Annotated in this window: 107 protein-coding genes and 1 riboswitch (2 of these 108 cut by a window edge); of the genes, 62 read left to right on the plus strand and 45 right to left on the minus strand. The window is 61.3% G+C overall.

The window, feature by feature from the left end; all coding sequences use genetic code 11:
* The 4 genes from OOZ53_RS08175 to OOZ53_RS08190 form a co-directional block, all read left to right on the plus strand.
* A protein-coding gene (locus OOZ53_RS08175) for a class I SAM-dependent methyltransferase (protein ID WP_271088943.1) crosses the window boundary here: on the plus strand, window positions 1–44 show its 3' end. 649 nt of this gene lie to the left of the window's left edge; 44 of the gene's 693 nt are visible here — the last part of the coding sequence; its start codon lies off the left edge, out of view; it ends in the stop codon at window positions 42–44.
* A gap of 11 nt (window positions 45–55) precedes the next feature.
* On the plus strand, window positions 56–457 hold the full coding sequence (locus OOZ53_RS08180; RefSeq protein ID WP_271088944.1) for a GtrA family protein: 402 nt from the start codon (window positions 56–58) through the stop codon (window positions 455–457).
* A gap of 17 nt (window positions 458–474) precedes the next feature.
* Window positions 475–1998 carry a hypothetical protein gene (locus OOZ53_RS08185; protein ID WP_271088945.1) on the plus strand — a complete coding sequence of 508 codons (1524 nt, stop codon included), beginning with the start codon at window positions 475–477 and terminating at the stop codon, window positions 1996–1998.
* 128 nt (window positions 1999–2126) lie between these two features.
* Window positions 2127–3215, plus strand: a complete 1089-nt coding sequence (locus OOZ53_RS08190; protein WP_271088946.1) for a phosphatase PAP2 family protein — start codon at window positions 2127–2129, stop codon at window positions 3213–3215.
* Window positions 3216–3317: 102 nt separating this feature from the next.
* Here the strand turns inward: OOZ53_RS08190 and OOZ53_RS08195 are convergent, their stop codons facing one another.
* From OOZ53_RS08195 to hisB, 8 genes are all read right to left on the minus strand, one after another.
* The gene (locus OOZ53_RS08195) at window positions 3318–4340 is read right to left on the minus strand and encodes a phosphatase PAP2 family protein (RefSeq protein ID WP_271088947.1); all 1023 of its coding nucleotides are present in this window, start codon (window positions 4338–4340) and stop codon (window positions 3318–3320) included.
* A gap of 89 nt (window positions 4341–4429) precedes the next feature.
* Window positions 4430–5422, minus strand: a complete 993-nt coding sequence (gene coaA, locus OOZ53_RS08200) for a type I pantothenate kinase (protein WP_271088948.1) — start codon at window positions 5420–5422, stop codon at window positions 4430–4432.
* Window positions 5419–5742 carry a phosphoribosyl-ATP diphosphatase gene (locus OOZ53_RS08205; protein WP_271088949.1) on the minus strand — a complete coding sequence of 108 codons (324 nt, stop codon included), beginning with the start codon at window positions 5740–5742 and terminating at the stop codon, window positions 5419–5421. Before OOZ53_RS08205 ends, coaA begins: the two co-directional genes overlap by 4 nt.
* 33 nt (window positions 5743–5775) lie before the next feature.
* The gene (hisF, locus tag OOZ53_RS08210; RefSeq protein ID WP_271088950.1) at window positions 5776–6552 is read right to left on the minus strand and encodes an imidazole glycerol phosphate synthase subunit HisF; all 777 of its coding nucleotides are present in this window, start codon (window positions 6550–6552) and stop codon (window positions 5776–5778) included.
* Window positions 6549–7292, minus strand: a complete 744-nt coding sequence (gene hisA / locus OOZ53_RS08215) for a 1-(5-phosphoribosyl)-5-[(5-phosphoribosylamino)methylideneamino]imidazole-4-carboxamide isomerase (RefSeq protein ID WP_271088951.1) — start codon at window positions 7290–7292, stop codon at window positions 6549–6551. The genes hisF and hisA overlap by 4 nt, the downstream gene beginning before the upstream one ends.
* Window positions 7289–7939 (minus strand): imidazole glycerol phosphate synthase subunit HisH, encoded by a 651-nt coding sequence (hisH, locus tag OOZ53_RS08220; RefSeq protein WP_271088952.1) that lies wholly within the window; start codon window positions 7937–7939, stop codon window positions 7289–7291. The genes hisA and hisH overlap by 4 nt, the downstream gene beginning before the upstream one ends.
* Before the next feature lie 7 nt (window positions 7940–7946).
* Window positions 7947–8432: a DUF2628 domain-containing protein gene (locus OOZ53_RS08225; RefSeq protein WP_271088953.1), complete on the minus strand. Its 486-nt coding sequence runs from the start codon at window positions 8430–8432 to the stop codon at window positions 7947–7949.
* Window positions 8433–8445: 13 nt separating this feature from the next.
* The gene (hisB, locus tag OOZ53_RS08230; RefSeq protein ID WP_271088954.1) at window positions 8446–9054 is read right to left on the minus strand and encodes an imidazoleglycerol-phosphate dehydratase HisB; all 609 of its coding nucleotides are present in this window, start codon (window positions 9052–9054) and stop codon (window positions 8446–8448) included.
* A 163-nt stretch (window positions 9055–9217) separates the two neighbouring features.
* On the opposite strand from hisB, the gene hslV reads away from it, so the two are divergent.
* The 3 genes from hslV (at window position 9218) to OOZ53_RS08245 (ending at window position 12288) form a co-directional block, all read left to right on the plus strand.
* Window positions 9218–9796: an ATP-dependent protease subunit HslV gene (gene hslV / locus OOZ53_RS08235; RefSeq protein WP_271088955.1), complete on the plus strand. Its 579-nt coding sequence runs from the start codon at window positions 9218–9220 to the stop codon at window positions 9794–9796.
* 76 nt (window positions 9797–9872) lie between these two features.
* Window positions 9873–11180 carry an ATP-dependent protease ATPase subunit HslU gene (hslU, locus tag OOZ53_RS08240; protein WP_271088956.1) on the plus strand — a complete coding sequence of 436 codons (1308 nt, stop codon included), beginning with the start codon at window positions 9873–9875 and terminating at the stop codon, window positions 11178–11180.
* A 133-nt stretch (window positions 11181–11313) separates the two neighbouring features.
* A complete protein-coding gene (locus tag OOZ53_RS08245) occupies window positions 11314–12288 on the plus strand; it encodes a DUF1402 family protein (RefSeq protein WP_271088957.1) in 975 nt (324 codons plus the stop codon).
* Here the strand turns inward: OOZ53_RS08245 and OOZ53_RS08250 are convergent.
* The 4 genes from OOZ53_RS08250 to OOZ53_RS08265 are packed head-to-tail and all read right to left on the minus strand — an operon-like array spanning window position 12285 to window position 15018.
* Window positions 12285–12641, minus strand: a complete 357-nt coding sequence (locus OOZ53_RS08250; protein ID WP_271088958.1) for a helix-turn-helix domain-containing protein — start codon at window positions 12639–12641, stop codon at window positions 12285–12287. The genes OOZ53_RS08245 and OOZ53_RS08250 overlap by 4 nt on opposite strands.
* Window positions 12638–13201, minus strand: coding sequence for a Smr/MutS family protein (locus OOZ53_RS08255; RefSeq protein ID WP_271088959.1), 564 nt, complete (start codon window positions 13199–13201; stop codon window positions 12638–12640). Before OOZ53_RS08255 ends, OOZ53_RS08250 begins: the two co-directional genes overlap by 4 nt.
* On the minus strand, window positions 13198–14301 hold the full coding sequence (gene mltA / locus OOZ53_RS08260; RefSeq protein WP_271088960.1) for a murein transglycosylase A: 1104 nt from the start codon (window positions 14299–14301) through the stop codon (window positions 13198–13200). The genes OOZ53_RS08255 and mltA overlap by 4 nt, the downstream gene beginning before the upstream one ends.
* A 12-nt stretch (window positions 14302–14313) precedes the next feature.
* Window positions 14314–15018 carry a Tim44/TimA family putative adaptor protein gene (locus tag OOZ53_RS08265; RefSeq protein WP_271088961.1) on the minus strand — a complete coding sequence of 235 codons (705 nt, stop codon included), beginning with the start codon at window positions 15016–15018 and terminating at the stop codon, window positions 14314–14316.
* Between the two features lie 280 nt (window positions 15019–15298).
* On the opposite strand from OOZ53_RS08265, the gene OOZ53_RS08270 reads away from it, so the two are divergent.
* Both OOZ53_RS08270 and secB read left to right on the plus strand, forming a co-directional pair.
* Window positions 15299–15787 carry an FxsA family protein gene (locus OOZ53_RS08270; RefSeq protein ID WP_271088962.1) on the plus strand — a complete coding sequence of 163 codons (489 nt, stop codon included), beginning with the start codon at window positions 15299–15301 and terminating at the stop codon, window positions 15785–15787.
* A 151-nt stretch (window positions 15788–15938) separates the two neighbouring features.
* Window positions 15939–16466 (plus strand): protein-export chaperone SecB, encoded by a 528-nt coding sequence (gene secB, locus OOZ53_RS08275; protein WP_271088963.1) that lies wholly within the window; start codon window positions 15939–15941, stop codon window positions 16464–16466.
* A gap of 9 nt (window positions 16467–16475) precedes the next feature.
* Here secB and dnaQ read toward each other — a convergent pair whose 3' ends face one another.
* From dnaQ to OOZ53_RS08300, 5 genes are read right to left on the minus strand one after another with little or no spacing between them, the layout of a single operon-like run.
* Window positions 16476–17174 (minus strand): DNA polymerase III subunit epsilon, encoded by a 699-nt coding sequence (gene dnaQ, locus OOZ53_RS08280; protein WP_271088964.1) that lies wholly within the window; start codon window positions 17172–17174, stop codon window positions 16476–16478.
* Window positions 17167–17766 (minus strand): dephospho-CoA kinase, encoded by a 600-nt coding sequence (coaE, locus tag OOZ53_RS08285; protein WP_271088965.1) that lies wholly within the window; start codon window positions 17764–17766, stop codon window positions 17167–17169. Before coaE ends, dnaQ begins: the two co-directional genes overlap by 8 nt.
* Window positions 17763–18608, minus strand: coding sequence for a shikimate dehydrogenase (locus OOZ53_RS08290; RefSeq protein ID WP_271088966.1), 846 nt, complete (start codon window positions 18606–18608; stop codon window positions 17763–17765). Before OOZ53_RS08290 ends, coaE begins: the two co-directional genes overlap by 4 nt.
* A complete protein-coding gene (locus OOZ53_RS08295; RefSeq protein ID WP_271088967.1) occupies window positions 18601–19200 on the minus strand; it encodes a Maf-like protein in 600 nt (199 codons plus the stop codon). The genes OOZ53_RS08290 and OOZ53_RS08295 overlap by 8 nt, the downstream gene beginning before the upstream one ends.
* A 33-nt stretch (window positions 19201–19233) precedes the next feature.
* A complete protein-coding gene (locus OOZ53_RS08300) occupies window positions 19234–20055 on the minus strand; it encodes a pyruvate, water dikinase regulatory protein (protein WP_271088968.1) in 822 nt (273 codons plus the stop codon).
* 405 nt (window positions 20056–20460) lie between these two features.
* On the opposite strand from OOZ53_RS08300, the gene hemE reads away from it, so the two are divergent.
* The 3 genes from hemE (at window position 20461) to rho (ending at window position 23503) form a co-directional block, all read left to right on the plus strand.
* Window positions 20461–21486: a uroporphyrinogen decarboxylase gene (gene hemE, locus OOZ53_RS08305; protein WP_271088969.1), complete on the plus strand. Its 1026-nt coding sequence runs from the start codon at window positions 20461–20463 to the stop codon at window positions 21484–21486.
* Between the two features lie 29 nt (window positions 21487–21515).
* A complete protein-coding gene (hemJ, locus tag OOZ53_RS08310) occupies window positions 21516–22058 on the plus strand; it encodes a protoporphyrinogen oxidase HemJ (RefSeq protein ID WP_271088970.1) in 543 nt (180 codons plus the stop codon).
* Window positions 22059–22237: 179 nt separating this feature from the next.
* Window positions 22238–23503 carry a transcription termination factor Rho gene (rho, locus tag OOZ53_RS08315; protein ID WP_136657981.1) on the plus strand — a complete coding sequence of 422 codons (1266 nt, stop codon included), beginning with the start codon at window positions 22238–22240 and terminating at the stop codon, window positions 23501–23503.
* Here rho and OOZ53_RS08320 read toward each other — a convergent pair.
* On the minus strand, window positions 23500–25524 hold the full coding sequence (locus tag OOZ53_RS08320; RefSeq protein WP_271088971.1) for a thioredoxin domain-containing protein: 2025 nt from the start codon (window positions 25522–25524) through the stop codon (window positions 23500–23502). The genes rho and OOZ53_RS08320 overlap by 4 nt on opposite strands.
* A gap of 44 nt (window positions 25525–25568) precedes the next feature.
* On the opposite strand from OOZ53_RS08320, the gene mnmE reads away from it, so the two are divergent.
* From mnmE to OOZ53_RS08345, 5 genes are all read left to right on the plus strand, one after another.
* Window positions 25569–26882, plus strand: a complete 1314-nt coding sequence (gene mnmE, locus OOZ53_RS08325; RefSeq protein WP_271088972.1) for a tRNA uridine-5-carboxymethylaminomethyl(34) synthesis GTPase MnmE — start codon at window positions 25569–25571, stop codon at window positions 26880–26882.
* A gap of 138 nt (window positions 26883–27020) precedes the next feature.
* Window positions 27021–28916 (plus strand): tRNA uridine-5-carboxymethylaminomethyl(34) synthesis enzyme MnmG, encoded by a 1896-nt coding sequence (gene mnmG, locus OOZ53_RS08330; RefSeq protein WP_425499119.1) that lies wholly within the window; start codon window positions 27021–27023, stop codon window positions 28914–28916.
* A gap of 50 nt (window positions 28917–28966) precedes the next feature.
* Window positions 28967–29587 (plus strand): 16S rRNA (guanine(527)-N(7))-methyltransferase RsmG, encoded by a 621-nt coding sequence (rsmG, locus tag OOZ53_RS08335; protein ID WP_271088973.1) that lies wholly within the window; start codon window positions 28967–28969, stop codon window positions 29585–29587.
* Between the two features lie 54 nt (window positions 29588–29641).
* Window positions 29642–30436 carry a ParA family protein gene (locus tag OOZ53_RS08340; RefSeq protein WP_271088974.1) on the plus strand — a complete coding sequence of 265 codons (795 nt, stop codon included), beginning with the start codon at window positions 29642–29644 and terminating at the stop codon, window positions 30434–30436.
* Window positions 30437–30474: 38 nt separating this feature from the next.
* The gene (locus tag OOZ53_RS08345; protein WP_271088975.1) at window positions 30475–31356 is read left to right on the plus strand and encodes a ParB/RepB/Spo0J family partition protein; all 882 of its coding nucleotides are present in this window, start codon (window positions 30475–30477) and stop codon (window positions 31354–31356) included.
* Between the two features lie 37 nt (window positions 31357–31393).
* Here the strand turns inward: OOZ53_RS08345 and holA are convergent, their stop codons facing one another.
* From holA to leuS, 3 genes are read right to left on the minus strand one after another with little or no spacing between them, the layout of a single operon-like run.
* Entirely contained in the window at window positions 31394–32437 is a 1044-nt protein-coding gene (gene holA, locus OOZ53_RS08350; protein WP_271088976.1) for a DNA polymerase III subunit delta, read from the minus strand.
* A gap of 22 nt (window positions 32438–32459) precedes the next feature.
* Window positions 32460–32957, minus strand: a complete 498-nt coding sequence (gene lptE / locus OOZ53_RS08355; RefSeq protein ID WP_271088977.1) for an LPS assembly lipoprotein LptE — start codon at window positions 32955–32957, stop codon at window positions 32460–32462.
* A gap of 13 nt (window positions 32958–32970) precedes the next feature.
* Window positions 32971–35589 carry a leucine--tRNA ligase gene (gene leuS, locus OOZ53_RS08360; RefSeq protein WP_271088978.1) on the minus strand — a complete coding sequence of 873 codons (2619 nt, stop codon included), beginning with the start codon at window positions 35587–35589 and terminating at the stop codon, window positions 32971–32973.
* 193 nt (window positions 35590–35782) lie between these two features.
* On the opposite strand from leuS, the gene OOZ53_RS08365 reads away from it, so the two are divergent.
* The 9 genes from OOZ53_RS08365 (at window position 35783) to OOZ53_RS08405 (ending at window position 43872) form a co-directional block, all read left to right on the plus strand.
* Window positions 35783–36457, plus strand: a complete 675-nt coding sequence (locus tag OOZ53_RS08365; protein WP_271088979.1) for a YggS family pyridoxal phosphate-dependent enzyme — start codon at window positions 35783–35785, stop codon at window positions 36455–36457.
* A gap of 235 nt (window positions 36458–36692) precedes the next feature.
* Entirely contained in the window at window positions 36693–38603 is a 1911-nt protein-coding gene (locus tag OOZ53_RS08370) for a propionyl-CoA synthetase (protein ID WP_271088980.1), read from the plus strand.
* 155 nt (window positions 38604–38758) lie between these two features.
* On the plus strand, window positions 38759–39538 hold the full coding sequence (locus tag OOZ53_RS08375; RefSeq protein ID WP_271088981.1) for an SDR family NAD(P)-dependent oxidoreductase: 780 nt from the start codon (window positions 38759–38761) through the stop codon (window positions 39536–39538).
* Between the two features lie 73 nt (window positions 39539–39611).
* Window positions 39612–39986, plus strand: a complete 375-nt coding sequence (locus tag OOZ53_RS08380; RefSeq protein WP_271088983.1) for a VOC family protein — start codon at window positions 39612–39614, stop codon at window positions 39984–39986.
* Window positions 39987–40101: 115 nt separating this feature from the next.
* On the plus strand, window positions 40102–40812 hold the full coding sequence (locus tag OOZ53_RS08385) for a helix-turn-helix transcriptional regulator (protein WP_271088984.1): 711 nt from the start codon (window positions 40102–40104) through the stop codon (window positions 40810–40812).
* A 70-nt stretch (window positions 40813–40882) separates the two neighbouring features.
* Window positions 40883–41371 carry a RidA family protein gene (locus OOZ53_RS08390; RefSeq protein WP_271088985.1) on the plus strand — a complete coding sequence of 163 codons (489 nt, stop codon included), beginning with the start codon at window positions 40883–40885 and terminating at the stop codon, window positions 41369–41371.
* Between the two features lie 79 nt (window positions 41372–41450).
* Window positions 41451–42194, plus strand: coding sequence for a sulfite exporter TauE/SafE family protein (locus OOZ53_RS08395; protein WP_271088987.1), 744 nt, complete (start codon window positions 41451–41453; stop codon window positions 42192–42194).
* Window positions 42194–43114 carry a GumC domain-containing protein gene (locus tag OOZ53_RS08400; protein ID WP_271088988.1) on the plus strand — a complete coding sequence of 307 codons (921 nt, stop codon included), beginning with the start codon at window positions 42194–42196 and terminating at the stop codon, window positions 43112–43114. The genes OOZ53_RS08395 and OOZ53_RS08400 overlap by 1 nt, the downstream gene beginning before the upstream one ends.
* Window positions 43115–43186: 72 nt before the next feature.
* Window positions 43187–43382, plus strand: a riboswitch (cobalamin riboswitch).
* Window positions 43383–43548: 166 nt separating this feature from the next.
* Window positions 43549–43872: a hypothetical protein gene (locus tag OOZ53_RS08405; protein ID WP_271088989.1), complete on the plus strand. Its 324-nt coding sequence runs from the start codon at window positions 43549–43551 to the stop codon at window positions 43870–43872.
* 2 nt (window positions 43873–43874) lie between these two features.
* Here OOZ53_RS08405 and OOZ53_RS08410 read toward each other — a convergent pair whose 3' ends face one another.
* Together OOZ53_RS08410 and OOZ53_RS08415 are read right to left on the minus strand one after the other, a co-directional pair.
* Window positions 43875–44081, minus strand: coding sequence for a DUF1737 domain-containing protein (locus OOZ53_RS08410; protein ID WP_271088990.1), 207 nt, complete (start codon window positions 44079–44081; stop codon window positions 43875–43877).
* A gap of 15 nt (window positions 44082–44096) precedes the next feature.
* Window positions 44097–45002 (minus strand): HpcH/HpaI aldolase/citrate lyase family protein, encoded by a 906-nt coding sequence (locus OOZ53_RS08415; protein ID WP_271088991.1) that lies wholly within the window; start codon window positions 45000–45002, stop codon window positions 44097–44099.
* Between the two features lie 199 nt (window positions 45003–45201).
* On the opposite strand from OOZ53_RS08415, the gene OOZ53_RS08420 reads away from it, so the two are divergent.
* The 8 genes from OOZ53_RS08420 to OOZ53_RS08455 all read left to right on the plus strand — a co-directional run bounded on the left by OOZ53_RS08420 (window position 45202) and on the right by OOZ53_RS08455 (window position 51494).
* The gene (locus OOZ53_RS08420; RefSeq protein WP_271088992.1) at window positions 45202–45432 is read left to right on the plus strand and encodes a hypothetical protein; all 231 of its coding nucleotides are present in this window, start codon (window positions 45202–45204) and stop codon (window positions 45430–45432) included.
* A gap of 139 nt (window positions 45433–45571) precedes the next feature.
* Complete coding sequence (gene leuD / locus OOZ53_RS08425; protein WP_271088993.1) at window positions 45572–46177, plus strand: 3-isopropylmalate dehydratase small subunit; 606 nt, start codon at window positions 45572–45574, stop codon at window positions 46175–46177.
* 39 nt (window positions 46178–46216) lie between these two features.
* Window positions 46217–46597: a RidA family protein gene (locus tag OOZ53_RS08430; RefSeq protein ID WP_271088994.1), complete on the plus strand. Its 381-nt coding sequence runs from the start codon at window positions 46217–46219 to the stop codon at window positions 46595–46597.
* Between the two features lie 51 nt (window positions 46598–46648).
* Entirely contained in the window at window positions 46649–47761 is a 1113-nt protein-coding gene (gene leuB, locus OOZ53_RS08435) for a 3-isopropylmalate dehydrogenase (protein ID WP_271088995.1), read from the plus strand.
* Between the two features lie 9 nt (window positions 47762–47770).
* Window positions 47771–48604, plus strand: coding sequence for a phosphatase PAP2 family protein (locus OOZ53_RS08440; protein ID WP_271088996.1), 834 nt, complete (start codon window positions 47771–47773; stop codon window positions 48602–48604).
* A 311-nt stretch (window positions 48605–48915) separates the two neighbouring features.
* The gene (locus tag OOZ53_RS08445; RefSeq protein WP_271088997.1) at window positions 48916–49950 is read left to right on the plus strand and encodes an aspartate-semialdehyde dehydrogenase; all 1035 of its coding nucleotides are present in this window, start codon (window positions 48916–48918) and stop codon (window positions 49948–49950) included.
* 183 nt (window positions 49951–50133) lie between these two features.
* Window positions 50134–50487, plus strand: coding sequence for a hypothetical protein (locus OOZ53_RS08450; RefSeq protein ID WP_271088998.1), 354 nt, complete (start codon window positions 50134–50136; stop codon window positions 50485–50487).
* Between the two features lie 182 nt (window positions 50488–50669).
* Window positions 50670–51494, plus strand: a complete 825-nt coding sequence (locus OOZ53_RS08455) for a lytic murein transglycosylase (protein ID WP_271089192.1) — start codon at window positions 50670–50672, stop codon at window positions 51492–51494.
* A 276-nt stretch (window positions 51495–51770) separates the two neighbouring features.
* On the opposite strand, the gene OOZ53_RS08460 is transcribed toward OOZ53_RS08455, so the two are convergent.
* Window positions 51771–52676 carry a LysR family transcriptional regulator gene (locus tag OOZ53_RS08460; RefSeq protein WP_271088999.1) on the minus strand — a complete coding sequence of 302 codons (906 nt, stop codon included), beginning with the start codon at window positions 52674–52676 and terminating at the stop codon, window positions 51771–51773.
* A 100-nt stretch (window positions 52677–52776) separates the two neighbouring features.
* On the opposite strand from OOZ53_RS08460, the gene OOZ53_RS08465 reads away from it, so the two are divergent.
* On the plus strand, window positions 52777–53790 hold the full coding sequence (locus OOZ53_RS08465; protein ID WP_271089000.1) for an aldo/keto reductase: 1014 nt from the start codon (window positions 52777–52779) through the stop codon (window positions 53788–53790).
* A 17-nt stretch (window positions 53791–53807) separates the two neighbouring features.
* Here the strand turns inward: OOZ53_RS08465 and OOZ53_RS08470 are convergent, their stop codons facing one another.
* From OOZ53_RS08470 to OOZ53_RS08500, 7 genes are all read right to left on the minus strand, one after another.
* Window positions 53808–54449: a carbonic anhydrase gene (locus OOZ53_RS08470; protein WP_271089001.1), complete on the minus strand. Its 642-nt coding sequence runs from the start codon at window positions 54447–54449 to the stop codon at window positions 53808–53810.
* A gap of 4 nt (window positions 54450–54453) precedes the next feature.
* Window positions 54454–55356 (minus strand): pyridoxal kinase PdxY, encoded by a 903-nt coding sequence (gene pdxY / locus OOZ53_RS08475; protein WP_271089002.1) that lies wholly within the window; start codon window positions 55354–55356, stop codon window positions 54454–54456.
* Between the two features lie 8 nt (window positions 55357–55364).
* The gene (locus OOZ53_RS08480) at window positions 55365–55616 is read right to left on the minus strand and encodes a hypothetical protein (protein WP_271089003.1); all 252 of its coding nucleotides are present in this window, start codon (window positions 55614–55616) and stop codon (window positions 55365–55367) included.
* A 66-nt stretch (window positions 55617–55682) separates the two neighbouring features.
* Window positions 55683–56063 (minus strand): carboxymuconolactone decarboxylase family protein, encoded by a 381-nt coding sequence (locus tag OOZ53_RS08485; protein ID WP_271089004.1) that lies wholly within the window; start codon window positions 56061–56063, stop codon window positions 55683–55685.
* A 3-nt stretch (window positions 56064–56066) separates the two neighbouring features.
* On the minus strand, window positions 56067–57524 hold the full coding sequence (locus tag OOZ53_RS08490) for an aldehyde dehydrogenase family protein (protein ID WP_271089005.1): 1458 nt from the start codon (window positions 57522–57524) through the stop codon (window positions 56067–56069).
* Window positions 57517–58608: an aromatic ring-hydroxylating oxygenase subunit alpha gene (locus tag OOZ53_RS08495; protein ID WP_271089006.1), complete on the minus strand. Its 1092-nt coding sequence runs from the start codon at window positions 58606–58608 to the stop codon at window positions 57517–57519. Before OOZ53_RS08495 ends, OOZ53_RS08490 begins: the two co-directional genes overlap by 8 nt.
* 10 nt (window positions 58609–58618) lie before the next feature.
* Window positions 58619–59515 (minus strand): MurR/RpiR family transcriptional regulator, encoded by an 897-nt coding sequence (locus OOZ53_RS08500; protein ID WP_271089007.1) that lies wholly within the window; start codon window positions 59513–59515, stop codon window positions 58619–58621.
* 78 nt (window positions 59516–59593) lie between these two features.
* On the opposite strand from OOZ53_RS08500, the gene OOZ53_RS08505 reads away from it, so the two are divergent.
* From OOZ53_RS08505 to OOZ53_RS08540, 8 genes are all read left to right on the plus strand, one after another.
* Window positions 59594–62071, plus strand: a complete 2478-nt coding sequence (locus OOZ53_RS08505) for an FAD-dependent oxidoreductase (RefSeq protein WP_271089009.1) — start codon at window positions 59594–59596, stop codon at window positions 62069–62071.
* Entirely contained in the window at window positions 62068–63168 is a 1101-nt protein-coding gene (locus OOZ53_RS08510; protein WP_271089011.1) for an alcohol dehydrogenase family protein, read from the plus strand. Before OOZ53_RS08505 ends, OOZ53_RS08510 begins: the two co-directional genes overlap by 4 nt.
* A gap of 214 nt (window positions 63169–63382) precedes the next feature.
* The gene (locus OOZ53_RS08515) at window positions 63383–64495 is read left to right on the plus strand and encodes a mandelate racemase/muconate lactonizing enzyme family protein (RefSeq protein ID WP_271089013.1); all 1113 of its coding nucleotides are present in this window, start codon (window positions 63383–63385) and stop codon (window positions 64493–64495) included.
* 2 nt (window positions 64496–64497) lie between these two features.
* Window positions 64498–65601, plus strand: coding sequence for a mandelate racemase/muconate lactonizing enzyme family protein (locus tag OOZ53_RS08520; protein ID WP_271089014.1), 1104 nt, complete (start codon window positions 64498–64500; stop codon window positions 65599–65601).
* Between the two features lie 12 nt (window positions 65602–65613).
* Window positions 65614–66897, plus strand: a complete 1284-nt coding sequence (locus OOZ53_RS08525) for an aspartate aminotransferase family protein (protein ID WP_271089015.1) — start codon at window positions 65614–65616, stop codon at window positions 66895–66897.
* A gap of 77 nt (window positions 66898–66974) precedes the next feature.
* Window positions 66975–67592, plus strand: coding sequence for a LemA family protein (locus OOZ53_RS08530; protein WP_271089016.1), 618 nt, complete (start codon window positions 66975–66977; stop codon window positions 67590–67592).
* Window positions 67593–67603: 11 nt separating this feature from the next.
* Window positions 67604–68413, plus strand: a complete 810-nt coding sequence (locus tag OOZ53_RS08535; RefSeq protein ID WP_271089017.1) for a TPM domain-containing protein — start codon at window positions 67604–67606, stop codon at window positions 68411–68413.
* Window positions 68413–69039, plus strand: a complete 627-nt coding sequence (locus tag OOZ53_RS08540; RefSeq protein WP_271089018.1) for a TPM domain-containing protein — start codon at window positions 68413–68415, stop codon at window positions 69037–69039. Before OOZ53_RS08535 ends, OOZ53_RS08540 begins: the two co-directional genes overlap by 1 nt.
* Before the next feature lie 31 nt (window positions 69040–69070).
* Here the strand turns inward: OOZ53_RS08540 and OOZ53_RS08545 are convergent, their stop codons facing one another.
* Entirely contained in the window at window positions 69071–69646 is a 576-nt protein-coding gene (locus OOZ53_RS08545; protein WP_271089019.1) for a peroxidase-related enzyme, read from the minus strand.
* A 121-nt stretch (window positions 69647–69767) separates the two neighbouring features.
* Here OOZ53_RS08545 and OOZ53_RS08550 point away from each other — a divergent pair, with 121 nt between their 5' ends.
* Complete coding sequence (locus OOZ53_RS08550; protein ID WP_271089020.1) at window positions 69768–74567, plus strand: NAD-glutamate dehydrogenase; 4800 nt, start codon at window positions 69768–69770, stop codon at window positions 74565–74567.
* A 13-nt stretch (window positions 74568–74580) separates the two neighbouring features.
* Window positions 74581–75948 carry an MFS transporter gene (locus OOZ53_RS08555; protein ID WP_271089021.1) on the plus strand — a complete coding sequence of 456 codons (1368 nt, stop codon included), beginning with the start codon at window positions 74581–74583 and terminating at the stop codon, window positions 75946–75948.
* Window positions 75949–76014: 66 nt separating this feature from the next.
* Here OOZ53_RS08555 and OOZ53_RS08560 read toward each other — a convergent pair whose 3' ends face one another.
* Window positions 76015–76896: a hypothetical protein gene (locus OOZ53_RS08560; RefSeq protein WP_271089023.1), complete on the minus strand. Its 882-nt coding sequence runs from the start codon at window positions 76894–76896 to the stop codon at window positions 76015–76017.
* A gap of 192 nt (window positions 76897–77088) precedes the next feature.
* Here OOZ53_RS08560 and OOZ53_RS08565 point away from each other — a divergent pair, with 192 nt between their 5' ends.
* Window positions 77089–77295, plus strand: a complete 207-nt coding sequence (locus OOZ53_RS08565) for a dodecin (RefSeq protein ID WP_271089024.1) — start codon at window positions 77089–77091, stop codon at window positions 77293–77295.
* A 9-nt stretch (window positions 77296–77304) separates the two neighbouring features.
* Here OOZ53_RS08565 and purH read toward each other — a convergent pair whose 3' ends face one another.
* From purH to htpX, 4 genes are all read right to left on the minus strand, one after another.
* Window positions 77305–78921, minus strand: a complete 1617-nt coding sequence (gene purH / locus OOZ53_RS08570; protein WP_271089026.1) for a bifunctional phosphoribosylaminoimidazolecarboxamide formyltransferase/IMP cyclohydrolase — start codon at window positions 78919–78921, stop codon at window positions 77305–77307.
* Window positions 78922–79068: 147 nt separating this feature from the next.
* Window positions 79069–80778 carry a heparinase II/III family protein gene (locus tag OOZ53_RS08575; protein WP_425499120.1) on the minus strand — a complete coding sequence of 570 codons (1710 nt, stop codon included), beginning with the start codon at window positions 80776–80778 and terminating at the stop codon, window positions 79069–79071.
* Window positions 80779–80872: 94 nt separating this feature from the next.
* On the minus strand, window positions 80873–82279 hold the full coding sequence (locus OOZ53_RS08580) for an RsmB/NOP family class I SAM-dependent RNA methyltransferase (RefSeq protein WP_425499121.1): 1407 nt from the start codon (window positions 82277–82279) through the stop codon (window positions 80873–80875).
* A complete protein-coding gene (gene htpX, locus OOZ53_RS08585) occupies window positions 82231–83190 on the minus strand; it encodes a zinc metalloprotease HtpX (RefSeq protein ID WP_271089028.1) in 960 nt (319 codons plus the stop codon). The genes OOZ53_RS08580 and htpX overlap by 49 nt, the downstream gene beginning before the upstream one ends.
* 101 nt (window positions 83191–83291) lie before the next feature.
* Between htpX and OOZ53_RS08590 the strand changes: the two genes are divergently transcribed.
* From OOZ53_RS08590 to OOZ53_RS08615, 6 genes are all read left to right on the plus strand, one after another.
* Window positions 83292–83528 carry a DUF1674 domain-containing protein gene (locus OOZ53_RS08590; protein ID WP_271089029.1) on the plus strand — a complete coding sequence of 79 codons (237 nt, stop codon included), beginning with the start codon at window positions 83292–83294 and terminating at the stop codon, window positions 83526–83528.
* A gap of 435 nt (window positions 83529–83963) precedes the next feature.
* Window positions 83964–85586 carry a pilus assembly protein gene (locus OOZ53_RS08595; protein ID WP_271089030.1) on the plus strand — a complete coding sequence of 541 codons (1623 nt, stop codon included), beginning with the start codon at window positions 83964–83966 and terminating at the stop codon, window positions 85584–85586.
* A 509-nt stretch (window positions 85587–86095) separates the two neighbouring features.
* Window positions 86096–87664: a pilus assembly protein gene (locus OOZ53_RS08600; protein WP_271089031.1), complete on the plus strand. Its 1569-nt coding sequence runs from the start codon at window positions 86096–86098 to the stop codon at window positions 87662–87664.
* A 400-nt stretch (window positions 87665–88064) separates the two neighbouring features.
* Window positions 88065–89483 (plus strand): pilus assembly protein, encoded by a 1419-nt coding sequence (locus OOZ53_RS08605; RefSeq protein ID WP_271089032.1) that lies wholly within the window; start codon window positions 88065–88067, stop codon window positions 89481–89483.
* Window positions 89484–89573: 90 nt separating this feature from the next.
* The gene (locus OOZ53_RS08610; RefSeq protein ID WP_425499122.1) at window positions 89574–89789 is read left to right on the plus strand and encodes a hypothetical protein; all 216 of its coding nucleotides are present in this window, start codon (window positions 89574–89576) and stop codon (window positions 89787–89789) included.
* Between the two features lie 82 nt (window positions 89790–89871).
* Window positions 89872–91173 (plus strand): SAM-dependent methyltransferase, encoded by a 1302-nt coding sequence (locus OOZ53_RS08615; RefSeq protein WP_271089033.1) that lies wholly within the window; start codon window positions 89872–89874, stop codon window positions 91171–91173.
* Window positions 91174–91218: 45 nt separating this feature from the next.
* Here the strand turns inward: OOZ53_RS08615 and acs are convergent, their stop codons facing one another.
* Window positions 91219–93168 carry an acetate--CoA ligase gene (gene acs / locus OOZ53_RS08620; protein ID WP_271089034.1) on the minus strand — a complete coding sequence of 650 codons (1950 nt, stop codon included), beginning with the start codon at window positions 93166–93168 and terminating at the stop codon, window positions 91219–91221.
* Window positions 93169–93412: 244 nt separating this feature from the next.
* Between acs and OOZ53_RS08625 the strand changes: the two genes are divergently transcribed.
* Complete coding sequence (locus OOZ53_RS08625; protein ID WP_271089035.1) at window positions 93413–94126, plus strand: DUF1013 domain-containing protein; 714 nt, start codon at window positions 93413–93415, stop codon at window positions 94124–94126.
* An 88-nt stretch (window positions 94127–94214) separates the two neighbouring features.
* Window positions 94215–94628 (plus strand): hypothetical protein, encoded by a 414-nt coding sequence (locus tag OOZ53_RS08630; protein WP_271089036.1) that lies wholly within the window; start codon window positions 94215–94217, stop codon window positions 94626–94628.
* 55 nt (window positions 94629–94683) lie between these two features.
* Here OOZ53_RS08630 and OOZ53_RS08635 read toward each other — a convergent pair whose 3' ends face one another.
* Window positions 94684–96225 (minus strand): AbgT family transporter, encoded by a 1542-nt coding sequence (locus OOZ53_RS08635; RefSeq protein WP_271089038.1) that lies wholly within the window; start codon window positions 96223–96225, stop codon window positions 94684–94686.
* Between the two features lie 240 nt (window positions 96226–96465).
* On the opposite strand from OOZ53_RS08635, the gene OOZ53_RS08640 reads away from it, so the two are divergent.
* Genes OOZ53_RS08640 through OOZ53_RS08650 form a run of 3 tightly spaced genes read left to right on the plus strand, consistent with a single transcriptional unit; the run spans window position 96466 to window position 102165 of the window.
* Window positions 96466–97308 (plus strand): ImuA family protein, encoded by an 843-nt coding sequence (locus OOZ53_RS08640; protein ID WP_271089039.1) that lies wholly within the window; start codon window positions 96466–96468, stop codon window positions 97306–97308.
* Window positions 97208–98815, plus strand: a complete 1608-nt coding sequence (locus OOZ53_RS08645; protein ID WP_271089040.1) for a Y-family DNA polymerase — start codon at window positions 97208–97210, stop codon at window positions 98813–98815. The genes OOZ53_RS08640 and OOZ53_RS08645 overlap by 101 nt, the downstream gene beginning before the upstream one ends.
* Window positions 98812–102165 carry an error-prone DNA polymerase gene (locus OOZ53_RS08650; protein WP_271089041.1) on the plus strand — a complete coding sequence of 1118 codons (3354 nt, stop codon included), beginning with the start codon at window positions 98812–98814 and terminating at the stop codon, window positions 102163–102165. Before OOZ53_RS08645 ends, OOZ53_RS08650 begins: the two co-directional genes overlap by 4 nt.
* 386 nt (window positions 102166–102551) lie before the next feature.
* On the opposite strand, the gene OOZ53_RS08655 is transcribed toward OOZ53_RS08650, so the two are convergent.
* Both OOZ53_RS08655 and OOZ53_RS08660 read right to left on the minus strand, forming a co-directional pair.
* The gene (locus OOZ53_RS08655; RefSeq protein WP_271089042.1) at window positions 102552–102941 is read right to left on the minus strand and encodes a YbaN family protein; all 390 of its coding nucleotides are present in this window, start codon (window positions 102939–102941) and stop codon (window positions 102552–102554) included.
* 1 nt (window position 102942) lies between these two features.
* Window positions 102943–104367 (minus strand): pyridoxal phosphate-dependent decarboxylase family protein, encoded by a 1425-nt coding sequence (locus tag OOZ53_RS08660; RefSeq protein WP_271089043.1) that lies wholly within the window; start codon window positions 104365–104367, stop codon window positions 102943–102945.
* A 323-nt stretch (window positions 104368–104690) separates the two neighbouring features.
* Here OOZ53_RS08660 and OOZ53_RS08665 point away from each other — a divergent pair, with 323 nt between their 5' ends.
* Window positions 104691–105479 carry a sugar phosphate isomerase/epimerase family protein gene (locus OOZ53_RS08665; RefSeq protein WP_271089194.1) on the plus strand — a complete coding sequence of 263 codons (789 nt, stop codon included), beginning with the start codon at window positions 104691–104693 and terminating at the stop codon, window positions 105477–105479.
* Window position 105480: 1 nt separating this feature from the next.
* Here the strand turns inward: OOZ53_RS08665 and OOZ53_RS08670 are convergent, their stop codons facing one another.
* Together OOZ53_RS08670 and OOZ53_RS08675 are read right to left on the minus strand one after the other, a co-directional pair.
* Window positions 105481–105801: a 2Fe-2S iron-sulfur cluster-binding protein gene (locus OOZ53_RS08670; RefSeq protein ID WP_271089044.1), complete on the minus strand. Its 321-nt coding sequence runs from the start codon at window positions 105799–105801 to the stop codon at window positions 105481–105483.
* A 3-nt stretch (window positions 105802–105804) separates the two neighbouring features.
* Window positions 105805–106986, minus strand: coding sequence for a cytochrome P450 (locus OOZ53_RS08675; protein ID WP_271089045.1), 1182 nt, complete (start codon window positions 106984–106986; stop codon window positions 105805–105807).
* 119 nt (window positions 106987–107105) lie between these two features.
* Between OOZ53_RS08675 and OOZ53_RS08680 the strand changes: the two genes are divergently transcribed.
* Window positions 107106–108026 carry a LysR family transcriptional regulator gene (locus tag OOZ53_RS08680; RefSeq protein ID WP_271089046.1) on the plus strand — a complete coding sequence of 307 codons (921 nt, stop codon included), beginning with the start codon at window positions 107106–107108 and terminating at the stop codon, window positions 108024–108026.
* Here the strand turns inward: OOZ53_RS08680 and OOZ53_RS08685 are convergent.
* Together OOZ53_RS08685 and OOZ53_RS08690 are read right to left on the minus strand one after the other, a co-directional pair.
* Window positions 108016–108513: a hypothetical protein gene (locus OOZ53_RS08685; protein WP_271089047.1), complete on the minus strand. Its 498-nt coding sequence runs from the start codon at window positions 108511–108513 to the stop codon at window positions 108016–108018. The two genes, OOZ53_RS08680 and OOZ53_RS08685, sit on opposite strands and share 11 nt — an antisense overlap.
* Window positions 108510–110750: an efflux RND transporter permease subunit gene (locus OOZ53_RS08690; protein ID WP_271089048.1), complete on the minus strand. Its 2241-nt coding sequence runs from the start codon at window positions 110748–110750 to the stop codon at window positions 108510–108512. The genes OOZ53_RS08685 and OOZ53_RS08690 overlap by 4 nt, the downstream gene beginning before the upstream one ends.
* A gap of 478 nt (window positions 110751–111228) precedes the next feature.
* Here OOZ53_RS08690 and OOZ53_RS08695 point away from each other — a divergent pair, with 478 nt between their 5' ends.
* The 3 genes from OOZ53_RS08695 to OOZ53_RS08705 form a co-directional block, all read left to right on the plus strand.
* Window positions 111229–112245, plus strand: a complete 1017-nt coding sequence (locus OOZ53_RS08695; protein ID WP_271089049.1) for a TRAP transporter substrate-binding protein — start codon at window positions 111229–111231, stop codon at window positions 112243–112245.
* Window positions 112246–112343: 98 nt separating this feature from the next.
* Window positions 112344–112850 carry a TRAP transporter small permease gene (locus OOZ53_RS08700; RefSeq protein WP_271089050.1) on the plus strand — a complete coding sequence of 169 codons (507 nt, stop codon included), beginning with the start codon at window positions 112344–112346 and terminating at the stop codon, window positions 112848–112850.
* Window positions 112843–113897, plus strand: partial view of a TRAP transporter large permease gene (locus tag OOZ53_RS08705; RefSeq protein ID WP_271089051.1) — the 5' portion only. 262 nt of this gene lie beyond the right edge of the window; the window shows 1055 of its 1317 coding nt (coding positions 1–1055); it begins with the start codon at window positions 112843–112845; the stop codon falls past the right edge of the window. Before OOZ53_RS08700 ends, OOZ53_RS08705 begins: the two co-directional genes overlap by 8 nt.

Here is a 113897-nt window from a genome sequence, read left to right on the forward strand (position 1 = left end):
GCTTGCCGTTCGGCGCACAATACGCCACCAGCGCCATCGTGTAGCGGCTGATATCATGCGTGGCAGCAAAGCGTTTCACCTGGTATCGAAATTCGCCCTTGTCGGCCTGTCGGCAACGCTTCTTTACGCGGTGCTGGCGACAGTCTTCGAGATGCAACTGGGTGCATCCCTCGGACAGGCTACGGTTTCGATTGCCGCCTACGCCATCGCAGCCCTGTTTTCATACAGCGCGCACAGGGTTTTTACCTTTGCTTCAAACGGCGCCTACAGGCTTGAAATTCCGCGATTTGCTCTGCTGACCGCAACCGGTGCCGCACTTTCCTTCGCCCTGCCTGCCTTCATCGGCGGATTTCTCGGGCTGCCGATGTTCGTTTCGGTTGCGTGTGTGTGCGTGGTCATTCCGCTGATCAATTTTGTCGCGCTCGACCGGTGGGTCTTCGGCGACCGAGGCAACTGACAAGGCGGAGGCTGCACATGTCGAATGCCCAGACGTTCGAGAGACAGGGCCGGCCCCTGGCGGTGACGAACTGGCCGGCCATTGTCGGATGCGCGGCCGTTGTCGCACTTTCCGTTCTGTTGAATGCCAGGATCGGCACGAATACCGATGTGTCCTGGATCATCACGATCCTCGAGAGGATGGCCGCCGGAGAGCGCCTTTATCACGACATCGTGGAAACAAATCCGCCATTTACCATGTGGCTCTACCAACCCGCATTCCAGCTGGCGCAGTTTCTTTCAATCAGGCCTGAAACAGCGGTTTTCATTTTCACCTACCTTGCCGGACTGGCCTCGCTGGCGCTCACATACCGCATCACGGAGCGCGCGGGCCTTACCTCAAACGAGACCCATTGGTGGCTCTGGCCGGCGCTGGCGGCAGTATTCTTTGTCCTTCCGGGCAGTGTGTTTGCCCAACGCGAACATGTCGGCCTGATGATGCTTCTGCCGCTTCTGGCGATCCAGGCCTGGCGCATGCGCGAGGATGCGCAAAGCCAAATTCCCGCTTATCTGGCGATTGTTGCCGGCGCTGCCGGATCGGTGATCATTCTCGTCAAACCGCATTGGGCACTCGCCATCGTGTTTCCCGCCATCTATGTCGCCTGGTCACGGCGCTCAATTCTGTCCGTGTTCCGGCTGGAATACTGGGTTATCGGAGCAATCGCGGCGGCTTATATGGCAAGTGTGCTTGTGTTGTATCCGGTATTTCTTGAGAGCATGTATCCGATGCTCAAACAGCTCTATCTGCCGATCAGCAACGCATCGGGCCGGTGGACGCCGATCTTCGTCAAATTCATCCTCCTGCTGGCGGTCTGGAGCCTGTTGCGCATGCAAAGCGCAAAAGCGCCGTTGTCCGATATTACCGTTCTGGCGTCGATCGGGTTCTTTGCCGGAATGTACGGGCTGGGAAAGGGCTGGGATTACCACCTGTACCCATCCATCGCCACCGGCATGATCGCATCGGTGGTGGCGCTGGATGCTGCTTTGCGCACAGCTAGGCGGGCCAGCATCATATGCTGGATGGCCGTTTTCATGGGGTGCATCGCATCGCTTTACTTCGGTCTTACGAACCATGTCCGAAAGGGTCCTGAGCCGGCTATCGTTGAAGCAATCCGCGATCATCACGAAAAGCCGGCCATCGCCGTGGTCGGCGCCGATATCGGCCTGGCATTTCCGCTCACGCGATTGGTCAACGGAACGTTTCATTCAGCCTATTGCAGCGACTGGGCCAGCGCGCACGCCCTTATCCGGTTGATCAGGGAAAAGTCCTCCCTCAGCGACGGCGACAGACTCTGGCTCGAGACGTTCCTCGCCACATATATCGATGCCAAGATCGCGGAGTTCACGGACCATGATCCGGATATCGTGATCGTTTCGCAAAACACGCTTTGGGCAAAACACCTGCTTGCCGAAGACGCGTTTCAATCCGTGATGTTGCGCTACGAACCGCTGGTGGAGAACCAGCGTTATGTCGTTTTCAAACGCAAGGCGGATGCTACATAGCCGTTTTTGTGATCCGTCGACCGATTTCGGGCGGGTTCCTACCGGATCCATCGGCCGGTGGACGACCTGACGTGGCAGGTTTCTTAATCATTTTCCGCTAATGCTGCGTGCAACCAAGGGAGCGATCGATGGTGCCGAACCGTGCCTACATGAGCGCTTTGGTCCACGAGACCGTTGCCGTCACCAAGAGCAACCGCATACTCTTCATCCTTATTGCGCTCTATGCGCTGACGGGATCCGTCTATGTGTGGGCAACTGTAGGATTTTCCCTCGATCCCTATCGGGTCTATGGCTGGCTCTGGCTGAAGAACTATCTGCTGATCTTTCCGGTCGCTCTGTTCGGCGCGGGAGCGATACGCATCATCCTGCGGCTGGATGAGCGGCGGAAGCTGGCTTTTCGCCACATGTTTTCCTCCAGACGCATGGCGCATTTCTTGGCCGGTACGGTGCTGATGCTCGCCCTCATGCCGTTTCAGGCAACCTTCACGGCCATCAAGAACGCGCTTTCGGTCAACGGCTTCCTCTACGACGAGGTCCAGGCGAATATCGACAAGCTGATCCATTTCGACACCGATCCGTGGCAATTGCTTTTCCGGCTAACAGATAGCCAGGCATTTCTCTGTCTTGTGGAAGTCAACTACATGGTCGTGTGGTTCGTGCTCTGCTTCGGCATCCTTTACTGGGTGGCCGTTTCGCCGAATACGTCCGGTTTCCGCGTCCGCTACATCATTACATTCATGCTGGTGTGGTTCGTCGTCGGCAATCTCCTCGCAGGAGCCTTTATTTCCGCCGGCCCGGTCTATTACGGCCATGTGACCGGCGATTTCGCGCGTTTCGGCGATCAACTGGAGCTGCTCGCCCGCAACGAGGGGCACTTCAATGCGGCTGTGAAATATCAGAACTATCTGTGGCTGCTTCGCGAAAACAACGTTACGGGGCTTGGATCGGGCATCTCCGCTTTCCCGAGCGTTCACGTCGCGCTGACGATGATGAACGCGCTCTTTGTCTATGAATTCAACCGCAAGCTGGGATGGGCGTTCTTCGCCTATACGGCGTTCATCGTTTTCAGTTCGGTCTATCTAGCCTGGCACTACGCCATCGACGGCTATGTCGCGATCCCGGTTACGCTGGCCCTGTATTACGCGGTGCGCAACCTGCCCATCGCCAGGCCGGTTCCGCAGGATCGGGAAACCGCGATTGCGCACCCGGCATCCTGAGGCAGGAGCACACCTCCGGTATCGGCCGCGCCGGACTTTATCAATCTGTAAAACCTGCCCGGGTTCAGGACATAGACATGTCCCTGGCCTGAGCGCCGGGGCTTACTCGCCGGTTGCGTGCCGCATCATGTCCTTTGTCGCCGCCACCGGACCAAGGTGCGGTTGGCCGGCCGCCGGCGGTGCGAAAAGCGTCCGGTAACGATCGGTCCGTTCGAACGCACGGCAAACGACCACGGCAATGGCTGCGCCGGCGAACAGGTCGACAAAATAGTGACCGCCCCAGACCGGTGTCGATGCAATCATCACCACCGTGTAGCAGAGCACCGGGATGTAAAGCAGACTACGTCGGTAGGCATATGCCAATACGATGCCCGCTGCCGTGTCAAACGACGGAAATGTCGTCAATCCAGGCAAGTCGAATACATTGAACGTGTAGGTGTCGGCGTTACGCAACGCTTCAAGGATTGGAATGGAATACCAGCCGGGACGCGTTGCAAATTGATCCAGTAACTCCGGCCTCTCCAATGCATATCCGACCGCCGCAACTGCCGGAAAGAACATGCCAATGACCGTGCACACAATCGCAGTCGTTGTGAAGGTGACGACGAAAAACCGCGCGGCCTCGATCCGCCCGAGCAAGAAAAGGCCAATGAAACCGGCGACACTTGTGGGCGTCAGGCTGACATAGGCCAAATCGAGAATACGGATCAGCGCCGGACGATCGGCAACGAAGGAGAAATAGGCATTCCAGTCCAGGAAGAAGGCACGGTCCCAGGCCAGAAGCATCGCATCGGCATAGGGGATGTCCGTCATCATCGTGATATGGTTGAACAGGCGCAGTGCCACCCAGCCCAACAGGATGAATGCGTAACCCTCAAAAAAGGTCTGCAGCTTTTCGATCAGCCGCCGTGAAGATGGCGTCGTGACAAGTAAAACGCCGCCTCTTTTGGCATTCAGCAGCCAGTAGTTGGCCGCAACGACGCACAGCAATCCGATTCCCGAGCCTGCGGTTCCCAGCAACGAGCGCAGGTCCACTCGGTGACCAGCCAGATAGATATATGCAAAATCAAAGGCAGCCAACAGCGCCAGTCCGACGAACCAGCGCCTTCCGGGAAAGGTCAGCATGTCAGGCTCCAATTCAACACCGGGAGCCTAGCAAAGCACTGTTAAGGAAGTGCCAATTCTCAAGGCTGTGGTGACCATTTAACCACAGCCTAAAGCTTGCGCAGCGCCACCTGCTCGATCAGGTGATCGTCGCCCTTGTGCAGGATGAGATCGGCGCGGGGGCGGGTGGGCAGGATGTTCTCGCGCAGGTTCCGCAGGTTGATGTTTTCCCAAAGGCCGTTTGCGATGGCCAGTGCCGCATCCTCGGAAATCGTGGAGTAGCGGTGGAAGAAGGATTGCGGGTTCTTGAACGCCGTCTCGCGCAGCCGCATGAAGCGCTCCACATACCAGTTGTGGATGCGTTCCTCCTGGGCGTCGATATAGATCGAAAAGTCGAAGAAATCCGATACGAAGGGGATGATCTTGCCATCCTCCGGCAGGTCCCGTACCTGCAAAACGTTGATGCCTTCGAAAATCAGGATGTCGGGTCGGTCGATGACGACGAATTCGCCGGGCATGACATCGTAGGTCAGGTGCGAATAGCAGGGCGCCTTGACGTTCGGGCGCCCCGCCTTGATGTCGGACAGGAATTTCAGGACCGAGCTGACATCATAGCTTTCCGGGAAGCCCTTGCGGTCCATCAGATTCTCGCGCCGCAACACCTCGTTGGGCAAGAGGAAGCCGTCCGTCGTCACAAGATCGACCTTCGGGCTGCCGGACCAGCGGGTCAGGAGTTCTTTCAGGATACGGGCCGTCGTCGATTTGCCGACGGCAACGGAGCCGGCAATGCCGATGATAAAGGGCGTCTTGGTGACATTCGGCAGCGACAGGAAGCTGCGTCGCTGGTCGAACAGCAGCTTGGAAGCCTCGACATGCGCATAAAGCAGACGCGACAGGGACAGATAGATGCGGCGCACCTCGTCCAGATCGACAGGGTCGTTCAACGAGCGCAGCCGCTCGACCTCGTCCTTGTTGAGGGTCAGAGGCGTGTCGTCGCGGAACTCCGCCCAGCGCTCGGCGGAAAAGAACCGGTAGGGTGAATAGTCGCCGGGCTCAAAATGATTGAGCTCCTCCTGCGGCCAGTCAGCAACGTCGTCATTCATGATCCAGCACGGCTCGCTTTCTCCTCAAGCCCGGACCGGGCTGTGCGGTTTTCAAGCTCGGCCATGACATCGTCGAGTGGAATATCGGCGATCTTGAGAACAACAAGCAGATGATAGAGGACATCGGCTGCCTCGGCCGTCAGACCGGCCCGGTCTGCGGTAACGGCGGCGATCGCTGCTTCAACCGCCTCCTCGCCGAGCTTCTGGGCCGCCTTTTCCTGTCCCTTAGCGACAAGCTTTGCCGTCCAGGACTCCTCCACGGGCGCACCCGCCCGGGCGGCAATGATGGTTTCCAGATCGGCTAGCGTAAAGGCGCTCATATAAAGCTCCGCACCGTCATAGGTTCAAATGGCTCAATCGAGCCGCATGGCAACACCGGCATCGGCCATATGTTTCTTGGCTTCTTCAATCGTATAGGTGCCGAAGTGAAAAATCGAGGCCGCAAGGACGGCCGTGGCGTGGCCGTCGCGAACGCCCTCGACCAGATGGTCGAGCGTGCCGACGCCGCCGGAAGCGATGACCGGCACGGTCACAGCGTCCGCGACAGCGCGGGTCAGGGGTATGTTGTAGCCAAGCTTGGTGCCGTCGCGGTCCATGGAGGTAAGCATGATCTCGCCGGCGCCCAGGTCAACGACCTTGCGGGCGAATTCGACGGCATCGATACCGGTCGGCACGCGACCGCCATGGGTGAAGATCTCCCAGCGGCCTTCCTCGTGCGGCTGCGAGACCGTCTTGGCGTCGATCGAAACGACGATGCACTGGTTGCCGAACTTGTCGGCGGCCTCGGCGACGAAATCGGGATTTTTGACTGCGGTCGTATTGATCGACACCTTGTCGGCGCCGGCCAGCAGCAGCTTTCGGATATCAGCGATGGTGCGCACGCCACCGCCGACCGTCAGCGGCATGAAACACTGTTCGGCGGTGCGGGCGACGACGTCGAAGATCGTATCGCGGTTGTCGGACGAGGCGGTGATGTCCAGAAAGCACAGCTCATCGGCGCCGGCGGCGTCATAGACCCGCGCCGCCTCGACCGGATCGCCGGCATCGATCAGATCGACAAAGTTGACGCCCTTGACGACGCGGCCGTCTTTCACGTCCAGACAGGGGATAATGCGTGCCTTGAGCGTCATTTTCCGTTTTCCCGCGCCTCGGCCAGCAATGCCAGCGCTTCCCCGGAATCGATGCGGCCATCATACAGCGCGCGGCCCGATATCGCGCCTTCCAGGCGCGCGGCGTCGGGCATGGTCATGCGCACGATGTCGGCCATGGATGCAAGGCCGCCGGACGCAATGACCGGAATCTGTACTGCATCGGCCAGCACCAGGGTCGATTCCCAGTTGATGCCGGTCAGGACGCCGTCCCGGTCGATATCGGTATAGATGATCGCCGCGACACCGGCGCCCTCGAAACGTCGGGCGAGCTCCACGGCCTCAAGCTCCGAGGCCTCGGCCCAGCCCTCGACAGCCACCTTGCCGCCGCGCGCATCGATGCCGACGGCGATCCGATCGGGAAAACGCCGGCAGGCCTCCTTCACCAGATCCGGGTCGCGCACGGCGACCGTGCCGAGAATGACGCGGGCAAGTCCCTTGTCCAGCCAGTCCTCGATGTGATCCAGCGAGCGGATGCCGCCACCGAGCTGCACCGGATTGCCGGTGGTCTTCAGGATCGCTTCGACGGCTTCGCCGTTGACGCTCTGCCCGGCAAAGGCGCCGTTGAGATCGACCACGTGGAGCCAGGAGAAGCCCTGTTCCTCAAAAGCAGCCGCCTGCGCCGCCGGATCGGTGTTATAGACCGTCGCGGAATCCATTTCGCCGAGCTTGAGGCGCACGCATTCGCCGTCTTTCAGATCAATGGCCGGAAACAGGATCATGGCGTCCACTTCAGAAAATTGGCGATCAGCGCGAGTCCGAGCTTCTGGCTTTTCTCGGGGTGAAACTGGGTGCCCGCACGGTTCTCATGCGCCACGGCGGCTGTGACCGCTCCGCCGTAGTCGGTGACCGCGACTACATCCGACGCGTCTTCGGCATCCAGATAATAGGAATGCACGAAATAGGCGTGCAGGCCCGCGGGTCCGGTCGCGATGCCTTCGAACAGCGGGTGCGGACGCTGCAAGTCCAGCGTGTTCCAGCCGATCTGCGGAATCTTGAGGTCCGGATCGGCGGGCTGCATCAGGCGCACGTCGCCGGACACCCAATCGAAGCCCGGGGTTTCGACCTTTTCCAGCCCGCGCGTCGCCATGAGCTGCATGCCGACACAGATGCCGAGAAACGGACGTGCCTTATGCTCGACGGCCTCAAACAGCGCTTCCTCCATGCCATCAACGGCGGCGAGACCGCTGCGGCAGTCGGCAAAGGCGCCGACACCCGGAAGAACGATCCGGTCCGCCTTGGCGACGGTTTGCGGCTCGCTCGTCAGCAGGATATCGGCATCGACGCCGCTTTCGCGTGCGGCGCGCTCAAAGGCCTTGGTGGCCGAGCGCAGATTGCCTGATCCATAGTCGATGATGGCGACTTTCATCTAAAGATCAGCCTCTGTTTTCGTAGTCCAGCAAGCCGAGAGCAGGTCCCGAACCCACCGGCGCGGGGCCGGTGGCCGCTTCTTTGCCGAATGCGGGCGCAGGACGTGGCTTTTGCTGGTTTGTCTGTGCGGCAGCGGAGAAGAAAATTTCCTCGGCGGTGGCATGGTCCGGCGCATCGATGACGGCGCGCAAATCCCAACCCTGCCGTTCCTTCTTCGCAATGCGCCAATTGTTGCCCTCGAGCGCGACGAACAGCGATATCATGACCGACGACACCGTGAAGACGGTTGACCAGGCGGGAAGCTGGCTGATGGCCACCGCGATCGCCACCGACAAGAGCAGCAGCATGATGGCGGCAAACCACAACCGGTTCCACAAAAGCCAGATGACGGGGACGATCAGTGCGAGCAAGGAGAAACCGTCGCGGATCAGAGCCGCCCGCTCATCCTTTTCGCAGCCATCCGGGGGCGTCAATACAACATAACTTGCCATCGCGATTCGCGCCTCAGGCCAGGGTTCCCTTTGTCGACGGTATGCGGTCCGCCTGGCGCGGATCGATTTCCGTCGCCGTTCGCAGGACCCTTGCGACCGCCTTGAAGCATGTCTCGGCAATATGGTGATTATTGGCACCGTAAAGGTTTGTGACATGCAGGGTGATGCCGGCATTCTGCGCCAGCGCCTGGAAGAACTCGCGGCACAGTTCGGTGTCGAACGTACCGATCTTTGACGACGAGAACTCCGCGTCCCAGACAAGGAACGGCCGGCCCGACACATCGATGGCGGCCGTCGTCAGCGTCTCGTCCATGGCGAGATCGAGCGATGCGTAGCGCACAATGCCGCGGCGCTCGCCCAGCGCCTTAGCGATCGCCAGGCCGATCGCAATGCCGGTATCCTCGACCGTGTGGTGGTCGTCAATGTGCAGATCGCCCTTTGCCGAAATTTCCATGTCGATCAGCGAATGGCGGGAAAGCTGGTCCAGCATATGGTCGAAGAAGCCGATGCCCGTATCGATCTTCGACGCGCCCGTGCCGTCGATATCGATCTTCACCGAAATATCCGTTTCATTCGTCTTGCGGGCCACTTCGGCCACGCGGTTTTGCCGGGACTCACCCATTCGGCATACTCCATGAACCACGATGGGGGCTGCATAACAGGGCGGCGGGAAAATATCCAGAAAAGCGTGCCGGACCGATTGGGGATTTGCAATGCGGCGCAGGCGTCTTACATAGGGAAGCCTGACAGGCCTGTTCGGCCGTTTTGCGTCAAAGGAAGTACCGATGAGTGAACATGATCCCCAGGGCACCATGCATGCCACCACCATTATCACCGTGCGCAAGGGCGACCAGGTGGTGATGGCCGGTGACGGCCAGGTCAGTCTCGGACAGACGATCATGAAGGGCAATGCGCGCAAGGTGCGGCGCATCAGCTCGGCAAAATCGGGCGGCGGCGAGGTCATTGCCGGCTTTGCCGGCGCGACCGCCGACGCCTTCACGCTCATGGAGCGGCTCGAAGCCAAGCTCGAACAGTATCCGGGCCAGCTTATGCGCGCCTGCGTCGAGCTTGCCAAGGACTGGCGCACCGACCGCTATCTGCGGCGGCTGGAAGCAATGATGCTTGTCGCCGATGCGACGACGACCCTTGCCCTGACCGGCACCGGTGACGTGCTGGAGCCGGAGCATGGCGCCATCGCCATCGGTTCGGGCGGAAACTACGCCTATGCAGCGGCGCGCGCCCTGATGGACAGCGACAAGAGCGCCGAGGAGATCGCCCGCCGCGCAATGGAAATCGCCGGCGATATCTGCGTCTACACCAATGACAATATCGTCGTCGAAACGCTGGAAACCGGCGCCTCGTAAGGCTTGAGACGAGGCCGCGACCCGATATTCCGACAAAGGAGCGCACCGCGCTCCCTTTCAACACAGGTTCTGATCCATGACCAATTATTCACCGCGCGAGATCGTTTCCGAACTCGACCGCTACATCATCGGCCAGAAGGATGCGAAGCGCGCCGTCGCAATCGCCCTTCGCAATCGCTGGCGCCGACAGCAGCTCGAGGACGATCTGCGCGACGAGGTGATGCCGAAGAACATCCTGATGATCGGACCGACCGGTGTCGGCAAGACCGAGATCTCGCGACGGCTCGCCAAACTCGCGGGCGCGCCCTTCATCAAGGTCGAGGCGACCAAATTCACCGAGGTCGGCTATGTCGGCCGCGACGTGGAGCAGATCGTGCGCGATCTGGTCGAAGTGGGCATCGCGCTGGTCAAGGACAAGAAGCGCGAAGAGGTCAAGGCCAAGGCGCATCTGAATGCGGAAGAGCGGGTGCTCGACGCGCTGGTCGGCTCCACCGCATCGCCATCGACGCGCGAATCCTTCCGCACCAAGCTGCGTGACGGCCTGCTCGACGACAAGGAAATCGAGATCGAGGTGGCGGATACGGGTTCCGGCATGCCCAATTTCGAGATCCCAGGCATGCCGGGCGCCAATATCGGCGTGCTCAACCTGTCGGACATGCTCGGCAAGGCCATGGGCCAGCCGCAGAAGAAGATCCGCACGACGGTGAAGGATTCCTACGCGCAGCTGATCAACGACGAATCGGAGAAGCTGCTCGATCAGGACCAGATCACGCAGGAAGCCATGCGGATCGCGCAGAATGACGGCATCGTCTTCCTCGACGAGATCGACAAGATCGCGGCGCGCGACGGCGGCATGGGCGCGGGCGTCTCCCGCGAGGGCGTGCAGCGCGACCTGCTGCCGCTGGTCGAAGGCACGACGGTGGCGACCAAATACGGACCGGTGAAGACCGACCACATATTGTTTATCGCTTCGGGCGCCTTCCACGTCTCGAAACCATCCGACCTGTTGCCCGAACTTCAGGGCCGGCTGCCCATCCGCGTCGAGCTCAGGGCGCTGACGAAGGAGGATTTCCGGCGGATTCTGACCGAGACCGAAGCCAGCCTCATCAAGCAGTATGTGGCGCTGATGGCAACCGAGGAGGTCACGCTGACCTATACGGAGGACGCCATCGATGCACTGGCGGATGTGGCTGTCGAACTCAACAGCAGCGTCGAGAATATCGGTGCGCGGCGGCTGCAGACCGTCATGGAACGGGTGCTCGACGATATCTCCTACGAAGCGCCGGACAAGTCAGGCACGGAATTCGTGATCGACGCGGAATATGTGCGCAAGCATGTCGGCGATCTGGCGAAGGATGCGGACTTGTCACGGTATATCCTGTGACTTTTACGCATCGGTGACAGAGGAAAGCCGGCAATTGATCCGATAAGTCTGCCGCCGCGGCAAGAATTACTCGACTTTTCGGGTAATTTTTCTAGAGTTCGGGCAATCAAAAAGTGCCCGGGGAGCCGCCTGGATGGTGCGTCGCCATCTGACACATGCCGTCAGTCTTCTGCTTTGCTTCACGCTTATCGCGGTGTCGCCGGCCAGCGCCAGGCTGATAACGGTTCCGGAAGGCAATCGCAACAAGGTGCAGCCGAAGATACCGGGCGCATCCGTCAAGCGAACCAAGCAGACCAAGTCCACATTCGACCGCAAATACGAGAAGATCCGCGACCTTCTGCGGCGGGACGAGAAACTGCGCGGCAAAATTGCCAGTGTCGCGCAGACCTACGAGATCGATCCGCTGCATATCGTCGGCGCGCTGGTCGGCGAGCACACTTACAATGTCGATGCCTATGACCGTCTTCAGGCCTACTATGTCAAGGCCGTCTCCTATGCCGCCGGCGGCATCGACTTTCGCTACGATGGCGAAAATGTCGATGAATTTATCCAGCGCGAGGAGTTTTCGGGCTGCGCGGACCTGACCGGCTCCTTCGAATTATGGTCCTGCCGCGAAGCCGTCTGGAACGACACGTTCCGCAACCGGACCGTCGACGGCAAGCGGTTTCCCAATGACCGGTTCAGCGCCGTGTTCTTCCAGCCCTTCTACGCCGGGCAGACCTTCGGGCTCGGACAGCTCAATCCGCTGACCGCGCTCAAACTGACGGATCTCGTCAACAAGGTCTCCGGATACAAGAAATTGTCGCATCAGCGTGGTGACGACGTCTACAAGGCGATCATGAACCCGGATATCACGCTGGCCTATGTCGCAGCGGCACTGAAATATTCGATCGATGTCTATGGCGACGTCGCCGGTTTCGACATATCCGGAAACCCGGGTATTACTGCCACGCTCTACAATGTCGGAAGTCCTGACGTTCGTGCCGAGACACTGGCGCGCACCAACCGCAAGCGCAAGGCCAGGGGACAGCGGCCGAAACTTCCGCAGGAGAATTATTACGGCTGGCTGGTCAACGACAAGCTCGAGGAACTCAAAGAGCTTTTCTAAAGCATGTCATCAAGAATCGACTGAAGCCGCGCGATATCCTTTTTTCTGAGTTTGCCGATCGACCGGGCGAGACCGTTCGCCAGCGCCGTCGCCTCGGGCGACAAACCGGCAGTGTCGATGGTGACGCGCGGGTGGGAAAGCGCGGCCAGTCGCTGCAGTTCCTCGGCGTCGTCCCAGATAATGTTGAAATAGCCGATGATGCGCTGCAGGAGTTCCCAGCTGGGCTGGCCGCGATGGCCATGTTCGAGCGCTGACAGATAGGCAGGCGACACACCGATCGATTGCGCCATCTGCTTCTGGGTGATACCGCGTTCGGAGCGCAGTCTGCGGATTTCCTCGCCGAAGGGCGTCATCGTTCAACCACCTTCCGTTTCAATCTGACGTAGAGCGCGCCGTCGCCGCCATGGCCGCGTGCCGCCGGCTCGACACCGGAGGCAAGCTCCCTGAAGGCTGCAAATCCGAGCCATTTCGGTACCGCGCGCCGCAGCACGCCCTCGCCGCCGCGCGATGTACCTTTGCCTGTAATTACAAGGACATGGCGCAAGCCCCGCGCATGGGCGCTTCGCAAAAATCCAAGCAGGAGATCGTGTGCCTCGTCCTGCGTCATGCCATGAAGATCGATGCGCGCCTCGAGCGGCAAACGGCCTCGGGCAATCTTGCGATAGACCGATCGGTCTATCGGATTGATCGCTTGAGCGCTCATGTTCGTCCTTACCGTTTTTTGTTTTGGCGGCTCACTGTCAACACGAGACCGGACAGTCGTTCGGTTTGGGTTTTTTGTCTCCTGGGTGCCTTTTTCCAACTCCTCATCGAGCAGCGATTCAAGGCGGCCGGGATAGGCATCGACGGTCCGGGCCACCTGTCCCCACAAAATACGATCTTCCTTCGAAAGACTTTTTTTCCTGCCGCTCATGCCGTCAGTCCCGCTGCAGCCTGCCTCGGAGCCAGGATATAAAAGACGGCCGGATGTTTCACCGTTCCCGCCTTCTCGCCAGCCGCGGTTCCGCTGCCGACGAAAATATCACCGCGCGCCGGGCCGAGGATCGCCGAACCCGTGTCCTGCGCGATCATCAGGCGTCGGAACGCGCCGCCGTCCAGATGGACGAGGCTTTGGGCATGGACATAGATTGGGGTGCCGTAAGTATGCAGGAACCGGTCGACGGCCAGCGACCGCCTGGCGATCAGCGGTACTTTCGCGGCGGCGACCGGACCCCTCTCCGGATCATCGACGGTCGCCCTTCTGAAGAAAATGTAGGAGCGGTTCCGCCACAGGATTTCATCGATCCTGTCTGGATGCCCGGCAAGCCATTGGCGCAGGCTCTGCATGGAAACCGTTGCCGGATCCTGCTCGCCCAACGCGATAAGGACCCGGCCGATCGCCGTGAAGGGATGTCCTGTCTTGGCCGCATAGGTAATGCGCTCGACGCTGCCATCCGGATAGCGCAGCCGCGCGGAGCCCTGGATATGGACAAAAAAGACATCGACGCGGTTTTCGACCCAGGCGATCTCGAGGCCGCGCCCCTCAAGATATCCGCTGTCGATCTGCCGACGATCCGGATATTCGCCGATTGTGCCGTTCCGGAGCTGTCCGAAAGCGAAATCCACGTCCAGTTCAGGCGGCCGGTTGGCGTCGTCGACATCGACGAGATCGTCGGGCCGGGCATAAAAGGGATAGATGTGCCGGTCGGTGCGCACCGGCGAGGCATCGATCTCAGGTTCGTAATAGGCGGTGACAAAGCCGTCCTTGCCGCCGGCCGGCTGGATGCGCAGCGGCACGAAATGCGCCTCGAAGAACCGGCGCGCTTCGTCCTGCGTGCGCGGTGGACTTTCTTCCAGTGCGGCAATGGCCGGCATGAAATCGCGCCACTGCAGGCCGAGCGTTCCGGTCTTGTAGGGTTTGACGTTGCGGGCATGGTCCGCGCAATCGATCAGGCCGGTCAGAATTTGTGTCGGATCGTCACAATCCCAACCCGGCAGGTCCTTGAACGACACCGGGGTGAGGCTGGCGATCATGCAAAATTCCGTTCAGTCTTCCGATTCGGTCGCAATCAGCTTCCAGTTCGGATCGCGCGAGCGGGTGTCGCGGGCAAAGGTCCACACATCATTGACCTCGCCGACGCTGTCGGGATCGCCGTCAATGACATTGCCGTCCTTGTCATAGGTAGCGGTAATCAGCTGGCTGGAGATGCGCATCGTGATGTTGGCCTCGGTGCCCTTCATCTCCGCCTGGACGATGTCGGCCTTGCCGATGCCCACAAAGGACGACTTGATGGTCTCCGATCTTGCATCGCGTTCCTTGATGGCCGAGACGAAGCCGTCATAGACCTCCTTCGACAACAGCGAGCGCAAGGTCTTCTTGTCGCCGTCCGCATAGCCATTGACGATCATCTCGTAGGCCATCTTGGCGCCGGCGACGAATTCCTGGGGATCGAAGCTCGGGTCGGCCTGGATGACAGTGCGCAACGCCTTGTTCAGATCCGAGCCGGGATCGCTGTAGGCATCGGCCGCGGCGAAACGGTCGTCGGAGCCCTTGTCGCCCTCGCGTCTCGGCAGGGTGATCACCTTGCCGTCATCGCCATCGCCCGCCGGCACGTCGCCATCGCGCGCGCTGTAGGGATCGAAAGGCGGCCTTTCGTTACCGGTGCGGCGGCCCAGCACATTGCGCAGCTGCAGGAAAATGATGACCGCAGCCACGAAGAAAAAGACTGTTACAAAATCAAAGGAGCCCATATTGCCTGGTACCGGTACGAGATCTCGCGCTGGAGCACCCGCCCCAACACCTTCCATATAGTCTGTTGCCCTCTATCATTCAAATCCTGTTTCCAGGTCAATGCAACCGGACGACGCAGGGAATTCTAAGGCTTCTGGCACGCCGGCGATCGATTTTCGTCAAACAGGCTTAACGCGTCACCATATAGGGCGCAGAACAAGGATTTCGAACGGTCGAAATCAGGACCGATCCGTGCGATGCTCGGACTCCGGATCGCCGCCAACAAGGACAATCATCTTCATGCCCTTTACCCTCGTCCCGTTGCTGCTTCTCATCGTTCCGCTGGCGGAGATCGGAGCCTTCATCGTCATCGGCCGTGAAATCGGTGTCTTCTGGACCCTGGCCATGGTCTTCGCCACGGCCGTTGTCGGTTCGATCCTGCTTCGTATCCAGGGATTCGGGCTCATCAACCGCATCAGGCAGGAGACGGAAGCAGGCAGGGTCCCGGGGCGGGAACTGGTGCATGGCGTGATGATCCTGATCGCCGGCGTGCTGCTTTTGACCCCCGGCTTCATTACCGACACGATCGGCTTCCTGCTTTTCATTCCGGCTATCCGGGACGCGGGCTGGGCGCTGATCAGGAAGCGCATCACCATTGTTTCCGGCACTGGTTTTGAAAGTGAACACTTCCGCGACAAGACGCAGAACAGCCAAACGCCGACCATCGATCTCGACGACAAGGACTTCACGCGCGATCCCGATCCCGATTCGCCGTGGAACAAGGATTGAGTTTTCGCGCGGGTCCTGACCGGCTTTAATCGGACACGGTCCGCAAGCCGGAAACACATCGGATTTTGGTTGTAAGCGCAGGATCGAAATGCTAGCCAGTGGCCCGAAACAAGGCCGGTCGGCCGACACCGCAGCAATCAAGGACAGTTTTATGGCCAAACAGCCCGATCCGAAAGCACCCGCAGGCGCGTCTCCCGAAGGGGCGGAAGCCGGCAACGGCACGGCGCCGCAGCTGAATGTGCTGGCGCAATATATCAAGGATCTTTCCTTCGAGAATCCGAACGCGCCGCAATCGCTCACACAGCGCGAAAAGGGCCCGGCCATCAACATCAATGTCAATGTCAACGCGAATCCGATTTCGCAAACCGACTATGATGTCGTTCTGACGCTCAATGCCGAAGCCAAGGACGGCGAGAAGGTCGTGTTCAATGTCGAGCTGATCTATGGCGGTGTCTTTCGCGTCCAGGGCTTCCCGCAGGAACACATGCTGCCGCTGCTGTTCATCGAGTGCCCGCGGCTGCTGTTCCCCTTCGCGCGGCAGATCGTTGCCGACGCGACCCGCAATGGCGGTTTCCCGCCGCTGATGATCGATCCGATCGATTTTGCCCAGATGTTCGCCCAGCGTATGGCCGAAGAACAGGCAAAGGCCAAGGTAGAAGCGCCGCCTGTCACCAACTAGTGGTTGCGGCTATTCAGCGTATTTGTTCCAGAGGGCCTTGTCACCGAGGCCCTCTTTCAGTTTGAGATGCGCGGCCCGTTCCTCTGCGCTCAGGCGCACTGCCAGCGGCGAAGGTCTCGGCCCGGTACTGGCGGTGACGCTGCTGCGGCTCTGGACCGATGCGCCTGCATCGCTTTCCGTCAGGCCCAGCGCGGCCTGCCGGCCGCCATTCATTTCGATATAGACTTCCGCCAGCAATTCGGCGTCGAGCAGCGCGCCGTGCTTGGTGCGGTGTGAATTGTCGATACCGTAGCGCTTGCACAGCGCGTCCAGTGAATTGGGGCCCATCGGGTGGCGACGCCGCGCCAGCGCCAGCGTGTCGACAACCCGGCCGGGGTCGACGGGCGGCAGTCCGAGACGCGCATATTCGGCATTGATGAAACCGATATCGAAACTGGCATTGTGCGCGACCAGCTTGGCGCCGTCGAAGAGTGTGCTCATCTCCTCGATGATTTCGGCAAAGACCGGTTTGTCCTGCAGGAACTCATCGGTGATGCCGTGGACGGCCAGCGCCTCGGGATGGACCTTCTGGCCCTGGGCGTTGATATAGACATGGAAGGAGCGGCCGGTCGGAAACTTGTTGGCAAGCTCAACGCCGCCGATCTCGATGACGCGATCCGTCTGGTTGTCCAGCCCGGTCGTTTCGGTGTCGAACACGATCTCACGCATCGTTTGTTTCCCCTCCGATCAGCCCGTCGATCAGCGCATCGATTTGCCGTCTGGTTTCGTCGAACGTTCCAGACGTGTCTATGACGAAATCGGCGCGCGCCCTTTTTTCCGAATCAGGCACCTGACGCGCCAGTATGGCCTCGAATTTCTCTTCGGTCATGCCCGGCCGCCGCATTACACGCTCTTTCTGCAGTTCCGGCGTGCAGGAAACGACCACCACCTTGTCGACGGTTTTTTCGCCGCCGCCCTCGAACAGAAGCGGGATATCCAGAACCACGGCAGGTTTTCCGGCCTCCCGCTGGCCTGCGACAAAGCGTTTTCGTTCTTCCGCGACCAGCGGATGGACGATGGATTCCAGCCTGCGGAACGCCTCCTCGTTGCCGAGGACAGCCTCAGACAAGCGCGTGCGATCGACAACACCATCCGTCACGGTGCCCGGAAAAGCCGCTTCGATCAGCGGCGCGGCCCTGCCGGCATAAAGCGCGTGCACGATCTCGTCGGCGCTGATGACGGGTATGCCGCGTTCGGCAAACATTTCGCCGGCTGTCGATTTGCCCATCCCGATCGATCCTGTCAGACCAAACACGATCATTTTTCGGCCTCCAGATCGGCAACAACCAGATCCCGCAGGTCCCTGGTGACGTGCGGTCGAATGCCGAACCATTTCTCGAAACCGGGTACGGCCTGGTGCAGGAGCATGCCGAGACCGTCCACCACGTTCAGACCCTGGTCCTGCGCCATGCGCATGATCGGCGTGATCAGCGGCGTGTAGACGATATCGGTGACCACCGCACCGGCGGCCATCTTCGAAAAGTCGATCCGGGGAACCGGAGTGCCTTCCATGCCGAGCGCGCTGGTATTGACAAAAAGCCCGGCTCCTTCGGTGACCTCGTTCAAGGCGTCCAGCGGGTGGGCGCTTATTCCAGCGCTGAAACGATCCGCCAGCTCCATTGCCCGCGCAACCGTGCGGTTGACGATGTGGATCTGCCGCACACCGCGGTCCTGCACGGCCTGTATGATCGCACGGCTCGCGCCGCCGGCGCCGAGAATGACGGCCTTCCGCGCCTTGTCCCAGCCCGGCGACCATTCATCGAGATTGGCGCAAAAACCGTAGCCGTCGGTATTGGTCGCCCTCAGCCGACCGTCTTCAAGCCACAGCGTATTGGCCGCGCCAAGGCCATTGGCCAGCGCATCTGCCTCGCCGGCCAGTTCGAAGGCGGCCTGTTTGTGCGGGATCGTGACATTGCCGCCGACGAAACCGCTGGTGCCATCAGCAAGACTTTTCATGAACGCGGGAAAATCCTCCGGCGATACCTCGACAGCCTCGTAACGGCCGGCGATGCCGGCCTGCTTCAGCCAGTGACCATGGATCATCGGCGAGCGGGAATGTCTGACCGGATATCCCGTTACGAAGGCGCGAACCGTCTCAGCCATCGATGGCCTCCAGATCCCGCAACGCAGCAAGCAAGGGCAGCATCGGCAGGCCGATAATGGTGAAATAGTCCCCGTCAATCTTTTCAAAGAGCTGCACGCCCACACCTTCAAGCTGATAGGCGCCGACGCTGGACAGCGCCGCATCGCCGATGCGCGACAGGTAGCGGCCGATAAATCCGGGATCGAGCGCACGCATGGTCAGGTCGGCGGTACCCACATGTTGCCAGAGCGTCTCTCCGTCGCGAAGGATGACAACGGCGCTGTTGAGCTGGTGGGTCTTGCCCGAGAGCCGCAGCAAATGGCGACGCGCGCCCTCCATATCGGCGGGTTTGTGAAAGATCTCGTCGCCGAGCGACAGTGTCTGGTCGGAGCCGATCACAAGCGCTCCGGGCTTCCGGGCGCTGACATCCGATGCCTTGGCGAGCGCCAGCACCAGGGCCGTGTCCTGTGGGCCGACATCGCTTTGCCGAAGCGGCGCTTCCACCGCCCGCTCGTCGATGTCCGCCGCCTGTATCTCGAAATCGATGCCGGCATTTTTTAACAGCGCTCTGCGGAAGGGGCTGGCGGAGGCCAGGACCAGTTCTGTCGGCATCGGCGGATCCTTTTCGGCAATCGGCCCTTCCGCCTAACGCGCCTTGACGCCAAGCGCAAGAATGGCCGCGGCGGTTTCCTCGATCGACCGGCGGCTGACGTCGATGGTCGGCCAGTTGTGGCGTTCGCACAGATTGCGCGCATATTTGAGTTCCTCGGCAATGGCGACGCGGTCGACATAATCATCGCCGGTATAGCCCTGCGTCGTTCCGAGGATGCGGTTCTTGCGAACCTGCGAGATCCGGTCCGCCGTCGCGACAAGGCCGACGATCAACGGGTGTTTCGCGGTGCCGAGAACATCCGGCAGGGGAACGTTGAAGACGATCGGAATATTGGCGGTCTTGTAACCGCGATTGGCGAGATAGATACTGGTCGGCGTCTTCGATGTGCGGCTGATGCCGACAAGCACGATGTCGGCCTCTTCGATGTCGGCAGGCATTTGGCCGTCATCGTGCTCCATGGTGAAGTTCAGCGCTTCCATGCGGCGGAAATATTGCGCGTTCAGCGAATGCTGCGCGCCGACGCGGTGTTCGGCTCTTGGCCCGAGATAGGACTGGAATGTCGCGATTACCGGATCGAGCACCGAAACGCAGGGAATGTTCATTTCCCGGCAACGGTCGCTAATCATCTGCGAAAGCGCGGTATCGACGACCGTGTAGAGCACGATGCCGGGGGCGCCGTCGATCGTGTCGAGGACCGGTTCGAGCTGTTTGGCGCTGCGGATCAGCGGATATACATGTTCGAGCGCGCGCGTGCCGGTGAACTGCGCGGCGGCGGCGCGGCCAACCGTTATCAGCGTTTCTCCGGTCGAATCGGAGATGAGGTGCAGGTGGAAATAGTTTTTCGGTCGATCCACAAAATTCGTCCGCTTCTGTTGATAGCTGTGCATGAACTCGGCCGGTGTGCACACTGACAAAAGAGGTACGGGAAACAGGGCCTGTTTGTCCACATTTGCGATGCGCAGGAAAGAGATGCCGGCAGGGCTGTGAACAATCGGACATCAACAGCCGGTTCATATTCATCCACAGGCAATGAACAGGAGAACAGTTCGATGCTGCGACATCAACTCCATGAATTTATGTCGCTTTTCGTGGATATGCCTGCTATTGTCAGACACAAGCCATTTCGGGATCTGTAATTGTCCCGCGCTAGCAAGCTGTGGAGATTTCGGGAAGAACCTTTAATCCTTGAAAACCACCGACTCTAAGAAATAGAAGACTCTTTAAATTCCTTTCTTTTTTAATGTACGAAGGATCGATGCATGGCGGATAACCGCAAGGTCATGAAGGTATTGAGTGGCGAAACGGTATTTCCGCCACCTATCTGGCTGATGCGGCAGGCCGGCCGGTATCTGCCCGAATATCGGGAAACGAGGAAACAGGCCGGCGGCTTTCTCGATCTTTGCTATTCTCCGGAACTGGCGACGGAAGTGACACTCCAGCCAATCCGCCGATATGGCTTTGATGCGGCAATCCTGTTTTCAGATATTCTCGTGATACCGGATGCGCTTGACCGCAATGTGCGTTTTGAAGAAGGCCGCGGTCCGCTGATGTCGCCGATCGATGCGGCCGGCATCGCGAAGCTCGACGGCTCGAAGATGCTCGATCACCTGGCGCCTGTGCTGGAGACGGTCACGCGGCTGCGCGAGACACTTTCCGAGGAAACCACGTTGCTTGGATTCTGCGGCGCGCCCTGGACGGTGGCCACCTATATGATCGCCGGGCATGGAACACCGGACCAGGCGCCGGCACGGCTTTTTGCCTATCGGGAGCCGGAGGCCTTTACCGCGCTGCTCGATCTGCTGGCCGATCTTTCCGCCGATTATCTCTGCGCACAGATCGAGGCCGGCGCCGATGCGGTGCAGATCTTCGATTCCTGGGCCGGTGTGCTCGGCGAAAGCGAATTCGACCGTTTCTGCGTCCGCCCGGTGCGCAAGATCATCGAGCAAGTCCGCCGGCGTCATCCGCAGGCCCGGATCATCGCCTTTGCCAAGGGCGCCGGAACGCTGCTCACCGATTATCGCAGGGACACCGGTGCAGACGCGATCGGCCTCGATTGGAGCGTTCCGCTGGGCTTTGCGGGGGAACTGCAGAAGCAAGGACCGGTCCAGGGCAATCTGGATCCCATGCGGGTCGTTGCCGGCGGCCAGGCGCTGGATGAGGGCGTGGACGCGATCCTTTCGAAGCTTGGTGAGGGACCGCTGATCTTCAATCTCGGCCACGGGATAACGCCGCAGGCCGATCCGCAGCACGTCACGCAACTGGTGGAACGGGTGCGTAGCGCATAGAGCAGGTCCTGGCTGGATTGGATTACTTCATGGCATCGAACGACGGTAAGGACGAAACGGCTGGGAACAAGGCGCGTTTGCGCGCGCGCATCGCTCTTGCCGTCGTTGTGGCGGCCGTCATCGCGCTGATGGCGTGGAACCCGCCGGAGCTTTATGACTGGATCAAGGCCGTGCATGTCATTGCCATCATCTCATGGATGGCCGGTTTGCTCTATCTGCCGCGGCTCTTTGTCTATCACAGCGACAGCGACGTCGGATCGCAGCAGTCCGAGACCTTCAAGGTCATGGAAGCGCGGCTCTACAAGGTGATCATGACGCCGGCCATGGTGATTGCATGGGTCCTTGGCCTTTGGCTGGCCTATGACGGGTTTGGCTTCAATGCCGTGTGGCTGTGGCTGAAAATCGCCGCGGTCCTTGCACTTTCGGGCGTGCATGACTATTTGGGCAGGGCGGTGCGCAGATTTGCCGAGGATCATCGCGATCACCCGGCCCGTCACTGGCGCATGATCAACGAGGTTCCGACGGTGCTGATGATCTTCATCGTGGTCATGGTGATCGTCAAACCGTTTTGAACTTGCTGTTTGCCGCAAAATGTGCGACAGGCGGAACACCGGATGCATTTCGAAGCGTTTCACGTGAATCGCCCGGTCGAAAATCCCTCCCTGGCATGCGGTGATGGTCCGTCGACCGTCAAACAATCTCCCCAAGATCGACTACAATAAAAATCCCCGAATAAAAATCTGGAAACCCAATGCAGGAAATGAAGCTTCAAGAGCTCAAGAACAAGACACCGACAGAGCTGCTGGAATTCGCCGAAACGCTGGAGGTGGAAAACGCCAGCACCATGCGCAAGCAGGAGCTGATGTTCGCCATCCTGAAGAAGCTGGCGGCGCAGGAAATCGAGATCATCGGCGAAGGTGTCGTCGAAATTCTGCAGGACGGGTTCGGGTTCCTGCGCTCGGCCAACGCGAACTACCTGCCGGGCCCGGACGATATCTATATCTCGCCGTCGCAGATCCGGCGCTTTTCGCTGAAAACGGGCGATACGGTCGAGGGGCCGATCCGGGGGCCGAAGGAAGGCGAGCGTTATTTCGCGCTGCTGAAGGTCAACACGATCAATTTCGACGATCCGGAGAAGATCCGTCACAAGACCCATTTCGACAATCTGACGCCGCTTTATCCCGATGAGCGGTTCAACATGGAATTCGACGATCCGACCTCCAAGGATCTTTCGGCACGGGTGATCGATCTCGTGGCGCCGCTCGGCAAGGGACAGCGCGGGCTGATCGTGGCGCCGCCGCGCACCGGTAAGACGGTGCTGTTGCAGAACATCGCCCATTCGATCACGGCCAATCATCCCGAGTGTTATCTGATCGTGCTTTTGATCGATGAGCGTCCTGAAGAAGTCACGGACATGCAGCGTTCGGTGAACGGCGAGGTGGTCTCATCCACCTTCGACGAGCCGGCCGCGCGGCACGTCCAGGTCGCCGAAATGGTGATCGAAAAGGCCAAGCGCCTGGTCGAGCACGGACGCGATGTCGTCATCCTGCTCGATTCCATCACGCGTCTCGGCCGCGCTTACAACACGGTTGTGCCCTCCTCCGGCAAGGTGCTGACCGGCGGTGTCGACGCCAACGCGCTGCAGCGCCCGAAACGCTTTTTCGGCGCGGCGCGCAATATCGAGGAAGGCGGATCGCTGACCATCATCGCCACGGCGCTGATCGATACGGGCAGCCGCATGGACGAGGTGATCTTCGAGGAGTTCAAGGGAACCGGCAACTCCGAAATCGTGCTTGACCGCAAGGTTGCCGACAAGCGGATCTACCCGTCCATGGACATCCTCAAATCGGGAACCCGCAAGGAAGACCTGCTGATACCGAAACAGGACCTGCAGAAGATCTTCGTGCTTCGCCGGATCCTGGCGCCGATGGGAACGACCGATGCGATCGAGTTCCTTATCGACAAGCTCAAGCAGACGAAGAACAACGCCGATTTCTTCGATTCGATGAACGCCTAACCGGTTTTGGACCGCAGCAGGTCCAGAAGGGCCTGCGCATCGAAAACCGGCGGAAAACAGACGGGGCCGCGGCACAGATATGCCGCCGGCCCCTTTGTTTTGCCGGAGTCGTAATCAGCGGAGCCCGGCAGAAGCGCTTCCGCCTCGTCGAGTGTGCGCGCTATCAGGTCGAGCCGGGCGGGATCCGGTACGGAGCGAATGGCCTGGAGCATATCCTTAGCCGGATTCAGCAGAACGAGCTTCTTCGTCTGGCTGACCGTGTCGATCGCATTGACCGCACCGCTGGCAGCCATCGGTATCTGCTGCACGCGTCCCCAAAGTGAGGCAGAGAAGGTCGCGGCCTTTGCCGGCAGGTTGAGATCCGGTGAAATCATCGACAGGCGGCCCAGCGCCTCGAGAATCTGGGCCGAGGAGGACGGGGACGCATCGTCGTGCTCGTGGCGGGTGCGCAGCAAGACATCGCCGGCATCATCGGCCGTATAGAAATAGCCGCCCTGTCCGTCGCCATAGTGCTTGTCGAGCACGGAGAGCCAATTCATGGCGGTGTCGAGATAGGATTTGTTCAGCGTGGCCTCATAGAGCGCGACGGCCGCGTTGATCATCGCTCCGTAGTCGGAAGCAAGCGCCGGATAGGTGGTGACCCCGTTGCACCAGGCATGGGCCAGCCGGTCGCCGGTCATCATCTCGCGCGTGATGAAAGAAAAGGCATCTTCGGCGCGCGCGATCCAGTCACCGCGATCGAGCCGGGTGCCGGCTTCGGCAAGGGCGCGGATCATGAGGCCGTTCCAATCGGCGAGGATCTTGTCATCGAGGCCGGGGCGGACACGTTCGTTGCGCAAGGCCAGGAGCTTCTCGCGGGCCTTTGCCAGCCGCGCTTCGGTCGGATTGTCGGTCTGCGGCTCCCGCAGGCGATTGAGGATGGTCTTTCCTTCCCAATTGCCGCCTTCGCTGACATCGTAGTGCCTGCAGAAAAGGTCGGCGTCCTCGCCGAGTGCGGTATCGATCTCCGCCTTGTCCCAGACATAGAAGCGGCCCTCCTCTCCCTCGCTGTCGGCATCGAGGCTCGATGCGAAAGCGCCGCCCGGCATGAGCATCTCGGCTTCCAGCCAGCCGACCGTTTCCTCGATGCGCGTGCGGAAAAGATCGTGGCCGGTCTCGCCGTGAGCCCACATCAGAGCGCGGACAAGCTGGGCATTGTCGTAGAGCATTTTCTCGAAGTGCGGGACAAGCCAGATCGCATCGACGCAGTAACGCGACAGGCCGCCGCGCAGATGATCGTAAATACCGCCGGTGACGAGCGCGGTGATCCATTGTATGGCCGTATCGCCGGATGGCTGCGAGCCGGTGTTGCGCCAGTGCCGCCACAGCGTTTCCAGCATCGATGCGTTCGGGAATTTCGGCGCGTGACCGATACCGCCATTCTTCCGGTCGGCCACCGAAAGAACACCGGCAGCGTGGCGGGCCAGCACGTCATCTTCCGGAGCGGTGGCCGTTCCCGCGGCGGCCAGGGTCTGATCGAGATGCGCGCGGATCGATTGCGTGTTGCGACTGATCTTGTCGGGTTCTTCGTGGTAGATCTTCGACAGGCTTCTGAGCACGGTCACGAAGTCGGGCCGGCCATGGCTCGGCGTCTTCGGAAAATAGGTGCCGCCCCAGAACGGCTCGCCCTGCGGGTTCAGAAATATGGTTAACGGCCAGCCGCCCTGCTCGCCCATGGCATGGAGCGCGGCCATGTAGATCTGGTCGATATCGCTTCGCTCCTCGCGGTCGACCTTGATGTTCACGTAAAGCGCGTTCATCACCGCGGCGGTGTCGGGATCCTCGAAGCTTTCATGGGCCATGACGTGGCACCAGTGGCAGGCGGCGTAACCGATGGACAGCAATATGGGCTTGCCGGAGCGTTTCGCCTCATTTAAGGCAGCCTCACCCCATATCTGCCAGTGAACGGGATTGTCCTTGTGCTGCTGCAGATAGGGGCTCGCCGACCGGCTGAGCACGTTGGTCAGTTGTGATGAGGTCATGGGGCACCGGGCGGGAGTTGTTCGTGGTGGAGCGCAATCACTATATGGACACTATTTTCGCCATGTCGAGTGGCGCGGGTGTCGCTGGCGTTGCCGTGATCCGGATATCCGGGCCGGCGGTCAGGGACGGTCTGGAAACGATGGCCGGCGGTGTCCCGGAACCGCGTGTGGCAACCTACAGGTCCATAAACAGTGCCGGTGGGACGAGGCTTGATCGGGGCATCGTGCTGTTTTTTCCGGCGCCGCATTCCTTCACCGGCGAGGATTGCGCGGAGCTTCATATCCATGGGGGACGGGCGGTTATCGGAGCCGTCCTGGCAAACCTCTCCGAACTGCCCGGTTTCCGCAGCGCCGAGCCGGGCGAGTTCACCCGAAGGGCGTTCGAGAACGGCAAAATGGACCTGACCGCTGTCGAGGGGCTGGCGGATCTGATCGCAGCGGAGACGGAGGTCCAGAGGCGCATGGCCCTGCAGCAATCGTCGGGGGCCCTGTCGGAGCGCTATGAGCGCTGGCGCAGCGCGCTGGTGCGGGCGCGCGCGATGATCGAGGCGGATTTCGATTTCGCCGATGAGGAAGACGTGCCGGGCTCGGTTGCCGACAGCATCTGGCCCGAGCTTGAAACACTGGCTCGGGAGATCGGACAACATCTGGCCGGTGCGCGGGCCGGTGAGATCATTCGCGACGGTTATCGGGTGGTTATTCTGGGTGCGCCCAATGCCGGCAAATCCAGCCTGCTCAACGCGCTTGCCAGGCGCGAGATCGCCATCGTTTCCGATGAACGGGGCACCACGCGCGATCTGCTCGAGGTGCATCTCGATATCGCGGGATACCCGGTTGTTCTCAACGATACGGCCGGCTTGCGGGATGAGGCGGGCGCGGTGGAAAGCGAAGGCATTCGCCGCGCGCTGGCCGCGGCCGAACGTGCCGATCTTGTTCTTCTGCTTGAGGATCTGAATGAACCGGGAAAGACCGTGTCTCCTCCCTCAGACGATGTCCCGGTGCTCCGGATCGGCACCAAGACCGACCTCGCCGGCAATGAGGGTCGGGCGGGATATGACGCCGTCATCTCGGTGAAAAAGGATGATGGTCTGACTAGTCTGATCGATATGCTGGAACAGCGGGTAAAGGCAGCCGCGGGTGATGCCGTGTCAACCCTGCCCAACCGCCAGCGGCACCGGGAATATCTGTCGGAATGTTTGAAGGCGATCACGGCTGCGCTGGAAAACGATTCGGAACCGTTAGAATTGCGGGCGGAGCTGTTGCGCCAGGCCGGCGATGCGTTGGGGCGCCTGACGGGGCGGATCGATGTCGAGGATCTGCTTGATCTCATCTTCGGTGAGTTCTGTATCGGCAAATAGATACCGAACCGCTTGCCGTGATGATGATTCACGTGAGACAGGCATGCCCTTCAGGATCACAGCGGTGTTTCACGTGAAACAACGGTCTTGACAAATCGTCGTCAGAATCCGATCTGAACGACGACACAGGAGCCGGCCATGCCAGCCAGAGATCATATGACCTATGACGTCGTTGTTATCGGCGGCGGACATGCGGGTTGCGAGGCCGCGGCTGCCGCGGCCCGGCTTGGTGCGTCCACGGCTTTGGTGACGCATCGCCGCAACACGATCGGGGTGATGTCCTGCAACCCGGCAATCGGTGGCCTCGGCAAGGGCCACCTTGTCCGAGAGATCGATGCGCTGGACGGGCTGATGGGCCGCGTCGCCGACCAATCGGGCATACAGTTCAGGCTGCTCAACCGCAGCAAGGGGCCTGCAGTGCGGGGCCCGCGTACCCAGGCAGACCGCAAGCTCTATCGTCTCGCGATGCTGGATGCCATCGAGTCCATTGACGGTCTCGATATTGTCGAGGGCGAGGCCGACGACTTTTCCATCGAGAATGGAAAGATCGCCGGCGTGATCCTGGCGGATGGCCGTGTCATCCGATGTTCGACGGCCGTCCTGACCACCGGGACCTTCCTGCGCGGTCTTATCCATATCGGCAAGAAGCAGATACCGGCGGGCCGCATGGGCGAGAAACCGGCGGGCGGCTTGTCGCGGACGCTGATGCAGGCCGGTTTCAATCTGGGTCGCCTGAAGACTGGAACCCCTGCCCGGCTGGATACGCGGACGATCGACTGGGATTCGGTCGGCCGTCAGGCGGCCGATTCGGATCCGGTACCATTTTCCTTCATGACGGACCGCATCGATGTGCCGCAAATCGAATGCGGCATTACGCGCACCACGCCGCAGACGCATCGGATCATTGAAGACAATATCGGACAATCGGCGATGTATTCGGGGCGTATCGAAGGGACCGGCCCGCGCTACTGTCCGTCCATCGAAGACAAGATCGTTCGTTTCGCCGACCGCGAACACCACCAGGTTTTTCTCGAGCCCGAGGGTCTGGATGACAACACCGTTTATCCGAACGGTATTTCGACATCCCTGCCGGAGGATATCCAGGAACGGTTCGTGCGGACAATTCCGGGGCTGGAGAATGTGACCATCCTGCAGCCCGGCTATGCGATCGAATATGATCACATCGATCCCCGGGAGCTGCATCCAAGCCTGGAGACGAAGCGGATTGAAGGGCTTTATCTCGCCGGACAGATCAACGGCACGACCGGCTATGAAGAGGCCGGTGCGCAGGGTCTGGTGGCCGGTGCGAATGCGGCGCTGGCGGCCGGCGGCGGCGATCCCTGGATTTTCAGCCGGACGGACTCCTATATCGGCGTCATGATTGACGATCTGACAAGCCGGGGTGTTACGGAGCCCTACCGCATGTTCACTTCGCGGGCCGAATACCGCCTGACGCTGCGGGCGGACAATGCGGATCTGCGCCTGACGCCCGAGGGGATCCGGCGCGGACTGGTCGGCCCGGACCGGCAGCGAACGTTCGAGGACTGGCATCAAGAGGTCGAGCGATTCAGGACACAGCTGCAGCAATTGCAGGTCACGCCGGCACAAGCGCGTGCGCACGGCCTGAAGGTCAATCAGGATGGACAGCGGCGTTCAGCCTATGCCCTGCTTGCCTATCCGGACAATGACATCGCGCGCCTGTCGGCAATCTGGCCGGAGCTGGCCTCCGCTGATCGCAAGGTCAGCGAGCCGGTCGAGACCGAAGCCGCCTATGCCGTCTATCTTGAGCGGCAGTTGCGCGACATCGCCGCCCAGCAGAAGGAAGAAGAACGATTCATACCCGAAACGTTTGACTATGGATCGCTGGCCGGCCTTTCCAACGAATTGCGCCTCAAATTGCAGGCGGCGCGGCCGCGCACCATCGCCCATGCCGCCAAGATCGAGGGCATGACGCCGGCGGCGATCACCCTGATCCTTGCACAGCTCAGGAAAGCTGAAGACGGACCGCGCGCTGATATGGCACGGGTGTCCTGAACACAATCCCCCATCTGACCGACCCGGAGACCGTTTTGCCGGCAAGAGAAATGGAACGTCTGACGGACCTGATTCATGTTTCACGTGAAACACTGGATCGGCTGGATCGTTTTGTCGCGCTCTTCACAAAGTGGTCCCGGGCAATCAATCTGGTCGCGCCATCGACGCTGGACCAGCTGTGGGAACGACATGTCCTCGACAGCGCCCAGCTTTACGCGCTTGATCCCCGTCCCCGGAAATGGCTTGATCTGGGCAGTGGTGGTGGTTTCCCCGGTATTGTCATGGCGATCCTGATGATGGAAACCGAGATCGGATCCGTCGATCTTGTCGAGAGCAACCGGAAGAAGGCGGCTTTCCTGCAGAGGGCGATTGCTGAAACCGGCGCCCGCGGCCAGGTCCATACCTTGCGGATCGAGGCGGCCAGTCAACAATTGGCGGGATATCAGGCCGTCAGCGCACGAGCGCTGGCGGACCTTGAGCGGCTGCTGGGTTATGCGGAGCCCTGGTTGGCTGCCGGCGCAACCGGCTATTTTCACAAAGGCCGGGATTATCGGCGCGAGATCGACGAAGCCCGTAGAAGCTGGTCGTTCGATCTGTTAGAACATGAAAGCATGATTGATGCGGATTCCGTCATACTGCAGATCTATAATCTGAAGAGAATCGGCGGATGAACACCTTGTTGGTGGATTTGCACGTGAGACGCAAACATACGGGGCGCTGACAGAATGTTGGGCAAAGAAAACAGAATCATCACCGTCGCCAACCAGAAGGGTGGCGTCGGCAAGACAACGACGGCGATTAACCTCGCAACGGCGCTTGCGGCGATCGGCGAGCGGGTGCTGATCATCGATTTCGATCCGCAGGGCAATGCGAGCACCGGCCTCGGCATCGAAAGGCATGAACGGGTCCTTTCCTCCTACCATATCATGGTCGGTGAGGCGGGCATTGCCGAGGCGGCCATGGAAACGGACGTGCCGCATCTTTCCATCGTGCCGTCGACGATGGACCTGCTCGGCGTCGAGATGGAAATCTCGGACCAGAAGGACCGGGTTTTCAAGCTGAAGAAGGCGATCGCCGCATTCGGCGAGGACACTTATGACTATATCCTGATCGACTGTCCGCCGTCGCTCAACCTTCTGACCATCAACGCCATGGCGGCGGCCCATTCGGTGCTGGTGCCGCTGCAGTGCGAATTCTTCGCGCTCGAAGGCCTCAGCCAGTTGCTCGAGACCGTCGGTCAGGTTCGCTCGACGCTCAATCCCAATCTCGACATCCAGGGCATCGTGATGACGATGTTCGATTCACGCAACAATCTTGCGCAGCAGGTTGTCGATGATGTGCGGTCCTATCTCGGCGACAAGGTTTACCGCACGCTGATCCCGCGCAATGTCCGGGTCTCGGAGGCGCCATCCTATGGCAAGCCGGCGATCTTGTACGATCTGCGCTGTTCCGGCAGCCAGGCCTATCTGAAGCTGGCCTCCGAGGTGATCCAGCGTGAACGCGAGCGCAAGGCGGCCTGAGAATATATCTGCAAAATCAAACAGATAGCGGTAGCGGCATGAGTGACGACAATTCCAAGAAAAGGCTGGGGCGGGGACTCGCGGCACTGATCGGCGAAATGGACCAGCCTTACGATGTTCAGGCGAGCCCGGAAGCGCCGGCCGCGGCGGACCAGTTCGTGCCGATCGAATTCGTCGGTCGCAATCCGAACAATCCGCGCCGGCAGTTTGACGAGTCCGATCTGGAAGATCTGGCACGATCGATCAATCAGCACGGAATCGTGCAACCGGTCGTCGTGCGGCCCATGGGGCAGGGGAACTACGAGATCATTGCCGGCGAACGCCGCTGGCGGGCCGCGCAACGCGCCGGTCTGGTCGAAATTCCGGTCCTTGTCCGTGATGTCGATGACCGCACGGCTCTTGAAATCGCGATTGTCGAGAATGTCCAGCGGTCGGATCTGAACCCGATCGAGGAAGCGCATGGCTACGATCAGCTCATCGCCGAACACGGCTACACGCAGAATGATCTGGGCGATATCATCGGAAAGAGTCGCAGCCATGTCGCCAACAGCCTGCGGCTGCTTAAACTGCCCGAAGCGGTCCGGGATATGCTGGCATCCGGCGAATTGACGGCCGGGCATGCACGCGCCATCGCATCGACGGCAGATCCCGTCAAACATGCAAAGCAGATCGTGACGAAAGGCCTGTCGGTCCGTGATGCGGAGCGCCTCGCACAGAAGGAAAACGCGCCCGAGAGACCGGTCCCGAAACCGGCTCCGCAGAAGGACACGGACACGCTGGCACTTGAAAAGATGCTCAGCGACAAGCTCGGGCTCAAGGTGACGATCAGTCACAAGAGCACTGGCGGCCAGGTCAAGGTGGAGTATCGGACGCTGGAACAGCTTGACGAGCTTTGCAGACTGCTTCAATCCAGCCATTAATATAAGCCGGCTTATTTTTAATTTAACCGACTAATAATTACCTCTTCGCAAAGCGTGCGGATCGCAGCGCCACAGCCAACAGAGCCTGACGGGAAATGCTGTCACCAATGGCCGGCTGTCTGCGCGCTTCAAGAATTGCGCCATGAAGGTGGGACAGGACATCGCGGACGGCCCGCCCGTTCCAGTGCCTGACTGCGATTTCCAGTGCAGGTTTGCGGCGGAAATGAATGCGGCGACCCTGTTCGGAAACGGCCTGTGAAACGGATTTTTTCCCGGTTTCCACCTGGCCACGCATCAGATCGATCAACTGAAACTGGCGCAGGCATGCCTGGAGAACCAGGAAAATCTGGATCTTCGAGGCAATGATGCGCGTCAGCGCATGGTCAAGACCGGCAAGGTCGCCTTTCAGCACACTGTCGACAGCCTCGTCGACCGAAAGCGCGGAGGCGTCACCGGTGATGGAAAGCACATCGTCTTCCGTGACCTGTCCCGCGCCGTGGCAGTAAAGCGCCAGTTTGCGCAGTTCACCGCGGCTTGCCAGCCGGTCGCCGCCGAGATTTTCAGCCAGCATCCGGCGGGCATCGCTGGTTATCTTGAGACCTGCGGCCTGCAGTTCTTCGTCGATCAAGGCATGGATATTGCGGTTGTCGTCACCGTAACAGGGCAGTGCCATGGCGCTTTTGCCGGTTTCGGCAGCCTTGCGCAGGGCCGAGCCTTTTTTCAGATCGCCCGCCTCGATGATCAGGATGGTGTCTTGCGGCGGGTCCTCGGATACGGATTTGACCGCGTCGACGACCGGTTTTTCGTTGCCGGCGCCACGCAGCCAGACGAGACGGTCACCGCCAAAAAGCCCGATGGCGTTGACTTCGTCGAGCAGGCGCGCCGGATCGTCCTTGATGTCGGCCGTATCGAGCTTGATGACGTTGAAATCATCCGTCAGATCGACATTGACCTGTTTCGAAAGCGCTGTAGCGCGTTCGGAAACGAGCCCGCGATCCGGCCCGTAGATCAGCAATGCGCGGAATTGCGGATCGGGACGCCGGATGAAATTGTCGACTTCGTGGGCCTTGCGGTGCGCCATGTCTGCGCTCGCCTGAAGCTGTCTATCGGGTCAGGATCGAAGCGGTTTCGGTGCGGATGATCTCGGCCAATTGGTGTGCGGCCCTGTTTTCTGCATCGCGCAACGCACGGCGATTGGCGAATTCCTGTGTCGTCTGGTCATAGAATGTGACGACGGTGCGCTTGCCGCTGCCGATCACTTCCTTAGTCTTGTTGTCGCGCAATGTGTAGGTGACCGTGGCCGAATAACGCTGCGCGGTAATGCCGTCGGTCAGCTCTTCGCGCAAGGCGCTGCTGGCCGTTCCCCTGAAGATCATGTCCAGCGTGTATTCGGGGCTGGCCGGCTCACCCTGTCCGCCGGAATAGAGGAAAATCAAGCGGTTGCGCAACTCCTGCTCAACCCGGTCATCGGCCGGTTTGATACCGACGGATGCCAGATAGGCCTGTGTGCCCGTCTGACTGGAATAGAGCGGCCTGACCTGGCAGCCCTGCAGGGCCGACAGTCCGAGTGCAAGCAGCGCGATCAGCAGAATCTGTCTCATGGGCCCCTTCCCGTCATACGACAACATTTACGATCCTCTGCGGCACGACGATAATCTTGCGCGGCGCGTTTCCGCCGAGTGCCGCCTGGACGACAGCCAGTTCCAGGACCGCCTTTTCAACCGTACCTTGATCGGCATCGCGGGCAATTGTCAAATCACCTCGTTTCTTGCCGTTTATTTGCACAGGCAAGGTGATCGATTCATCCGTCACCAGTTCCTTGTCGAAGACAGGCCAGGGCGTTTCAGCGACCAGCGTGGTGCCGCCGACAACCTCGTTGCAGGCCTCGCTCAAATGCGGCGTCATGGGCGCCATGACGCTGATCAGAATGTTCACCGCATCCTTCAGCGCCGCCAGCGTGGCCTCGTCGGCCTTTGCCTGCGCGGCCGCTGACAGCGGCGCGGACAGGGTGTTGACCAGCTCGTGCATGCGGGCAATCGCCTTGTTGAAGGCAAGCTTGTCGAGGTCCTCGCCGACGGCTTTCAACGTCTTGTGCGCGGCCTTCGAGATTTCGGCCGCGGAACCATCCTTCGCGGGCTCGGGCGTCACGTCGCGGAGCGCCGGAGCCGCCTCGCCGAGCAGGCGCCAGACGCGCTGTACAAAGCGATGAGCACCGTCCACACCGGCTTCGGTCCAGATCACGTCGCGTTCCGGCGGCGAATCGGACAGCATGAAGAAACGGGCCGTGTCGGCGCCGCAGGTCTCGATGATATCGTCCGGGTCGACGACATTCTTCTTCGATTTCGACATCTTCTCGATGGAGCCGATTTCGACCTCATCGCCGGTGTCGAGACGAAAGGCGCGGCGCTTTCCGTCCGTCTCCTCGACCCGTACCTCGGCCGGCATCAGCCAGCCGTCGGATCCGCGATAGGTCTCGTGGACCACCATTCCCTGCGTGAAGAGGCCCTTGAACGGTTCGTCCAGATCGAGATGGCCGGAAATGCGCATGGCCCTGGTGAAGAAGCGCGAATAGAGCAGATGCAGGATCGCGTGTTCGATGCCGCCGATATACTGGTCGACCGGCAGCCAGCCATCGGCCGCCTTCGGGTCGGTCGGCGCATCGTTCCGCGGTGCGGTGAAACGGGCAAAATACCAGGAGGAATCGACGAAAGTGTCCATCGTGTCGGTTTCGCGCAGCGCCTTGCCGCCGCATTGCGGACAGGTGACATCGCGCCAGGTCGGATGGCGGTCAAGCGGATTGCCGGGCTTTTCGAGATCGACATCGTCGGGCAGCTCCACGGGTAGCTCGGATTTCGGCAGCGGCACGACACCGCAGGTCTGGCAATGCACGACCGGTATCGGGCAACCCCAGAAACGCTGGCGTGAAACGCCCCAGTCGCGCAGGCGATAGTTGACCTCGCGGCGCGCCTGCGGCTGTCCGCCAATGTCGACCGCCTCCAGCCGGCGCGCCACGTCTTCGAAGGCCTGTTTGGGCGTCATGCCGTCGAGGAAGCGCGAATTGATCATGATGCCGTCGTCGACATAGGCCTCCTCGGTGATCTGGAAGGTCGCTGCATCGCCGCCTTCCGGCATGACCACGGCGGTGACCGGCAGGCCGTATTTGTTGGCAAAATCCAGGTCGCGCTGGTCACCGGAGGGGCAGCCGAAAATGGCGCCGGTTCCGTAATCCATCAGCACGAAATTGGCGACATAGACCGGCAAAAGCCATTCGGGATCAAAGGGATGACGCACCTTGACGCCTGTGTCGAAACCCTCCTTCTCGGCCGTTTCCAACGCGGCAACGGATGTTCCCATGCGCCGGCATTTGTCGCAGAACGCGGCCAGTTCGGGATTGTTCCGCGCGGCGGAAATCGCGAGCGGGTGATCGGGCGCGATCGCCATGAAGGAGGCGCCGAAAACCGTGTCCGGACGCGTGGTGTAGACCTCCAGCAATGTCTCACCCGACGGGGCCGTATCCGGCTCGATCTGCCAGCCCAGATGCAGACCCTCGGAGCGCCCGATCCAGTTTTTCTGCATCAGGCGCACCTTGTCCGGCCATTGGTCGAGGCCGTCGAGCGCCTCGAGCAGTTCCTGGCTGAAATCGGTGATCTTGAAGAACCACTGGGTCAGTTCACGCTGTTCGACCAGCGCGCCGGAACGCCAGCCCCGGCCGTCGACGACCTGCTCGTTGGCGAGCACCGTCTGATCGACAGGATCCCAGTTCACCTTCGACTGCTTGCGGTAGGCGAGCCCGTGCTCCAGGAAATCCAGAAACAGTTCCTGCTGGCGGTGATAGTATTCGACATCGCATGTGGCGAATTCGCGCGACCAGTCCAGCGACAGTCCCATCGACTGAAGCTGCGAACGCATCATGTCGATGTTCTGATAGGTCCAGTCCCTCGGGTGGACCTTGTTCTGCATGGCGGCGTTTTCGGCCGGCATGCCGAACGCGTCCCAGCCCATGGGATGCAATACATTGAAGCCGCATGCGCGCTTGTAGCGGGCGATCACATCGCCCATGGCGTAGTTGCGGACATGGCCGATGTGAATACGCCCGGACGGATAGGGAAACATCTCCAGCACGTAGTATTTCGGCCTGGGATCGTCATTGTCCGTTTCGAACAGTTTCTTCTCGTCCCAGATCTTGCGCCAGCGCGGTTCTTCCTCGCGCGGATTGTAGCGTTCAATGGCCATCAAACGGGGTCCGTCATTGCATGCGTGGTTTGCGCGGAGCTTCAACACGAAACCCGGCAAGCGTCAACCGTCGCGGCGTCAAATCGCGGCAAAAGGGCACCCCGCGGCGTTTTCCGGACGTTGTAACAGCCTGAAAAAAGTGCCATGAGGCTGCCATGGAAGCAGACCGGCGGAACCTATCGGCGATGAAGAGATGAATGCGACTGACCGACTGAAAGACGTGCTTGACGATGTGGCGCTGGCCGAACGGGAGGCCGGTCGTGCGGCAGGCTCGGTCACCGTCGTTGCCGTGTCCAAGACGTTCGGCACCGAGGCCATCGCGCCGGTGATCGATGCCGGCCAGCGCATATTCGGCGAAAACCGGGTCCAGGAGGCGCAGGCCAAATGGCCGGCGCTGCGCGACAAGACGCCGGATCTGGAGCTGCGCCTTATCGGTCCGTTGCAGTCGAACAAGGCGGCCGATGCCGTCGCCCTTTTCGATGTCATCGAGACGGTCGACCGCGACAAGATCGCCAGGGTCCTTGCTGCCGAGATGAAAAAGCAGGGTCGCCAGCCCCGGCTCTATGTGCAGGTCAATACCGGGTCGGAGCCGCAAAAGGCAGGTGTCGATCCGACGGAGGTCTCCCGGTTCGTCGAAGATTGCAGAACGGTGCACGGGCTGACCATCGAGGGGCTGATGTGCATACCGCCCTTTGACGAGAATCCGGGACCGCATTTTGCGCTGCTGGAAAAACTGGCGGGCGAAGCCGGTGTAGCGCGGCTTTCAATGGGCATGTCCGCCGATTTCGAGACCGCGATTGCCTTCGGCGCGACATCGGTGCGGGTCGGATCGGCGATCTTCGGACCACGGGACAAACTCGCCGGATAGGGGCAATTGTCCAAATTGTCGCATGACTCTAACGTCGGATTTACCGGCGGTGCCGTCATTTGTATGAGTGACGGCGCATGCCGATCCGGTCGCACCGTGTTGCAGGGCGGCGATTTTCGTATTTAATCGGACATGCGGGAGCTTGCGGCGCCGGGCGGGCGCCAGGGACCGGCGGACGCTGCCTGGGAGGCGCTGAGAGCGTCGCGGCCGCCATCCGGTCATGGGAGGATTGATTATGGGCAGCGACTATCACGCGGTTTATGAAGGCTGGAAATCGGATCCGGAGGGCTACTGGTCCCAGGCGGCCGAAGCCATCGACTGGTTCAAGCCGAGCGAAAAGGTGTTCGATCCGGATCAGGGGTCTTACGGGCGCTGGTTTGCCGGCGCGACCACCAATACCTGCCACAACTGCCTCGACCGGCATGTTGAGGGCGGCCGCGCCGACCAGGCGGCGCTGATCTATGACAGTCCGATCACCGGCTCGAAACGGACCTACAGCTATGGCGAGCTGCTCGCGGAGGTAAAGGCGCTCGCCGCCGTTCTCGAGGATAACGGCGTCGAAAAGGGCGACCGGGTCATTATCTACATGCCGATGATCGCCGAAGCGGCGATGGCGATGCTCGCATGCGCCCGCCTGGGCGCCGTTCATTCGGTTGTGTTCGGCGGTTTTGCCGGCCACGAGCTGGCGACGCGCATCGATGACGCGAAGCCGAAACTGATCATTGCCGCATCCTGCGGCATCGAACCGAACCGTATCGTTCCCTACAAGCCGATGCTCGACGAGGCGATCTCCGAAGCCGCTCACAAGCCGGAGAAATGCCTGATCCTCCAGCGTTCGCAACATCCCGTGGATCTGACCGAGGGGCGCGATGTGGATCTCGGCGCGGCGATGGAGGCGGCCCGCACACAAGCGCGCGATGTTCCCTGCACGCCGGTGGCGGCGACCGATCCGCTCTATATTCTTTATACGTCCGGAACGACCGGCCAGCCAAAGGGCGTGGTGCGCGACAATGGCGGCCACATGGTGGCGCTCAACTGGTCGATGAACGCCATATACGGCATTGAACCCGGCGAAGTGTTCTGGGCGGCATCCGATGTCGGCTGGGTGGTCGGCCACTCCTATATCGTCTATGCGCCGCTGTTGCACGGCAACACGACGATCGTCTTCGAGGGCAAGCCGGTGGGCACCCCCGATGCCGGCACGTTCTGGCGTGTCATTTCCGAACACAATGTGGCCGCGCTGTTTACCGCACCGACGGCTTTCAGGGCGATCAAGAAGGAGGACCCCCAGGGCGCTTTGATCGGCGATTACGACCTTTCCGGTTTCAGGACGCTGTTCCTTGCCGGCGAGCGCGCCGATCCGGACACGATCGAATGGGCGCGCGAAAAGCTCGGCGTTCCGGTGATCGATCACTGGTGGCAGACGGAAACCGGCTGGACGATTGCCGGCAATCCGGTGGGGCTCGGCATATTGCCGGTCAAGCTCGGCTCGCCGACGGTCGCCATGCCCGGTTACGATATCCAGGTGCTCGATGACGAGGGACATCCTCTCGAGCGCGGCGAACTGGGCAATATCGTCGTCAAGCTGCCGATGCCACCGGGTTGCCTGCCGACCCTGTGGAATGCCGAAAAGCGCTTCCAGGACGCCTATCTGGCCGAGTTTCCGGGCTACTACAAGACTGCCGACGCCGGCTATATGGACGATGAAGGCTATCTCTTCATCATGGCGCGCACCGACGACATCATCAATGTCGCCGGACACCGGTTGTCCACCGGCGCCATGGAGGAGGCCATCGCCTATCATCCGGATGTCGCCGAGTGTGCCGTGATCGGCATCGCGGACGACCTGAAGGGCCAGATTCCGGCCGGCTTCCTGGTACTCAATTCCGGTGTCGACCGCAGCGAGGAGGAGATCGAGCGCGAGGTCGTGAAGCTGGTGCGCGAGCAGATCGGGCCGGTTGCCGCCTTCAAGCTGGCGCTGACCGTGCAACGCCTGCCGAAGACCCGTTCGGGCAAGATCCTGCGCGGCACCATGCAGAAAATCGCCGATGGCGAAAGCTGGAAGATGCCGGCCACGATCGACGATCCGGCCATCCTGGACGAGATCGGCGAGGTCCTGTCGACCCGGGGTATCATGCGTGCCTGACGGCCCGGATTTGCCCTGACTATCTTCACTTTGTGTTAATGCGCCCGGCCGCAGGCAACGGGAGGCCGGCTCGCGCTGTTTTCGCCGTTGACCGGACCAACCGTTCGGTTCACTGTCTGGCGCCACGGGTCAAGCAGTGCGGGGTGGACAAGGCCATGGACGGAAAGAACGCGATCGTGACCGGCGGGGCGCATGGCATCGGGTATGCGATTGCCAAGCGGTTCCTGAGCGACGGCGCGCGCGTGCTCATCGCCGATATCGACGAAAAGGCCGGAGAGGCCGCCTGCGATGAATTGTCGGACCTCGGCGAGGTCCGCTTTATCGCCGCCAATGTCGCGGAGCGCCTGGATGTGCGCAACCTCGTCGCCAATGCGCTGGACGCTTTCGGCGATATCGACATTCTGGTCAACAATGCCGGGATAAGCCACAAGGCCGATTTTCTCGAGCTGAAGGAGTCGGATTTCGACCGGGTCCTCGGCGTCAATCTGAAGGGTGTCTTCCTGTGCGGCCAGTCCGTGGCGCGGCATATGGTGGAAAAGGTGGAAAACGGCGGCGATCCCGGCTGTATCATCAATATTTCCTCGATCAATGCGGTGGTCGCGCTGAACGATCAGATCCCCTACACGGTCTCGAAGGGCGGCGTGGCGCAGCTCACGCGGGTCATGGCGCTGGCGCTGGCGCCCTACGGCATTCGCGTCAATGCGGTCGGACCCGGATCGATCATGACCGACATGCTGAAATCCGTGGTGAACGATCGGGACGCGCGCGGGAAAATCCTGTCGCGCACGCCGCTCGGCCGCATTGGCGATCCGGCTGAAATCGCCGGCATCGTGGCTTTCCTTGCCTCGCGCGACGCCAGTTACATGACCGGTCAGACCGTCTATGCCGACGGCGGAAGGCTGCCGCTCAACTACACCGTTCCCGTCGACAGCTGACAGGTTCCTGACAGAAGGTTGTCAGGAGGGCTGTGCGATAAGCATCCCGTAAACGAAATTACGGAGATGACCAATGTCCTCTTTCACACCCGAGAATGCCGCTGTCTGGTTTGAAATCCCGGTCAGCGACCTGAAGGCCGGCATGGCTTTCTACAATGCCGTCCTGCAGACCGAGCTTGTCGAGACCGAGATGGGTCCGAATGTCATCGGGATCTTCCCGAACAAGGACCCCCAGACCGGTGTCGCCGGGCATCTTTATGCCGGAAACGCCGGAGATGCGGGCAAGGGAAGCACCATTCATCTTGCCGTTCCCGAGCGTCTTGAATCGGCCATGGACCGCGTCGTCGAGAATGGCGGCAAGGTCGTGTCCGACATTGTCAGCATTCCTTCCGGGCGCTTCGTCTATTGCCTCGATCCGGACGGAAACAGCATCGGGCTGTTCAACTGACGGGACTGCCCTGTAAAGTGCCGAAATGCGTTTCGGGCCGTCACGGCCCGGGGCGCACTCCTGACAAATTTCCGGGTTGCCCGCCCGGCCTTGTCAGTCAAACGGAGTTGTGACCATGCGCCGCGCCGACCGATTGTTTCAGATTGTCCAGTATCTGAGAGGCGGCAGGCTGGTGACCGCCGCTACGCTGGCCGAACGGCTCGAGGTTTCCGAGCGTACCATCTATCGCGATATCGCCGATCTGCAGTCGACGGGCGTGCCCATCGATGGCGAGGCGGGTGTCGGCTATATCATGCGCGAGGGGTTTGACCTTCCGCCCCTGATGTTCTCGCGCGACGAAATCGTCGCCCTCGTGACCGGTGCGCGCCTGGCGCGTGCCTGGGGCGGTGCCGCCGTGGCGCGCGCCGCGGAGGAAGCGCTGATCAAGATCGAGGCCGTGCTGCCCGATGGCGAGCGCAGCCGTATCAACCAGACGGAAATCCACGCGCCGCAATTCATGATGCGGGATGAGGACCGCCACCGGTTCGACCTGCTCGAAAGGGCGGCTGACCGCAGGCATGTTCTGGAAATTGCCTATCGTGATGCCGAGGGCGCGGCGACGTCCCGGCGAATCCGGCCGCTCGGACTGTGGTTCTGGGGCAAGGTGTGGACGCTTGTCGCCTGGTGCGAACTGCGCACCGATTTCAGGGCGTTCCGGCTCGACCGCATGGACGAAATCCGCGAGACGGGAGAAGGCTTCCGGCCGGAGCGCGGCCGTACGCTCGCCGATTATTACCGGCGCATGGAGCGCGACGTGCCGCCGGCCGATGCGGAACGATACGTCTGAACCGGATACGCTCTGGCGCGATGCATCGCGGGTGTTATGATCGCCTCGAACCATCAGCAGGAGGTCACCCATGGCGCATATCGAACAGAAACTCGCGGATCTCGGTCTGGTTTTGCCCGAACCGGTGAAACTTCCTCCGGATGTGCGCCTTCCCTTTTCGCTGGTCAATATACGCGAGCGCCGCGTCTTTGTTTCCGGCCATGGCCCGCAAAATGACGACGGGTCGATCGCCGGGCCTTTCGGCAAGCTCGGCAAGGATGTGACTGTCGAAGAAGGGTATGAGCTTGCCCGCAAGACGGCGCTTTCGATGCTGGCAAGCCTGAAGCGCGAACTGATGGATCTCGACCGCATCCAGGCATGGTGCCGGGTCTTCGGCATGGTCAATTGCGCACCGGAGTTCACCCAGCAGCCAGCGGTCATCAACGGATTTTCGGACCTCATCTACGAACTTTTCGGACCGGAGGCCGGACGCCATGCGCGGTCCGCCGTCGGCATGGCGGCGCTGCCCATGGGTGACGGTATTGCGGTTGAAATCGAGGCCGAGGTGCTGATCGACTGACCACCGGGCTTGCGCCGCCGCGTTCGCAGCGATATTGGCGGGGCCTCGCCCGGTCACACAGTCAGTCGAAAGGCGCGCCTTGGGGGGACAGGAATTCACGCTCGATCTCGCACCGTGGATGGTTGCCGCCGTCGCGATGATTGTCATGCTCGGCTCCATCGTGCAGTCGGGTCTCGGCATGGGCTTCGGGCTGATGGTCGCCCCGTTGCTGGCGCTGCTCGACCCGGCGCTTGTGCCGGCTCCAACGCTTTTTCTTGGCATGTTCACCGCCGCATGGGGCGCCTATCGTGATCGCGGTTTCATCCGCTGGAACGAGGTGGCGATCGGATCGGCGGGCCGGTTTACAGGGGTGGCGTGCGGTCTCCTGCTGCTTTTGATCGTGTCGGGCGAAGCCGGCTTCAGTCTGCTTTTCGGCATCATGGTGCTCGCGGCGGTGGCCCTGTCCGTCGCCGGCCGGGCGATTCCTTTCACGCGCGCGTCGCTGGCCGCGATGGGGCTGATTTCGGGCACGATGGGAACGATCACCTCCGTCGGCGCGCCGCCGCTGGCTCTGATCTACCACGGCCGTGAGCCGGCGGTCTCGCGCGCGAGCCTGGCGGCGTTCTTCACCGTCGGCTGCGCCGGTTCGCTGATCGGGCTCTACGCCGCGGGATGGGCGGGGATGCGTGACCTGGTCCTGGCGCTCGCCATGGTGCCGCCCATGCTGGCGGGCCTCTGGCTTTCCCGGTTTTTCCAGCTTCGTTTCGCACGCTGGTACCGGCCGTGGTTGCTTTCGATTGCCGGCGTGGCCGGCCTGCTGCTCGTCATGCGGGGGCTGCAGTGATGAAGCTTTTCCTTGCACCCTTCCAGTTTGCGGCACGGCATGGCCGCTGGCTTTTGGTGCTGGGGCTTGTCGCCGGCGTGGCGCTGCCCGGCCTTGCGGCCTTCATGGAACGGCAACTGCCGTTTGCCGTGGCGCTGCTTCTGTTCTTTTCGGCCTTGCGTGTCGGACCGAGGCAGGCGGTTGGCGCGGCGCGGGACCTCGGCCACTCGCTCTATTTCGTCGTCATCCTTCAGGTGGTGTGCCCGCTCATGTTCGTGGGCGTGCTGATCGCCACCGGTTGGCAGAGCCCGCTGGCATTCGGCCTGGCGCTGATGCTGACCGCATCGCCGATATCGGGCAGCCCGAGCCTGACGATCCTGCTCGGCAAGGATGGCGCGCCGGCGCTGCGCCTGCTGATCGCCGGAACGGCCCTGTTGCCGCTGACGAGCATTCCCGTGTTCTGGCTGTTGCCGGATCTGATTGGCGGAGAAGGTATTTTCGGCGCCACATTGCGGCTGCTGGCGCTGATCGGCATTGCAGCGGGCCTTGCATTTCTCATTCGCGGAACGGCAATGAAAGATCCGGGACCCGCCGGTCTCGGTGCGATCGAGGGAATGGCGGCGCTGACCCTGGCGGTCATGGTCGTCGGGTTGATGTCGGCGATCCGGCCGGCCATAACCGAAAACCCGTCGGGCCTGGTGATCAACCTGATCGCGGCCTTTGCCGCGAATTTCGGCCTGCAGGCCGCGACCTACCTTATACTTAAACGTCCCTTGCCCCGGCAAAGCGCGGGGCTGGCCGTTTCGGCGGGCAACCGCAATATTGCCCTGTTCCTCGCCGCGCTGCCGGCCGGCGTGATGGAGCCGCTGCTGCTGTTCATCGGCTGCTACCAGGTGCCGATGTTCCTGACGCCGATGTTGCTGCGGCGCTTCTACCGATAGGCGAAAAACGGGTGCGGCGAAATGTGCGACGTTTGGCGTCGCATGCGCGTTCCCTTTCCTTGACCGTTTCGGCTATTTTGGATGCGTGAAGGTTCCTTGCCGCGATTCGCTGACCGGCAAGGCCAAGAGGGAAGCCGGTGCAAGTCCGGCGCTGCCCCCGCAACTGTAAGCGGCGAGTCCCTCCCGATTGCCACTGGCCGCAGGCCGGGAAGGCGGGAGACGACGATGACCCGCAAGCCAGGAGACCTGCCTTCGCTGACACTGCAACCCGGGCGGGGTGCCCCGGAAGAGCGGCGGAGCCGGTTCAGTCCGGTCACTGCACCTTCTCAAGCCCCGTCTCTGCCTTTGAAGGAGAGACAAATGACAATCCACGATACGATACGGGCGAATTCCGCAGCCTTTTCCAGCGGTCGAATGCCGCGGGAGATGTGACGATGCACCCCATTCAGGACAACAGCGATCTCGGGCAGCTCGTTCGGCGGATCGGCAAGCCGGATGAAACCAATGTGGTGGCCTTCCGCAGGGGTCCGCGTTACGAACCCCTGTCAGCGGAACAGGCGCTTGTATACTGGATGCTCAACCTTCCTGACGCGGCCGGCGTCGCCCAGGCCGCGCGCTATGCGCTTCGGCACACCGATGCGGGCGCCGAGAACAGTCCGGAGGTGGAGCGTTTTTGCGACTATCTGCGCCAGGCGATCACCGCCGATGGCGATACGCCGCCGCCGCGCCGGCGTTCGCGGCGCCGCCGGAAGGCCTGAGGCTATTGCTCGGACAGCTTCATGTCCGGGCTGTAGGTCTTGCCCGAGACATGTTTGATGATGGCCTGTGCGCACTGCATCTGGCCGGTGCCTTCATTGTAGCCATAGGCCGGATCGCCGTGCAGTTCCCAGCCGGCGGACAGTGCCTCGCTGACCTTGTGGCAGAAGCTTGAATCATCGGGGCCGGTCAGCAGCCTGTAGAGTTTCATCGTCCGGTTCCTAATCTATTGTTGCGTGGCGGCCTTCTTCAGCAGCTTTTCCGCCTGTTCCAGATGCAGCCTTTCGACCATGCGCCCGTTGATTCGTATGACGCCCTTGCCCTTGTTTTCCGGCATCGCGAAGGCTTGCGCTATTTCCCTTGCATCGACGATGGCCTGCGGGGACAAACCAAACGCAGCGTTGGCGGGTTCGATCTGCAAGGGATGGATCAGCGTTTTCCCGTCGAAACCCATCAGCCGGCCCTCGGCGCATTCGGCGCGGAAGCCCTCCGTGTCGCGAAAATCATTGTAGACACCGTCGAGGGCGTCAAGGCCTGCGGCCCTCGCCGCAAGCACGATCTGCATCAGCCAGGATGTCATGAAGCGCCGGCCTTCCGGTATCGCGACACCGGTCTCCTTGGCCAGGTCATTGGTTCCGACAACGAAGCAATCAAGCCTGGAGCCGGTTTTGAGGCCTGCATCCGCGATGGAAATCGCGTTGGCAATGCCGCGCGGCGTTTCCATCATCGCCCACAGGCGCACACCGCCGGAGTCATCGCATTGTGAGAGCAAGGCTTCGGCTTGCTCGATATCGCCGGCTGCGTTGACCTTCGGCAGCAGGATGGCCGAGGGCCGGCAGGCGCAGGCGGCCTCCAGATCCTCCCGTCCCCAAGGGGACGAGAGGGCGTTGATGCGGATGATGTATTCTTTTTCCCTGTTCCGTGCAGCCGCAAACCATTTCGACAATGCCCGGCGGGCCTCATCCTTGTCATCGGGGCCGACCGCGTCCTCAAGATCGAAGATCACCGAATCGCAGCACAGGCCTTCCGCCTTTTCCATCGCCCGGGCATTGTTTGCGGGAATGTAAAGGACGGAGCGCCGCGCCCATACGGGGCGTGCTTGTTTTGCGGTCTTGTCTTGTGCATGGGTCATCGGGTTGTTTTGCCCCCCGTATCGCCGTCACGCAAGGGGCGCAAGGTGCGTTGTGGCTGCTACATGTCCGATTTGTAACCTTTGCCCGCTTGAAATCGTCGCGGGCAATGACCAACTGAAATGCATGCCCGATCCCCATCGGGTGCTGTTTTACGGCCGGCTGTTATCCGGTCGAATTGGTCAAGCGGGGGATGAGACAATGGAAAATCTTCGCGCAATCATCGTTACGGTCGTCGGTCTCGGCATCGCCGCGCTGATGGTCGTCGTCATGGCAACCGTCGGACTGGCGGTGATCGGCGTTGCTGCCGTTGCCGGTGTTGTCGGTCTCATCGCCGCCAAGATCAGCCAGCGCAACCGCGTCAAGAACCACGACAGGCGCCACGGACCGCGCGTGTGGAACGACGGCCACGGCACCATTATCGATATGTGATCGGCGATTCTCGCCGCCAGCCCCTTCTTTTTCCGCGTCAGCTTTGATAAACGCTTGGCAAAGTCCGCTTTGCCGGCGGCCGCTTGGCATTCGCCCGACGGTTCGGCCGCTCCGGCGCTGTAGTTCAGAGGTTCTCGCGATGAAGAAGTTTTCCAGATTGAGCGGCGTGGCCGCGCCCCTGCCGATCGTCAATGTCGATACCGACATGATCATCCCGAAGGACTATCTCAAGACCATCAAGCGTACGGGGCTGGGCACCGGCCTGTTCGCCGAGATGCGTTTTCACGAGGACGGATCGGAGAATGAGGAGTTCGTTCTCAACAAACCGGCCTACAAGGGCGCCCAGATCCTTGTCGCGGGCGACAATTTCGGCTGCGGCTCCTCGCGCGAGCACGCGCCGTGGGCGTTGATGGATTTCGGCATTCGCTGCATCATTTCCACGAGCTTTGCCGACATCTTCTACAATAACAGCTTCAAGAACGGCCTGCTTCCGATTGTCGTGACCCAGGAGCAACTGGACCTTCTGATGGACGACGCGTCGCGCGGCGCCAACGCCACGCTGACGGTCGACCTCGTCACCCAGGAGATCCACGGCCCGGACGGCGGCGTCATCAAGTTCGATATCGACCCGTTCAAGAAACACTGCCTGCTCAACGGTCTCGATGAAATCGGCCTGACGATGGAAAAAGACCACCATATCGACCGCCACGAAGACCATATCAACACGCATCGCCCCTGGCATTGACGGCCTTCGCCCGGGAACGACACTTTTTCGGAGAGCGACATGCGCAAACGGATATCTACCGGCTCGCCCATGGAAAAGGCGGCCGGGTATTCCCGGGCGGTCGTGCAGGGCAATTTCTGTTTCGTTGCCGGAACGACGGGCTACGATTATGAGACGATGGAAATGCCCGACAGTGTCGAGGAGCAGACGCGCAATGCTCTTTCGACCATTGAGCGCACGCTGAAGGAAGCCGGCTTTTCGACCGCCGACATTGTCCGCGTGCAGTATTTCATCTGCGATGCCGCCGATGCGGGACGGGTGTTTCCCGTGGTCGGGGAATTCTTCGCCGATATCAGGCCTGCGGCCACGATGCTGGTGACCGGTCTCATCCGGCCGGAGATGCGTATCGAGATCGAAGCCACTGCCATGCGCGCCGAATAAAGGCGGCCGGTGCGGGGCTTGAATAAAGAATCACAGTAAGGAACCTAGAAAATGGCAGTGCGTAAGCTTCTTCTTCTTCCCGGCGACGGGATCGGCACGGAGATCATGGTGGAGGTGCGCAAGCTGCTCGCCTACATGAACGACAATCTCGGCGCCGGATTCGAGATCGAAGAAGGGCTGGTCGGCGGTGCGGCGCATGATGCGCATGGCAAGTCGATTTCGGAAGAGCACATGAAGTTGGCGCATGATGCCGACGCGGTGCTGTTCGGTGCGGTCGGCGGTCCGAAATGGGATGGCGTGCCCTATGATGTGCGGCCGGAAGCCGGATTGCTGCGCCTGCGCAAGGAAATGGAGCTGTTCGCCAATCTGCGCCCGGCCATCTGCTATCCGGCGCTTGCCGACTCCTCATCGCTGAAAAAAGATGTGATCGAAGGTCTCGACATCCTCATTGTCCGCGAACTGACGGGTGGCGTCTATTTCGGCGATCCGAAGGAGATCATCGATCTTGGAAACGGCCAGAAGCGCGGTATCGACACGCAAGTCTACGATACTTATGAAATCGAGCGCATCGCCGGCGTTGCCTTCGAGCTGGCGCGCACCCGCGGCAATCGGGTGACGTCGATGGAAAAACGCAATGTGATGAAATCCGGCGTTCTTTGGAACGAGGTCGTCACGGCGACCCATGAAGCGAAATACAAGGATGTGGAACTTGACCACATGCTTGCCGATGCGGGCGGCATGCAGCTGGTGCGCTGGCCGAAACAGTTCGACGTCATTGTCTGCGACAACCTGTTCGGCGACATGCTGTCGGATGTCGCCGCAATGCTGACCGGTTCGCTCGGCATGCTGCCGTCGGCGTCGCTCGGCGCGCCGGACGGCAAGACTGGCGTTCGCAAGGCGCTTTACGAGCCGGTCCATGGCTCGGCGCCGGATATTGCCGGCAAGGGGCTGGCCAATCCGATCGCCAAGATCGCATCCTTTGCCATGTGCCTGCGCTATTCCTTCAACATGGTCGAAGAGGCGGATCTTCTGGAAAAAGCGATCGCCAATGTCCTGGACAGCGGCAAGCGCACAGCCGATATCGCCGCACCGCATTTGCCGACCGTCAGCACGTCGGAGATGGGCGATGCCGTGCTTGACCAATTCAAGGCGCTGACCGCCTGATCGCTGAAGATGGACGCTGAGGAACCCGTCGGCAGAACCGAGCTCATCCGGCGCACCGGGCGTCAGATGGCCGGCCGGTTCAGGTCCAACATCGCGGCAAGCCGGGCGTTTCTGAAAAGCCGGCGGGCCAGCCATGCGGGTCCCATGCCCGTGCATGGCTACCGCTATTTCTTCCTGACCATCATGGTGGTCTTTCTCGTTGCCGTGGTGCTCGACAATCCGGTCGGCGCCTACCGCAACCAGTGGCCGTCCGATGTGCTCAAATGGGCCTACCGGCTGACCGATATCGGCAAGTCCGGCTGGATCCTGGTGCCGACCGGCGTCCTTGTGCTGGCCGGGTTTTTCCTCGACTGGCGCCGCTTCGGCGCGCGAACGCGGCTGACCATGGCCAAATGGGTGGCCGCCAGCGCCTATGTCTTTATTGCCGTGGGCATGTCCGGCCTTATCGTCGCCATTGCCAAACGGCTGATCGGCCGGGCGCGTCCGGTTCATTTCGAGGAACTCGGCGCGTTCTATTTCCAGCCCTTCTCCAATGCCAGCTTCGCCAGCTTCCCTTCCGGCCATTCGACAACATCGGGCGCTTTTTTCGCGGCCATCGCCATCTTCTTTCCGGCCCTGCGGTTTCCAGCGCTGGTGCTGGCGATCTGGCTTGGCTTCACGCGCGTTCTCGTCGGCGCACACTATCCGAGCGACGTGGTGGCCGGGCTCGCATTCGGCGCATGGTATGCCTATTTCACGGCGTTGTTCTTCGCCGGCTACGGCTTCATCTTCAAGATCGGCGACAACGGTCTGCCGGTGCGGCGCAAGGGTTACGAACTGCAGGGATTCCTTATGAGACGCTAACCGGTCCGGGGCGGAAATCGCGACGATTCTTGCCGCGGATGATTGACTTGGCGCGCAGGCAATGTAAAACGCCCGGCGAAACGGAAAAAACCATGCAGTACGCACAAACAAATCAGTGCTTCATTCTTGCCGCGGCAGCGCCTGCCGGCGGCTTTTGCGCACGCGTCCGTTTTACCAAATTCACGGCCAAGAAGACGACCAAAACGGTCTGACGTCTCTGGCTTGTCCGCGCTCTTCCCGGTCCAGCCGGGGAAAGGACCCGCACTGGCCGGCGGGTTGCAGACAGGAAGAGAGACAGGAGAACAATCATTATGGGATTTCGTGTTGCGATCGCCGGCGCCACCGGAAATGTGGGCCGGGAAATGCTGGAGATCCTGTCGGAACGGGATTTTCCCGCCGATGAGGTCATTGCGCTGGCATCCAGCCGGTCCGTGGGCAAGGAAGTGTCCTATGGCGACCGGACGCTGACGGTCAAGAATCTGGAGAACCATGATTTTTCGACCACCGATATCTGCCTGATGTCGGCGGGCGGATCGGTCTCCGAGAAATGGTCGCCGAAGATCGGCGAGCAGGGCTGCGTCGTCATCGATAATTCCTCGGCCTGGCGCTATCATGCGGATGTTCCGCTGATCGTGCCGGAAGTGAATGCCGACGCCATCACCGATTTTTCCAAGAAGAATATCATCGCCAATCCGAACTGCTCGACCGCGCAGCTCGTCGTCGCGCTGAAGCCGCTGCATGATGCGGCCGGCATCAAGCGGATCGTGGTTTCGACCTACCAGTCGGTCTCCGGCAGCGGCAAGGACGGCATGGACGAGCTGTTCAACCAGACGCGCGCCGTGTTCGTCAACGATCCGGTGGAGAAGAATGTCTACACCAAGCGCATTGCCTTCAACGTCATTCCGCATTGCGACGTCTTCATGGAGGACGGCTATACCAAGGAAGAATGGAAGGTGCTGGCCGAAACAAAGAAGATGATCGATCCCAAGATCAAGGTCACCTGCACGGCTGTGCGGGTGCCGGTCTTCATCGGCCATTCGGAAGCGGTCAATATCGAGTTCGAGCGGGAAATGACGGCCGAGCGCGCCCGCGACATCCTGCGCGAGGCGCCCGGTTGCCTGGTTGTCGACAAGACCGAGGATGGCGGTTACGTGACACCGCATGAATGCGCCGGCGAGGATGCGACCTATATTTCGCGCATCCGCGAAGACGCGACGGTCGAGAACGGGCTGAATATCTGGGTTGTTTCGGACAATCTGAGGAAGGGCGCCGCGCTCAACGCCATCCAGATCGCCGAACTGCTGATCGCCCGGGGTTTGATCCAGGCGAAAAGCCACGCCGCCTGATCCACGCGGCATAGATTTGCAACACGATGCAAAGCGGGCCGGGTATCCGGCCTGTTTCCCTTCATTGACCATGTTTGCCGGCTTGCGGATCCGCGGCCGGTCGCCGGTGATCGACTCATGATTTCCCTGTCTCTTCGTATATTCCACTCGCTCCGGTCGATACCGATATGGGTGCTCATCTGGATGTTCGTATTCCTGATTCCGGCCAATCTATCGGGGTTTTTACTGCTCGATACGGTGAGCGGGCGCTGGATCGCCGCGCTTGGCGGCGGTGCGCTTGCGGTCAATACGGTCATCGTTCTTGTCCAGGGCGGGTTTTCGAGACTTCTTGCGATTCCGCATCTGATCTTCTGGGCGCCACTCGAAATCATATTGATCACACTTTATTTCATGACCGAAATGACACCTATGGAATCAACGGTTGTGGCTGGTGTAGTGGTCATTAACGGGATCTCGCTGCTGTTTGATGCCCATGACACGTTGCGCTGGGTGCGTGGAGAACGGAGCGTCATTGGTTTCGAGTCCGAAACGGCTTGATTCGCGTCGATCGGATTGCATACCGGACCTCAAATGCACAATGACAGGAAAAACTGGCTGCCGGCTGCAAAATACAAGTTCAAACCCAAGCAGAGATGTTCTATTCTTTGAATAACCGGCTTTGATACAATAACGGTTCGTTTGGTACTGGCCATCAATTAGAAACGGGGGACCGATTGGTGATACAGCGCTTCCTGAATGCCGTATTTGGCGTCTTTCTGGCCTTGTTGGCCCTGGCGGTTGCCATGCCCTCCGCGTGGGCGGCCAAATGCGGCAACACGTCCGCCGGCTTCCCGCAATGGGTCGAAGCGACGAAGAAAGAGGCGGCCCGCAAGGGTTTCAACCAGCGCACGATCAATGCGACGCTCGGAAATGTGCGTTACGCCACCAAAACCATCCGTCTCGACCGAAATCAGCGCAGTTTCAAGCTTTCGCTGAACCAGTTCATGCAAAAACGCGGCGCCAACGCCATTGTCAGTCGGGGAAAACAGCTGAAGCAGCGGCACAAGCAGTTGTTCAATTCGCTCGAGAAGCGCTATGGCGTGCCTCCAGGCGTCATACTGGCCATCTGGGGCATGGAAACCGGTTTTGGCGGCTATATGGGCAGCGAGGACACGATTTCGGCGCTGGCGACGCTCGCCTATGACTGCCGGCGCTCGAAATTCTTCACCAACGAGCTTTATGCGGCGATGACCATCATCCAGCAGGGCCAGCTTTCGCGCAAACAGATGCGCGGCGCAGGCCATGGCGAACTGGGTCATACGCAGTTTCTGCCTTCGAGCTATCTGCGCTACGCGGTCGATGGCGATGGAAACGGACGCCGTGACCTGGTCGGCTCGCGCACGGACGCGCTTGCCTCGACCGCAAACTACCTGCGCGCCAAGGGCTGGAAGCGTGGCCGCGGCTATCAGCCGGGCCAGACGAATTTCCGCGCCATACAGGCCTGGAACGCGGCAGGCGTCTATCAAAAGGCAATCGCCATCATCGCTCTGCAGATCGATAGCTAGGTATCAAGCGTCTGTCTGGGGCGGATCGACGCCCCTAAAGAGGTTTTAACCGGCTGCGCACCCCTGCGGTGTGCGGCCACAACGTTGTCTGCCCGCCGGGCCGATATCCGTGCCTGGGGCCTTGACGGTTTGAATTTGCCGCCCTTGGACTTTCCGGCAATCGCGCGTGGTCTTTTACGGCTGGCTACGGCTGAGCGCCGCGTCGCTGTTGCAGGCCGTTATCGGCGTTTCCATGTGGACATCGCAAGCTGGAGCACGGTCGCGTGACGAAGAGGACTATGATCCTGCCACGGCCTGCCCTTCGAAGAGACGCCGGTGACGCCGGATCAGCTGCGCGGTGTTTTCGATCACCTTCGCAATATGCGGCTCATGGCGATCGTCGTCATGGCAGACCAGCCACTGGTCGTGTGCGAGTTCCGGTATCGGACCGTCGCAGCGAACCAGCCGGGGGGAAGCGTCGCCGATGAAGCAGGGGAGGATGGCAAGGCCGGTCCCCGTCGTCAGCGCCGCCATCAGTGCCGCCGGCGAGTTGCACGCCAGAACCGCATCCCGTTCCAGATGGCGTTCGAGCCAGGCCGACGATGGCGGCTTGGCGCCGGCGTGCACCATGGTGATCCAGTCGCAGTCCCAATAGCGTCGCCGGGCCCGGGCCGAGGGATTGTCCGTCACATAGTCGGTGTCGCCATAGATGGCGAACGCGACCCGTGTCAGGCGCTGACCGGCGAGGCCGATATTTTCCGGCCGGCGGTTGCGCAGTCCGAAACTGGCCTGCCGTCTTTGCAGGTCGAGATCCTCGACGCCGGTGATCAGCGCGAGGTCGACATGCTCATCCTGCGGGCGCAGTTCCGCGACCTTGTGGGCGAGGAACAGTCCGGTCCAGAATCCGACGGCGATGCGAACCTTGTGGGTGCGCTGGGTCTTGTCGCGCCAGCGGTCGATTCTCGTCGCCTCGGCTTCGAGCCCCTCGGCATATTCGAGCAGTTCGAAACCTGCGGTGGTGAGCGCGTAGCCGTCCTTGCTGCGGTGGAAAAGCTCCATGCCGAGCGCCCGCTCGAGAGCCAGCACGCGGCGACCCAAAGTCGGCGGGCTGACTTGCGTCGCGTGGGCCGCGGCAGACAATCCGCCGCCCCTGGCGACCGCGATAAACAGCCTGAGATCTTCCCATTTCCACCTTTCATCCATGAAAAGCATCTTTCGATATTAGGCGTTTTCGACTGGACAATTGTGGAATATTGCTCATGTGCAGCGTCCGGAAAATAGGCAAGATTTACGGGAATATAGCATGAATATATTTAAAAACAAAAAGATAACGATTGGCGACTCGATTGTCGGTCCCATGGGAATGGGAACCTGGGCCCTTAGAGGCCCATTTTTCAGTGGTGAAAAATGGGTGCTTCCGAAAGGAACGCCGATCGGATACGGAAATGCCGAGGATTCTGTCTCGATTCGTGCCATACATTGCGCACTGGATTGTGGCGCAAAGCTTATCGACACGGCCGACGCCTATGGTGCGGGACACTGCGAAAGGGTGATCGGCGAGGCTCTGACCGGACGCCGCGATCGCGTTTTCCTGGCGACGAAATTCGGCAATGTGATTGATGAAGATCGTAAGGAACTGATCGGTCAAAAATGGTCCGAGCGTTACATCAGGGCGGCGTGCGAGGCATCATTGCACCGGTTGAAAACGGAAATCATAGACCTCTATCAGTTGCATATTTCCGACCTCGAAATCGATGCTGCACAGGGCGTTGCGGAGGTGCTCGAGGGGCTGCGGAGGGAAGGCAAGATTCGCTATTTCGGATGGAGCACGGACGACCCGGAGCGCGCCAATAGCTGGTCCGGCCATGACGGCGCGGCAGCCGCGCAGTTCAATATGAACGTCTTTCAGCAGGCGCCGGAGATGCTCGAAATCTGTCACCAAAATGATTTCGCCGCGCTCATCCGACTGCCGCTTGCAATGGGCCTGCTGAGCGGAAAATACACACCCGAGAGCCGCTTGCCAAAGGACGATATCCGCTCTGCCGGGCCAGACTGGCAGCGCTATTTTCTGAGGAGCGGTGGAGCGAATCGGGAGTGGACGGAACGTCTGGAGGCCATCCGGGAGGTCCTGACAAGTAGCGGCCGTACGCTCGTCCAGGGCGCGCTGGCATGGATATGGGCGCAGAGCGACCGTGCTGTCCCGATACCCGGGATTCGTAATGAGGAGCAGGCACGGGAGAATCTGACCGCGATCGAATTCGGACCGCTCACGGCGACGCAGGTCGACGAGATCAATGCAATCCTGGACCGGTCCTGAATCGCATAGCCGATATGTTACCGGCCCGGCCGGGAGAAGTCGCCGGTGGCTTCATCCATCACCCAGAGCTCACCGGAAGAGATGTCGAACCAGGCGCCGTGCAGGTCGAGCTTTCCCTTGTCCTCGAGAATCTTCACACAGGGGAATGTGCGCAGATTGGACAGGGAATTGCGGATCGAGATGCGCTCCAAAGCGGTCTGCCGCTCACCTGCCGTCAGCATCGTGCTTTGCTGGATCTCGGAACTGACCGGTGTCAGCAGGCTCATCCAGCGCCCGATAAAGTCTCCCGGAGAGAGCGGCTCCGCATTGGGGTCGAGCGCCGCCGCTATGCCGCCGCAACGGCCATGGCCCATGACGACGATGTGGCGGACACGCAGGGACTGCACCGCAAATTCGAGCGCGGCGGAGGTCGAATGAAACTCGCCGTCCGGCGCATAGGGCGGCACGAGGTTGGCGACATTGCGTATGACGAAGAGTTCGCCCGGGCCGCTGTTGAAGATGGTCTCCGGCGCGGCGCGCGAATCGCAGCAGGCAATGATAAGGGTTTGCGGTTTCTGTCCCTTCTCGGCAAGGTCCCGGTAGCGGTCGCGCTCTTCTTCATAGCGTCCATGCATGAACCGGTCGTAGCCGGCCAGCAACCGGTCGGGAAATCCGCTCATTTCATCATTCCTTGTTCTTTGTCTTTTGCGGCTTTGCCGGTCTCGCGATGCGGCGCATCTGCACCGGCGCGAAAGGGCGCACGAGACTGGCGGTCTCACGCTCCAGTGTCAACTCGTCGGCGCCGTGCTTTGCCGTGCGTGCCAGGATTTCGAAGACCGAAGCCGTCGCCTTTTCCAACGCCCGTTCATCGTTGCCACCACCCAGGAGACGGGAAAGAAAGAGTGCGGAGAGCAGATCGCCCGGGCCGTTGGGCGGGTCGGGAATTGCCTGATGCTCGGCCAAAAACGCATCTTTGCCGGTGACAAGCAGGTTGCCGGTGCTGTTGCCCATCATCGCAAAGGCGGTGGTGACGAGGACGCGTTCAGGCGCGAGGCTCCGCGCCGCTTCGACGATTGCGGCATTGTCCGCAAATGCGGTCCCGGCGATCCATTCCAGCTCATACCGGTTGGGGGTCGCGACCGAGGCGATCGGGAGGAGTTCGTCCCGTATGGCCCTGGCGGTGTCCTCAGGCACGTATAATCCGGACTTGTCGCCGATCACCGGATCGCAGACATAGAGCGCATCGGCATTCCTTTCCCGAACGGCGGTCACCAGCCGCGCCACATCATGGGCCTGCGCATCATTGCCGAGATAGCCTGAGAGCACCGCGCCCACCTCGCCAAGCCACGGCGCGCGGCAAAGATCGTCGACAATTGCCGAGAATTCGCCCGCCGGCAGCGTTGCCCTCGTCGCCGGCCCGTGGCCCGGGTGCCAGGGAAGGACAACGGTCGGCAGCGCCCAGACCGGATGTCCCAAGGTCTCGAGTGCGAAGACGATAGCCCTGTTGCCGACCGATCCGCGCACGACGTGACTGGAGATCACCAGAACCGTCTGACGGCCCGGCGTCTGCAATTGGCTGTCGGACATGGGATCTCTCAGTTGCGCTGCAGGAAATTGACCAACCAGATAATCAGAATGAAGACGGCGATCAAGGAAAGAATACGGCCGATACGGCTTCCCCAGACCTCGATGCGATCGGACTGGTCGACATCTTCGGCAAGGAAATGTCCTTTGACCGTCTTGGACTTCGGCTTCATCTTCGGCGCGTTCAGAAGACCGCCTTCTTCGCGCAGCCTGTCCAGGTCGCGCTGTGCGTCGCGTGACTTCTGGTCGTCGTCATCCGGCATGGTTTCAACCCTTTTCGGGTCAAACTAGTACATGAGGGCCGGATTTGAAACGGGCAATACCGGCGATCAGAGCGCGCCTTCTTCTTCCAGCACCTTGCGGGCGACGCGGAAGCATTCAAGCGCCTGCGGCACGCCGCAATAAATGCCGACCACATGGATGATGGCGCGGATTTCCTCGACGGAAACGCCGTTTGTACGGGCGCCGCGGCAATGGGTTTCCCATTCCTGCATCTTGCCCAGCGCGCCGATCATGGCGAGATTCATCATCGAACGCGTTTTGGCGTCGATTGTCTCGTCGCCCCAGCCGAAGCCCCAGCACCACTCGGTCATCGCCTCCTGGAAGGGGCGGGTGAAATCGTCCGCGGCGGCGAGGTTCTTTTCGACATATTCGGCGCCGAGTGTTGCCTTGCGTTGCGCCAGTCCTTTTTCAAAGCGGTCCTTGTCCATCGGTCAATTCGCTCCCAGCCTGATCGCGACATTCTTTGTCTGCACATAGTTCAGCAAGGCCTCGCGGCCCTTTTCGCGTCCGTAGCCTGACTTTCCGTAGCCGCCGAAGGGCGTTTCGACGCCGCCGGCGTACCATTCATTGACGAAGACCTGTCCGGCCCGCAATTGCCTTGATGCCCGCATTGCCCGGTCGAGGTCGGCGGTAAAGACGCCGCCGACCAGCCCGTAGGGCGTGCCATTGGCGATCTGCAGCGCTTCCTCGTCGCCGGAGAATTTCAGCACCGAGAGGACCGGCCCGAAAACCTCTTCATTGGCAATGGTCATATCGGGCGTCACGCCTGTCAGGACGGTCGGCTCGAGGAACCAGCCCGGCCGGTTCATGGGGCGTCCTCCGGTTGCCGCGACCGCGCCTTCACGCTGCGCGGCCGAGCACATGCCGGCCGCCCGGTCGCGCTGGCGTTCCGAAACCATGGCGCCCATATTGGCCCCGAATTCCGGCCGCTCGATGCCAGGTCCGACAGACAGTTCCTTCGCAAGCGAGACGACACGTTCGACAAGCCGGTCGTGGATGCTTTCGTGAACAATGACCCGCGACATGGCCGAACAGACCTGGCCGGCATTGAAATAGATGCCCCAGCGCACATCGCTCATGAAGGCGTCGATATCGGCGTCGTCATGGACAATGGCCGCAGATTTTCCACCCAGTTCCAGAACGCATGGAACGACATTTTTCGCGGCTGCTGCGGCGATGGCGGTTCCGGTGGGGACCGAGCCGGTAAAGACGATCTGGTTGACGCCGGGATGGGCCGAAAGCGCGGCGCCCGCCTCCTGACCGTGCCCGCAAAGGATGTTGAGCGCGCCCCCGGGAAGGCCGGCGGCCTCGGCCGCAAGGGCAAAATAGCGGTTGGTCAGCGGATCGAGCTCCGGGGTCTTGATCACGCAGGCATTGCCGGTGGCAAGCGCCGCAGACAGCGACCGTGCCGTCATCTCCAGCGGATAGTTCCAAGGAATGATCTGCGCCGAGACGCCGTAAGGTTCGAGCACGGTGAAGTCGAAATAGCCGGCGCCCAGCGGGATCGACCGGCCCTCGAGGGTCTCCGCCTGGTTGCCGTAATATTCGAAATAGCGCGCGGCGCCTTCGATCTCGATCCGCGCTTCCCACAATGGCTTGCCGGATTCCAGGGTCAGGATCGGTGCAATTTCATCTATTTTTTCAAGAAGATAATCGCCCATGGCGCGGATGAGACGGCCGCGCTCGACCGGACGCAGAGCGCTCAACGCGCCGCTTTCGTGGCAGCGCCGCGCAGCGCCGACCGCATGGTCGACATCGCCGGCATCGGCCAGCGCCTGTTCGGCAAGCTTTTCGCCCGTTCCCGGATCGTCGACCGCGAGGCGTCCGGCGCCCCCGTCGACAAAGCCGCCGTCAATATAGTTCTGCCAATAGGGCGCGACTTCAACCATCAACCGCTTCTCTCATCCATTGCTGCAGCACCCGCACCGAGTGCTCGGAATTGACGCCGCAGGCCGGATCGAGCACGAGCGGTCCGGGACGATAGCCCCGGCTTTTCATGCCCCGCTGGACGGATTCGACGAGATGGATGTCCTCCTCGACGGTGGTTCCGCGATCCTGGGCGGCGAGCCTTGAAACAATATCGGAGTCCTGGCCGCCGACGCTGTACCAGCCCCGCCATACAATGACATGATCTGCGTCAATCGCACGCCAATGGTAGGTATTGAGCACATTGCCCGGATAAACCTGGAAGGAGAACATCGGCCAGAGGAACCAGGACGAATAGTCGCCCGCGTGCTCATTGGCATCGAGGTCGATGGGGTAGGTCATGCTCTCAAGGTTCTGGCATTCCGTCGTATGCCGCAGGCAGTAACCCTGCGGCTGAATGTCGTAAGTCTCCGGTTTGATCACGCCGGTGGCGAATGTCGGATGGTTGATCTTGCAGTGATAGCATTCGGAATAGTTCTCGACGGAAACCTTCCAGTTGCAGTTTTCCGGAATCTCGACCCATTGCAGAGGCTCAAGTTCGGCATGGTTCGGCACGAAGGCCGCCAGTTCCTGTCTCGCGCCCGGAAACCACTCGTCCATCGGCGCCGCATCGGGATCGAGATTGACGAAAAGGAAGCCGCAGAACTCCTCGACCTTCACCGAAGTCAGGCAAATCTCGCTGCGGTCGAAACCGGGCACCGCCTTGATGTTGGGCCCGGAGCGCAGCTTGCCGGTCAGTTCATAGGTCCAGGCGTGATAGGGGCACACGATGAGCCCGGCGTGGCCGGTTCCGCTGACCAGCTCGTGCGCCCGGTGCTGACACACATTATAGAAGGCGCGGATTTCGCCCGCCTTGTCGCGGATGCAGAACAGGCTCTGGCCGGCGATCTCGAAGGTGAAATAGGTGCCAGGTTCCTTGAGCTGGGCGACATGACCGGCGAACTGCCACGTTCGGGTCATCAGGCCGTTGCGTTCGATCTCGAAGATCTGGGGATCCGTATAGAAGCGGGCGTCCAGCGAGCGGACCAGTTCAACGGGCGCGGTCATCGGTATTGCCTCATTCTTCGGCTGCGTAAATACCGAGCGCATGGCGGCGCTCATGAAAGCGTTCGATATTGGAGATCACGTCCGGTTCCGCATCGGCAATGACGAATGCCATCAGGGCTTCGAGCAATGCGATTGTCGAGACGGAGGACGGAAAAAACTGCGGCGTATCGGCTGTGACAATGAAGGCGTGGTCGCTGGCAATGACGATCGGCGAAGCGGGGCTGTCGGATATGGCGATGATGGTCAAGCCCTGCGCGCGGGCCAGTTCCACGGCCTCGACGACCTCCGAACGATAGGGTTTGCAGGTGATCGCGATCAGCACATCGCCGGAAGTGGCGCGCGCCAGATCGTCGATGGCAACGCTGCCGGGGCGCGGGATCGCCTCGATCGTATCGACGGCCATGTCGGCAAGATAGGTGAAGTTGCGTGCGTTCAGGCTGTTGACGCCGACGCCGAGCACGAAGGTCCGGCGGGCCGCGACAATGGCGTCGGCGGCCGCTTTCATGGTTTGGTCGCTTGCCGCCGCGAAGGTCTCTTCGATGTTGCGGATGGCGCTGGCGGCCATGTCCGCGTAGAGCTTCGACAGTTTTCCGCCCCTTGCAAGGGACTGCAGCCAGCGGGCGCGGTCCGGAAAGCTGATGCCGCCGCGCCGGATCTCCTGGCGGAAGGGTTCGCGGAAATCCTCATACCCGCCGAAGCCGACCGTGCGGGCCATGCGCACGAACGTATTGGGTTTGACCTTGGCCGCATCGGCGATCTCGCGGATGGACGAGACACCGACATCGTTCGGGTTTTCAAGCACATAGGAGGCCGCCTTGCGGACTTCCGGTGTCATGTCGCCGAGCGTTTCGGCCAGCGTTTCAAGAACACCCTGCGGCGCGGTTTCGGCACCTTGTGGTACGATCATATTATTCATGGTTGACGAAAGTACATTTGTACGATTAGCCTGTCTACAGAATTGTTCACCAAGCCCCGGGAAAATCCTGTGACAGAAGATATCAAGGGATCTGTGCCGTCCACGGCGCGTGTCGTCATCGTCGGCGGCGGAATCATGGGCTGCGGTCTGGCCTATCATCTCGCCCATGAGGGCTGGACCGATGTCGTGCTCCTGGAAAAATCCGAACTGACATCCGGTTCCACCTGGCACGCGGCCGGCCAGATCACCCATTCGACGTCGAGCTTCGGACTCGGCAAATGCGTCGACTACAATATCGGCCTTTATTCGGGAAAGCTTGAGGCGGAGACCGGGCAGTCGGTCACGTGGCATGGCTGCGGATCGTTCCGCCTGGCCTATTCGGAAGACGAAATGGACTGGCTGCGCCATACGCTCAGCGTCGGCCGGTCGCTCGGTTTCAATATCGAGATCGTCGGCAAAAACCGGATCGCAGAGCTGCATCCGTTCTACAATCTCGACGGGGTTATCGGCGCCCTGCACACGCCCGATGACGGCCATGCGGACCCGTCCGGCATCACCCAGGCGCTCGCCGTCGGCGCCCGCCAGCGCGGCGCGCGGATCATCCGCCGTTGCCGGGCGACCGATATCAAGCAACTGCCAAGCGGCGAATGGAAAGTGTCGACCGAGCGCGGCGATATTGTCTGCGAGCATGTGGTCAATGCCGGCGGCACCTATGCACGGCAGATGGGTGATTGGAGCGGGCTGCAACTGCCCATGACATCCATGACCCACCATTATTTCGTTACCGATACGGTCCCTGAATTCAAAGACCTTGATTATGAGCTCCCGGTCATTCGGGACGACGCGCTGGTGTCCGGTTACATCCGCATGGAGCAAAAATCCGGATTGATCGGCATCTATGAAAAGGAAAATCCCAACACGGTGTGGGAAGATCACTGCCCATGGGAGGCAGAGAACGAGCTTTTCGACGCCGATTACGAGCGCGTGATGCCGTGGCTGGAAAACGCCCTGGACCGCATGCCGATCTTCGCGGAACTCGGCATCAAGCGCACCGTGCACGGCGCCATCTCGCATCCGCCGGACGGCAATCCGCTAATCGGTCCGGCACCCGGTGTCGGCAATTACTGGTGCTGCTGCGGCACGCAGATCGGCATTGGCTGGGGACCGGGCCTGACGCGCGAACTGGCCCGCTGGATGGTGCACGGCGCTGCCGATATCTCCATGCGCGAATACGATCCGCGGCGTTTCGGCGCCTATGCGGACAAAGACTGGCAGATCGTCAAGGCCAGGGAAGATTATTGCCTGCGCCACGAGATCCCGTTTCCGCATTTCAACCGGCTTGCCGGGCGGCCGATCAAGCCGAGCCCGCTCTATGAGCGTCTGAAGCAGAAGGGCGCCGTCTATGAGGAAGTCTACGGGCACGAGCGCCCGCGCTGGTTCGCAAGGGACGGCGTGGCGCAGGAGGATCACTACTCCTTCCGGCGCAATGTCGTGCACGACATGGTGGGCGCCGAGGTCCGGGCGGTGCGCAGCGGCGCCGGGATCATGGACATCTCCGCCTTCACCAAGGTCGAGGTCAGCGGCGCCGGTGCCGAACGCCTTCTCGACAGGCTGGTCGCCAACCGCCTGCCCCGGAAGGTCGGCGGTATTGCGCTGACGCATCTTCTGAACCGGCGCGGCCGCATCGAAATCGAGCTGACGGTCGTCAAGTTTGACGAGGATCGGTTCTATCTGGTTTGCGCGGCCTTTTTCGAGCAAAGGCTTCTCGATCATCTGGAGCGGCACCGCGATGGCGAGACGGTTGCGTTCACCAAGCTTTCCGACGACTGGGCGGCCATCGCCCTTCAGGGGCCGAAATCGCGCGCGGTGCTTTGCGCCAACACGGATGCGGCGCTGGATAATGCCGGATTCCGCTGGCTGACAGCCCGGCAGATTACCATTGCGGGCCACGAAATGTGGGCTTTCCGCATGTCCTATTGCGGCGAGCTCGGATGGGAAATCCACGGACCGCGCGACAAGATGCTGGCCGTTTATGATGCGTTGTGGGCGACCGGCGAGTCTTACGGCATTGCCGATTACGGCTCCTTCGCAATGAACGCGATGCGCATGGAGAAAATGTTCAAGGGCGCCGGCGAGCTGACAAATGAGGTAACGCTGCCGGAAGCCGACGTGATGCGCTTCGTCAAGCCGGACAAGGGCGATTTCGTCGGCAAGGAGGCGACGGAAGCGAGCCTTGCCGGAGCGTTGCCCTGGATCTGCGCCTATCTGTCGATCGAGCCGGACGGCATCGAGGACGGCCATGGCGGCGAGGCTGTGCTTCTGGGCGATACGGTCGTCGGATCGACGGCGTCGGTCGCCTATGGGCACACGGTCGGAACGATCCTCGCCTTTGCCTATATCAAGCCGCATGCGGCTAAACCGGGCACCGAACTGACTGTTATGATAGCCGGCAAACCACGTAAGGCGATTGTATATAGTGAGCCGGCTTATGATCCGGAAAGTCGTCTGCCCCAAACAGATCAGCCCGTTGAGGAGGCGGCCGAATGACGACCATTCCGGAAACAATGCATGCGGTGGTCCTGACCGGCCACGGTGATATGGACAAGCTGGAATACCGCAGCGACTGGCCGGTGCCGCAGCCGGGTCCGGGCGAGGTGCTGATCAAGGTGCATGCCTGCGGGCTCAACAATACCGACGTCAACACGCGTACGGGCTGGTATTCGAAGGCCGTCACAGAGGCGACGACCGGCGGCGGGTTCGACGATGTCGGCGAGGAAGACCCGTCCTGGGGCGGCGCGCCGATTGCCTTCCCACGCATCCAGGGAGCCGACGTCGCCGGCACGGTGGTCGCCGCCGGGGAGGGCGCGGATGCGTCGCTCATCGGCAAACGGGTGATGGTGGAGACATGGATCCGCGATCCCGACGATCCGCTCGATATGAACAAGTGCCGCTATCTCGGTTCGGAAATGGATGGCGGCTTCGCCGAATATCTCAAGATTGTCGACCGGGCCGTCTTTCCCGTTGACTGCGATCTGAGCGATGCCGAGCTTGCGACCTTCGCAACGTCATGGGTGACAGCGGAAAACATGCTCAACCGGGCGAATGTCAAAGAGGGCGATACGGTCCTCATTCCCGGCGCATCGGGCGGTGTCGGCTCGGCGCTTATCCAGCTTGCCAATCGGCGCGGCGCCAAAACCATTGCCATGGCCGGCAGGGCGAAACATGACCAGGTCGCAGCACTCGGCCCCGTTGCCGTGCTCGACCGCGCGCCCGGCGATCTCAAGTCCGAATTGAAGCGCGTGATCGGACGCGACAGTGTGAGCGTCGTTGCGGACGTTGTCGGCGGCGATTATTTCGCGACGCTCATCGATGTGTTGGAACGCGGCGGACGCTATACCTGTTCCGGCGCGATTGCCGGGCCGATTGTCGATCTCGACTTGCGCACGCTCTACCTGCACGATCTGACCTTTACCGGTGCGACCGTCGTGCCGCCGGGCACCTTCGGCGATCTCGTCGGCTATATCGAGCGTGGCGAGGTCAAACCCGTTCTGGCCGAGGCCTTTCCGCTCGAAAAACTTCGCGATGCGCAACAGGCCTTCATCGACAAGAAGCATATCGGCAACATTGTCGTCACGATGGGCTAGAGCAATTCTGAGTTAGATTGGAGCATTTGATTTCCGCACCCTCGAGAGGACTATCGTATTGAAAATAAAAGATGAATGGGCCGGGCGATTTTGGCCCCTGGCGTCGTTGGCTCACGCTTGTGGTGGGTTGGCACCACGGCGCGCAATCCGCCTAACCAGCGACCAAAATCGCCACGGTCAAATGATCCAATCTAACTCAGAATTGCTCTAAGCAATGAAGATCACCCGCATCTCGGTCTATCACAAGGACCTGCCGCTGGCCGATCCCTACTGGCTGTCGGGCGGGCGGCTGAAGTTCGAGGTGCTCGACGCGACCTTCGTCAAGCTCGAAACCGATGCGGGCCTTGTCGGCTGGGGCGAAGGCACGCCCTGGGGGCACACCTATGTTCCGGCGCATGGTCCCGGGATCCGTGCGGGCATCGAGACCATGGCCAAAGCCGTGCTCGGGCTCGATCCGCGCAAGGTGGAGCTGGTCGAGCGGGCCATGGATCTTTGCCTGCCCGGGCATCTATACGCCAAGGCGCCGATCGATCTCGCCTGCTGGGACATCATGGGCAAGGCCTTCGGCCTGCCGGTCGCCGATCTGCTGGGCGGCAAGCGCGAAACCGGCACACCGGCGGCTTCATCGGTTTCTTCGGGCGATCCGGACTATATGACCGGCATTATCGAGCGTTACCGCGCGATGGGGTATGTCGCCCATTCCGCCAAGGTCGGTGGCAGCGATGTCGACAGGGACATCGAGCGTATCCGGCATCTGGAGGCGCAACGACGCCCGCAGGAAATCATTCTCTACGATGTCAATCGGGCCTGGACCCGCCGCGAGGCGAGCATTGTCATGAACGCGGTCGCCGATCTTGGCGTGACCTTCGAGCAACCGGGAGAAACGCTGGACGATATCGCCGAAATCCGGAAAGTGACCACCGCGCCAATCAGCGTCGACGAGACACTCGTCACGCTTCAGGACGCCTGCCGCATTGCTCGCGAAGGCATTGCCGATGTCTTCGGCATCAAGCTGAACCGGGTCGGCGGGCTGACAAAAGCGCGGCGCATCCGTGATGTCGCAATAGCCCATGGCATCCAGATGTTCGTGATGGCCACCGGCGGATCTGTGCTGGCCGATACGGAGGCTGCGCATCTTGCCCAATCGGTCCCGCAGGAATTCATCCACGCAAGCTGGGCATGCCAGGACATGCTGACAATCGATGTCGCACCCGGCCAGGGCTGCCGCTGCATCGACGGCATCATGACGATCGGCGAAGCCCCCGGCCTTGGCTGCGAACCCGACGAAGCGATCCTCGGCGAACCGGTCGCGGTTTACGGGGTGTAACCATGAAAATTACCCGGATAACGATCTGGCATGTGCCCCTTGCAAGCCACACTGCTTACAATATGGCGGCCGGCAAGAAATGCGAGACGGTCGAGACCGTCGCCGTTCGGCTTGAAACCGATGCCGGGATCGATGGCTGGGGTGAAGCCTGCCCGATCCCGCATTATCTGCCGGCCTATGCGCGCGGCATCGCGCCGGCGATCGAGGAAATGGCGCCGGTGCTGATCGGCGCCGACCCGGTCGGGCCGGAAGCTTTGATGGACTGCCTCGATGCCCATCTGATCGGTCATGCCTATGCCAAATCTCCAATCGACATTGCATTGTGGGATATCACGGCAAAGGTTGCCGGTCTGCCGCTCCACGCGCTTCTTGGCGGGCGGCGGGTGCGTGACCTGCCGCTCTATCATTCGATCACCTGCATTGCGCCGGACGAGATGGTGCGGATCGCCAAGGACGCTTATGCGCAGGGTATCCGGCAATTCCAGGTCAAGCTCGGCGCCGACGATGACTGGCAGGCGGATGTGGAGCGGCTCGCCAAGGTGCGTGCGGCGGTCGGCGACGGCCCGCTGGTCTATGGCGACTGGAATTGCGGCTCGAGCCGGCTCGATGCCATACGGGTCGGACGCGCCGTGTCGGGACTGGACGTCATGTTCGAACAGCCCTGTGCCACGCTTGAAGACTGCGCTGCTGTCAAATCCGCCACCGGGCTGCCCATGAAGATCGATGAAAATGCACATGATGCGGAGTCGCTGCTCAAGGCGCACAGTCTCCAGTGCATGGATGCGGTGGCGATCAAGCTCTCGAAAATGGGCGGTGTCAGCGCCAGCCGCCGCGCCCGCGACCTGTGTGTGCATCTCGGCGCGCAGATGTGCATCGAAGACACCTGGGGATCGGACATCACGACCGCGGCCCTGCTTCATCTCGGCGCCGCGACCGATCCGAAGGCGGTGATGAATGTCTGCGATCTTTCAGGTTACGTTTCGCCGCGCCTTGCGCCGGACGGGCCGGTGCGGCAAGAAGGCCGCATTGCGCCGCCCGACGGCACGGGTCTCGGGATAACGCCCGATCCGGACCGGCTCGGACAAGCTGCCGCGCAATTCGACTAGAAAGGCAAGACCATGGGTACCTCGCAGCAGGAATGGATCGAGCGGGCGGGCGCCGTGCTTCCGGCCGGCGGTTTCGGCAATTTCGATCCCGGCATCATCATCCGCGAAGGCAAGGGTTCGCGCGTTTGGGATGAGGACGGCAACGAATATATCGACTATCTGATCGGCTCGGGACCGATGATGCTCGGTCACGGACACGCGGAAGTCCTTGATGCCGTACAGGAACAGCTGGGCAAGGGCATGACATTCTTTGCCAACAATGCGCGGGGCATCGAACTTGCCGAGGAAATCTGCCGCGCCGTTCCCTGCTCGGAAATGGTGCGCTATGTCTCGTCCGGCGGCGAAGCGGACATGTACGCGATGCGGCTCGCCCGTGCCTTTACCGGGCGCGACAGGATCATCAAGTTCGAGGGCGGATATCACGGCATGTCGGCAGAGGCGCAGATGAGCCTGGCGCCCTCCCGGTTGGCCAATTTTCCCACTGCCGTTCCCGATTCCGCCGGCATTCCTTCCAGTGTGCGCGACGAAATGCTGATCGCGCCGTTCAACGACATCGAATTCGTGCGTTCCCTGATCGCGGAATACCAGGGCAAGATCGCGGCGATCATCGTCGAACCGCTGCAGCGCATCATTCCCCCGCAACCGGGTTTCCTTGAAGCGCTGCGCGAGGAATGCTCGAACAATGGCATCGTCCTGATCTTCGACGAGATCGTGACCGGTTTCCGCTTTGCCTATGGCGGAGCACAGGAGCTTTACGGCGTGGTGCCGGATGTGTGCACGCTCGGCAAGGTGATCGGCGGCGGATTTCCGCTGGCCGCGATCGCCGGTCGCGCCGATATCATGGCGCATTTCGACAAGTCGAAGGTTGGCGCGGACGGTTTCCTGATGCAGCTCGGAACGCTGAGCGGCAATCCTGTGGCTGCCGTTGCGGGCCTCAAGACGATGGAAATCCTGAGGCGGCCAGGTGCCTATGAGGCGCTGCGCAAGAGCGGCGAAACCCTGATGGCGGCCATGACAAATGCGCTGACAAAAGCCGGTATCGACCACCGCATTGTCGGCGATCCGACCCTGTTCGACGTGGTCTTCACAGCCAATGAGGTGCGTGACTACCGCGATGTCTTTGCGGCAGATGCCGGGATCAACGCGCGGTTCAACGCGGCGCTGCGGGCCAGGGGCATCTTCAAGTCGCCCGGTAAGGTTTATCCCTCTCTTGCGTTGACTGAGGAGGATATCGCGCAGACCGTCGAGGCGATCGAGTTCGCCGCCAACGAACTGTGCCGGGAACCGGTCGCATAGGCTCGCCGGCCTGATTGCTGTTTCGTGCAGGCGGCGGTTCGGTTATGGTGGCCCCGATCATTCGAGGGGATCTTTTCATGACCGCCGCGCTATCTCTTTTCAGGCCCTTTCGACCGGGTGTCGTTATTGCTTTCCTGCTGTCGCTTCTGGCGCTCAGCGGCTGCGGCATCAATGCCATTCCGACCTATGAGGAGCAGGCAAAGGCCGCCTGGAGCCAGGTGCTCAACCAGTATCAGCGCCGCGCCGACCTCATTCCCAATTTGATCGAGACCGTCAAAGGTTATGCGGCTCAGGAAAAGGACGTGCTGACCTCCGTGGTCGATGCGCGCGCCAAGGCGACATCGGTCCAGATCCCGTCCGATGTTTTGACCAATCCGCAGGCATTCGAGACCTTCCAGCAGAACCAGTCGGCGCTGACCTCCGCGCTGACCCGCCTGCTGGCCGTATCCGAAGCCTATCCGGATCTGAAATCCAATCAGAATTTCCTTGCCCTGCAGTCACAGCTGGAAGGAACGGAAAACCGCATTGCCGTTGCCCGGCGCGACTATATCGAGGCGGTGCGCAAATATAATACCGAGCTCAAGACGATCCCCGGCCGCTGGTGGGCGTCCTGGTTCTATCCGGAGGCCAGGCCGATGCAGACCTTTACCATCGACGCGCAGAGCCGCGAGGTTCCCAAGGTCAACTTCGATTGAGGCGGCGCGGGATGGTTTGGATCATACGCATGAAAGGCGGGGCTCTTTGCCTGCTGGTTCTTTGCGTTCTGGCGTTCACGCCGAATTCCGGCGCACAGGCCCAGGACATTCCGCAGCTCACCGGGCGGGTCATGGACACCGCCGGCATATTGCCGGACGACGCCAAGGCGCGACTGATAGCGCAATTGGCCGCTTTCGAGGACAAGTCGTCCGACCAGCTGGTGGTGGCAACGATCCCCACCACTGGCGACTGGACGATCGAGCACTACGCCAATCTGATGTTCCGCCGCTGGGGGCTTGGACAGGCAGAGGAAAACAATGGCGTCCTGCTGCTGGTTGCCGTCAATGACCGCAAGTTGCGCATCGAGGTCGGCTATGGTCTGGAAGGCATCCTGACCGACGTCCTGTCCAAACTGATCATCGATGAGGCCATCGTGCCGGAATTCCGGGCCGGGGACTTTCCCGGAGGTATCCAGGCCGGTGTCGACAACATCATAGCGGTGCTGGAAGGCGATGCCGCGGAGCTCGAAGCACGCGCAAAGCGCAACGAACGGTGGATCGATCCCGATGACCTGGCCGCCATCGGCTTTTTCAGCCTTTTCGGCCTGTTCTTCGGCAGCATGATCATCTTTTCGATCCTCGCGCGGATTTTCGGAAAGAAGATCGCGCCCGGACGCTACAAATGGCTGGGCATGCAGGTCACCTATGGCGGCTCAAGCAGTTCGTCCGGCCGTTCGTCGGGATGGAGCGGTTCGAGTTCCGGCGGGTTTTCGGGCGGCGGCGGCTCGTCCGGCGGCGGCGGCGCATCGGGGAGTTGGTGATGCTGGACAAACGGGAACACGAGCTGATCGCTGCCGCCATACGCGATGCCGAGGCGAAGACCAGCGGCGAGATCCATTGCGTCGTGTGCCGCAGGTCGGCCCCGTATTTCATGGCCGCGGCCTTTGTTCTTTCATCCGCCGCCCTGATGCTGGGAACGGCGATTGCCTGGATCTTCCACTGGCTCTGGATCGATGTCGGCACGGCCACATTTTCCAGCGCGCTGCTTTGCGCCTGGCTGCTCAGCATGGTCCTGATCTGGCGGTTTCCGTCCTGGCGGCTTTTATTCGTTACCAAGGCGGTGCGGTATCGACGCGCCCATGCGCATGCTGTTCAGCAGTTCCTCGCGCATAATATCCACGCCACGCAGGGCCGCACGGGCGTGCTGATATTCGTGTCGCTTGACGAGCATTTCGCGGAGATTATCGCCGATGACGGCATTTCCGGGAAGGTCGATCAGGAACAGTGGAACGCCATTGTCCGCACCATCACCGACGGCGCCGCCAACAACAAGCTCGCCGATGCGCTTGTGGCGGCGGTGAACGATGCCGGCGCGCTTCTGGCGCAGCATTTTCCACCCGGTCCGGATGACAGGAACGAGCTTCCGGACCGCGTGGTCGAACTTTAGACCAGACACGCTCTAAATAAGCCGGCTAATTTTAACGCGCCATAGCGTGATATTCGTCATTTGGGCGCATGTCGGTCGCGGCAGCCATCCTGTTGGACATGTTGAAGAAGGAGGCCGTTGCCGCGATGTCCCAGATGTCGCGGTCATTGAAGCCGACATCGCGCAGGGCCCGGCGGTCGGACTCGATGATCTTGTCGGGCTGTTCCGTCAGCTTGACGGCAAAATCGAGCATGGCGGTCTGGCGCGCGTCGAGATCCGCGGCCCGATAGTTCATGGCGATCTGCTCGCCAAGCGCCGGATTCCCCGAGAGTTGCCGGACAGCGGCACCATGGGCGCTGAGGCAGTAATAGCAGTGATTCACCGACGAGACCGCGACCGCGATCATTTCCCGTTCCAGCTTGGACAGGCCCGATTCGCCGAGCATCAGATCGTTGTAGAACATCTTGAAGGCCTGCAGCTTGGCCTCGTCGAAGGCATAGGCGAGAAGCACATTGGGGATCATCCCCAGCTTTTCCTGGCACTTGTCGAAATAGGCCTTCGTCTCGGGGCTCAGTTCAGCCACCGGTCCCGTATCGAGAGCGGTTATCGGGTTTTCTTTGCTGCTCATATGAAGACTCCGGTCTACGCATTTTTGAGGGTGCAGTTTTGCCGCTTATCCGGTAACTGTTTTGTTAGCATTCATTGCTGCGGGGGGTCGAGACCCCGTTGTGACCGAGGGGGAGAATGAGATGGGTACGCGCCGGCACCCGAAGCGTGACAAACAGATCGCCAGAATCGCCGAAATCCTCAGCCAGCAAAAACAACACTATATCGAACCCGATTTCCTGTTCGGCCATGTCAGCGCCGATGACGTGCTTCTGTACCGGCCGGAATCACTGGCCGCGGCCTGTGTGCATGCCCGCAATCAGCTCGATGCTTGGAACGGCAAGGATACGCGCATTCATGTCGGGCCTGTTGACGGGGTGGATCTGGCCGGACGGTCCCTGACGGTCATCACGCTTGTCGACCGCAACATGCCGTTCATTTTCGATTCCGTCATGGGCGAGGTCTCGCATGCGCATCGTGACATCTGCCTCGCCGCGCATCCGATCCTCAGACTAAAACGTGCCGCCGATGGCGCGATCCGGGAAATCGCGCCCGCCGTGGGCGGCGAGGCCGAAGAGGACTGGAACAAGGTCAGCGTGGTACAGATCCACCTGCCGCGTCTTTCCGCCGATGCCATCAAGCTGCTGAAGGCGAACCTGCTTAAAGTGTTCGATCAGGTGCACCGCGCGGTGGCCGACTGGACCGCCATGCTCGGGCGTCTCGACAATATCGTTGTCGAACTCCAGAACGCCGGCGGCAGCCAGCACCTGGCGGAACGCGAGGAGGCGCTGGCCTTTCTCGAATGGCTGCGCGACGACAATTTCACCTTTCTCGGCATGCGCGAATACAACTTCCGGGGAAGCGGCCGCGACGCCACGGTCGAGCGGGCGGAAGCGACGGGATTGGGTATCCTGTCCGACCCGGATGTGCGGGTCCTGCGGCGCGGCAGGGATCCGGTCACGACGACGCCGGAACTGCTTGCCTTCCTCCAGGGGCCCGATGCGCTGATCGTCACCAAGGCCAATGTGCGCTCGCTGGTGCACCGGCGGACCTATATGGATTATGTCGGGGTCAAGCGCTACGACGAGAGCGGCCGGGTGACCGGCGAACTGCGCATCGTCGGTCTGTTCACCTCGACCGCCTATACGCGCTCGGTGCAGCGCATTCCGCTCTTGCGGTCCAAGGCGACAGCCGTGGTGGAAAGTTTCGGCTTCGATTCCGAGAGCCATTCCGGGAAAGTGCTTCTCAATGCGCTGGAAAGCTATCCGCGCGACGAGCTGTTCCAGGTGGACGTTCCGATGCTTGCCGGTTTCTGCGAGCAGATCATCGAGCTGAGCGACAGGCCGCGCGTGCGGGTGCTGCCGCGCATCGACCGGTTCGACCGGTTTGTCTCCGTGCTCGTTTATGTTCCGAGGGATCAGTACGACACCGATGCGCGCGGACGCATCGGCGCCTATCTGAAGGATGTGTTCGATGCGCGGCTGTCGGCCTATTATCCGGCCTTTCCCGAGGGCGGCGTGGCGCGCGTGCACTTCGTGCTCGGTCGCTCGGGCGGGCGCACGCCGCGCGTGTCGCAGGAGGTGCTCGAAAACGCCGTGCGCCGCATCGTCACACGCTGGGAGGACCAGTTCTCGACGCTTGCCGGCGTGGATGCGCTCGCCCTGCACACATCGGACGCCTATCGCGACAATTTCACGCCGGAGGAAGCGGTCGAGGATTTGCCGAGCTTCCTGCAATGCGCGCAGGACACGCCGATCTGCATCGACTTTTACCAGCGCGACGGCGAGGCCAGCGAAAACCTGTCCTTGAAGATCTTCCACCTGGACGCGCCCGTGGCGCTCTCGCGGCGCGTGCCGCTCTTGGAAAATCTCGGCTTCAACGTGATCAGCGAGCAGACATTCGAGGTCGCGGTGGGCGTTGACGTCACCCAGACCCGCAAGGTCGTCCTGCACAATATGGAGCTGGTGCACCGCGACGGCATGCCGGTCGATCTGGCGCGGCTTGTCGATCTGCTCGACGAGGCGTTCCTGTCCACCTGGTTCGGACGCATCGACAATGACAGCTTCAACCGGCTGGTCATCAATGCGGGGCTGACGGCGCGCGAGGTCAAGGTGCTGCGCGCCTATGCGCGCTATCTCCGCCAGGCGGGCATCACCTATTCACAGGGCTATATCGCCGGCACGCTCAATACCTACCCGGAAATCGCGGCGGAACTGTTCGGCCTGTTCCGCACCCGGTTCGATCCGTCGCTCAAGGTGCGCGCCGCGGCGAAGGAATTCGACGAAATCATCGGCCGTATCGAAACCGCGCTGGCAAGGGTGCCGAGCCTCGACGACGACCGGATCTTCCGCCGTTTCATCAATGTCATCTCGTCGACCCTGCGCACCAACTACTACCAGAAGACCGGCGACGGCGGCGTGCACGACACGCTGGCCTTCAAGCTCGATCCGCGCGCGCTCGAGGGCATTCCCGATCCGCGCCCCTACCGGGAGATTTTCGTCTACGGTTCGGATGTCGAGGGCGTGCATCTGCGCTTCGGGCCCATCGCCCGCGGCGGGCTGCGCTGGTCCGACCGCGCGCAGGACTACCGCACCGAAGTCCTCGGACTGGTCAAGGCGCAGCAGGTCAAGAATGCGGTGATCGTGCCGGTCGGTTCGAAGGGCGGTTTCTATCCCAAGAACCTTCCGACCAGCGGCACGCGCGACGACGTCTTCAATGCCGGCCGCGAGGCCTACAAGACCTTCATCTCGACGCTTCTGTCGGTCACCGACAATATCGTCGACGGCAAGGTCGTCTCGCCGAAGAACACGCTGTGCCATGATGGCGACGATCCCTATTTCGTCGTGGCAGCCGACAAGGGAACCGCGACTTTTTCCGATACGGCAAATGCGATCAGTCAGGCACATCATTTCTGGCTGGACGATGCCTTCGCGTCAGGCGGATCGGACGGTTACGACCACAAGAAGATGGGCATTACCGCGCGCGGCGCCTGGGAAGCGGTGGAACGGCACTTCCGCGAGATGGATATCGATATCCAGAAGAACGAATTCACGGTTGTCGGCGTCGGCGACATGTCGGGTGATGTTTTCGGCAACGGCATGCTGCTTTCGCCGGTCATCCGGCTCGTGGCGGCCTTCGACCATCGTGATATCTTCATCGATCCGAATCCCGACTGCAAAACCGGCTTTGCCGAGCGCAAGCGGCTGTTCGATGTCGGCCGTTCGAGCTGGCAGGACTATGACAAGTCGATCCTTTCGCCGGGCGGCATGATCATCTCGCGCTCGGAGAAATCGGTGAAACTCACCAAGCAGGCCGCGGCGGCCATCGGCCTTTCGGGCACGGTCGCCACGCCGTTCGAGATTATCATTGCGATCCTCAAAGCCGATGTCGACCTGCTGTGGTTCGGCGGCATTGGCACCTATGTGAAAGCTGCCGGCGAGAGCGACGCGGAAGTCGGCGACCGGACGAACGATCCGGTGCGCATCACCGCCGCCGAGGTGGGCGCAAAGGTCATCGGCGAGGGCGCCAATCTTGGCGTCACGCAGCGCGGCCGCATCGAATTCAACATGCATGGCGGGCGCTGCAATTCGGACGCCATCGATAATTCCGCCGGCGTCAATTCGTCCGACCTGGAGGTCAATATCAAGATTGCGCTCGCGGCCGCCATGCGGGCGCAGCGGCTGACGCTGGCCAACCGCAACAAGCTGCTGATGTCGATGACCGACGAGGTGGCGGCGCTGGTGTTGCGCAACAACTATCTGCAAACTCTGGCCATCTCCCTTGTCGAGCGGCGCAGCGCCCGGGCAACGGGTGACCTGGTCCGGCTCATGAACAAGCTCGAAAGCGACGGGCAACTCGATCGTCAGGTGGAGACGCTGCCGGACAATCAGACGCTGGCCGAGCGTGTCTCCGCCGGAAAACCGCTGACGCGGGCGGAAATCGGGGTGCTGCTGTCCTATGCCAAAATCGTGCTTTTCGAGGATTTGACCAAGAGCGTCCTGCTGGACGATCTCTATTTCGACACCGAACTGTTCGGATATTTTCCGGAACGCATGCGAAAAGCGCATGCGGACGATATCCGCGAACACCGGCTGCGGCGCGAAATCATCGGCACGGTGCTGGCCAATGACGCGATCAACCGAGGCAGTCCGGTTTTCATCAACCGGCTGGTGGACGCAACGGGCATGCTTCCGTCCGATATCGTCAAATCCTATGTGATGGTGCGGGACGGCCTCAACCTTCCGGCGCTCTACGATGCGATCGACAGTCTCGACAACAAGGTGCCCGGGGAAATCCAGAACGAGCTTTATGCCGGTGTCGGCCATGTCATCCAGATGGTCTCGCGCTGGGCGTTGAAGACCGGGATCAATTCCCAGCCGCTGGCGCCGACCGTCAAGGCGATGCAGCAATCCGTCGATACGCTTTACGACGTCCTGCCCTCGCTGGTGCCCGGCAATATGCGGGAGGAAACGGAGCGCTGGTATGAACGGGCCGTCGGCCATGGCGTGCCGAAGAATCTGGCCAAACAGCTCTCGCAGATGCCGAGCCTGGCCTTGATTCCGGAGATCATGCAGATCGCCGGCGGCGCCAAGGCGGATCTGAAGAAGACGGCGAAGACCTTCTTCGACGTGACCGAGCTGTTCCGCATCGGCCGTATGGATCTGGCCGCCCACCAGGCGAGCGTCTCCGATCATTATGAGGCGCTGGCGATCGCCCGCAGCCTCGACGAGATCTCGGCGGCGCGGCGGCAGATCACGGCGACGGCGCTGGAGAAGTTCGGCAAGGACAAGGAACCGGTTGCAGCGTGGCATGCGGCCGATCAGACCCGCATCGACCGCGGTCAGACGCGCATCGGCGAGATGATCGAGGGCGGCGAGATCAATATCGCACGCCTGACGGTGGCCGCCGGCATGCTGGGCGATCTCGCGCGCGGCAGGAACTGAGACTGGGGAGCACATGAGCGACATTGCGCAGCCGACGGCACAGGCCGACCGCAAGGGCATCTATGGCTGGATGATGTTCGACTGGGCAACCCAGCCCTTTCACACGCTCATCATCACCTTCGTGTTCGCGCCCTATTTCACGTCCCACATAGCCTCGACACCGGTCAAAGGGCAGGAAATCTGGGGTTATGCGACCGGTCTGGGCGGTCTGGCGATCGCGCTGCTTGCGCCGGTCCTTGGCGCCATTGCCGACAGCACCGGACCACGCAAACCGTGGATCGTTTTCTTCTCCATTTTCGGTGTGGTCGGCTGCTGGCTGCTGTGGTACGCGGCGCCCGGAACCGACAGCATCACGATTGCCGTCATCGGCGTCGTCCTCGGGCTGATCGGGATGGAATTCGCGGCCGTCTTCAACAATGCGATGATGCCGGATCTGGTGCCGCGCTCGCATCTCGGACGATTGTCGGGATCAGCCTGGGCGCTGGGCTATATCGGCGGAATCATATCGCTTGTCCTGGTCCTCGGTTTCATGTCGGCAACGCCGGAAAGCGGCAAGACCCTGTTCGGACTGACACCGATCCTGGGGCTCGATGCAGCCACTTATGAGGGTGACCGGGCGTCCGGGCCGCTCACCTCGCTGTGGTACGTCATCTTCGTTTTGCCGATGTTCCTGTTCACGCCGGATGCACACAAGCGGATGTCCCATAGCGGCGCGGTTATGCGCGGCCTGCGCGAGCTGGGAAACACTCTGCGCAAACTTCCGGCCCAGAGGAGCTATTTCAGCTACCTCATCTCCAGCATGCTTTACCGTGACGGGCTGAATGCACTCTATGCCTTCGGCGGGATCTACGCTGCCGGTGTTCTTGGCTGGTCGATCATTCAGATCGGCGTCTTCGGCATCCTTGCCGCACTAACCGGTGTTTTCGGCGGGTGGCTCGGCGGCAAGGCCGATGATCGCTACGGCCCGAAGGCGGTGGTTTCAATCGGAATCATCATCCTGACCCTGTGCTGCCTGGTGATCGTCTCGACATCCAAGACGGAGGTGTTCTTCATTTCCGTCGGCGATTCCGATGCACCGTCGTCGCTGCCGACCATTATCTTTTATGTCGCCGGTTGCCTGATCGGCGCAGCCGGTGCGGCGCTTCAGGCCGCGTCACGGACGCTGCTGGTCGATCAGGTGGAGCCGGAGCGGGTGACCGAAGCGTTCGGGCTTTACGCCCTGTCGGGCAAAGCAACCACCTTTGTCGGTCCACTGTTGATTGCGCAGGCCACGGGAATGTTCGACAGCCAGCGTGTCGGCGTGACGCCTGTCATCGCGCTGTTCGTGCTGGGCATCATCCTGCTGCCCTTCGTGCGCAGCGCGCATTCGAAACCGGCCTAAGAAAATCCCGCCCGATCCCGAGTTGCCCCGATGTTCGGCCACTGCAGGCGCCGAGGCGCCTTTGCGCTATGCCAGGTAAGATCCCCTGGGCCGAATTCCCATATATTCGAACCCGCCGGCAAAGTGGACCGCGAAATTTTCTTCCATCAGCCCCTCAATGTATTTCACATAAAATTCCGGGGCGATCGCATGTGAGAACGATATTGGTATTGCATTGTTCTTGTTGAAGATTCTCATCAATTTATATCGCACATTGCTTTTCACGTTTGCAATTTTCGATTCCGGGTCCGTGAACATGTAATTTATTATCTGCTTGTTGAACCGTTCATCCAGAAGATTGAACAGTCCGTTCTTTTGCGAAAAATAGGCAAACCACTCTTCGTCAAAAATGATCTGCCGCATTTTCTCGTTGTTTTTCTTCATTTCCGAGATCTTTGCGTAGGTGTCGCAAAACAAGTCGGAAACGATGGCGGGGCGCGCAAGCCACACGCCTCCGTTGATCGAATAAAGGTCTTCGGGATCGATGCCTTCCAGATCAAAGCCCCGGTCCGCGAAGTAGTCCACGTTTGTTTCGTGAACCTTTTCCGGAAGCTTGTGATAGTACAAAAACGAATTGGTGTAGCCGATTTCGCCGCGCGGCGACGTACAGGCGGAAAACCCGGCATCTTCGGGAAAGTAATCGAAAATCGACGGCGCAATATCGGACAAAATGATATCAAGGTCGAAGAAGGCAATCTCGCTGTAACCGGTGAAGAGGCCGGGAATGAGTATCTTCTGGGTCGCCACCGAATGCGCGTTGGCCGGGTCCGGGGCCTGACGGACGATGTGCAGATCAGCGCCGCAGAATTCAGCATATCTCGTATACTGGGGAAGAACGTAGTTCAGCTGTGCCTCATACCGGTTGCCGATTGCCATGAGAATGACGGCCCGGTTGCTTCCACGATCCATGTCTTCGTCCCGCAATGCCCCGCTGTGGGTTGATTACTGCGCGTCTGACCCGCTTTCAACCCATGTTCAGTGTGATGAACCCCGGCATTCTTCTCAAGCCTTCGCCCGGCTCGATGCATTTCCGTGTGGCCCGTTTCGTGCCATTCGCTTCAATCGGGCGTAGACTGAGCTTTCTGGAAAAGGGAGAGCAGGATGGACGACGCGGTCTACAAGCACATCAATATCGTCGGAACCTCGATAGAGAGCATTGAGGGCGCGATCGAAGGCGCCGTCGCCAAAGCAGCCGAAACGGTCAAGAACATCAGCTGGTTCGAGGTCGTCGATATCCGCGGCCATATCGACGGCGCAAAAGTCACGCACTATCAGGTCGGCGTGAAACTCGGCTTCCGGCTGGACTGAATCGCGGCGTCAGTGCCTGAAATGGCGCATGCCGGTCAGCACCATGGCGATGCCGGCCTCGTCGGCGGCCTTGATGACCTCGTCGTCGCGCATGGAACCGCCGGGCTGGATGACCGAGGTCGCGCCCGCTTCAATGGCCGATAGAAGGCCGTCGGCGAAGGGGAAGAAAGCGTCGGATGCCACGGCGGAACCCTTTGTCAGCGGCTCCGAAAGCCCTTGCGCCTCGGCAGCGTCCTGCGCCTTGCGGGCAGCAATCCTGGCCGAATCCACGCGGCTCATCTGACCGGCGCCAATGCCGACGGTCGCACCGTCCTTGACGTAAACAATAGCATTGGACTTGACGTGTTTGGCGACGCGGAACGCGAATTTGAGATCGTCCAGTTCCGCCGCGGATGGCCCGCGCTGCGTCACCACTTTCAGGTCAAGATCGTCGACAACGCCATTGTCGCGCGATTGCACCAGCAGGCCGCCGGAAACTGTACTGGCGGTCAGCCCGGCGGCGCGGGGGTCCGGCAGGTCGCCCGTCGTCAGAAGGCGCAGGTTCTTCTTTGCCGCGATGATGGCTTTTGCCTCGTCGGTGACCTCCGGCGCGATGATGACTTCGGTGAAGACCTTGACCACCTCTTCGGCGGTTGCCGCATCGAGAATGCCGTTGAAGGCCACGATGCCGCCGAAGGCCGAGACCGGATCGCACGCCAGTGCCTTGTGATAGGCGCCGAGCAGGTCTTCGCCCATCCCGACGCCGCACGGGTTCGCATGTTTGATGATGGCGCAGGCGGCGCCCTTGTCCGGTGCGAACTCGGCAACCAGTTCGAAGGCGGCGTCGGTATCGTTGATATTGTTGTAGGAAAGCTGCTTTCCCTGATGCAGGGTTGCGGTGGCGACGCCCGGCCGGTTCTCGCCACTCACGTAAAAGCCCGCCGTCTGGTGCGGGTTCTCGCCATAGCGCATGACGTCTTTCAAGGTTCCCGCGACGGCGCGGTGTCGGGGATTTTCGATAGCAAGTTCGTCGGCAAACCAATTGGAAATCGCCGCATCGTAGGCAGCGGTGCGCGCATAGGCTCGGGCCGCCATTTGCTGGCGGAAGGGATATGAAACGGAGCCGTTGCGTTCTTCGAGTTCGGCAATGACGGCATCGTAGTCGGCAGGATCGGTGACGACCGTGACATAGGCGTGGTTCTTCGCCGCGGCGCGGATCATGGCCGGGCCGCCAATGTCTATGTTCTCGACTGTGGTCGGATAGTCGCCGCCGGCAGCCCGCACATCCTCGAATGGGTAGAGATTGATAACGGCGATATCGATGGCGGCAATGTCGTTGGCCTCCATGGCCGTGCGGTGGTCGTCATCATCGCGGATCGCCAGCAGGCCGCCATGCACGCCGGGATGCAACGTCTTGACGCGGCCGTCCATGATTTCGGGAAAGCCCGTCAGTTCCGATACGTCGCGCACCGCAATACCGGCATCCGCGATCGCCGCCGCCGTTCCGCCCGTCGAGACCAGTTCGATGCCGCGTTCCGACAGCGCGGCGGCGAAGGCGACGAGGCCGGTCTTGTCGGAAACCGACAAAAGGGCGCGTCTCGGCGTGACCAGTTCGGGTGCGGGAATTTTTTTGGAGGCAACGGCCATTTCGGGCTCCTGGAAGGTCCAAGACGTGACGGAGGGCGCCATCGGCGCATGTCCGGTCGTATCGGGTGGATTGTGCCGTCCGCCTAGCATAGGGAGCCTTGAGATAAAACAGCTAAGCGTGAGTGATTTTCCGGCAACCGGCCTGTGTCAGCCTTTCCTGGCCTTGGGAACGGTGCGCACCATGCTCCAGCTGACCTCGGACTGCTGGGCGATAATGAAATGCAGGCAGATCTGCTGGGAACGGCGTGGGCCGGCGAGGTCGGCGAAAAAGATGTCGTCCTCGATCTCCGCACCTACGTCCGGCGAGAAGAATGTCCAGATCTCGCCGTCCGGCGCGGTCAGCACGATATCGTTGTTGTTGTCGCGGGAGATGGCGATCTTGGGATGGACGTGGAAGCGGATGACGGCAGGCGTCTCTCCGTCGATCAGCAGCTTGTGGTTCGCCGATTTGGCGATGCGGTCGCGGCCGGTCACCATATTGCCGTCAGCGCTGAGCTGAACCGAGCGCTCGTGAATCAGTCCGAACAGTTCCGAATAGCCATCGTGGCGCGCAATGAATCCTTGGCGTCCATCGGCTTCATCCCGGCGCTCGAGGTCGACTTTTTGCGGACCGTTGGTGACGATCGGCCCCAGGAAGCTGGAACCCGAAATGGTCGCCGAGGAGGTGTCGTCGACGACAAGGGTCGAATGGGCCGCCGTCGCGCGGGCGAGCCGCCGGTATTCCGCGTGATAGAAGGCCGGCGATCCGGCATTGACGATGAAACGGTGGTGACCGGACGACAGTTCGAAGGACAGGCATCCGGCATGTGCGGTCGCCGAAAGCTCGCCGGCCGGATAGGGACCGGTGTCAGCAATGATGACCGTGTTATGGTTGGACAGGCGCTGATAGTTCATCTGCGGCGTGGTTCGTGGCGGTTCGCCGGTCGATTCATCATAGCGAAGCACCGACAGGAGCCGGTCGGCCGGTTGCGCGGTGCAACCGTTGAACAGTGCCAGCGTTCCATCCACATGGCGGAAGAAGCGCAGCGCCTGGAACATCCGGTCGATGCTGGAAACCAGCCCTTTCGGCGGCGTCTGGCCGAGATTGAGATAGGTCTGGCGCAACGGCAGCATATCGGCAAGCAGCGTCATCGCAACCTGCGGATTGCGCGAGATGTGCCCCCCGTCAGGCAGGATCTGCTTGTCGATTTCCTGATCGAGATACCGGGCCGCATGGCGGATCGCGGTCGGCGTGGCCGGAAGGGCCAGCGTCGCCATGGCGAGCGCGATGCGCACACGAAAGCGCTTTTCCCCGTCGCGCATGGCCGGAGCGATTTTCCTCAGATAGCGGATCTGCAGCGCCAGGCTGCGGATAAAGCGCCGGTAGAAACCGCGATCCTGATTCTTCAGAATGATCGGCGAATGCGAAAGCCAGGCGATCACGCGTTGCGCCGTGACATTGGCATCCCAGCCGACACCGGAATAGCGGCGGCCCCAGATGTTGATCCAGTCTTCGGTCAGCGTGCGGGCATCGGCGAATGACTGCTCGGTATTGGCGGCACGCAGATGGCGCAGCCAGCGAAAACTGTGCAGCATCTCGTCAAAGCCGAGCGAAGGGCCGGTATACATGAAAGGCGATTCATTGTCGGTTTCCAGAACACGCCCCGCGAGCGGAAACCGGCCCTGATGGATCTCGTGCGCGATATAGGGATCTGCGATCCGCAGATCCGTGGGCGCGACGACCAGTCGGTCTGGAGACGAGCCCATGAAACGCCACGGGCTTGCGCGGCCGACAGCAATCTGGCGGGAAACCCGGCGCCAGCTTTCACGGAAATACAGTGGCAAAAACTGCCGGAAATGCAACAAAACTGCTGCCAATTCTAGTCCCCGTACACCCCATTACTGAGGCCCCTTCGCGCGACTATAGCATAACACCCAAATGACCGCAGACATAAATTTGGCGTGTCAACAGTCATCCCATCCGCATGAGGACGGAGGCAAAAAACCCGTCCATTCCCGATAGTTGCGGTGTTTCGCATTCGAGCATGGCCGGATGGGTGCGGACGTCTCCGCTCGCGGTTATGGCGAATTCGAGGCCCTGTAGACCGATCGTCTCGACGGGCTTGCGTGAGATTTCCGGCAGCGAACTCAGCACGCGTTCGACCATATTTTCCCCCTCGCGCGGATCGAGGGAGCAATTTGAGAAAACCACCATGCCGCCCGGACGTATCAGCGTCACGGCATGGCGCAGCATGCGCTCTTGCAGCTCGGAGAGCTTGTCTATGTCGGCGGGGCTCTTGGTCCACGGAATATCCGGATGGCGGCGGACCGTTCCGGTCGAGGAGCAGGGCGCGTCAAGCAAAACGGCGTCGAATGCCTCGTCCGGCCGCCATTTCAGCAGATCGGTCTGGACGATCTCGGCCTCAAGCTTGAGGCGGTCCAGGTTCTCGGCCAGGCGTCGCAGACGGTTCCGCGAAAGGTCGACAGCAGTCACCCGGGCGCCGGCGGCGACCAGTTGCGCAGTCTTTCCGCCGGGTGCGGCGCACAGGTCGGCGACCCGAACACCGGCCAGATTGCCGAACAATTGGGCGGGGATCGAGGCGGCGGCATCTTGCACCCACCATTCGCCTTCGGCAAAACCCGGCAATTGGGTAATCGGCCCTTCAAAGGGTCTGAGCCGGACGCTGCCCGTCGGCAGGAAAATACCGCCGAGACGTTCGGCCCAGCCCCGGGGGTCGCTTTTGACGGTAATGTCTATCGGCGGAGCCAGTGCCTGGGCCGCGAGGATTTTATCCGCATCCGCGCCATATGCCTCCTGCAGGCGTTCGTAAAACCAGGGAGGAGCATTGACCGTCTTTGCCTCCATTTGCGGCAGGAGGCCGGATTTTTCGCGGATCAGGCGGCGAAGCACCGCATTGACGAGCGCCGTATAGCGGCGGTTGCGCGGATCGCGGCTCGCCTGTTCCACGGCCAGGTCGACTGCCGCGTGGTCCGGCGTATCGAGATAGAGGATCTGGGCCGCGCCGACCGTCAAAACGTGAGACAGGGCGCGTGCGCCGCCCGGCAGGGGACGATTCACCAGCCGTGCCAGCATGGCCTCGATAACCGGCAGCTGCCGCAATGCGGACAACAGGATGGCGCGAACCAGGGCCTGATCGGCGGGTTCGAGATTGCGGAAAGCCGGATTGCCGCCGGACGGATCGAGCAGCCCGTCGAGCGGCGTCTTCTTGTCGACGACGGCGGCGAGAAGCTTGGCGGCCGCCTGACGCGCCTCGAGACCCGGTTTGACCATCCCTCCGTCGCCTGCGTTGTGGACGGTTTTCGGCCGGCTCACGACCAGGGGCCCTTGGGTTCCCGTTTGCCGCCGTTTCGGCCCCATGGGCCGCCATGCGTTTCCGGCTGGTGTTCCTGCGGATCCGGTCCGGGCATGTTGACATCATCGCCCTGACCGCTGAACTCGGCCTCCATCTGCCGGAGGGCGGCGATCCGGTTCTCCGTTGCCGGGTGGGTGGAGAACAGCCCGTCCATGCGCTGGCCCGACAGCGGATTGATGATGAACATGTGGGCGGTTGCCGGATTGCGTTCGGCATCTTCATTGACAATACGGGGTGCGCTGCCGGCGATCTTGGCGAGTGCGGAGGCCAGCCACATCGGATGGCCGCAGATTTCAGCGCCGCCGCGGTCGGCGGCATATTCACGCGTCCGGCTGACTGCCATCTGGACAACCGCGGCTGCCAGGGGCGCAAGGATCATGGCGGCGAGCATGCCGATCAGGCCGAGCGGATTGTTGCGGCCGCCCCGGAAGAAAAAGGCGAAATTGCCGAGCATGGAAATCGCACCGGCAAGCGTCGCGGTGATTGTCATGGTCAGCGTGTCGCGATGCTTCACATGGGCAAGCTCATGCGCCATGACGCCGGCGACTTCCTCATGGGTCAGGCGGTGCAGCAGGCCCGTGGTCGCGGCAACGGCCGCGTTTTCCGGATTGCGGCCGGTGGCAAAGGCATTGGGTTGATCGTTCTTGATCAGATAGACCTTCGGCATGGGCAGATCGGCGCGCTCCGCCAGCTGCCGGACGATACCGTAGAATTCCGGCGCCGAGCGCTCGTCCACTTCCTTGGCGTGGTGCATGCGCAGCACCATCTTGTCCGCATTCCAATAGGAAAACAGGTTCATCGCGGCGGCTATGGCAAGCGCAATAAGCATGCCGCCAGTGCCGCCGATCAGAAATCCGATCGCCATGAACAGCGCCGTCATGAACGCAAGCAGCATTGCTGTCCGCACCAGATTCATGCCATGTACTCCATTGTCGGGGCGGTGGGTCAACCGTCATTACTCCCTATATGTTGGGAGTGGCAATCGATAGTTCAATGTGCGCACGGGCCGGTGGTGTCATGGGTGATAAATCTCCTTCCGAAACGGAAATCCGAGACGATACGGACTTTCCGGAAACGAAGCGTCGTTTCGAGGATCTGCCGCCGGCGGCACAGCGCGCGCTGCAGGAAGCCGAGGCGCGCCGATTGGCGCGTGGCGCGGATAAAAAACAGCCCAGGGAGATCGGTGGCCGTGGCGGCGAGGACCCGGCCCGCTTTGGAGACTGGGAAATCGACGGCCGCGCCATCGACTTTTGAACCCGGCGGCAACGGGCGCCTGTTAACCTCGCATTAACCATGTCGGCACAGGCGCCGCCCGCTGCGTCCGCGTGATCCTGTTTCAGCGACCGGATTAACCTTTGGGCAATGTCGATCCGATACACCTGATGACATTGGATATTTAGATCAGTCGATAATGGCGGGAAGCAGTCCCGCATATGTTCAAAAGTCTATTGCGAAACAGTCATTGAGGTTCCCGCAGGCAACAAACAGAGCCGAAAACCAGATACAGTTGTACCGAGATATATTTTGCAGCCCGGAATGATGGGTCCCGGGATGCGGTTACACAAGGTCCTTTGCGGCCGAAAATCCTGAGAGCAAGTGTATTCCTGCAGACGCGGTCGCTTCGGCGCAGTATGCGTGCGGTGGATGCATCGGGGCGAATGTTCTTCAGAGCTAAGGAGTTAGCTGAAGATGAACATCGATTCCGTTATTCCCACATGCCGTCGCCTGACAGGGGACCGGCGCGGCAATTTCACAATGATATTCGGTCTTGGCGTCGCGGTCATATTTCTGGCGGCGGGCGTTGCCGTGGACTATTCGACCGCGCTGATGAACAAGACCCGGGTCAACAATGCGCTGGACGCCGCAACGCTGGCGACGGCACGGGCTATTGCCTCCGGTGACGTCGATCCAGGCGTTGCCGATGAAGCCGAGGACTATCTGGAAGCTGTGTTCATAGCCAATCTGGGTGTCGACGATCTCGACGCAAGCAACTATTCGCTCGACAGCATCACGATCAATACAACCGACCAGTCGGTTGCCGCCACGGCAAGCATTGCACAGCAATTCAAACTCCTGCAGGTCGGATCGAGCGAAGATACGATAACGGTGTCCAGTTCCTCGGCGGTCAGCTACGGCGTGTCCGACATCGAAGTGGCCATGGTGCTTGATGTGACCGGATCGATGAGAGGCACCAAGTTGTCAGCGCTTGAAGATGCGGCGGAGCTTGCGGTCAAGGATCTGTTGAGCATCAACACCGACGCGAAGGATTATGTGCGCATAAGCCTTGTCCCCTATGCGATCGGGGTCAATGTCGGTCCCGACCTTCAGCAATATGTCTATGCCGATGCCTATTGCGAAACGAGCGATGCGCCGACCTATAGCGCCTCGCTCCATTCGAATACCGGCGTTGCCTATGACTGGGCGACCTTTCAGGCCAACAATGCATCGTGTGACGGCGGGTCCGCGTTTCTCGATGAGGATCAGGGTATCCGGTTTGCCGGCGGCTTTCGGTTCGGCGGTGGCGCCGGAATCGGAAGCAGCTACGGCTTTGACGGCTACACCTTTGGCGACGCCCATGTCTATCTGGCAAAAAAAGGCGGCGGAAGCGGCGACGACGACGACAGCGACGACAGTTGGGATTTCGTCACCGAAAGCGACGGCACGAACTCAGACTATTGTGCATCCGACCGCAAGGCGCCGGCCAGCGGCGGGACCTCCTACCAGTACACGGACGCCAACCCGTCCTACGGCATGATCAGTCGCGACGCCCGGCTGGAGGAGGATTACTGCCCCGACTCCGAGATCATCACACTGACCAGCAACGAGACCACACTGACGGATGCAATCAGTGCCTTTACGGCAAACGGATATACGGCCGGGCATATCGGATTGCAGTGGGGCTGGTACACGATTTCCCATGACTGGGCGAGCTTTATGCCGACCGGCTCTGAACCGGGCGACCACAAGGATCCGGATGCGGAAATCGCCAAATACATCATCATGATGACCGACGGCGTTTTCAACACCGCCTATGCCGATGTGGAATCGGACGGTTTCAAGACCGGTAAGCAGTCAACGCGGTCCTATACGCATTTCGATGCGCTGTGCACGGCGATCAAGAACGACGACATCACGATCTTCTCGATCGGGTTTCAGCTTTCCAATTCCACGGCACAGGACGCGCTGGACAATTGCGCCACGGACGATACTGCCAACGTGACCTATTACTACGACGTCGACAGCGCCTCGGAACTGGAGGATACGTTCCGGGAAATCGCCGCGACGATCCAGAGCCTGCGGCTGACGCACTAGCCGCGCAGCGGCCTGATTGAGACTTTGGTTCAGGGAGCGGCGCCCTAAAATACTCGCCGCTTCCGGCCCGATACACGAAAAAGGAAGCATATCTGCCCCTATAGGTAGTATTTCCGGTGTAAACAATAATTAAGTGTATCCATAAAGCCTGTGTTCAGCATATGGCTTGAAGATTGCCGGTTAAAGCACCCTTTGGCCGGCGCATTAACCATTGTGCAATCTTCAAAACAACAATGGGTCCCCGTGCAGGTGTAGTGCGGCCGATGAGCGGCCACACGCAACTGCATCGGAAGCAGGTATCTGCGGTCGCCGACATTCATGCGGAATGAGACGGGCGTCCGGTTGGGGTCCTAGTGGTAGTCGGGTCGCGGCAATGATGGGTTGGCCGCGCAGTCCGGATACAGGCAACTCCCAAACAGATCGTCGAGGCCCTGGGCCACTGCTTCAGGCCGACGCCGAACAGCAATCATTGCTGCGCGGATGACGGTTTCGAAAAGGGGGTAGCAACGATGTTCAACCGCAAATTCCGCCATGCCGTTCGCCGTTTTGCGCACGACCGAAGCGGCAATTTCATGATGATGTTCGGACTGGGTGTCGGAGTCATCTTCCTGGCCGCCGGTATTGCCGTGGACTATTCCATGGCGTTGGCCGGCAAGACACGAGTCAACAACGCACTGGATGCCGCAACGCTTGCCACGGCGCGCGCGCTGTCTGTGGGTGAAGTCGACCCGGACGATGCGGAAGACTATCTGGAGAGGATCTTCGCGGCGAATGTCGGCACCGCGATCGATGATCTCGATGACAGCCCCTATTTCCTTTACGATGTCATCATCAATGAGACGACGGGCGGGGTCTCGGCCTCGGCACGCTACAAACATGACCTCAAGCTTCTGCAGGTCGCGACGGGGCGAGACGACATTCAGGTGGCGAGCAGATCCGCTGTTCAATTCGGCGCGTCGGACATCGAAGTTGCGATGGTGCTCGATGTGACGGGATCGATGAACTGGGACGATGCCGACGGAAATCACAAGCTGACGGCGCTGAAAGCGGCGGCCAAGGGCGCCGTGGAAAAGCTTCTCAACAACGCCAACGGAGCCGTCAAGATCAGCCTCGTTCCCTATGCTGAATCGGTGAATGTGGGCCCCAATCTCGCCAAATACATCTATGCCGACTACAAAGAGTCCAAAAGCGACGCGCCCACCTACAATTCCGCGCTCTTCAATGAAACCGGCGTTGGCTACGACTACGAGGCGTTCCAGGAGCAGTATGTTGAAGAATACTGCGGATGGGAGTGGGTCCGGCGGCGCAGGCGCTGGCGGCAGGTGTGGCGGTGCTATTCCGGATTGCCGGACGACTTCCGGGTCGAAAATAACGGCACCAATGTGGACCAGTGCGCAACGGACCGCAAGGCGCCGAAAACCAACGGCCGCACGAACTATCAGTACACAAACGCCGATCCGAGCACCGGCGGCATGATCAGCCGGGATTCGCGCCTGCGTGAAAGCGATTGCATCGATGAACAGATTGTGCCGCTGACGTCCAACAAGACGACGTTGGACAATGCGATCGATGCGATGAGCTATAATGGCGGTACCGCCGGTCACATCGGGCTGCAGTGGGCCTGGTATACCATTTCCCACAGCTGGCGAAACTTCTTGCCGGTGAGCTCCCAGCCGGGCGACCACACCACGGACCCGGACCTCGACAAATATGTTATCTTCATGACGGACGGTGTCTTCAACACAGCCTATGCGGATAATACGGGGAGCGAAGGCTGGACGGGCCACAACCCTGCCTACTCTGAGTCTCCGGACCATACGACGGCATTGTGTTCGGCGATCAAGGCTCAGAATATCAAGGTGTTTGTGGTCGGCTTCGATCTGGATGAATCGGTCGCGGACGGCAATGCCAATCTGGAAAGAAGCTGGGTCCGCAACGCGCAGACGCTGTTGAGCAATTGCGCGACGCCGAATTCGACGAATGTCACCTATTTCTATCTGGCGGACGACGCCGAGGCTTTGACCCTGGCGTTCGAGAATATCGCCCGGACAATCCGGAACCTGCGTCTGACGCTGTAGGTGCACTGCTGCCGGCCGGGCAGAGCCGGTCAAACAAAGCGATTGGAACGGCGGCTCAGGCCGCCGTTTCCAGTTTCTGCGGCAATATCCGAGTATCCGCACCGTATCCCGAGCACTGCGCACCAGGTGGCCGGCCCGGCAAATTCTTAACGCGGTCCTGAAATCACTGTGCCTGTTCTTGTGCTTTTATCGTTTCCACTGATGATCTTGCGAACTGTATTTCCGATAAACCTGTTTCGATTCAAAGCTTTGTTTTTTTTAGTAAAATTTGAGCGATAAAATTAAGCTGAATTCAATCCTGAACCCCTAAAAAGGCGGATGGGATACTGCCGGCGAGCTGTGCCCAGATATGCGCGGCCGGCCGTGTTGTGTCCAATGATCAACCTAACGGGTAGATGTGATGGGTACGGTAAAGTTGAATAAGCTCTTCGCGGATTTCCAACGCGACGAAGGCGGCAATTTCATGATGATTTTCGCCTTTGCAACGGCAGCGATCTTTCTGACGGTCGGGATGGCCGTCGAGTTTTCGCATTCGATCAACATGAAAACCCGCGTGACGAATTCGCTGGATGCAGCAACGCTGGCCACGGCGCGCGCCCTGTCTATCGGTGAGATTACCGAAGAGCAGGCGGAGGATTATCTGGAGGCTGTCTTCATTGCCAATATCGGCGTCGACAGTCTGGCCGATAGCGATTTCACCATCCAGAACATCACCGTCAATCCGACGAACAAGACCGTTTCGGCCAAGGCCGTATACGACCAGGATCTGAAATTCATCAGTGTCGGCGCTGCTGCCGACAAACAGGCGGTCGGCAGCAACTCGGCTGCCACCTACGGAATTTCCGATATCGAAGTGGCCATGGTGCTCGACACCACGGGCTCGATGGGCGGCTCGAAGATCACGGCGCTCCGGGAAGCCGCCGAAATCGGTGTCGAGGAGTTGCTCAGCGTCAACTCGGATACGGATGAAAAGGTCCGCATCAGCCTCATTCCCTACAGCTATGCCGTCAATACAGGCCCGCTGGCCCAGTATGTCTATGCGGATTTCAAGAGCAAGAAGAGCGATGCGCCTCTCTACAGCAACGAGTTCTTCGATGACACCGGGATCGGCTATGACATCGCCGCCTTCCAGGCAACCGGCAACATGTCCGACATGTATGCCAATGATGACGGCACGCCGATCGACGATTGCGCCACCGACCGGAAAGCGCCCAAGAGCGGCACGAACTATCAGTATTCGGACGCCAACCCCTCCTACGGCATGCTGCCGCGCGACTCGCGGCTGCATACGGACTGGTGCCCGACCGCGGCGCTGATGCCGCTTTCAAGTAACGAGACGGCTCTGAAGAACCGCATTGCCAGCCTGGGTGCAAGCGGCTGGACGGCCGGACATATCGGATTGCAGTGGGCGTGGTACACGCTATCCCACGACTGGTACGACTACCTGCCTGCCGGCTCGAAGCCGGGCGATCCGGCCGCCGATGAGGACCTTCAGAAATACGTCATCCTGATGACGGACGGCGAGTTCAACACGGCCTATGCGGACGTGAAGAAGAAAAACTGGTCGGCCGGCAGTCAGGGCGGCAAGTCGCGCACCCATACGGGTAATCTGTGCGATAACGTCAAGGGCGAAGACATCAAGATCTTCACCATCGGGTTCCAGCTCTACGATTCCACCGCGCTGGCCATGCTGAAGAGCTGCGCGACGCCGGATGATGGCGACGTCACCTTTCACTACGAACCGGAAACCGGCGCGGAGCTGAAGGAAACCTACGAGGAAATCGCGCGCACGATCCAGAGCCTGCGACTGATCCAGTAACGCGTCATCGCGGGGGCTGCAGCCGGTCGCCATGAAGGCGGCCGGCTTTTTTTGTTTCAGAACTGTCTTCCATGCTTCGGTTGACCGGCTTTGGCCAACTACGATGCCGCCGTCGACGTGGTCAAGACGCGCATGTGGCTGGCCTATCTGGGCGGCTGCTCGATCGCCTTCGAGCGCAATACCGCGCGCCTCTTCCAGACTGTTTCGACGCACAAGCGGCGCGGGCCGAGCGGCCTGCTCCCGACACGCGCCGATCTTTATGTTCCGAAATCGGTCGAGCCGGGCGTGTGCGGTCCGGACGGATAGATCATTTTCCGCCTCGGAAGCTTCCATTTGCGCCCCATACGCTCTAGGTTCGCCCGGTTTTAACAGGAACGGAGCGGTCGACATGGGTGCCAAGGGCAGAGCGAAGTCCCTTCGCAAACTTCTCGCGCATGCGCGTGATCTGATGCAGATCGATGTGGGCTTCGTTCTTTGGGACGGATCGACCGTGCCGGACGATCTGGCCAAGGATGCCTTTGCGATCAAACTGGCCGACGAGGGTGTTGTTGCAGCGCTTCTGCGCAAGCCGAAGATGGAGACGCTGGCCAATCTGTGGGTCTCCAAGCGCATCGATCTCGTCAACGGAGACATATTCGATCTGACGGCGCAGAAGCCGAAGGTGCGCACCCGCGAGATCCGCAAGAAGCTGAGCAAATGGACGGCGTTCAATGCGTTGCGCAAATTCGCGTTTGTCGGGCGCGGCGGTCCGTGGCCGCTGGAAGAGCAGTCCGACGAGAAACCCAGCGACGGCAGCCGCGAGGAAAACGAGAAGAACATCCAGTATCACTACGATGTCTCCAACGCCTTCTATGCGCTGTGGCTCGACAAGGAGATGGTCTACACCTGCGCCTACTGTACCGACTGGGACAACGACATCGACCAGATGCAGCAGGACAAGCTCGAGATGATCTGCCGCAAGCTGCGGCTCAAACCAGGCGAACACCTGCTCGATATCGGCTGCGGCTGGGGCGCCCTTTCATTCTACGCGGCGCAGAATTACGGCGTCACCACGCTCGGCGTATCACTGGCCACACAGCAGATCGAATATGCCAAGGCGAAGGCGGAACGGCTGGGGCTGACCGACCGGGTCAAGTTCGAACTGGCCGATTATGCGACCGTCGAGGGCAAATTCGACAAGGTGGCGGCGATCGGCATCCAGGAGCATATCGGCATCGCCAACTACCCGACCTATTACGGGACGGTCAAACGCGTGCTCAAGCCGGACGGTCTCTTCCTGCACCACGCGATCACGCGCCAGGCACGGAAGGACGACAAGGACTTCAAAAGAAAGAACGAAGAAACCAAGCTGATCACCAAATATATTTTCCCCGGCGGGGAACTGGACCATATCGGCAACACGATCACCAGCCTTGAGCGGTTCGGGTTCGAGGTTCACGACGTGGAAGCCTGGCGCGAGCACTATCAGCGCACCTGCCGTCGCTGGCACGACCGTCTGCTGGCCAACTACGATGCGGCGGTCGCCGAGGTGGGCGAGGTCAAGACACGGCTGTGGCTGGTTTATCTGGGCGGCTGCTCGATCACTTTCGAGCGCAATGGCATGAAGCTTTACCAGACACTCGTATCGAACAAGCGGCGCGGCCCGAGCGGCCTGCCGCCGACACGGGCCGATCTTTACCGGCAGACATGAAAAAGGGGGCTGGCGGCCCCCTCAATCAACAATTAGCCGTCTCAATCACTGTTTGTTTTGCCGGTTTTCGATCAGATCGTCGACCACGGCCGGTTCGGCGAGTGTCGAAGTATCGCCCAGCGAGCCGAAATCGTCCTCGGCGATCTTGCGCAGGATGCGGCGCATGATCTTGCCGGAACGGGTCTTCGGCAGGCCCGGCGCGAACTGGATCTTGTCCGGCGAGGCGATCGGGCCGATTTCCTGGCGCACATGCTTGACGAGGTCCTTGCGCAGGGTCTCGTTGCCCTTTTCTCCGGCCATCAGCGTGACATAGCAATAGATGCCCTGGCCCTTGATGTCGTGCGGATAGCCGACGACGGCGGCCTCGGAGACCTTGTCGTGCGAGACGAGCGCCGATTCCACTTCCGCGGTACCCATGCGGTGGCCGGAGACGTTGATGACGTCGTCGACGCGGCCGGTGATCCAGTAATAGCCGTCCTCGTCGCGGCGGCAGCCGTCGCCGGTGAAGTATTTTCCCTTGTAGGTGGAGAAATAGGTCTGGACGAAACGCTCGTGATCGCCATAGACCGTGCGCATCTGGCCGGGCCAGGAATCGACGATGCACAGATTGCCGTCCGTGGCGCCGTCGAGCACATTGCCGTCGCCGTCGACGAGCTGCGGCTGGACGCCGAAGAACGGACGCGTGGCCGAACCCGCCTTCAGATCGGTGGCGCCGGGCAGCGGCGTGATCATGATACCGCCGGTCTCGGTCTGCCACCAGGTGTCGACGATCGGGCACTTCTCCTCGCCGACCACGTGGTAATACCATTCCCAGGCTTCCGGGTTGATCGGCTCGCCGACAGTGCCCAGCGTGCGCAGCGATTTGCGCGAGGCGCGCTTGACGAAGTCGTCACCGGCGCCCATGAGCGCGCGGATCGCCGTCGGCGCGGTGTAGAAGATGTTGACCTGATGCTTGTCGACGACATCCCAGAACCGGCCGGCATCCGGATAGTTCGGAACGCCCTCGAACATAAGTGTCGTCGCGCCGTTGGCCAGCGGTCCGTAGACGATGTAGGAGTGTCCGGTGACCCAGCCGACATCGGCGGTGCACCAGTAGATATCGCCGTCATGGTAGTCGAAGACATATTGATGGGTCATCGAGGCGTAGACGAGATAGCCGCCGGTGGTGTGCAGCACGCCCTTCGGCTTGCCGGTCGAACCGGAGGTGTAGAGGATGAAGAGCGGGTCCTCCGCCTTCATCTTGGCCGGCGGACATTCGGGCTTCGCCGCCTGAATGGCCTTCTGGTAGTCGATGTCGCGTCCCTCGACCCAGCCGACACTGCCGCCCGTGCGGCGCACGACAAGAACGTTCTTGACCGCGACGCCGTTCTTACCGGCGATCTCGACCGCCTTGTCGGTGTTTTCCTTCAGCGGGATCGTTCTTCCGCCGCGCAGGCCTTCATCGGCGGTGATGATGAAACTGGAATCGCAATCGACAATGCGGCCGGCCAGCGCGTCGGGCGAAAAGCCGCCGAAGACGATCGAATGTATGGCGCCGATGCGGGCGCAGGCGAGCATCGCGTAGGCGGCCTCGACGATCATCGGCATGTAGATGGTGACCCGGTCGCCCTTCCTGACGCCGTTGCTCTTCATCACGTTGGCAAGGCGGCAGACCTGCTCGTAGAGTTCGTTATAGGTGACCTTCTTGTCGTCGTAGGGATTGTCCCCTTCCCAGATGATCGCCACCTGGCTGCCGCGTTTTTTCAGATGCCGGTCGATACAATTATAGGAGACGTTGGTGACGCCGTCCTCGAACCACTTGATCGAGACCTTGCCGGAAAAGGAGGTGTTCTTGATCTTGGTGTAGGGCTTGAACCAGTCGATGCGCTTGCCGTGCTTGTTCCAGAATTTCTCCGGGTTCTTCGTGCTCTGCCTATACCAGCTAAGGTAGGTGTCGTTATCGATAAGGGCGCGCTTCCTGGCGGCCTTCAGCACCTTGTGGGTCTTTTCGGTCATGTACTCCTCCATTACAGGCATCCGGCGGCCGACTCCCGTCCGGCAATGCCGGTCCGCTGCCCATGTCGTTGTTCTTCATAGCAGTTGTTTTCGTTGAGGCAATTAGACTTAGAGCCCATTCGGACGATCGCGGGCGGTTTGATTGCAATTGGCCGCGATTGGCGTTATAGAGGCGCCAATTCCCGGAAAATGTGGTAATGCCCACGGCCCGCCCCCGGAGCGGGCGGACAGGAGAAATTTATCCATGGCTCAACAATTGCTCATGCCGAAGGCCACGGCCGTATGGCTGGTCGACAACACGGCGCTGACCTTCGAACAGATCGCGCAATTCTGCAAGCTGCACACGCTGGAGGTCAAAGCCATTGCCGACGGCGAATCGGCGCAGGGCATCAAGGGCCTCGACCCGATCCAGACCGGCCAGCTGTCACGCGACGAGATCGCCGCGGGCGAAGCCGATGCGGCGCACAAGCTGAAACTTTCGAGCCCGAAGGTGCATGTGCCCGAGCTGAAGCGAAAGGGGCCGCGCTATACGCCCGTGTCCAAGCGGCAGGACCGGCCGAACGCCATTTTATGGCTGGTGCGCAACCATCCCGAACTGCGCGACGCGCAGATCTCGCGGCTTGTCGGCACGACCAAATCGACCATCGAGCAGATCCGCGAGCGCACCCACTGGAACTCGGCGAACCTGACGCCACTCGATCCGGTGACGCTCGGCCTGTGCACGCAGATCGACCTCGACATGGAAGTGGAAAAGGCCGCCAAGGACCGTCCGGCGGACGTGGTGGTGCGCGAGGACGAGACCCTGCTTCCGGCGCAGGAGACCGAGGGCTTTGCCTTCGATACAACGCCGCCGGCGCCCAAGAAGGAAGAGGACGAAATCGACGCCGATGCCGTTTTCGCCAAGCTCAATTCGCTGAAGACGGACAAGCCGGAAGAATCGGAAGAGCCAAAGGAATAGGCCGGTTGGCCGGACTTTTCGGCAAGGGCAGTCCCGCCTTGCGGCATCCGGGGCAGGATATGCGGCAGGCGACGACGCAAAATACCGAATGAAGCGATTTATCAAGCGCAACGCGCTTTGGGGCGCCTATATCGTTTTCCTGGTCCTTGCCGCGACCTTCGGCGCCCGTGAGGGCGCTCTCGATTTTTCCGGGCCGGGCGCCACGGGAAAGGCCGCGATATGGGCGGTCTTTATCGCCTTCCTGATCTATTCCATTCAGGCCCATCGGAAGGAAGTGTTCCTGCGATCCGTCGCCAAGGTGAACCAGCTCTGGTGGGGCCTTCAGATCGGCCTCGACCTTTATATCAGCGTGTTTCTGTCGCTGGCCCTGATCTACCTCGTCGAAGGTTCGCTTGCGGTGATGCTGCTTTGGGCTTTGCCGGTCCTGGTTTTTGCCAATCTTGCGATACTCCCCTACCTGATCCTCAATTTCGGGGCGGTCTTCAGCGCCTTTGCGGGCTGATCATTAACGCCGTGCGGGCATGGGCCGCAATACGGCCCATGCCCGGCGAGGCACGCTAATTCAAACTGAAGTCGACCACGGCACCCGGGCCGAGCGGGATGTTGAAGCCGGCCCAGATGACGATGATGGCAACGCCGGTGATCATCAGCCAGATCGAGTAGGGGATCATCACCGCCATCAGGCTGCCGATGCCGAAATTCTTGTCCCAGCGCTGGCAGAAGATCAGGATCAGCGGGAAATAGACCATCAGCGGGGTGATGATGTTGGTGGCCGAATCGCCGATGCGGTAGGCGGCCGTCGCGGTTTCCGGGCTGATGCCGAGCAGCATCAGCATAGGCACCAGGATCGGCGCGAGCAGCGCCCATTTCGCGGAGGCCGAGCCGACGAAGAGATTGATGAAGCCGGACAGGATGAGCAGGCCTGCCAGGAGCAAAGGCCCCGGCATGTTGGTCCAGCGCAGGAACTCGGCGCCGTCGATGGCGAGGATCAGCCCGAGATTGGACCAGACGAACATGACGACGAAATGGGCGGCGGCAAAGGCCAGCACCAGATAGTAACCCATCTCGGACATGGAGGCCGACATCAGCTTGACCAGGTCGCGGTGGTTCTTGATGACGCCGGTGACATGGCCATAGACCCAGCCGCTCAACAAAAACAGCAGGAAGAAGCCGGCGACCAGCGACTGGTAGAACGGGGTGAGGCGCGCCTCCGGCCTTGCCTCCTGATCGATCAGCGGGGTTCCGGGACCGACGGTGAGGACGATCCAGACGGCGATGACCGCGAGGATGGTCAGCGCGCCCCAGATAAGACCGCGTTTTTCGACGTCGGTCAGCGGGCCGGAGATCGGCTCGTCCGTATCGGTGACCGTGCCGCCGGTCCATCTGCCGAGGCGCGGCTCCACATACCGGTCGGTGACGTACCAGATGACCGGCAGGTAGATGAAGAACAGCGCCATGATCAGATACCAGTTGCCGGCGATGTTGGCGTTCCAGGCCGGATCGAGGATCTCGGCGCCGGCCTCGGTGATGCCGAAGAGCAGCGCATCGAGCTGGCCGGGAAACAGATTGGCCGAAAAACCGCCGGAGACGCCGGCGAAGGCAGCCGCGATACCGGCGACCGGATGGCGTCCGGCCGCGGCGAAGATGACGCCTGCCAGCGGGATGAGCACCACATAGGCGGCGTCGGCGGCAAGGTTGCCGATCATGCCGACGGCGACGACGATGGGGGTGAGCAGCGCCTTGGGCGCATTGCTGACGCCGGCGCGCATGGCCGCGCCCAAAAAGCCGGTGCGCTCGGCGACACCGGCGCCCAGCATGACGACCAGCACGTAGCCGAGCGGATGGAAATGGGTGAAGGTGGCCGGCATATCGGTAAAGAGGCGGCGCAGGTTCTCCGCCGACAACAGGCTCATGGCCTTTACCGGCTCGTCGGTGACCGGGTGAATGGCCGACAGGCCGATGAAGGAGGCAAGAACGCTGACGGCCATCAGGATCGCGATGAGCCAGAAAAAAATGAAGACCGGATCGGGCAGCCGGTTGCCGGTGCGTTCGATGGCGGCGATGAAGCCTCTGCTCGCCTGGGAGGGGGTATCCGACATTTTTTGTTCCTATACGCTTTCCAGCGTCATGCGTGATGTCCCCGGCGCGCCCTATTGTGCGCGCTTTGGGGCCAGATTGCGGCGGGAAGCCGGCGCCTTTGGTCTTACAACTTTAGTTGGCAGTGCGGTGCGAATACAAACAAAACTTCCGAAAAACACGGGCAAGGGCTTGCTTGACTCTGTGTTTGTTTTTTGGAATCTATATTAGAACAAAACAAGAACATACGGAAGTAATGAACCATGCAGGGCACGCATGTGCGGCACAGAATGGAGGCATTGCAGGACGCGGTCGCCAGGGTCGACCGGCGCCACGCTTCCTTCGCGCGCCATGCCCGCCTGCGCGAAAAGGACGGGTTTGTCCGTTTCGGCATCGATGCTCTCGATGCGGTTTTCAAGGACGGTTTCCCGGTCTTTGCCCTGCATGAGGTGCGTTGCACCTTGAGTCGCGACATCGGCGCCGCTAGCGGTTTTCTCGCCGGGCTGCTCGCCGGTTGCATGAAAAACCGTGCGGGGCGGATCGTGTGGATTTGCGATCCGGCCTGCCGGCTTGACGGCGGACAGCTCTTCCCGGCCGGGCTTGCCATGTTCGGGCTCGATCCCGCGCGGCTTCTCATGGTCCGGCCCGCGGATCTCAAATCGGCGCTCTGGGCGAGCGACGAGGCGGCGAAATGCACGGAGCTCGCCGGCGTCGTCTTCCAGGTCAAGGGCAATCCGGCGCGTTTCGACATGACGGCAACGCGCCGGCTGATGCTCAAGGCACAGCAGAACGGGCTCTTCGTTTCCATCCTGCGGCAGGGCGGCGAGGAGGAGGCCAATGCGGCGGCAACCAGGTGGTGCGTCGATGCGCGCGCCTCGGCGGCCGATCCGCATCTTGAAAAGGGCATCGGGCTTTTGCGGCTGAGCCTTGTCCTTGAACGCAACCGCAACGGTCAGACGGGGCAGTGGACCGTTGCATGGAACCAGCACGAACACGGTTTTGAACATGTCCCAGAGGATCATGTCGATCGCCCTGCCGCAGCTCTCCACCGACCGGACGGCGCGCCGCAAATGGGGCAGGTCATGGCGTTTGAACGGGCGTCCTGACGCCCCGCCCCTTGCCGCGACGGCCAAAGTCAAGAACGCCATGCGTCTCGTCGCGGTGGACGGGCATGGCCATGAAGCGGGGCTGCGTGTCGGGCAGACGTTGAGCGACGCGCGGGCGCTGTTTCCCGATCTCGACGTCTTCGACGACGACCCGGATGCCGATGCGGCGATGCTCGAGGCGATTGCCGCCTGGTGCGACCGCTACACGCCGCTGGTGGCGGTGGAAAGGCTTGCCGAAACCATTGCCGGGAGCGCGCCCGGCCTGTTCCTCGATATTTCCGGCTGCGCCCATCTGTTCGGCGGGGAAGAGGCGATGCGCGGCGATCTCGTCGCCCGGCTGCGCGCCGCGGGCATCCTTGCCCATGCCGCCATTGCCGATACGCCCGGTGCCGCCTGGGCCTTTGCCCGCTACAGCGACCGGGCGGCGGTCGCGCCGGGCCGGCATCAAGAGGAACTGCTCGACCTGCCGCTCGCGGGACTGCGTCTCGAGACGCAGATGCTCGACATGCTGCGCAAGCTCGGCCTTCGCACTGTCGGCTGCATTGCCGCCCTGCCGCGCGCGCCGCTTGCCGCCCGCTTCGGCAACGGCCTGCTTCTGCGCCTCGACCAGGCGCTGGGGCGCGAGGAGGAGGCGATCTCGCCGCGCCTGCCGGTGCCGGAACTTTCCTCGGAGCGCATTTTTGCCGAGCCGATCGCCCTGGTGGAGGACATCGAGCGCACCGCCCTGCAGCTTGCCGGCAATCTGAAACCGCGGCTCGATGCGCGTCAGCTGGGCGCGCGGACGCTGGAACTGAAGCTGTTCCGTGTCGACGGCCATGTCACGTCGATTTCGGTGCGCGCGGCAAGCCCCGTCTACCAGCCGGAGCGCATCATGATGCTGTTCCGCGAGCGCATTGCCGGTTTCCACGAGGACATGGATGCCGGTTTCGGCTTCGACCTCATCCGCCTCAACGTCACCGAGAGCGAGACGCGGCCGGTGGAGCAGGCCGATCTCGGCGGCGGTCAGGCGCGGGGCGAGGCGTTCATAAACCTCGTCGACAAGCTCGGCGCGCGCCTTGGCACGGACCGGGTGCTGCGCTTTGCCGCTGCCGACACCCATATTCCCGAACGCAGTTTCGGCCTTGTGGCGCAGGCTGGCGCCGGCAATGCCGTCGAGACGCTTTTGTGGAGCGACAATCAACCGGCCCTCGACGGTCAGGGCAGCGCCGCCGTGCTGACCCGGCCGGTGCTGCTGTTCGACCGGCCCGAGCCGGTCGAGGCCGTCGCCGAGGTGCCGGACGGCCCGCCGATCCGCTTCCGCTGGCGCAGGACGCTCTACCGGGTCGTGCGCTCGGAAGGCCCGGAACGTATTGCCTGCGAATGGTGGCGCGACGGGCGCGGCGGCCAAAGCCGCGACTATTTCCGGATCGAGGACGACGAGGGTCACCGATTCTGGATCTTCCGGCTGGGGCTGTTCGAGCGCGAAACCCATAATCCGGCATGGTTCATGCACGGGCTGTTCGCATGACGGATCCTTCCTTCGGCTATGTGGAGCTTGCCGCCACCAGCAATTTTTCCTTCCTGCGCGGTGCCTCGCATCCGGAGGAGCTGGCCGTTGAGGCCGCCCGGCTCGGCCTCAAGGGCCTGAGCGTTGCCGACCGCAATTCACTGGCTGGCGTGGTGCGGGCCCATATGGCCGCCAAGGAGGCGAAGCTGCCTTTCGCGCCGGGCTGCCGGCTGGTCTTTTGCGACGCCACGCCCGACATCCTGGTCTGGCCGCGGGACCGGGCCGCCTATGGGCGGCTGTGCGAGCTGCTGACGCTCGGCAAGCGGCGGGCGCCGAAGGGCGAATGTCATCTCGGTCTTGCCGACCTGCTGGATCATGGCGACGGGCTGATCATGGCCGTGGTGCCGGAACCGGTGTTGCCGCTCGCCGCGCCCGCCTGCCTGGAGAGCCTCGGGCAGCGCTTTGCCGGCGCCGTCTATCTCGCCGCCGCCTGGCGCTATGGGGCCACCGACCAGCGCCTGCTTGCCGCCATCGCCGCGCTTGCCCGGCGGTCGGGCCTTCCGATGCTGGCGGTGGGCGACGTGCTCTACCATGCCCCCGAGCGGCGCTTCCTGCAGGATGTGCTGACCTGCATCCGCGAACATCTGACACTGCGCGCGGCGGGGCGGCAGCTCGAGCCCAATGCCGAACGCCATCTGCGCGGCGCGGCGGAGATGCGGCGCCTCTTCAAGGGCTATGAACAGGCGGTCACTGAGACCGAGAAGCTTTTCAGCCGGCTTTCTTTCTCGCTCGACGAGCTCCGATACCTCTATCCGGAAGAGCCGACCGGAAGCAGCACGCCGCCGCAGGAAACGCTGGAGCGGCTCACCGCCGAGGGCCTGAAGGAGCGCTACCCGCATGGCGCGCCGCAGAAGGTGCTGGCGGCGCTTGACCATGAGCTGGCGCTGATCAGGAAGCTCGATTACGCGCCCTATTTCCTGACCGTCTACGACATCGTGCGCTTTGCCCGCGATCAGGAGATCCTGTGCCAGGGGCGCGGGTCGGCGGCCAATTCCGCTGTGTGCTACTGCCTGCGCATCACCGAGGTGGATCCGGAAAAGGTCGACCTGCTTTTCGAGCGCTTCATTTCGGAAGAGCGCAACGAGCCGCCCGATATCGATGTCGATTTCGAGCATGAGCGGCGCGAGGAAGTGATCCAGTATATCTATGAAAAATACGGCCGTGACCGCGCCGGGCTCGCCGCCACGGTGATCACTTATCGCGGCCGCTCGGCGCTGCGCGAGGTCGGCAAGGTGTTCGAGCTTTCCGACGATGTCATCACCGCGGTCTCCGGCACGCGCTGGGGCTCGTCTTCCTCGAAGCTCGATGCGGAGGATGCGCGCCGCGCCGGGCTCGACCCGGACGACAAGCACCTCATGCAGATCCTCGACATGGCGAGCCAGATCATCGGTTTTCCGCGCCACCTGTCCCAGCATGTCGGCGGCTTCGTGATCACCCGCGACCGCCTCAGTTCGGTCATCCCGATCGAGAATGCGGCGATGGAGGACCGCACCGTCGTCGAATGGGACAAGGACGACCTGGAAAGTCTCGGCATGCTGAAGATCGACGTGCTCGCTCTCGGTATGCTGAGCTGCATCCGCAAGGCATTCGCATTCCTGGAAAACCATTACGGCCGCAGCGAGACCCTGTCCTCGCTGCCGGACGGCGACAGCAATGTCTATGACATGATCTGCCGGGCCGACACGATCGGCGTCTTCCAGATCGAGAGCCGGGCGCAGATGTCGATGCTGCCGCGGCTCAAGCCGCGCTGTTATTACGACCTCGTCATCGAGGTGGCCATCGTGCGGCCGGGCCCCATCCAGGGCGACATGGTGCATCCTTACCTCAGGCGCCGGCAGAAAAAGGAGCCGGTCTCCTATCCCAAGCAGGAACTGAAGAATGTGCTCGCCAAGACGCTCGGCGTGCCGCTGTTCCAGGAGCAGGCGATGAATATCGCCATCGTGGCGGCGAATTTCGAGCCCGGCGAGGCCGATAAGCTGCGCCGGGCCATGGCCACCTTCCGACGGGTGGGCACGATCCACAATTTCCGCATCAAGATGGTCGAGGGCATGGTCGCCAACGGCTATGAGCGCGAATTCGCCGAACACTGTTTCAGCCAGATCGAGGGGTTCGGCGATTACGGCTTTCCTGAAAGCCACGCCGCCAGTTTCGCACTGCTCGTCTATGTGTCCTGCTGGCTCAAATGCTATTATCCGGACGTCTTTTGCGCGGCGATCCTCAATGCGCAGCCAATGGGCTTTTACGCGCCGGCGCAGCTGATACGCGACGCGCGCGAGCACGGCGTCGAGATGCGGCCCGTCGATATCAACCATTCAGAGTGGCTGTCGACGCTGGAAAAAACGGATGCCGGCAAGCAGGCAATCGCCAAACGCCATGCCGAGATGGCGCCGGTGTTGAAGAACAGCCATGCGGTGCGCCTCGGTTTCCATCGCATCAAGGGCATCGGCGAGGATGATGCGGAGCTGATCCTCAAACATCGCGGCGAAGGCTATGACAGCGTGCGCGATCTGTGGATGCGTTCGGGCCTGTCGCGCCGGGCGATGGAAAAGCTCGCCGAGGCGGATGCCTTTTCCTCCATCGGCCTGTCGCGCCGCGACGCGATCTGGGCGGTGCGGGCGCTCGATCCGCTGGGCGCCGCCGAGCGCCTGCCGCTGTTCGCCGCCGCCGGCAGCCGCGACCTGCAGCGCGAACCGGAGGTGGTGCTGCCGCCCATGCCGCTCGGCGAGCAGGTGATCAACGACTATCGCAGCCTGACCTTCTCGCTAAAGGCCCATCCGGTCTCTTTCGTGCGCCACCGGCTGGAACGGGACGGCTATGTGCCGAGCGCCAGGCTGCCGGATCTGCGCGCCGGCCGCTTCGTGTCGGTTGCCGGGCTTGTTCTGGTGCGCCAGCGGCCGGGTTCGGCCAAGGGCGTGGTGTTCGAGACGCTGGAGGACGAGACGGGCGTCGCCAATGCGATCGTCTGGCCGAAGGTTTTCGAGCGCTACCGCACCATCGTCATCGGCAGCCGCTTCATCGGCGTGCGCGGCCCGCTGCAGTCCCATGACGGGGTAATCCATGTGGTTGCCCGCGAGCTTTATGATCTGACGCCGATGCTTGGCGATCTTTGCGACGCGGAGGGGCCGATCGACGGGCTGGCACGCGCCGACGAGGTCAAGCGCGAGCCGGTGGACCCGCGCGAGCGCGAGCGCAGCAGGCCGGCGATGAAGCTTCGCAATCTCTTCGAGCAGGTGCCGCAGATGCGCACGAGCGGCAACCAGCATTATGCCTCGACCCGCAAGGTGCTGCCCGGCGGGCGGAATTTTCACTAGTTATGTCCTCACGCCGTACGCGCCTTCGGCGCTGGCTCCGGACGGGGCGGCCAATACCGGCGGGTAAACCCGCCGTGGCCGACGCGCAGTCGCGCTTGCGGTGCTTCGCACCGGCTCCTTTTTCCTTGGAAGATTTCGAGGAAAAAGAGTTCGAAGTGCAAAGCGCTTCGCAAGGCCGACCGGCCGTCGCCGCTTATGCGGCGCGCCCGCGCAGGCCAGCCGCGCAGCGGCGGTGCGGCCGTGAGCGCAATTAAACGGTGCGAAGCACCGCAAGCGCGACTGTGCGTCGGGCCCAGTGGCCCGCCCTCGCGGAGCATAGGCCCGAAGGGCCGCTCATGCGTGAGCGCAAAATAAATAGCAGCGGCGGTGCGACCGTCAGCGCACAACTATCTCTTCTCATGCGGCGGGTGCGGGCGGGTCAGGATGAAAATGCTGACGGCGGACAGGACCACGGCCTGGATGGCGATCACATAGGTTGCGACGCCGGCGAGGATGCTGATTACAAAAACCGCCACGATGGCGATCATCGCCATGACCTTTCCGCGCTTCGATATGGCGCGGTAGGTCTCCCAGTCGCGGATCGGCGGGCCGAGGCGCGGATGATTGACCAGCCAGGAGTGCAATTTCTCGGAGCCGCGGGCAAAGCAGAAGGCGGCAAGAAGCAGGAACGGCGTCGTCGGCAAGAGCGGCAGCACGATGCCGATGATGCCGAGCGCAAGGCTGATGCAACCGGCGGCAAGCCACAGATAGCACTGCAGCCGGTTGCGCCTGAGCATGTCAGCCGGCCTCGGACTCGAGGCCGCGGGCAATGCCGCAGATGGTGTCGAAGGCGATCTCGGCGTCCTGCTCTTCCATCTCGAACGGGCCGGCGGTGAAGCGGATCACCTGCCTGCCGTCATGAAGCGTCTGGGTAAGATAGATACGGCCGTCATCGTTGATCGCATTGACCAGCCGGCGGTTGAGTTCATCGAGATCGCCGGCATGGCCCTTCGGGGCATAGCGGAAGGAAAACAGCGACAGGACCGGCTGCGTGGTGATCTCGAAATCGGGTTCGCCCGCGAGCCGTTCGGCGAGACGCTGCGACCAGGCGACGTGGTTGCGGATCATGGTCCGCAGGCCGTCGAGGCCATAGGCGCGCAACAGGAACCAGATTTTCAGTGCGCGGAAACGGCGGCCGAGCTGCACCGACCATTCGCTGAAATTGACCAGCCCTTCCTTGCCGTAGGTCTTCAGATATTCGGGCTGGATGGCGAGCGTCCTGACAAGCGTTTCGGGATCGCGCACGAAATGGGCCGAGCATTCCATCGGCGCGCCGAGCCATTTGTGCGGGTTGAAGACGATGCTGTCGGCCTGTTCGACACCGGCCCAAAGGTGGCGGAACTCGGGGCAGATCATCGCCGAGCCCGCCCATGCGGCGTCGACATGAATATAAAGACCCTCCGCGCGCCCGACGGCGCAGGCGGCGGCGACATCGTCCGTCGCGCCGGTCGAGGTGCCGCCGACGCAGACGACGAGGCCGGCCGGCTGATATCCCGCCTCCCGGTCGGTCAGAATGGCCGTCTTCAGATCGTCAATCCTGATGGCGCCGTTCTCGTCGACCGGAATATGCACGAGGTTGTCCTGGCCGAGGCCGGCAACCCACATCGCCTTGTCGATGGAGCTGTGCGTTCCCTTCGAGGCATAGACGCGCAACGGTTTCTGGCCGAAAAGGCCCGCCTTGTTGCCCTTCCAGTCGAGCGCCCGCTCGCGCATCGTCAGGACGGCGCACAAGGTCGCGGACGACGCGGTGTCCTGGAACGTTCCCTTGAATTCCTCCGGCAGGTCGAGCGCCTGGCGCAGCCAGTCGATCATCCGCACCTCGAGTTCGGTCGCCGCCGGCGATGTCTGCCACAGCATGCACTGGGCGCCGATGGCGGTGGCGAGCTGTTCGGCGATCACGGCGGCGGGCGCCGCGTTGCTCGGAAAATAGGCGAAGAAACGCGGGTGCTGCCAATGGGTCATGCCGCCGGGAATGATGCGTTCGAAATCGGCAAAAATCTCTTCCATCGCATGGGCGCTCTCCGGCGGGCTGTCGGCGATCATCCGGCCGATTTCGCCGGGCCTGACCTGCGCGCGCACCGGCCGCTCCGGCAACGATTCGAGATAGTCCGCGGACCAGTCACTGGCCCTGCGGGACCAATTGCGAAATTCGGATTTGTCCATTGGCATCTTCCTCTTGAGGACCGGGCGAGCCTATAGGCAAAACGGGAGGCGAATCCATAGCCATGCATCGCATGCGGCAATATTCCCGGCTTGTGTGGAAATGAATATAGATAACATGTTAATTATATTCAACGGTTTTTCGGGATGACAGCCGTGCCCGGTCATGCACAATTCACCGGTCTGTCACAAAACGGTCACCGGCCGATGACCAAAACGCTCAATTGGCGCCGGCAATACTGCATGGCCGGTTTGAGCGAACGATCCCGGAGGACAGCGTGGACCAGACAAACGACAATCCGCCCGTAATCGGCGCGGCCCTGCCCATGGAAAGCGTCGAGAAACTGCGTGACTGGCTTTTCGACAAGGACCGGGATCTGGAATTGCAGGACTTCGTCCAGCCGAATGTCCTGGATGGCGACTGGCAGGCGATCGTCGGGCGCTACGGTTCGCTTCTCGACGGCTACCGGGGCCGGATCGGCATCCACGGCCCGTTTTTCGGCTTCGACATGAGCACCGTCGATCCGCAGGTCCAGGCGATCGCCCAGAAGCGCTTCCTGCAGGGCCTTGGCATCTGCGAGGCGCTGGGCGCCACCCATATGGTCGTGCACAGCCCGTTCACCCATTGGCACCACGATAATTTCGACAATGGTACCTGGCTGAAGGATCATCTGTTCGAGGCGTGCCACACCAACCTGGCGCCGGTCGTCAAGCGGGCCGAGGACATCGGTTGCGAACTGGTGATCGAGAACATCCAGGATGTCGATCCGCGCGAGCGGGTGCGGCTTGCCGAATCCTTCGACAGCCACATGGTGCGCGTGTCGATCGACACCGGCCACGCCCAGTGGGCGCACAAGGCCACGGGCGCGCCGCCGGTCGACTATTTCGTCAAGGCGGCGGGCAAGAACCTCGCCCATGTCCATCTTCAGGATGCGGATGGCTGCGCCGACCGCCACTGGCTGCCCGGCGCCGGCACCATTTTATGGCCGGCCATTTTCGAGGCGCTGCGCGACTATGCCGACAATCCGCGGCTCGTCATCGAGGTGTTCGGCAAATATCACGCGCAGATTCCCGCCTGCGTCGCGCGGCTCGAGGCCGAGGGCCTGGCGCAATAGCCTACTGCATTTCGGGAAGCGTCACGGTGATGCCGTCCAGCGCTTCCGTCACCTTGATCTGGCAGCTCAGGCGGCTGCCGGACCTGCGCTCGCAGGCGGCAAAATCGAGCATGTCGTTCTCGTGCTCGGCCATGGCGTCGAGGCTGTTCAGCCTGTCTTCCTCGAAATAGGCGTGGCAGGTGGCGCAGGCCGCCGAACCGTTGCATTCGGCGGTAATGCCGTCGACATTGTTGGCGAGCGCTGTCTCCATGACCGATGTCCCGGGCTCCGCCTCGATCTCGCGGCTGCTGCCGTCCGGCTGGATGAAGGTGATCTTGACCAACTTTCAGACCTCCCAGCGAACCGGCAGGGATACGGGTCCGCGAAAGACCCAGCCCTTCATGATTGCCGGCCGGTCTTCGTCAAGCCGCAGTTTCGTCAAACGGTTGAACAGCTTCGGAACGGCGATCTCGCCGACCATCTGCCGCGCGACCCATGTGCCGGCGCAGAAATGCGGTCCGGCGCCGAAACCGAGATGCGCGTGGCGGTCGCGGAAAACGTCGTAGGCATCCGGATCGGAAAAACGCGTCTCGTCGCGATTGGCAGCGCCGACGCAGATGCCGAGCTGATCGCCTTGCTTGAGCTGTGTGTCGCCCAGCACGGTGTCGCGCGTGACCCGCCGGGGATACATGCCGATGGGCGAGACCCACCGAACCGCCTCCTCGAAAGCGGTGCGGTACAGTTTCGGATCGGCCGTGACGCGGGCGCGCTGGTCCGGGTTGAGCAGGAGCCCGTAGACGGTGGTGAGGATCGAATCGCGCGGCTCGTTCAGGCCACCGCCGATAATCACCTTGATATTGGCGCGGATCTGCTCCACCGAGTGCGGATGCTCCGCATGCAGCATCGAAGACAGGATCGTCGGGCCCGGCCGGTTACGGTGATGGTCGAGCACGGCATCGATCGCCGCGTTCACGGCCTGCGATGCCGCGGCGGCCCTCTGTGCCGTGTCCGGCTCGGTTCCATAGTTGCTGACGCCATCCATCAGGGCCTGCGACCAGGCGGCGAGATCCTGCCAGGAAACATCCTTGAAACCGATCATCTCAGCAAGGCACAGGGAGGCCATCGGCGCGGCGAAGCTGCCGAACAGGTCCGTTTCGCCGCCATTCGCGAAGCCGTCGATCAGCCGCTCGGCGATCCCGTCGAACACCGGGGTCCATTGGTTTTTGACGACACCCGGCCGGAATGACGGCTCGATCGCCTTGCGCTCCACCTGGTGGTCCTCGTCGTCCTTGCGCATCAGGGAATGGCCCATGACCTTGTTCATCAGCGAGCCGGGATTGGTCGAGGCAAAGCGTTTATGATCGCGCTCGATGGTCATGATGTCTTCGAAACGGGTGACGAGATTGATGCGCGCATCGCTGACCCAGACCGCCGAAGCGGCTTCGCGCATGCGGCGGAAGCTCGGATAGGGATCCGCCGTCAGCGCGGCGAGGGAAATATCGTCCATGACGGGAACAGGTGAGGCCATGCGTCACTCCAGCAGGTTGGTGCGATCACGCCTAGGATGTCCGAGCCGGGTTACTTGTCAATCAAATGACCTCAATCTAATCTATCGAAAAATTCGATATCAGTTTTCGAGAGACGCAGGTGACAGACGGTCAGGACATCCTCAAGGTCGATTTCGCGGCGCTTCGGACATTGCAATATGTCCACGATTTCGGCTCTTTTTCAAAGGCGGCGCAACGGCTTGGACAGAACCAGTCGACGGTCAGCTATACGATCGGGCGGCTGCGCGAAGTATTCGACGATCCGCTTTTCGTACGCGAGGGAAACGGTGTCGCCGCGACGGATCGGTGCCGCGTCATCGTCGAGCATGCGGCACGGTTCCTCGAGGAGTTCCAGGGCGTGGCGCGGCGTCCGACCTTCGATCCGGCGACGGCCCGGGGTTCGGTCACCATTTCATGCAATCATTGGGAGCGCGTCATCGTCCTGCCGAAGCTGATCGGCCGAATGCGTTCGCTTTCTCCGGGGATACATTTGCGGGTGCTGAGCTCATCCGCCGTGGGCGAGGAGCAGCTCAAACGCGGTGAGTGCGACATATTGCTGGGACCGGTGCAGATCTCCGGCGAGCAGCTCTTCAAGCGCAAGATCGGCATGGACCACTATGTCTGCATCATGGACCGCGGCAATCCGCTGCTATCCGACCCGTTCGACTTCGCGGCCTATCAGTCGGCCAAACATGTGGTGGTGACCTATATGGGCAACTGGCGGCCATTCTATCTCGACGCGCTCGAAGCGCGGGGCGGAACGATCGACAAGGTGTTCGAGCTCACCGAATATGGCGATCTCGAGAACTGCATTGCGGGAACCGATCTGATTGCCACGGTGCCGAACCGGCTGGCCGAGAAATTCTCCGACCGGATTGTCCGCCGTGCCCTGCCTTTCAAAGTATCGCTGGAGGTCGATATGTTCTGGACCGTGCGTACCCATCGGTCGGCCATGCAGAAATGGATCCGCGAGCTTGTCGTCGATGCGGCCGACGACAGTCTTTCGCCGGCTAACGGCTGAACTCGATTTCGCTGAGTGTCGCCGGAGGCGCGGTGTCCGCATCCGCCGATGCGATGACGAACCGGTCGGGCGAAATGGTCCACAGCATGATGCCGTTCGACTTTTCTTCCGTTTTGGGATCGCGCACGCTGTAGCGGAAGGTGATCGTGTTGTCGCGGCTGACGCCGTTGACCATGGTGCTGCCGGCGCCGAAAGGATTCGACCAGCGGCCGGTGAAGCGGCCGGGCCTGTCCAGCGGCTCGACAAAACCGTCAATGCGGCCGGTCCTGCCGGGCGATGCGCATTTGCCGGACAGCGTCAGGCGGTCGATGTCCTTGCGGTAGGTGCCGGTCACCCTGCAGCGCACCGATTCCCGTTCGGAACCGGCAGCCTGGCGCGCCCATCCCGAGCCCGTCCACTTGCCTGACAGGACTTCCAGCGAATCGACCGCCCAGGCCGCATCAAGCGGGGCCAGGCAGACAAGCAGAACGGCCAGTGATTTCTTCATGAACGCATCCATTTCAGGCGCATGAGGACCGGCAGGAGCAGCAGGTCGGCAAGAAGCGCCGTAACAAAGGTCAGGATCAGCATAATGCCAAACAAACGCACCATGATGAAGGGGCTGAGCAGCGTGACGAGCAGGCCGCCGGAGATCAGCAGTGTCGTCGCAATCATCACCCGCCCCGTGCGGTTGATGGCAAACTGGATGGCTTCATCGACCGAGTGACCGTTGAGCCGCTCGAGCCGGTACCGGTTGATGAAGTGGATACAGTCGTCGATCGCAATACCGAAGGCGATGGTCAGCGCCATCATGGCGGTCGGGTTGAGCAGGCCGCCGGTGAGCAGATGCAGTGCGGATGCCGTAACGAAGAGCGGCAGCGTGTTGGGTATGATCAGCACAAGGAACAGCGCCGGCCAGCGAAATGCGGCGGCGACGACAAGGATCGCGATAATGCAGGCGGCGACGAGGCTGAGGCCGAGCTGGCCGATAACGACAACCGGTTCATGCCGCAGGATTACCGGGAACCCGACAGTGCGAACGGCGCCGGCCTCGCGCGCGGTGCGCTCGATACGGTCATGGGTCTCAAGCGTCTGCCGGCTGGCCATCGGTTCCGGCGCAAAGGTGACGACGCGCGCCGTCTTTCCGTCAGGCGACAGGAGTTGGGTCAGTATATTGTCCGGAAGCTCGCTCAGGTCCTCCCGTTGCGGCATGGTTTCCGGCTCGCCGATCCACCTTGCGATGGTGACCAGCGATACGATGGCGTATTCGGGCGCCGCCGAGGCAACCGCATCGTTGAGCGCGGTCAGGCGCGCCCAGTCATTCTGCTCATCTTCTTCGCCCGCAAGGGTCATCTCGTGCCAGATCGGGAAGAAGCCGCCAAAGGTCTCGTTGATATGCGCGTTCGCTTGCCGGATTTCGCTGTCCGCCGGCAGATAGCCGTCAAAGTGATACCAGGGCTCGGTGCGCGAAAATCCCCAGATGCTGGCCACGGCAATGACCGCGCTGACCGTCACAACCAGCCGGCTGCGCGAAAAGACCAGGTGACCGAAGAACGAGGGAACCCGCAGCCATTCCGATTTCCCGCTGCGGCTCTTGTGGCGGATGGCCACCGGGGCCATGACCGCAAATGTCATGATGACGATGACATAGGAAACCAGGACGCCGAGGGCGCCGATCAGGGCGAACTCGCGCAGCGGCACGTTGTCAACGGCCGCAACGGCGGCGAAGGCGATGGCCGTCGTCACCGCCGTCAGGCCGCAGGCCGGACCGATATCACGCACGCTGATCGCCGTTCGCTCCTTGGCCGGCAGTTTGGCCGATGTCTTCAGATAATGCATCACCAGGTGAATGCTGTCGGCCAGCCCGAGGACAAGGACGAGCACCGGTATGGTGTTGCTCATCACCGTCACCGGCAGGCCAAGCAATGGAAACAGGGCGATCGAGGACATGGCGCCGAAGATCGCCGGCACGATTGCCGTCAGCGCGATGATGAGGTTGCCGAAGACAAAAAACGCGATGATGAGCGCGAACAGGCAGCCGATCGCATTCAAGGTGATCAGATCGCTTCTCATGCCGCCGACGATTTCAAAGGCAATCGCGTCCTCTCCGGTCACCGCATGGGTGAAACGGTCGTCGACATAGTCGTCGACCACATCGCGGATGTCGGCATACATCCGGCGCTGACCGGCCCGATCGACCGCCGGGTCCACCGAGACGGAGATCAGGATGGTCCGGTTGTCATCGCCAAGCATCGATGGCTGGTTGGCGGCTCCCGAGCGGTAGGCCTGCAGCCGGTCTGTCAGCGTGTTTTCGGTAATGTCATCGGGAAAGACGGGTTCGCCGGGATAGCGGTCATGCGTTCTTGAAAACCGCGCAGAAAAGGGCGACAGCACGGTCAGCACATCATCCATCAACGCAAGATCGAGGGTCATCTCGCGAATCTGATTGAGGTCTTCCGGCAAGAAGTCGCTTTCGGCCGATATCAGGACAATGAAGTCCGTCGTCCTGGCGCCCATCGTCTGTTCGAACTGCCTGTAATTATTGGCATGGACGCTGTCCGACGACATGCTGCGCTCGATGTCGTCGTCGAACCTGATGTGGTTCATCGAGGCGACGGTGACCGCCATGGCCACGAACAGGAAAATGGCCGACAGGACTGGCCAGCGCACCGCGAACAGGCCCGGATAATCCAGCCCGAAGCCGGATATCGCCCTGCGCTGTATTCCGGAAATCTCCTCCGTCATGCGATGTCCGGTGAAATCCGGGTTGTTTCCCCCGAGTCGGCGATGCCGCTCATATGCTTGTTATCCTTGTCAAACCCCTACCGCATATCGCGGCAGTCATCAAAGCTGCCCACGGAAACTATTGGCACACTGTTTGTCCGACGGAAAGTCCGGACAAATAAAAACCGGCATTCCAAGTTCAATTGTGGGTGAGAGAGAAGTTATCGAATAATTCGATGGGTCACATCAAACCCATCCGGTTGACAAGTCAGCGGTGCGGACCGCACCAATTCCAAGCCATGGGCGAAGTCATTGCAAATTGTCCGTTTGGCGGACAGGACCGGGAGGGTCTTTGCCACCTTGTGGCGACAGCAAGTAGCAATGGTGGTTGTTCTTGGGGCTTTATTTGGTTTAGCGTAACAACAAGGCCCTCAAAAAGAGGGTGTGTTGTGCGGATCCGCGGGCAGAAAGCGCCGGGTCCGCGAAAGGGAGGATACAGGTGAACAGACTTTTCAAGCTTGCCGCGTCCGCGGCAATTTTCGTCAGCGCGACAGCCGGTGCACTAGCAGCGGATTACAATTTCACCATCGCCGGATGGGCACCGCCGACGCACGGGCTCAATTCGATCATGTGGCCGAACATGGTCAAGATGATGGAAGAAGCCTCGGACGGCAAGGTGACCGCCGAAATCAAATACGGCCTGGCGCCGCCGCCGGCCATGATGGACCTTGTCCTCGACGGAGCCGCCGATTTGACGGTCATCTTCCACGGCTATCAGCCCGGTCGTTTTGTCGGCACCAAGCTGATCGAACTGCCCGGCTATGAGGGCAATGCCGAACAGGCCTCAGTCGCCTATTGGCGGGTGCACGAAGAGCATCTGGCGAAACTCGATGAGCACAAGGGCGTCAAGCTGCTTGCGCTGCACACGCACGGGCCGGGGCAGATGCATACCAATGAGAAAATCGGCTCGCTGGCCGATCTCGACGGTCTGAAGACCCGCATTGGCGGTGGCGTGGCCGGCGACGTCGGCGCTGAACTCGGCCTGGTGGGCATCCGGGTTCCGGCGCCCAAGGTCTATGAGACACTGGCGTCGGGTGCTGCCGACGCGGTGGCCATGCCGATGGAATCGCGCAAGGGCTTCAAGCTCACCGAGGTGGCGAAGAATGTCTACGAAATGCCTGGCGGTTTTTACCGGGGTTCCTTTGCGATGATCATGAACCAGGAGGCCTTCGACAAGCTCCCGGACGACGTCAAGGCGGTCTTGGAGAGTGAAGTCTTCGGCGAGGTTGCCAGCCGCATGCTCGGCAAGGCCTGGGACCAGATCGACAGCGAGGGTATCGCTGTGACCAAGTCTTCGGAAGACAACAGCATCAGTGTCGCATCGGATGCGGATGTCGCTGCCTACCAGCCGATCATCGACAAGGTAACGACCAGCGTGCTTTCCGAGCTCTCCGACAAGGGCGTCGATGCCAAGGCCGCCCATGAGATGATCCAGAAGGAGATGTCGGCCAACTAGCGCCGGTTCACCGGCAGAATGCCGTTCATCAGCAAGCGTCGGCGCGGCCAGGGGCCGCGCCGTCCGCGATCAGCGAGGGGCCGTTCGGGGAAATCAGCATGAGCAAAACCGTGCGCTGGGCAAGGCGGGCTACGCAACTGCCGGTGCTTTTGGCCTGTGCCGCTCTCTTCACATTGATGATCATGACCTTCGCGGACGTCGTCCTGCGTTCGGCGCTCAATGCGCCCATCGAGGCGGCGACCGAACTGACACGGATGCTGATGGCAATCGTCGTCTTCTCCGTGCTTCCCGTGCTGTCCGTCCGGGACGGGCATATTGTCGTCGACCTCATGGACCCTTTCTATATGAGCGCATTCGTGGAACGCATGCGCGATGCCGCCATATCGCTCGCCTGCGGTGCCATGCTCATCCTGCCCGCCGAGCGGGTCCTGGTGCTTGCCGAAAGAGCCCGCTCTTACGGCGATCTCACCGAATATCTCAACATTCCGCAGTTCTATATAGGCTGGTTTATCGCCATCATGACCTATCTGACGGCCCTTGTGCTGATCGTGCGCGGCGCCCTGATCCTGTTTGCGCCGAAACTTCTGGAAGATGGCGATGCTTGAGGCCGGTATCGGATTTGCGGCTGTCCTCGTCCTGGTGCTGCTGCGTATTCCCATTGCCTTTGCGATGGGGCTGGTCGGCATGATCGGTTACATGATGGAGACCAGCTATCGCGGTGCGATCTCGATGGTGGCGCGGCTGATCATCGATGCGAGCCAGGACTATGGTCTCAGCGTCGTGCCGCTGTTCATCCTGATGGGGCTGTTCGTCAACAAGGGCGGCATCAGCCGCGAACTCTACCAGGTGTCCTACGCTTTCCTGGGCCATCTGCGCGGCGGCCTCGCCATGGCGACCATTGTCGCCTGCGGCGGGTTTGCGGCCGTCTGCGGTTCGTCCCTGGCCACGGCGGCGACCATGTCCAAAGTGGCCATGCCGCAAATGCGCAAATACGGCTATGCGGACAGCCTGTCGACGGCGTCGATCGCCGCCGGCGGCACGCTCGGCATCCTGATCCCGCCATCGGTCATTCTCGTCATTTACGGCCTGCTGACGGAAACCTCGATCGGCAAGCTTTTTATCGCCGGCATCATTCCCGGAATGCTCGGTATCCTCTTCTACCTTTGTGCGGTGGCCTTCACCGTGACCCGCAACCCCGATGCCGGTCCGGCCGGCCAGCGCACCGTCTGGCGCGACCGGTTGCGGGCGCTCAACGGCGTCTGGGCCGTCCTGCTGCTGTTCTTCCTGGTTATCGGCGGGCTCTACGGCGCGCTCGATTTCTGGCCCATCTACCTTGCGTTCTCCCCGACGGAGGCTGCCGGCATGGGCGCGGCGGGGGCTTTCCTGATTGCCCTGTCGCGGCGCAATCTGAGCTTCCGCGACACGCTGGAGGTGCTGAGGGAAACCGCCTTTACCACCGCTTCGCTGTTCAGCGTTCTGATTGGCGCCTGGATCTTCTCCAATTTCGTCAACATTGCCGGATTGCCGGAGGCGCTGCTGGGCGCGGTCACCGCCTATTCCGTCTCGCCCTGGGTGGTGATGGTGCTGATCCTGCTGATCTATATCGGCCTTGGCTGTATCTTCGAAAGCCTGTCCATGCTGCTGCTGACCGT

Origin of the sequence: Allohoeflea poritis, from assembly GCF_027889715.1 — a bacterium.
Lineage (GTDB): Bacteria > Pseudomonadota > Alphaproteobacteria > Rhizobiales > Rhizobiaceae > Hoeflea_A > Hoeflea_A poritis.

Excerpts from the sequence above, each read along its gene's own strand:
- OOZ53_RS08180 (WP_271088944.1), top strand. The coding sequence starts at position 56 with ATGCGTGGCAGCAAAGCGTTTCACCTGGTATCGAAATTCGCCCTTGTC.
- OOZ53_RS08185 (WP_271088945.1), top strand. The coding sequence starts at position 475 with ATGTCGAATGCCCAGACGTTCGAGAGACAGGGCCGGCCCCTGGCGGTG.
- OOZ53_RS08190 (WP_271088946.1), top strand. The coding sequence starts at position 2,127 with ATGGTGCCGAACCGTGCCTACATGAGCGCTTTGGTCCACGAGACCGTT.
- OOZ53_RS08195 (WP_271088947.1), bottom strand. The coding sequence starts at position 4,340 with ATGCTGACCTTTCCCGGAAGGCGCTGGTTCGTCGGACTGGCGCTGTTG.
- coaA (WP_271088948.1), bottom strand. The coding sequence starts at position 5,422 with ATGAATGACGACGTTGCTGACTGGCCGCAGGAGGAGCTCAATCATTTT.
- OOZ53_RS08205 (WP_271088949.1), bottom strand. The coding sequence starts at position 5,742 with ATGAGCGCCTTTACGCTAGCCGATCTGGAAACCATCATTGCCGCCCGG.
- hisF (WP_271088950.1), bottom strand. The coding sequence starts at position 6,552 with ATGACGCTCAAGGCACGCATTATCCCCTGTCTGGACGTGAAAGACGGC.
- hisA (WP_271088951.1), bottom strand. The coding sequence starts at position 7,292 with ATGATCCTGTTTCCGGCCATTGATCTGAAAGACGGCGAATGCGTGCGC.
- hisH (WP_271088952.1), bottom strand. The coding sequence starts at position 7,939 with ATGAAAGTCGCCATCATCGACTATGGATCAGGCAATCTGCGCTCGGCC.
- OOZ53_RS08225 (WP_271088953.1), bottom strand. The coding sequence starts at position 8,432 with ATGGCAAGTTATGTTGTATTGACGCCCCCGGATGGCTGCGAAAAGGAT.
- hisB (WP_271088954.1), bottom strand. The coding sequence starts at position 9,054 with ATGGGTGAGTCCCGGCAAAACCGCGTGGCCGAAGTGGCCCGCAAGACG.
- hslV (WP_271088955.1), top strand. The coding sequence starts at position 9,218 with ATGAGTGAACATGATCCCCAGGGCACCATGCATGCCACCACCATTATC.
- hslU (WP_271088956.1), top strand. The coding sequence starts at position 9,873 with ATGACCAATTATTCACCGCGCGAGATCGTTTCCGAACTCGACCGCTAC.
- OOZ53_RS08245 (WP_271088957.1), top strand. The coding sequence starts at position 11,314 with ATGGTGCGTCGCCATCTGACACATGCCGTCAGTCTTCTGCTTTGCTTC.
- OOZ53_RS08250 (WP_271088958.1), bottom strand. The coding sequence starts at position 12,641 with ATGACGCCCTTCGGCGAGGAAATCCGCAGACTGCGCTCCGAACGCGGT.
- OOZ53_RS08255 (WP_271088959.1), bottom strand. The coding sequence starts at position 13,201 with ATGAGCGGCAGGAAAAAAAGTCTTTCGAAGGAAGATCGTATTTTGTGG.
- mltA (WP_271088960.1), bottom strand. The coding sequence starts at position 14,301 with ATGATCGCCAGCCTCACCCCGGTGTCGTTCAAGGACCTGCCGGGTTGG.
- OOZ53_RS08265 (WP_271088961.1), bottom strand. The coding sequence starts at position 15,018 with ATGGGCTCCTTTGATTTTGTAACAGTCTTTTTCTTCGTGGCTGCGGTC.
- OOZ53_RS08270 (WP_271088962.1), top strand. The coding sequence starts at position 15,299 with ATGCCCTTTACCCTCGTCCCGTTGCTGCTTCTCATCGTTCCGCTGGCG.
- secB (WP_271088963.1), top strand. The coding sequence starts at position 15,939 with ATGGCCAAACAGCCCGATCCGAAAGCACCCGCAGGCGCGTCTCCCGAA.
- dnaQ (WP_271088964.1), bottom strand. The coding sequence starts at position 17,174 with ATGCGTGAGATCGTGTTCGACACCGAAACGACCGGGCTGGACAACCAG.
- coaE (WP_271088965.1), bottom strand. The coding sequence starts at position 17,766 with ATGATCGTGTTTGGTCTGACAGGATCGATCGGGATGGGCAAATCGACA.
- OOZ53_RS08290 (WP_271088966.1), bottom strand. The coding sequence starts at position 18,608 with ATGGCTGAGACGGTTCGCGCCTTCGTAACGGGATATCCGGTCAGACAT.
- OOZ53_RS08295 (WP_271088967.1), bottom strand. The coding sequence starts at position 19,200 with ATGCCGACAGAACTGGTCCTGGCCTCCGCCAGCCCCTTCCGCAGAGCG.
- hemE (WP_271088969.1), top strand. The coding sequence starts at position 20,461 with ATGGCGGATAACCGCAAGGTCATGAAGGTATTGAGTGGCGAAACGGTA.
- hemJ (WP_271088970.1), top strand. The coding sequence starts at position 21,516 with ATGGCATCGAACGACGGTAAGGACGAAACGGCTGGGAACAAGGCGCGT.
- rho (WP_136657981.1), top strand. The coding sequence starts at position 22,238 with ATGCAGGAAATGAAGCTTCAAGAGCTCAAGAACAAGACACCGACAGAG.
- OOZ53_RS08320 (WP_271088971.1), bottom strand. The coding sequence starts at position 25,524 with ATGACCTCATCACAACTGACCAACGTGCTCAGCCGGTCGGCGAGCCCC.
- mnmE (WP_271088972.1), top strand. The coding sequence starts at position 25,569 with ATGGACACTATTTTCGCCATGTCGAGTGGCGCGGGTGTCGCTGGCGTT.
- mnmG (WP_425499119.1), top strand. The coding sequence starts at position 27,021 with ATGCCAGCCAGAGATCATATGACCTATGACGTCGTTGTTATCGGCGGC.
- rsmG (WP_271088973.1), top strand. The coding sequence starts at position 28,967 with ATGGAACGTCTGACGGACCTGATTCATGTTTCACGTGAAACACTGGAT.
- OOZ53_RS08340 (WP_271088974.1), top strand. The coding sequence starts at position 29,642 with ATGTTGGGCAAAGAAAACAGAATCATCACCGTCGCCAACCAGAAGGGT.
- OOZ53_RS08345 (WP_271088975.1), top strand. The coding sequence starts at position 30,475 with ATGAGTGACGACAATTCCAAGAAAAGGCTGGGGCGGGGACTCGCGGCA.
- holA (WP_271088976.1), bottom strand. The coding sequence starts at position 32,437 with ATGGCGCACCGCAAGGCCCACGAAGTCGACAATTTCATCCGGCGTCCC.
- lptE (WP_271088977.1), bottom strand. The coding sequence starts at position 32,957 with ATGAGACAGATTCTGCTGATCGCGCTGCTTGCACTCGGACTGTCGGCC.
- leuS (WP_271088978.1), bottom strand. The coding sequence starts at position 35,589 with ATGGCCATTGAACGCTACAATCCGCGCGAGGAAGAACCGCGCTGGCGC.
- OOZ53_RS08365 (WP_271088979.1), top strand. The coding sequence starts at position 35,783 with ATGAATGCGACTGACCGACTGAAAGACGTGCTTGACGATGTGGCGCTG.
- OOZ53_RS08370 (WP_271088980.1), top strand. The coding sequence starts at position 36,693 with ATGGGCAGCGACTATCACGCGGTTTATGAAGGCTGGAAATCGGATCCG.
- OOZ53_RS08375 (WP_271088981.1), top strand. The coding sequence starts at position 38,759 with ATGGACGGAAAGAACGCGATCGTGACCGGCGGGGCGCATGGCATCGGG.
- OOZ53_RS08380 (WP_271088983.1), top strand. The coding sequence starts at position 39,612 with ATGTCCTCTTTCACACCCGAGAATGCCGCTGTCTGGTTTGAAATCCCG.
- OOZ53_RS08385 (WP_271088984.1), top strand. The coding sequence starts at position 40,102 with ATGCGCCGCGCCGACCGATTGTTTCAGATTGTCCAGTATCTGAGAGGC.
- OOZ53_RS08390 (WP_271088985.1), top strand. The coding sequence starts at position 40,883 with ATGGCGCATATCGAACAGAAACTCGCGGATCTCGGTCTGGTTTTGCCC.
- OOZ53_RS08400 (WP_271088988.1), top strand. The coding sequence starts at position 42,194 with ATGAAGCTTTTCCTTGCACCCTTCCAGTTTGCGGCACGGCATGGCCGC.
- OOZ53_RS08405 (WP_271088989.1), top strand. The coding sequence starts at position 43,549 with ATGCACCCCATTCAGGACAACAGCGATCTCGGGCAGCTCGTTCGGCGG.
- OOZ53_RS08410 (WP_271088990.1), bottom strand. The coding sequence starts at position 44,081 with ATGAAACTCTACAGGCTGCTGACCGGCCCCGATGATTCAAGCTTCTGC.
- OOZ53_RS08415 (WP_271088991.1), bottom strand. The coding sequence starts at position 45,002 with ATGACCCATGCACAAGACAAGACCGCAAAACAAGCACGCCCCGTATGG.
- OOZ53_RS08420 (WP_271088992.1), top strand. The coding sequence starts at position 45,202 with ATGGAAAATCTTCGCGCAATCATCGTTACGGTCGTCGGTCTCGGCATC.
- leuD (WP_271088993.1), top strand. The coding sequence starts at position 45,572 with ATGAAGAAGTTTTCCAGATTGAGCGGCGTGGCCGCGCCCCTGCCGATC.
- OOZ53_RS08430 (WP_271088994.1), top strand. The coding sequence starts at position 46,217 with ATGCGCAAACGGATATCTACCGGCTCGCCCATGGAAAAGGCGGCCGGG.
- leuB (WP_271088995.1), top strand. The coding sequence starts at position 46,649 with ATGGCAGTGCGTAAGCTTCTTCTTCTTCCCGGCGACGGGATCGGCACG.
- OOZ53_RS08440 (WP_271088996.1), top strand. The coding sequence starts at position 47,771 with ATGGACGCTGAGGAACCCGTCGGCAGAACCGAGCTCATCCGGCGCACC.
- OOZ53_RS08445 (WP_271088997.1), top strand. The coding sequence starts at position 48,916 with ATGGGATTTCGTGTTGCGATCGCCGGCGCCACCGGAAATGTGGGCCGG.
- OOZ53_RS08450 (WP_271088998.1), top strand. The coding sequence starts at position 50,134 with ATGTTCGTATTCCTGATTCCGGCCAATCTATCGGGGTTTTTACTGCTC.
- OOZ53_RS08460 (WP_271088999.1), bottom strand. The coding sequence starts at position 52,676 with ATGGATGAAAGGTGGAAATGGGAAGATCTCAGGCTGTTTATCGCGGTC.
- OOZ53_RS08465 (WP_271089000.1), top strand. The coding sequence starts at position 52,777 with ATGAATATATTTAAAAACAAAAAGATAACGATTGGCGACTCGATTGTC.
- OOZ53_RS08470 (WP_271089001.1), bottom strand. The coding sequence starts at position 54,449 with ATGAGCGGATTTCCCGACCGGTTGCTGGCCGGCTACGACCGGTTCATG.
- pdxY (WP_271089002.1), bottom strand. The coding sequence starts at position 55,356 with ATGTCCGACAGCCAATTGCAGACGCCGGGCCGTCAGACGGTTCTGGTG.
- OOZ53_RS08480 (WP_271089003.1), bottom strand. The coding sequence starts at position 55,616 with ATGCCGGATGACGACGACCAGAAGTCACGCGACGCACAGCGCGACCTG.
- OOZ53_RS08485 (WP_271089004.1), bottom strand. The coding sequence starts at position 56,063 with ATGGACAAGGACCGCTTTGAAAAAGGACTGGCGCAACGCAAGGCAACA.
- OOZ53_RS08490 (WP_271089005.1), bottom strand. The coding sequence starts at position 57,524 with ATGGTTGAAGTCGCGCCCTATTGGCAGAACTATATTGACGGCGGCTTT.
- OOZ53_RS08495 (WP_271089006.1), bottom strand. The coding sequence starts at position 58,608 with ATGACCGCGCCCGTTGAACTGGTCCGCTCGCTGGACGCCCGCTTCTAT.
- OOZ53_RS08500 (WP_271089007.1), bottom strand. The coding sequence starts at position 59,515 with ATGATCGTACCACAAGGTGCCGAAACCGCGCCGCAGGGTGTTCTTGAA.
- OOZ53_RS08510 (WP_271089011.1), top strand. The coding sequence starts at position 62,068 with ATGACGACCATTCCGGAAACAATGCATGCGGTGGTCCTGACCGGCCAC.
- OOZ53_RS08515 (WP_271089013.1), top strand. The coding sequence starts at position 63,383 with ATGAAGATCACCCGCATCTCGGTCTATCACAAGGACCTGCCGCTGGCC.
- OOZ53_RS08520 (WP_271089014.1), top strand. The coding sequence starts at position 64,498 with ATGAAAATTACCCGGATAACGATCTGGCATGTGCCCCTTGCAAGCCAC.
- OOZ53_RS08525 (WP_271089015.1), top strand. The coding sequence starts at position 65,614 with ATGGGTACCTCGCAGCAGGAATGGATCGAGCGGGCGGGCGCCGTGCTT.
- OOZ53_RS08530 (WP_271089016.1), top strand. The coding sequence starts at position 66,975 with ATGACCGCCGCGCTATCTCTTTTCAGGCCCTTTCGACCGGGTGTCGTT.
- OOZ53_RS08535 (WP_271089017.1), top strand. The coding sequence starts at position 67,604 with ATGGTTTGGATCATACGCATGAAAGGCGGGGCTCTTTGCCTGCTGGTT.
- OOZ53_RS08540 (WP_271089018.1), top strand. The coding sequence starts at position 68,413 with ATGCTGGACAAACGGGAACACGAGCTGATCGCTGCCGCCATACGCGAT.
- OOZ53_RS08545 (WP_271089019.1), bottom strand. The coding sequence starts at position 69,646 with ATGAGCAGCAAAGAAAACCCGATAACCGCTCTCGATACGGGACCGGTG.
- OOZ53_RS08550 (WP_271089020.1), top strand. The coding sequence starts at position 69,768 with ATGGGTACGCGCCGGCACCCGAAGCGTGACAAACAGATCGCCAGAATC.
- OOZ53_RS08555 (WP_271089021.1), top strand. The coding sequence starts at position 74,581 with ATGAGCGACATTGCGCAGCCGACGGCACAGGCCGACCGCAAGGGCATC.
- OOZ53_RS08560 (WP_271089023.1), bottom strand. The coding sequence starts at position 76,896 with ATGGATCGTGGAAGCAACCGGGCCGTCATTCTCATGGCAATCGGCAAC.
- OOZ53_RS08565 (WP_271089024.1), top strand. The coding sequence starts at position 77,089 with ATGGACGACGCGGTCTACAAGCACATCAATATCGTCGGAACCTCGATA.
- purH (WP_271089026.1), bottom strand. The coding sequence starts at position 78,921 with ATGGCCGTTGCCTCCAAAAAAATTCCCGCACCCGAACTGGTCACGCCG.
- OOZ53_RS08580 (WP_425499121.1), bottom strand. The coding sequence starts at position 82,279 with ATGGGGCCGAAACGGCGGCAAACGGGAACCCAAGGGCCCCTGGTCGTG.
- htpX (WP_271089028.1), bottom strand. The coding sequence starts at position 83,190 with ATGAATCTGGTGCGGACAGCAATGCTGCTTGCGTTCATGACGGCGCTG.
- OOZ53_RS08590 (WP_271089029.1), top strand. The coding sequence starts at position 83,292 with ATGGGTGATAAATCTCCTTCCGAAACGGAAATCCGAGACGATACGGAC.
- OOZ53_RS08595 (WP_271089030.1), top strand. The coding sequence starts at position 83,964 with ATGAACATCGATTCCGTTATTCCCACATGCCGTCGCCTGACAGGGGAC.
- OOZ53_RS08600 (WP_271089031.1), top strand. The coding sequence starts at position 86,096 with ATGTTCAACCGCAAATTCCGCCATGCCGTTCGCCGTTTTGCGCACGAC.
- OOZ53_RS08605 (WP_271089032.1), top strand. The coding sequence starts at position 88,065 with ATGGGTACGGTAAAGTTGAATAAGCTCTTCGCGGATTTCCAACGCGAC.
- OOZ53_RS08615 (WP_271089033.1), top strand. The coding sequence starts at position 89,872 with ATGGGTGCCAAGGGCAGAGCGAAGTCCCTTCGCAAACTTCTCGCGCAT.
- acs (WP_271089034.1), bottom strand. The coding sequence starts at position 93,168 with ATGACCGAAAAGACCCACAAGGTGCTGAAGGCCGCCAGGAAGCGCGCC.
- OOZ53_RS08625 (WP_271089035.1), top strand. The coding sequence starts at position 93,413 with ATGGCTCAACAATTGCTCATGCCGAAGGCCACGGCCGTATGGCTGGTC.
- OOZ53_RS08630 (WP_271089036.1), top strand. The coding sequence starts at position 94,215 with ATGAAGCGATTTATCAAGCGCAACGCGCTTTGGGGCGCCTATATCGTT.
- OOZ53_RS08635 (WP_271089038.1), bottom strand. The coding sequence starts at position 96,225 with ATGTCGGATACCCCCTCCCAGGCGAGCAGAGGCTTCATCGCCGCCATC.
- OOZ53_RS08640 (WP_271089039.1), top strand. The coding sequence starts at position 96,466 with ATGCAGGGCACGCATGTGCGGCACAGAATGGAGGCATTGCAGGACGCG.
- OOZ53_RS08645 (WP_271089040.1), top strand. The coding sequence starts at position 97,208 with ATGTCCCAGAGGATCATGTCGATCGCCCTGCCGCAGCTCTCCACCGAC.
- OOZ53_RS08650 (WP_271089041.1), top strand. The coding sequence starts at position 98,812 with ATGACGGATCCTTCCTTCGGCTATGTGGAGCTTGCCGCCACCAGCAAT.
- OOZ53_RS08655 (WP_271089042.1), bottom strand. The coding sequence starts at position 102,941 with ATGCTCAGGCGCAACCGGCTGCAGTGCTATCTGTGGCTTGCCGCCGGT.
- OOZ53_RS08660 (WP_271089043.1), bottom strand. The coding sequence starts at position 104,367 with ATGGACAAATCCGAATTTCGCAATTGGTCCCGCAGGGCCAGTGACTGG.
- OOZ53_RS08665 (WP_271089194.1), top strand. The coding sequence starts at position 104,691 with ATGGAAAGCGTCGAGAAACTGCGTGACTGGCTTTTCGACAAGGACCGG.
- OOZ53_RS08675 (WP_271089045.1), bottom strand. The coding sequence starts at position 106,986 with ATGGCCTCACCTGTTCCCGTCATGGACGATATTTCCCTCGCCGCGCTG.
- OOZ53_RS08685 (WP_271089047.1), bottom strand. The coding sequence starts at position 108,513 with ATGAAGAAATCACTGGCCGTTCTGCTTGTCTGCCTGGCCCCGCTTGAT.
- OOZ53_RS08690 (WP_271089048.1), bottom strand. The coding sequence starts at position 110,750 with ATGACGGAGGAGATTTCCGGAATACAGCGCAGGGCGATATCCGGCTTC.
- OOZ53_RS08700 (WP_271089050.1), top strand. The coding sequence starts at position 112,344 with ATGAGCAAAACCGTGCGCTGGGCAAGGCGGGCTACGCAACTGCCGGTG.